Below are 82,081 nucleotides of genomic sequence, written 5' to 3'. Positions count from 1 at the left end.
AAACACTTAGAGCGTGACCCGTGCCGAAACCGGTTCCACTTTCGGCGTCACGCTCTAGCCCACCGCCTCGCGCAGCATTTCCAGCGCTGTGACGATCGCCGCAAGCTGCACAGCCTCTCGCGTGTCGCCCAGGAACCGTTCGTGGCGATGGATGACCGAGCGATTGGCGCGAGCCACGGCGAAATGGACTGTGCCAACAGGTTTCAGCGGCGTGCCGCCGCCAGGACCAGCGACGCGGTGATCGCGACGCCACATGCCGTTGCTCTCGCGAACGCGCGCCTTCGGCCATCATGCGGGCCACGGCTCTGAGACCGCGCCATGTCGGCGATCAGGTCGCCAGGAACCCCAGCATCTCGGACTTGGCGCGATTGGTATAGGTAACAAAGCCTCGATCGAAGACGTCGGAAGCTCCGGGATCGCGCAGACGGCTCCCGCGACGAACCACCGGTGCAGCTTTCCGCCGTGACGATGCGCAAGGACGGCCACGCGCCTCGTCTATCAGCAGGCGGGCCAGGGTCCAATTTCCAGCGGGAACATGCAAGTCTCCGTCTTCGCGCCGTTAGCCTAACCTGTTCAGGCCGGAGTCTCGACCGATACGACGGCGGAGGCGGCCAGGCCCTCGCCGCGCCCGGTGAAGCCCATCTTCTCGGTCGTGGTTGCCTTGACGCTGACCCGGTCGACCGGGAGGTCCAGGATTTCCGCCAGTCGTTCGCGCATGCTTGGCGATGGGGTTTGATCTTGGGACGCTCGCAGATCAGCGTCACGTCGACATTGACCAGCGCGCCGCCCTTGGCGGTCACGAGCTCGGCGGCGTGCTTCAGGAACTGGTCCGACGCCGCGCCTTTCCACTTGGGATCGGTCGGCGGAAGTGATCTCCGATGTCGCCTTCGCCGATCGCGCCAAGAATGGCGTCGGTCAGGCGTGCAGGCCCGCGTCGGCGTCCGAATGGCGATCAGGGTTTCATCGTGCTTGATCGCGACGCCGCAGAGCCAGACTTCCTCGCCCGGTCCCAGCGATGGGCGTCAAAGCCCTGGCCGACACGGGTGATGCGCGCGGCGCCGGCGAGACGTTCAGCCATGGCGAAATCCTCTGGTAGGTCAGTTTCATCAGTAGCGGGTCGCCCGGGGCGATCGCCACGCGTCCGCCAGCAGCCTCGATCAGCTGGACATCGTCGGTGGGCTCGCCGCCTAGCCAGGCGGCATAGGCGTCGACAAAGGTCTGGCGGCGGGCGGCCTGGGGCGTCTGAGCACGCCATAGGTTCGCACGAGAGGTCGTCACCGGGTTCTGGTCGGGTTCGGCGCGCTTCAGGGTGTCGGCGACGGGGAGGGCGGGCAGGGCGGCGTCGGCGTCCTTGAGCGCCTGGAGCACGTCGTGAATTGTTTTCTGGCTGAGCAGGGGGCGGGCCGCGTCATGGATCAGCGTCGGCTCCTCCCTCGGTCGGTGGGCGAGGGCGGCTAGTCCGGCCTGGACTGAGAGCGCCCGGGTCGCGCCGCCACGCGCCGATCGCCAATCCGTAAGTCCATGAAGAACGCTTGGTAGGGCCGCTTCGCCGTCTTCCGTCGTCACGATCACGACGTCGGACGCGCCAGCGGCGAGGAAAGCCTCGACCGACCACCTCAAAACGGGTTTTCCGGCCAACATACGCCATTGCTTTGCCTGGCCTGGTCCGGCCCGGGTTCCCGAGCCAGCAGCGACGATTACGGCGGAGAAGGTCATAGGGGCTGTTTAGTCGGACGACGGCCTATGTCCAGTCGATCCGGGCTTTACTGCGCCGCACAATGTGCCTAAAAAGAATGCTACGGGGATGATCAGAAAATGAGCAACAAGCTCGAGGTCGGCGGGATTAGCGTCCCTGGTCGGGTGTGGATTGCGCCTATGACCGGGGTCTCTGACCTGCCCTTCAGAGAAACGGCCACGGCGCTCGGCGCGCCCTATGTGGCGACGGAGATGGTGGCCAGCGCGGAGTTCGCGAGGGGGCGTCCCGACGTCGTCCGCCGCGCGGCTGTCGGCGAAGGCTTGCCGCTGACCGTGATCCAGCTGGTCGGCCGCGATATCGACTTCATGGCCCAAGGCGCGCGAATGGCCGCGGAGGCCGGCGCCGAGATCATTGACCTGAATTTCGGATGCCCTGCCAAAGAGGTCGCCGCCGGCGCGGCTTGTGGTTCGGCCCTGATGCGCGAGCCTGACCTGGCCGAGGCCCTGGTCGCGGCGGCCGTTGAGGCGGTAGACGTCCCGGTGACGGTCAAGATGCGGCTTGGCTGGGATGATGCTAGCCGAAACGCGCCGGAAATCGCCGCGCGCGCCGAAGCGGTTGGCGCGAAAGCTATCACTGTCCATGGCCGTACGCGTAACCAGTTCTACAAGGGCGTCGCTGACTGGTCCGCCGTCGCCGGGGTCAAGAAGGCCGTGTCAGTGCCGGTGCTAGTTAATGGCGACATCGTCGATGGCGAGAGCGCTCGGCTGGCCCTTGAGCAATCCGGCGCTGATGGGGTGATGATCGGGCGCGGCGTCTATGGGCGTCCCTGGATCGCTGGAGCGATCGAAGCCGCCTTGGACGGGCGCGGCTTCGTTGAGCCCGACGCCGAGGAACGTCTGGCGATCGTGATCACCCACTTCCGTCGCAGCCTGTCATTCTATGGCGAACGGCTGGGCCTGAAGATGTTTCGCAAGCACCTGGCTTCGTACATCGAGGCCGCGCCTTGGCCCGAGACGAGCGAAGCGCGCCGCGTCGCGCGCGCCACCCTGTGCCGCCTAGAGGATCCCGCCGCCGTGGAGGCCGCTCTGCGCGACCTCTGGCTGGCGGGCGGGAGATTAGCCGCATGACCGACCGAGCCCGCGTATTGGGCGGTGTCGCCGCCGACGCTTTGAAGTCCGCGGCCTTCGATCTCAGTCCCGAACCCGCGCTCGTGGTGGATCGCGAGGGCGGCCTCGTCGCTGTCAATGAGGCGGCAGAGGCGCTGTTTGGCCACGGCCTTTCTCTTCTGGCGCGGGGACGCTTCCGGGCTGCCTTGCCGCCGGGCTCGGTGCTCGTCTCGTTGCTCGACCGGGCCATCTCTGAAGGCGCGCTCGTCCGCGAGCACGGTGTCGAGGTCAACCTGTTCGGACAGCCGCCTTTCGAGGCGGACGGCGCGGCGGCGCCGCTGGGCGACGGCTCGGTCCTGCTTACGCTGCATGTCAAAGGCGTTTTGGGTATTGATCGGGGAGCGGACACTGCGGGCCTCCGGTCGGTCGTGGGCCTGGGCAAGATGCTTGCCCACGAGATCAAGAACCCGCTGGCGGGTATCCGCGGCGCCGCGCAACTGCTGAAGACCGGCGCCAGCGCCGTGGACCAGCCGCTGGCGCAGCTTATCGTCGACGAGACCGACCGCATCCGCCGTCTGGTCGATCGCATGGAAGCGTTTTCGGATGACGCTCCGACACCGCGCGAACCGGTCAATATCCACCAGGTTCTGGACCGCGTCCGAGCCCTGGTCGCGAATGGGGTCGCCGACGGCTTGCAGCTCAAGGAGAGCTACGATCCTTCGCTCCCTCCGGTATGGGGCGATGAGGACCACCTGATCCAGATTTTCCTGAACCTGACCAAGAACGCGGCCGAGGCGGCGCACATGCGGGGTGACGGGCGAGGAGCGATCTCGATCCACACCGCCTGGAGACCCGGCGTCCGAGTTCGCGGTGCTGACGGCAAGTCTACGAGTGGAGCGCCGATCGAGGTGCGGGTTGTCGACAACGGACCTGGCGTTCCGACCACCCTGCGCGATCACCTCTTTCAGCCGTTCGTGACCACCAAGGCCAATGGCACCGGTCTTGGCCTTGCGCTTGTGACCAAGCTGGTCACCGCCCACGGAGGTCTGATCGACTTCGAGTCTGAGCCTGGCCGCACCGTTTTCCGCGTGCTGCTGCCCATCGCGCCTCAAAATGGCGCTGCCGATACTGTTTCCGGAGACGCGTGAGTATGAACGCCGCGAGCAAGAAGATCCTGATCGCCGACGACGACAGCTCGGTCCGCCTGGTGCTCAGCCAAGCCTTCACGCGGCTGGGCTACCAAGTGCGCGCCACCGGCAACGCCACCACGCTACTCAAGTGGGTCACCGACGGCGAGGGCGACCTTGTCGTCACCGACGTGATGATGCCCGACGAGAACGTCTTCGACGTATTGCCGCGCATCCGCAAGGAACGTCCGAAGCTGCCGATCATCGTGATGAGCGCGCAGAATACCCTGCTTACCGCGGTCAACGCGGCGGACGCAGGAGCGTTCGAGTATGTCTCCAAGCCCTTCGATCTCGACGACGTAACGGCCGCCGCTCGGCGAGCCCTGTCGCGACCGGCGGATACGGAAGCGTCCAAGGCTCAGGCGCGCGCCATGCGTGATGAGCGCCTGCCGCTAATTGGTCGCTCGGCGCCGATGCAGGAGGTCTATCGCACGATCGCTCGCCTCGTTGGCGCAGACCTAACGGTCCTGATCCTGGGTGAGAGCGGCACCGGTAAAGAGCTGGTGGCCCGGGCGCTGCATGAGCTGGGACGCCGGCGCGACGGAAAGTTCGTTGTCCTGAATCTCGCCGCCGTGCCGCGCGAGCGGGTCGAAGTTGAGCTGTTCGGACGGGGCGAGGGCGACAATGGCCGCCTGGTCGAGGCTGATGGCGGGACCCTGTTCCTGGACGAGATCGGGGACATGCCGCTCGACGCTCAAACCCGTCTGCTGCGCGTGATCGACGGCACCGAACCGGTGATCAACCCCAAGACCGGTCGCCGACCAAACGTGCGGATCATCGCCGCGACAAACCGCGATCTGCGGGGTCTGATCCAGCAGGGCCTGTTCCGCGAGGACCTGTTCTTCCGCCTCAACGTGGCGCCGGTTCGCTTGCCGCCGCTACGCGACCGCGCCGAGGACATTCCGGATCTGGCGCGAACCTTCCTGTTGCGTGCGGCGCGGGAAGGTCTTCCCGCTAAGACAATCGACCAGAGCGCGTTGGACAGACTGAAGAGCTATCCGTGGCCCGGCAACGTGCGCGAGCTTGAGAATCTGATGCGCCGCATGTGCGCCCTCTACGCCGAGGAGCTGATTACCGCACGTATCGTCGATCGCGAGCTCCAGGACCACACGCCCGCAGTGCGGTCCGAGGAAGGGCCTGTCACGCTTTCGACCTTAGTCGAGCGGCACCTGGCTTCGCACTTCGCAGATCAGCCTGATGGGGTGCCGCCGCCTGGGCTATACGACCGAGTGCTGCAGGAAATCGAGCGGCCGCTGATCCAGCTGACCCTGTCGGCCACGCGGGGCAATCAGGTGCGCGCGGCCGAAATCCTGGGACTCAACCGCAATACCCTGCGCAAGAAAATTCAGGATCTTGGCGTGGAAATGACCCGAGGTCGTCGCTAGGCCTGAAGCATTCCTAGCACATAGCTGTTGAATTCAGGGCACACCCCCTTAAAATCAGGGTGATGGCTTCAGTGGCTTACGCGACGGGATCGGAAGCCCCGCCGACCCGGTTCAGCCGGGCCTGGTGGCGTGAGCTTTTGCGGTCGCGCTATCTGGTTTCGGGTGGCTATGTGCTGGCGGTCCTGCTGACCGTCGCCGGCGTCGCCCTTGCGTCTTCTCCGCCCAAGACCGACTCGATCAGCACAGCCAGCACGGTGATTCTCATCGTTCTGGGCTTCAATCTCGTCCTGATCCTTGGTGTGGCCACTATCGTTGGCCTGCGCCTCTATGATTTGATCGACGCCCGCGCCAGCGACGAGGGCGCCCGGCTGCATTTGCGTTTCGTCGGCCTTTTCTCACTCGCCGCCGTGGCGCCAGCGGTCATCGTGGCGCTGTTTTTTGGCGTGCTGGTCAATCGGGGCGTGGATGGCTGGTTCAGCCAGAAAGTCCAGACCGTGGTCGGCAATTCGGCCAAGGTCGCCAACTCGTACGTTGAGCAGCAGAAGAACTACATATCGGAGCACATCGCTCCGATGGCTGCGGATCTGAACCGGGCAGCGCCGGCGATGTCTCAGTCGCCGGTGGCGTTCGGTCACTTTCTGGCGGGCGTGATGGAGGACAATGGCTTCTCGGCCGCTTACGTGCTGGACCGCGACGGTCGTATCTTGGCGCGCGCCGAGACAGCCGCTGCGCCGCCGTTCTTGGCCCCACCTCCATCCAGCTATCAGGCCACCGACAGTGGCGAGGTCAGCGCCCAGCGCTTTGTCTCAAACGACCTTTTTCGAGCGCTCTACAAGCTGAGAGCGTTTCCCGACGGCTATCTGTACGTGGTGCGGCCGATCGAACAGGGCATTCTGAGTCACCTGATCGAGACCCAGGACGCTCTCTTGTCGTATCGCGACGCCGAGCGGAGCCGGGGGCGAATCCAGGCGATCTTCGCCCTCAGCTATCTGGAAACCGCGCTGCTCGTCCTGGTCGCGGCGATTTGGGTCGGCATCGCCGCCGCAAACTCGATCGCCGGCCCGGTCGCCGACCTGGTTGAGGCGGCGGGACGCGTCTCCAGCGGCGACCTGGACGCACGGGTGGGAGCAGGTTCCGGTCCTGAAGAAATCCGCGCGCTGTCAAACGCCTTCAACATGATGACCAGTGAGTTGCAGCTGCAGCAGGCGGCTCTGAAGGCGGCCAGTCTCGACGCCGAGAGCCGTCGGCAATTCATCGAGACAGTGCTCTCCGGCGTCAGCGCGGGCGTCGTCAGTCTGGACGAGCTGGGCAGGGTCTCGGCCGTCAATCGCCGCGCCACCGCCTTGTTAGGCCTGCCCGATGATGCGCTGGGCGTCGACCTGATAGAGCTTGCGCCGGAGTTCGCGGTCGTCATGGAGGCGCTGCAAGAGAGCCGGCCGGATACGGACGTTGAGGTCGACATCATGCGCGAGGGCGAAACACGTCGCCTTCGCGTTCGGGCTGCGGGCCATGTGGCCGCTGGATTGGTCCTCACCTTCGATGATATCACGCGCCTTGTCGCGGCCCAGCGAAACGCGGCTTGGAAGGACGTGGCGCGACGGATCGCCCACGAGATCAAGAACCCGCTGACGCCGATCCAGCTGTCCGCAGAGCGCCTGCGCCGAAAGTATCGCAAGGAGATCGCCAGCGATCTGGAGACCTTCGATCGCTGTACTGATACGATCATACGGCAGGTTGGCGATATCGGCCGCATGGTCGACGAGTTCTCGTCTTTCGCACGCATGCCCGCGCCTCGTTTCGCGCCAGCCAACCTGACCGAGATGCTGCGCCAGGCCGTCTTCGCGCAGCGCTTCCAGGACGCCGAGATCGAGGTGAAGTTGGAAGAGCTCGGTGGCGGCGATATCTGGGTGACGTGCGATGAACGCATGATCGGTCAGGCGTTGACCAATATCCTCAAGAACGCCGGCGAGGCGGTCGGCGCGAGACGTCTTGTCGAACACGATCCGTCAGGACGGATCACCGCGACCTTGGTCGCTGACGGAGAGGACCTGTGTGTGACGGTCGAGGATAACGGCGTCGGTCTTCCCGCAAAGGACCGCGATCGTCTGACCGAGCCGTATGTGACGACCCGCGAGAAGGGCACCGGCCTTGGCCTGGCCATCGTCAAGCGGATCATGGAGGACCACGGCGGCAGCCTGGTCCTCACCGATGCGCGCGAGCCGCCTGGCGCTCGTGTAATCCTGAAGTTTCCGACGACCGCGCGTCTGCCCGCTGCGGCCCAAAGTGGCGTTGAGGAGATGATATGAGCGCCGACGTTCTGGTGGTGGATGACGAAGCCGACATCCGCGAATTGGTGGCCGGGATCCTTGAGGATGAAGGCTACGCCGTCCGCACGGCCGCCGACTCTGATCAGGCGCTTGCCGCGATCCGCGCGCGCAAGCCTGCCCTGCTGATCTTGGACATCTGGATGCAAGGCGGCGGCATGGACGGGCTTGAGTTGCTCGACATGGTCAAGGCCCTGGACGCGGATCTGCCGGTGATCATGATCTCGGGTCACGGCAACATCGAGACCGCCGTCAGCGCCATCAAGCGTGGCGCCTACGAGTTCCTGGAGAAGCCGTTCAAGTCCGATCGGTTGCTGCTAGTGGTCGATCGCTGGAAGCAGCGGGCCTGCGCAGGGAGAACCGCCGGCTCCGTACCCAGACGCTGGCGCCGGATGGCTTGATCGGCAAATCCGCGCCGGCGCAGGCTCTGCGGCAGCTGATCCTGAAGGTGGCTCCGGCCAACAGCCGCGTACTGGTATCCGGCCCGCCAGGCGCCGGCAAGGAACTGGTCGCGCGCTTGATCCACGGCGCCAGCACCCGTGCTCGTCAGGAGTTCGTCGCGGTCAGCGCTGCGGGCATGGCGCCCGAGCGTCTCGACGTCGAGCTGTTTGGCGAGGAAGGGGAGGGCGGTCGGCCCCGAAAGATCGGGGTGTTCGAACGCGCGCATGGCGGCACGTTGTACCTCGATGAGGTCGCCGACATGCCGCGGGAGACGCAAGGCCGAATCCTGCGAGTGCTGGTCGAGCAGCGGTTCCGCCGCGTGGGCGGCGACAATGATGTGCAGGTCGATGTCCGAGTGATTTCTTCCACATCGCGGGATTTGCGCGACGAAATCGCCGGCGGTCGGTTCCGTGAGGATCTGTTCCACCGTCTGAACGTCGTACCTGTGCGGGTTCCAGGCTTGGCTGAGCGGCGCGAGGACATCCCCGAGCTGATCAACTTCTTTATCGAGCGGATCAGTGAAGCCACCGGTCTTCAGCGCCGCCGCCTGGGCGAAGACGCCCTGGCCACGCTCCAGGTGCAGACTTGGCCAGGCAACGTCCGGCAGCTTCGCAACAATGTCGAACGCATGCTGATCCTCGCGTCTGGCGAGCCGGGCGACGTAATTACCGCCGAGATGCTGTCGGGCGGGGACCAGCCCAGCGCTGGCAACGCGGGCGCTATCGGCGCCGAGCGGATCATTGCCTTGCCTCTGCGCGAAGCTCGCGAGCTGTTCGAGCGTGAGTACCTGAACGCCCAGATTCTGCGGTTTGGCGGCAACATCTCGCGTACGGCCAACTTCATCGGCATGGAGCGTTCGGCCCTGCACCGCAAGCTAAAGTCTCTGGGTGTCGCAGGCGCTCGGGCGGAAGAGGAAGAGTAGATGTCGCGTTTCGCCTATGTGAATGGCCAGTTCGTGCGTCACGGCCAGGCCGCCGTTCACATCGAGGACCGTGGCTACCAGCTGGCTGACGGTGTCTACGAGGTTTGGGCCGTGTTTGACGGCAAGCTGGTCGACGCCGAGGGGCACTTCGCGCGTCTATGGCGGAGCTTGGATGAGCTGCGGATCGCCCACCCCATGAGCGAGGCCGCGCTGACCCTCGTGCTGCGCGAGGCCGTGCGGCGTAACAAGGTGCGCGAAGGTCTGGTCTATCTGCAGGTGACGCGTGGTGTCGCCCGGCGTGATCACGCCTTCCCGAGCCCCGCTGTGGCGCCGTCGGTAGTGATCACCGCCAAGTCGATCGACCGCGCGGCCACGAACGCCAAGGCTGAAAAAGGCGCCTCGGTGATCTCGGTCCCGGAGAACCGCTGGGCTCGCTGCGACATCAAGTCGATCGGCCTTCTGCCCAATGCTCTGGCCAAGCAATCCGCCCGCGAACGCGGCTCCATCGAGGCCTGGTTCGTCGACGAGATGGGCTTGGTGACCGAAGGCGCGTCGTCCAACGCCTGGATCGTCGACGCGGAGGGCGTCCTGCGTACACGCGACATCAACGCCAATATCCTGCGCGGCGTCACGCGCTCGACCTTGCTAGAAGTGATCCGCGAGGTCGGTCTGCCGATCAGCGAGAAGCCCTTCACGATCGCCGAGGCGCAGGCCGCCAAGGAGGCCTTCATCACGGGCGCGGGCTCGCTGGTGACACCGATCGTGCAGGTCGACGGCGTCAAGCTTGGGGACGGAACGCCGGGGCCGGTGGCAATACGGCTACGCCGCGCCTATATAGCCCGGGCACTCGAGAAAGCCGTTTGAAGCCTGAGCAATTTTCGCCAGGAGCGTCGGTTGGCCGCGTGACCTTGCGGAAATTTTCGCTAGCGACTTGTCGCTTTCGCCGAAAAATCATCTAGCATGGACTTGTTTGTGTGGGGGGCGTGTGGCCCTCCGTGAACAATGAGAGGGGAACCCCCGATGTCTGCCGAAAAGAAGCAAAACCTCCAGGACACGTTCCTGAACAGCGTGCGCAAGTCGAAGACGCCGCTCACCATTTTCCTGGTCAACGGTGTGAAGCTGCAGGGCGTGGTTAGCTGGTTCGACAATTTCTGCGTCCTGCTGCGTCGCGATGGCCAGTCTCAGCTGGTCTACAAGCACGCCATTTCCACCATCATGCCGGCGCAGCCTGTTCAGCTCTATGAGCCCAGCGCCGACTCCGACGACTGAGACGCTTGTCAAAATCCACATCCCGGTCGATTGACCACGCCGCGCCGATCCTGAAGGCGCTCGTCATCCATCCGGCGCGGCAACTGCGCGGTCAGGCGGCCTCCGAAGCCCGGGATCCCAATTCCCGGCTGGAGGAGGCTGTCGGCCTCGCGGTGGCGCTCGATCTCGAGGTCGTCGAGGCGCTGATCGCGCCTCTGCGCGCCGTCACGCCCGCGACCTTGTTCGGCAAGGGCAAGATCGAGGAGTTCGCTGGGATCTGCGAGGTCGAGCATATCGACGTCGCGGTGTTTGACGACCAGCTCACCCCGATCCAGCAGCGCAATCTCGAAAAGGCGCTGGAGGTGAAGGTCGTGGATCGTACGGGCCTGATCCTCGAGATCTTCGCCCGCCGAGCCCGCACCCGAGAGGGCAAGTTGCAGGTCGAGTTGGCCAGGCTCGACTACGAGCGCTCGCGCCTCGTGCGCACATGGACCCACCTGGAACGCCAGCGCGGCGGCACCGGCTCGACCGGCGGTCCTGGCGAAACTCAGATCGAACTCGACCGGCGCCTGATCCGCGACAACATTATTAAGCTCAAGAAGGAGCTCGATGAGGTGCGTCGCACGCGGACCCTGCATCGCAGCGCCCGCAAGAAGGTCCCGTATCCGACCGTCGCGCTCGTCGGCTACACGAACGCCGGCAAGTCCACGCTGTTCAACCGCCTGACCGCGGCCGAGGTGCTGGCCAAGGACATGCTGTTCGCGACGCTGGATCCGACCCTGCGCACCGTGAAGCTGCCCGACGGCCGGCCGGCGATCATGTCCGATACCGTCGGCTTCATCTCCGACCTGCCGCATGAGCTGGTCGAGGCTTTCCGCGCCACCCTCGAAGAGGTGCAGGAGGCCGATGTCGTGCTGCACGTCCGCGATGTCGCCAATCCCGACAGCGAGGCCCAGGCCCGCGACGTCCAGACGGTGCTGTCCGAGCTGGGCGTCACCCTGGACGGCGGCAAGATCGTGGTCGAAGTCTGGAACAAGATCGACCTGCTGGGCGAAGACGATCGTGAGATCGTCGAGGGCCAGGCGCGCCGGGTCGGCGCTTCGCCCGTGTCGGCCGTCACCGGCGAGGGCTGCGAGGCGCTGCTGCGCCGTGTCGGCGGCCTGATCGACGACTCCCCGCCGGTCGAGGTGCGCCTCGGCCCGCAGGACGGCCAAGCTCTAGCCTGGATCTATCGCAACGGCCGCGTGCTGGGCCGTCACGACGGCGAGGGCGGTGAGGTCATGCTGATCGCTCGGCTGGACGGACAGGCCTTGGGCCGGTTCGAGCGCCAGTTCCCCGAGGCGCGGATAGAGCCTGCAGCGAGCTAACCTGTCGCCTTCTCCGCCGCCTTGGCGTCGTTCCAGAGGGCGTCCATTTCGGCCAGGTCCGACTGCTCTGGTGTCTTGCCGCGTTCAGCCAGCCCCGCCTCGATGAAGGCGAAGCGGCGGGCGAACTTGGCGTTGGTGGCGCGCAGGGCGTCTTCCGGATCGACATCCAGTTTGCGCGCCAAGTTCGCGCAGACAAACAGGATGTCGCCTAGTTCCTCGCGCGCCTTGGCCATGTCGCCGGCCTCGATCTCGACCGCGATCTCCTCGGTCTCCTCGCGCAGCTTGGCCAGCACTTCGGCGGCCGTGGGCCAATCGAAGCCGACACGGGCGGCGCGCTTGGTCAGCTTCACCGCGCGGGTCAGGGCGGGCAGGCCGGTCGGCACGTCGTCCAGCACGCCGGTCTTGGCCTTGGCCTGACGCTCCTGGGCCTTCAGAGCCTCCCAGCCTTCGACCTGAGCCGAGAGGTCCTCATAGGCATGGTCGCCGAACACGTGCGGGTGACGGCGGATCATCTTGTCGGAGATCGCGGTGGCCACGTCCTTAAGGTCGAACGCCCCTTGCTCCTGCGCCATCTGCGAATGGAAGACGACCTGTAGCAGCAGGTCTCCCAGCTCCTCCTTCAGGTCCGACAGGTCGCCGCGCTCGATCGCGTCGGCGACCTCGTAGGCCTCCTCGACCGTGTAGGGCGCGATCGTGGCGAAGGTCTGCTCCAGGTCCCAGGGACAGCCGCCGTTGGGATCGCGGAGCTTCGCCATGATCTCGATCAGACGAAACAGCGGATGGTCTTCACTCGGCGGGGGCGACGAGGGCGCTGGCGTTAGGAGCATGGGGATCCGGTTCGGCTGAGGTCTTTGATGAGGCCTCAGCCGCTTCCCGCGCCGCGAGCTGGCGCTGGATTTCGGCGAGGCGTTCCGCATCCAGCGGATAGCGCATCATCACCGCCGCGACCATCAATCCGAGCACCGCCGGGGCGAAAGCGTAGAGTCCGACTAGCGCCGCGTCACCGGCGGCGGTCGGCGTCTTCGGATCGAAGCCCAGCGCCCCCAGGATGATGAAGACGCCCACGGCCAGAGCGTAGCCCAGCTTCAGGGTGCCCGTGACGATCGCATAGAGCAGGCCGGTCTTGTCCACGCCGGTGAGCAGCCGCTCTTCATCGCCGATGTCGGCCATCATGGAGCGAACCAGCAGCTGCGCGGCGGAGTAGGGCAGGCCGGCCAGGATCAGAATGACCATGCCCAGCACCACCTGGCCTGGAGGCATGAAGGCGGTCGCCAGTTGCACGAACGCGTAGACGACCGAAGCGACGGCCAGCGCCCGGTGCTTGCCGATGCGCTTGGCCAGCATGGGCCATAGCGGCGCGCCGGCCAGGGCGGCGATGAAATAGATCAGCAGCAGGATGCCGGACTGGGTCTTGTCGAAGCCCTTCATCCGCTCGAAGAAGAACAGGAACAGCGTACCGGCGATGCCGGGCGCCAGGCCCATCAGTAGATCTGCGATCAGCAGGCGCCGCACCGAGGGGCGGGCCAGCAGACCCACATACTGCTTGAGGCCGGTCTTGCCGTGTCTGGCCGGCGCGGCTGGCTCTCCGACCGTGGTCACCGCGAGCAGAACCGCGAGCGGCGCCAGCAGGACGATGAACCAGCCCATGGCGGCGATGCTGTCCAGGTGGTCGCCCTTGAACACGCCGGTCACGATCGGTGGCAGGCACAGCACCAGAATCATGCCCACGACGTTGGCGCCCTGCCACCAGGCGAAGACGCGCGAGCGCTGCTGGTAGTCGCTGGACAGGACCGCGCCCCAGGCGGTCTGCGACAGCACCACCATCGAATAGCCGACATAGATGAAGGCGAGCCAGAACCAGAGATAGAGAGCGCCCACGCCAGGCTGGGCCATGAACAGAGCATAGGAGCCGATGGCGATTACCGGCGCGCCGGCGGCCAGCCAGGGACGGAAGCGGCCGAAGCGCGACCGCGTATGGTCCATGAGACCGCCGAGCACCGGATCCAGAAGCATGTCGACCAGCTTCACAATCAGGAAGGCGGCGCCGACCGTGGTCAGGGAGAGGCCAAGCGACGTGACGTAGTATTCGGGCAGATAGACGACCAGCGGCAGGCCCATCGCCGCGATCGGGACAGCCGGCGAGGCGAACCTGGCCAGCGCCCATGACGATCTACGCTCCGTCATCGCTCAATCCTCCCGCGCCGTTGATCGCGTTTCGTACCTGGCCCGAGACAGCCATTTCAACAACAGTGCGAGTATTGTTCGCGAAGCGCTAGCCTGTTCTGTCACAGACGCACACCTTCGCCGCTTCACGCGATCGCTCGCTGAAGGGATGGAAAGGGACGCGGAGCGCCGGACATCCGTCCGGAGGATTGAAGTGTGTGTACCGTTTCGACGAAGCCCAACGCTCCGCGCGATCGTTATCCGCCAGCGTCCCGTCAGGTGGCCCTGTTCAGGCCTTACCGGGACCTGGGCTCCCTCGTTTCCGAGAGGCCCAGCGGTCGAAGAGGACGAGCCACTCCAGGCTAAGACACATCCCTTTGCCTCCAACCACGCCGACGGCGGGCGGGTCTGGCCAGCAACCAGATCCCCGGACCGTCCGAGTATCCCCCTCGAACCTGTCCCCGCTCAATCGCCCCCCGCCGCCGCAAATGGTCGCTGGCCATGCGCCCTTTCCTCGCGACGAGGTGAAGAGAGAATACGGCAGGTTTTGGAGGGGAGGATAAGTCGGCGCCAACGCCCGTCGAACGCCCCTTCTCCCCTTGCGGGAGAAGGTGGCCGCCGAAGGCGGTCGGATGAGGGGTTTCGCGGCCTAACCCTCTGCTTCGACAAGCCTATCCGACAGGTTCTTCAACCCCTCATCCGGCGCTGCGCGCCACCTTCCCCCGCAAGGGGAGAAGGATGGGCGCCCGTTCCCTGACGAGCCTTCATCCCTGCGGCTTCATCCGCAGCGGCAGTCCTGCAGCGACGAAATAGACCTCGTCCACGGCCGCCGCGAGCCGCTGGTTCAGCCGCCCGGCCTCGTCGCGGAAGCGGCGGCCCAGGGGTGTCTCTGGCACGATGCCCAGGCCCACCTCGTTGCTGACCAGCCAAAGGCGGGCGGGGCAGGCGGCGACGGCCGCAACCACCTCGGCGCACGCCGCCTCGACGTCTTGGTCGGCCAGCATCTGGTTCGAGAGCCAAAGGGTCAGGCAGTCGACCACGGCCATCGCATCGGCGGGGAGGGCGGCGATGGCCGACGAGAGCTCAAGCGGCGCTTCGACCGTGATCCATGATTCGCCGCGATCGGCCCGGTGGCGCGCGATGCGCTCGGCCATCTCGTCATCGAAAGCCTGGCCCGTAGCGACCAAGACCAGCCGCCCAGCTCCCGCCGCCTTTTCAGCGGCCTTTTGAGCGAAGCCGCTTTTTCCCGAGCGCGCGCCGCCCAGCACCAGGGTCACGGTCATGAAAGCTCCACATTGACGGTGTGCGACGCAGCATATAGGCCTTGCGACGCGTCAGGCTCCTCGAAAGAGGATTAAAAGGGAACGAGGTTCAAGGCCTCGGCTGCCCCCGCAACTGTTAGCGGCGAGTTCTAGCGCCATACGCCACTGGGGCCTTCGGGTCCTGGGAAGGCGGCGCCAAGAGCATTGACCCGCGAGCCAGGAGACCTGCCCGGCGCAGTCGTTCATCGCTCGGCCGGGGTGCGCCGATCGAACGGGATTTCCCGAGAAGCGACAGTCAAAGGACCGCGCGACGGTCCGTGTCCGCGCGTGGTCCGCCTCGCGCGGGACGGCTTGGCGCGTGGGTCGTTCAGTAGGGGAAGTAAAACATGATCCGAGCGTTTCTGAGCTCCACCGCACTTGCCACCAGCCTGATCGCCGGCGCCGCTTTCGCCGATGACCAGAAGGCCCCCGAGGCCGACGTCGCCGGCGCGACCGGCGCCAACGGCGTCGCCGAACTCGTCGTCACCGCCACCCGCACCACCCAACCGATCGAGAAGGTCGGCGCGTCGGTGAGCGTCCTGACCCAGTCGGTCATCGAGGCCAGCCAGGCGATCTCAGTCGTCGAACTGCTGGCCCAGACGCCGGGCGTCAGCTTCACCCGCAACGGCGGTCCGGGCACGGCCACCGGCCTCAACATCCGCGGCGCCGAGACCCAGCACACCGTCGTGCTGATCGACGGGGTCAAGCTGAATGACCCGTCCTCGACGCAAGGCGGCTTCAACAGCGGCAACCTCCTGGTCGGCGACATCTCGCGCATTGAAATCCTGCGCGGCGCCCAGTCGACCCTATGGGGCAGTCAGGCCATCGGCGGCGTGGTCAACATCGTGACCGCCGAGCCCACCACGCCGTTCTCCAGCTCGATCGACGCCGAGGCCGGCTCGCGCAAGACCGGCTATCTGCGGGCCGGCGTCGGCGGCGCTAGCGACAAGATCGTCTGGCGCGTGTCCGGCGGCTACTACACGACCGACGGCTTCTCGGCCTACAAGCCGGGCAAGGAGAAGGACGGCTACCAGAACTCAGGCCTGTCGGGCCGCCTGCGCGTGGCTCTCGCTGAAAACGTCTCGGCCGAGGTCCGCTCGGTCTACTCCAAGGGCAAGAACGACTTTGACGGCTTTGGCGTCGATAGCCCCGAGTTCGGCCGCACCGAAGAGCTGGTGATCTATACCGGCCTGAACTTCGGCCTGCTGGACGGCCGCTGGAACAACCGGGTCGGCTACGCCTACACCGACACCGACCGCGAAAACATCAATCCGGCCCGCCCCGCCGTGCCGCTGACTTTCGACGCGGCCGGCAAGAACAAGCGCTGGGAGTACCAGGGTGTCTTCGCGATCACCGAGACCGTGTCGGCCACCTTCGGCGCCGAGACGGAAAAGGCGCGGATGCGCACCCGCTCGCCGTCGACCAGCAACCCGAACCCGGCCTTCGCCACGGGCAAGGTCGGCGTCGACAGTCTCTACGGCCAGCTGCAAGCCGAGGTGGTTCCGGGTCTCACCCTAACCGCGGGCCTCCGCTACGAGGACCACGACACCTATGGCTCGCACACCCTGGGTCAGGCCTCGGCCGCCTGGGCGCTGAACGAGGGCAATACGGTCCTGCGCGCCAGCTTCGGCCAGGGCTTCCGCGCCCCGGGCCTCTACGAGCTGTTCAGCGAGTACGGCAACCTGAACCTCTCGCCCGAGGAGTTCGACAGCTGGGACGCCGGGATCGAGCAGCGCTTCCTGGGCGGCAAGGCCCGCGCCGTGGCCACGTGGTTCCATCGCGAAGCCGACAACGAGATCCGCTACTTCTCGTGCACGGGCGGCGCTGATCCGCTGTGCGCGCCGGGCGGCGTTTCGCGCTGGGGCTACTACAGCAACGTCCTGAAGACCAAGGCGCAAGGCCTTGAACTAATTGGAGAATACAAGCCGGTTGATGGCTTGGTCCTGTCGGGCAACTACACCTACACCGACGCCGAAACCGACTCCGGCTCGGCCAAGGGCAAGCAACTGACGCGTCGCCCGAAGAACATGGGCAATCTGTCGGCGACCTATGTCTGGCCGGTGAAGCTCTCGACCACCGTGGCGGTCCGTTATGTGGGCAAGACCTACAACAACGACCTCAACACCCAGGTGATGAAGGACTACACGCTCGTCGACCTGCGCGCGTCCTATCCGCTGAGGGACGGCCTGGAGGTCTTCGGCCGCGTCGAGAACGCGTTCGACAAGGACTACCAGACCATCCTGAACTACGGCACGCCCGGTCGCGGCGCCTTCGTGGGCCTGCGGGCCCGCTTCTAGAGCTCGGTGATGGCGTCGATCCCCCACCTCGGCGCCCTCCGACATGGCGGCCGTCTCCGCGAGGCGACGGCCGCCTATCCGGACGTGCGCGGGCTCTGGCTCGACCTCTCGACCGGAATCAATCCGGAGCCTTGGTCGGGCGCGCGCGCGTCAGCAGAGGCGCTGCGGACATTGCCCGATCCTGAGTTGCTGGCCGAACTGGAAACGGTCGCCGCGCGCGCCTTTGGCGTGACCGATCCCGCGCGGGTCGTGGCCGTCGCCGGCGCGGACGCGGCCTTGCGGCTGCTCCCGCTCCTGCTGGGCGAGGGCGACGTCGCTATGGCCGCGCCGATCTATGGCGGCCATGTCGAGGCCTGGGCCGACCGAAATCCCTTGATGGTGACGTCGGTGGAAGACCGCCGCGCCGTCGAGGCGGGCATTCTGGTCCTGGTCAATCCGAACAATCCAGATGGCCGTCAGGTCGCGCGCTCCCAGCTCGCAGAGCTTGCCGAGGCGCGAGCGGCTCTAGGGCGCTGGACGATCGTCGACGAGGCATTCGTCGAGACCACGCCCTATCTCAGTGTCGCTGGTCTGGAGATCGATCGGCTGATCGTGCTGCGCTCGTTCGGCAAGTTCTATGGCCTGCCCGGAGCGCGGCTCGGATTCGTCATCTGCGACAAGCGATTGGGGGCGAAACTTCGCGCGGCGCTCGGCGACTGGCCGGTCTGCGCCGACGCCTTGGCTCTGGGCCTGGGCGCCTACGCTGACGAGGCTTGGCGTACGACCACTACGGCCTGCCTTGCGGCCCAGTCCCGCAACGTCGACGCCGTGCTGAGCGCGGCGGGCCTCGCCGTCGTGGGCGGCTGTGATCTCTTCCGCTGGGTCGAGGTTCCGGACGCGCACCGATTGTTCGTCGGCCTCTGCCGGCAAGGCGTGCTGACCCGGCCGTTCGCGGAGCATCCGACGCGACTGCGGTTCGGCATCCCCTCGCGCCATAACCTCGATCGTTTGCGTGAGGCGCTGCAGGCGGTGCGCCATGCAGCCTAGCCGTCGCGCCATAGTCGGTGGCGTCCTGGCCTTAGGCGCGGCCACGCCCGCCGTCGCGGCGCCTCGGCGGATAGCCTCATTGAACGCGTGCCTGGACGCCATGCTGGTGCATCTGGCGGACCGCTCGCAGATCGCCGCCCTTAGCCACTATGCGCGGGAGGAGCAGGGCTCGACCGTGGCGGCGCAGGCGCGCACCTTGCCGTTCACCTGGGAGAGCGCGGAGGAAATCATCGCGCTGCAGCCGGATCTGGTCCTGGCAAGCCAGCACTCGGCGCTGGCGACCCGCAATGCGCTCAAGCGTCTGCATGTGCCGGTCGAGCGCTTCACCGTCCCCAAGACGGTCGAGGAGGGCCTGGCCCAAGTCCAGCGCGTCGCCGGCCTGATCGGCCATCCGGAGCGCGGCGAGCGACTGGTGGCCCGCATCCGGGCCGCCTTGGCCGCAGCGACGGTTCACCCCGGCGCCCGACGGCTGAGCGCTTTGATCTATCAACCCAATGGCTTCGCGGCGGGACCTCACACCTTGGTCGACGAGATGATGACTCTGGCCGGATTCGACAACGCCGCCCGGCGCTATGGCCTCAAATCCTGGGGCAATGTCCCGCTCGAGCTACTGCTGGCCGATCCGCCGGAAGTGCTGTTGGTCGGCGAACCCGCGCCAGGCGGTCGCAGCTGGGCTGACCGGGTCATGACCCATCCGGCGCTGGGGGCGCTCAAAGGACGGATGAAGCAGGCCCGCTTCCCCGAGCGCCTGCTCTATTGCGGCGGGCCGGTGCTGATCCAGACCGCGCAGGCCATGGCCCGTGCGCGCGGCGAAATCCTGGGAGATATGGCGTGAACGCGCGATCGCCTTGGTTCGTCTGCGGCGTCCTGGCGGCGTCGCTGATCTTGTTGTTCGCGCTCAGCCTGTGCGCCGGACGGGTCTGGACGCCCTGGAGCGCCTGGGTTTCGGGCGGCGCCGATCCGCGCGGGGCGATCATCTTCGGATTGCGGCTGCCTCGCACCATTCTTGCCTTGCTGGTCGGCGGCGCGCTGGGGCTGAGCGGCGCGGCGTTGCAGGGCTACACCCGCAATCCGCTGGCCGATCCGGGCGCGCTGGGGGTCTCTTCCGCGGCGGCGCTGGGCGCGGTTCTGACTCTCTATCTCGGCGCGGCGAGCGAGACAGGCTGGATCCTGCCCGCGACCGCCATGGTGGGCGCGGGCCTTGGCATGGTCGCCCTGCTGGCGCTGGCGGGCGTGACCTCCAGCATCGTCACCTTCATCCTGGCGGGCTTCATCATCCAGACCGTCTGCACCGCCGGCATCTCCCTGGCGCTGAACCTGGCCCCGAACCCTTGGGCGGTGGACGAGATCGTCAGCTGGCTGATGGGATCGCTGGCCGACCGCAGCGTCGAGGAGGTGCGCATCGCCGCCCCGGGCGTGATCCTGGGCAGCCTGGTGCTGCTGACGCAAGGGCGCGCGCTGGACGCTCTGACCCTGGGCGAGCAGGGCGCGCGGTCGCTGGGCGTTGGCCTGACGCGGACGCGGCTCTCGCTGGCGATCGGCGTGTCTCTGGCGGTGGGCTCCAGCGTGGCGGTGACGGGGGTCATCGGCTTTGTGGGGTTGATCGTCCCGCATCTTCTGCGGCCCTGGGTTGGTTCGAGGCCCGGCGCATTGCTGTGGCCCTCGCTGCTGGGCGGCGCGGCGCTGACGCTGGGCGCAGACATCCTGGTCCGCCTGACGCCGGCCGCCGAGGAGGTCAAGCTGGGCGTCGCCATGGCCGCCCTGGGCGGGCCGTTCTTCCTCTGGATGCTGATGGCGATGCGCAGGAGGCTGGCGTGAGCGAGGGACTGCTTGCCGAAACGGTTGGGCTTAGCCTGGGCGGCCGTCTGGTTCTCGACCGCGTCACGACAGGTTTCCGCAAGGGTGAGCTGGTGGCGATCGTCGGTCCCAACGGTGCGGGCAAGTCCAGCCTGCTGTCGTGCCTGGCGGGCCTGAGGCGGCCGGATGCGGGTAAGGTCTTCCTGGACGGAGAGATCGTGGCGGCCATCCCAGCGCGGAGCCGCGCGCGCGCGATGGCCTTCCTGGCCCAGACACCGGAGATCGCCTGGGACGTCGATGTGCGGACCTTCGTCGGGCTGGGCCGCACACCGCATCTGGGCGCGTTCGGCCCCAGCACGGAGGACGCCGCCGCCGTCGACCTGGCGATCGCGACGACGGGCCTTGGCGACTTCGCCGCACGGCCGATCACGCGCCTGTCGGGCGGGGAGCGGGCGAGGGCCCTGATCGCGCGGGCCCTGGCCGGCCAGACCGACTGGCTGCTCGCCGACGAGCCTCTGACCGGCCTTGATCCCGGGCACGCTCTGGACACGGTTGGCCTGTTTCGCCAGCTGGCGCATGACCAGGGCAAGGGGGTCATTGTCACGCTGCATGACCTTACCTTGGCCGCGCGCTTCGCCGATCGGGTGTTGCTTCTGGATCGTGGTTGCCTGGTCGCCGACGGCCCTCCTGGCCAAGCCCTCACGCCCCAGGCCCTGGCGATGGCCTATGGCGTGCGGACCCGCACCCATAAGGGTGCGGCCGGTCCGCTGATCGAGATCCTGCGTCGTGTGGACTAGCCCCTGGATCGTGCTCGCCGCCGCTGCTTTGGAAGCCTTGGTTGGCTATCCGGACGCGCTGCACCGCCGCGTTCCGCATCCCGTGGTCTGGATTGGAAACCTGATCTCGCGACTGGAAGTCGCGCTCAATCGTCCCACCTGGAGGGAAGACGCGCGGCGGATGACCGGCGTGGGAGTCCTTGCGACTATCGTTGTGGTCAGCGGGTCGGTCGGCTGGTTGCTCGCCAAGCTTGGAGGTCCCTATGTCGTCGCGGTCGTCGGGACCTTGGGCCTCGCGCAGCGCAGTCTCTATCAGCATGTCGCTGCTGTCCTTGAGCCTTTGCGGGCGGGAGACTTGGCGGCGGCCCGCGAGGCGGTCGGCCTGATCGTTGGGCGTGACGTGCAGCGCCTGGACGCTGGTGAAGTGGCCGCCGCAGCGATCGAGAGCCTGGCCGAGAGCTTCAACGACGGCGTGGTCGCGCCGATCTTCTGGTTCGTGGTCGCCGGCTTGCCCGGGCTCTTTATCTACAAAGCGGTCAACACGGCCGACAGTCTGATCGGCCACCGCGAGCCGCGCTGGCGCGCGTTCGGCTGGGCCTCGGCGCGGTTCGACGATCTTCTGAATCTGGCGCCCGCGCGGCTGGCCGGAGCGCTGATCGCGCTGGTTGGACGCGGCGGCTGGTCGGTGATGTTCCAGGACGCCCCCAAGCACGCCTCGCCCAACGCCGGCTGGCCCGAGGCGGCGATGGCCGGCGCCCTGGGCGTGCGTCTCGGCGGGGCGGCCTGGTATGACGGCGAGCGGTCCGATCGTCCCGTGTTCGGCAGCGGACGAGAGGTCCGGACCGAGGATCTGTCCCGCGCACTGCGCATCTACCTCCTTGCCTGTACGATGCTCTGGCTGCTTCTGGCGTGTGGAGGACTGGCATGGCCGCGCTGATGATCCAGGGCTGCGGGTCCGACGTCGGCAAGTCCGTACTGGTCGCGGGCCTCTGCCGGCTATTCGCCAATCGCGGCCTGAGGGTTCGCCCGTTCAAGCCGCAGAACATGTCTAACAACGCCGCAGTCACCGCCGATGGCGGCGAAATCGGCCGCGCCCAGGCGCTGCAGGCGATCGCCTGCCGCACGCCCGCGACCGTCGATATGAACCCGGTGCTGCTAAAGCCTCAGAGCGATGTCGGCGCCCAGCTGGTCGTGCGCGGCCAGATGGCCGGAACCTGGAAGGCCAGCGGCTACCAGGCGCGTAAGGGTGAGCTGCTGGACACAGTCCTCGAGAGCTTCCGCCGGCTGGAGGCGCAGAGCGACCTCGTCATCGTCGAAGGAGCGGGAAGTCCGGCCGAGATCAACCTACGCGCAGGCGACATCGCCAATATGGGCTTCGCGCGCGCCGCTGACGTGCCGGTCGTGCTGATCGGCGACATCGACCGAGGTCATGTGATCGCCGCCCTGGTCGGCGCCCACGCGGTGCTGGACGAAGGTGACCGGGCCATGGTGCGCGGCTTCCTGATCAACAAGTTCCGAGGCGATCCGGCGCTGTTCCAAGACGGCCGCCGGATGATCGTCGAGGCCACGGGATGGCCCGACCTGGGCATGGTGCCGTGGCTCGCGGCGGCGCGGCGGTTGCCGGCCGAGGACGCCGTCGTACTCGATGGGACGTCGCCGCAGGACGGGCGCAAGATCCGCATCGTGGCGCCGATGTTGTCGCGCATCGCCAATTTCGACGAGTTCGACGCCCTTCGGACCGAGCCGGAGGTCGCCTTCGCCTTCGTTCCGCCCGGCCAGCCGCTGCCCGGCGACGCTGATCTCGTCATACTGCCGGGGACCAAGGCGACCCTGGCGGACCTGGCCTTTTTCCGCGCACAAGGCTGGGACATCGACCTCCTGGCGCATGTCCGGCGCGGGGGGCGCGTGCTGGGGGTCTGCGGGGGCTTCCAGATGCTGGGGCGCTGGCTGTCCGATCCCGAGGGGATTGAGGGCGCGCCCGCCTCGGTGGAGGGCCTTGGCCTGCTCGACGTCGAAACCGTGATGACGGATCGAAAGACCCTGCGCCACGTGACGGGACGACTACCCGGCGGCGCCGCTTTCGGCGGCTACGAGATGCACGTCGGCCGCACCGGGGGCGGCCATACACCGATGCTTCGTTTCGACGATGGCGATGAGGACGGAGTCATCTCGCCCGATGGGCGGGTGCGAGGCTGCTATGTCCATGGCTTGTTCGACAGCGGCGAGGCAAGGGCGGAACTGCTGGCCGAACTCGGCGCGTTTTCCGATCGCCTCGACCAGTCCGCCCGCGTCGATCAAGCGCTCGACGAAATCGCTTCGGCCCTGGACGTGGCGTTTGACATACCCGCGCTTGCCGCCATCGCCGGCCTTGAGAGTTTCCGATGAACTTGCCCGCCGTTTCACTGATCGACCCGGCAGGCGCCGAGGCTCTTCGCGCCCAGCTCGACGCCAAAGCCAAGCCGCTTGGCGCCCTGGGGCGCATCGAGGACCTAGCTGTCCGGCTGGGCCTGATCGCGAGCGGTCCGCCGCCGTCGTTTGACCGGGCGCTGTTGCTGGTCTTCGCCGGCGATCACGGCATGAACGCCGAGGGCGTCTCCGCCTATCCCTCCGCCGTCACCCAGGCGATGGTCGCGACCTTCCTGGCTGGCAAGGCCAGCGCCAACGCCTTCGCGCGGGCCGTGGGCGCGGAGTTGCGTGTTGTGGACGCCGGCGTCGACGCGGATCTTTCGCCTCATCCCTCGCTGATCGCGTCGAAGATTCGACGCGGCAGCCGCAACGCCGCTATCGAGCCCGCCTTGACGTCCGCCGAGGCCGTCGCCGCCCTCGAGAGCGGCGCGCACATAGCGCTGCGGGCGGCGGCGGAGGGCTTCGACATCCTCGCTCTTGGCGAGATGGGCATCGGCAATACCGCTTCGGCGGCCTTGATCATGCACCGCCTGGCGCCGGCGCCCCTGGCCGAATGCGTCGGCCGCGGCGCCGGGCATGACGAGGCGGGCCTCGCGCGCAAGACCGCCGTCCTGGAGCGAGCGGCCGCGCGCAGCGCCGCTACCGAGCCGCTTGAGGTGCTGGCCGAGTTCGGCGGGCTGGAGATCGCCATGATGGCCGGCGCCATCATCGGCGCGGCCTCGGCCAAGGTTCCGGTTCTGATCGACGGCTTCATCGTCTCCGCCGCCGCCCTGGTCGCGATCCGATTGGTTCCAGAGGTCAAGGACTACTGCGTCTTCTGTCACCGCTCGGCCGAGCAGGGGCATGGCACGCTGCTGGCCGCGCTGGAGGTCGATCCGCTTCTGGGTCTGGATCTGCGATTGGGCGAGGGGACAGGCGCGCTTCTGGCCCTGCCGTTGGCGCGCGCGGCCTCGCGCCTGTTGAGCGATGTCGCCACCCTCGACGACGTGTTGAGCGGGCGGCTCTGAGCATGGGCTGGCTTCGTTTACAGGCCCGACTGCTGCTCTGCGCCGTCCAGTTCCTGACGCGGATTCCGACGCCTCCGCTCAAAGACTTCCAGGCCGACTGGATCACGCGAGCCACGCGGTATTTTCCTCTGGTTGGTCAGGGTGTTGGCGCGATCTCCGCCGGCGCCTTCTTCCTGGGATACTCGCTCTGGGGCTCGGGCGTGGCGGCGATGCTGGCCGTCGGTGTTGGCCTGCTGACAACCGGCGCCTTCCACGAGGACGGGCTCGCCGATACAGCCGATGGCCTGGGTGGCGGCCAGACGGCGCAGCGTCGGCTGGAGATCATGAAGGACAGTCGCATTGGGACCTACGGCGTCTGCGCCCTTGCGGTCGCTTTGGGTCTGAAGGTCGCCGTGCTGGGGACCTTGTCTGTCGAGGTCGGCGCCTTGGCGCTTTTGGCGGCCCATGGCGTGGGCCGGGCGGCGGCTGTCGTGGTCATGCGGGTTACGCCCTATGCGCCCTCTGGCGAGGCCGGCAAATGGAAGCCGACACCGATGGGCGTTCGAACGGGCGAGGTGATCGCCGCCCTCATCATCGCGGCCTGGCCTCTGCTGCTTCTACCCGCGCCCGCCGTCGGGCTAGGTCTGGCGCTGGGCGTCGTCGCGGCGCTGGTGTTGGTCAGAACAGCGGTGCGGTTGATCGGCGGTCATACCGGCGATGTTCTCGGCTCGGTCGAACAGGTCTTCGAGGTCGGTTTCCTGCTTGGCCTGGCGGCGCTGGCATGAGGCTGATCGTCTGCCCAGGCTCCGCCGTCGATGCGCTATTGGCTGGCGCGCGCGTGGATCATGTCCTGACCCTGGTCTCGCCTGACGTGGAGGTCGGGCCGCGCTCGATCGCGACCACTGTTCTGCGCTTCAACGACATCGCCGCGCCAAGGCCAGGCCTGATCGCGCCGAGCCTTGGGACCGTCCAGGCGATCATCGACCTTGGGCGCGCCATGCCGGCCGAGGCGACATTGCTCGTTCACTGTTTCGCCGGCGTCAGCCGGTCTCCGGCGGCCGCCTATATCCTGGCCTGCGCGGCGGGGGCTGCTGGCGATGAGCACGCCATCGCGCAACGACTTCGCGCGACGTCGCCCAAGGCCACCCCGAACCCGCTGATGATTTCCCTGGCCGACGATATCCTGAAGCGGGGCGGCGTCATGAGCGCGGCCATCGGCGCCATTGGGCGAGGTACCAACGCCTACGAAGGCGACGTTATCGACTGGACGCTTGGCGACCTGACCGGCGGCTAGAGTCAAATTGACGGCCTTGCGCCGCCATAACTCATGGGAACGCCAACAGTCGTCGTGACCGCTGATCGGGAATTTGTAGGAGTAATTTCGGGCCGCGTAATAAGTGGCCGAACAAAAACCCTGGGAGCGAGAACGCTATGGGGCTCTTTGGCAAGAGAGGCGGCCGACCCGGCCGGTTCGACGCCTATGCGCGCTGGTTGGCCATGCGCGGCTATCTGAGCACGCCCTAGCGCTCACATCACCGAACGGGTGTCCTCGAGGGCAAGCTCGACCAGGGTCTGCATGGCCGCGCTGGCCGCCTCGGGATCGCCGGCGGCGATCGCGTCGCAGACCTTTGCGTGATCTGGCACCGGATCGCGGGGCAGGGCGCGGGAACGCTGCTTGAACTCCGTCGTCCAGCTGACCGCAGCGCTGATGCTGGCGCTGAGCGCGATCATCGCGTCGTTGTGGGTGGCGCGCAGCAGAGCGTCATGGAAGGCCTTGTCAGCCGCGCGGCCAGCTTCGGTCGCCAGGGTGTGGCGACGCATGCCGGCCAAGGCGTCCTTCATGGCCTTGATGTCGTCCTTGTCGCGGCGCTCCGCGGCGAAGCGCGCGGCGGCGGGCTCCACGACCGATCGGAGTTCGAAGAGGTCCCTCACGAAGCTGACATCAGGCTCGGCCGAGAAGGCCCACGCCAGGACGGTGGGGTCCAAGATGTTCCAGCGACTGCGTGGCAGCACCCGCGTGCCGGCCTTGGGCCGGCTCTCGACCAAGCCCTTGGCGGTCAGCACCTGAACGGCCTCGCGATAGGCGCTGCGCGAGACGTCCAGCGCCTCGGCGTTGGCGATCTCGCCCGTCAGCTTCTCGCCGGGCGCGATCTGGCCGGAGACGATGGCTGTGCCCAGATAGTGCGCGACCGCGCCGCGCAGACGCCGACCCGAGCCTCTCGTCGACTTGGGGATCGACTTGGTCTCAGGCTCTTCGGTCGGCATGCGTCAGACTCCTGGCGGCGTTCGAGGTTCTATAAGCGCAACCGCACGAGGCTTGGCAAGTTGTCAGACTGTTTGAGGCTTCCAGCGGGACCATCCCCAGGGAGTTGGCTTAGATCTCGGGTTTCAGGCCCGGTATGGCCGCCATCCCGACACCGCTTCCCGCCCACAAGTCGGCGTATGACGCCACGCCCGTGTACCCCGACATGGGTGGACCTTGGCGGTGTCTAGGAGGCAAGGGGGGCGGCCGTCGATTGGCGCGCGATGATCTCGTGATCGAGAACGTGCTCGCTGGCGCCTTGGCCATCCGGCACGGGCTTGGCGATCTCGGCCGTCAAAAGGCTCAGCGCTTCGGCGGCCAGCTTGCGGACCGGCTGATGTACGGTGGTTAGCGGCGGCCATAGCGTCACTGCAGCCGGCGTGTCGTCGAAGCCGACAACGGTCAATTCGCGCGGCACGTCCAGATGCCGACGGTGCGCGACCGAGACGGCCGCGGCGGCCATGTCGTCGTTGCTGGCGAAGATGGCCGTTGGCGGTGTGTGGCTGTCCAGCAGCTGTTCCGCCGCCGCCAGGCCCGAGGCGAAGCTGAAATCGCCTTGGGCGATGACGGTCGTCGCGCCGTCGATCTCCCGGACCGCGTCCTGAAAGCCCGCCAAGCGCCGGGCGCTGGCGGCCTGGTTCGGATTGCCGAGGATGAAGCCCAGATGCCGATGGCCGAGGCGGAGTAGCGCGCGGGTCATCTCATAGGCCGCGAGGTGATCGTCGATCCGAACCGAGATCGCGCCCTGGACATCATAGGCGCCCACCGCCGCCATGGGGAGGCCGGCGTTGCCGAGCGCCTCCAGGACCACCGACGACTCCCCCAGCGGCGGCGCGAGAATGACGCCGCGAATTCCGGATTCCGCCAAGGCCTCCAGCTCCGCCGCGCTGGGTGGGCGCCCGCCTTCGCCGCCCTTGAGCAGGATCAAGCGCGCGCCTCGGATTGAGGCCTCCTCGAAGACGCCGGTCAGGAAGTCGCTCATGAAGGCGGCGCTGGGATTGGAGTAGACGACTCCGATCCGCAGTTCGGTTGACGTCACCAGGCTGCGCGCCGCGACATTCGGCGTGTAGCCCAGCGTGCGAATGGCCTCATTGACCGCCAGGCGGGTCTTCTGACCGACGCCGGGGCGGTCGTTGATCACGCGCGACACCGTCATGGCCGACACGCCAGCCACGGCCGCGACATCAATGATGGTGGGACCGCGAATGGCTCCTGAATGTCTCGCCAATCTCGCTCGTCTCCCGAAAGTCGCCCGTGACGCCGGTCTGAATAAGACGGCTCAGAGAAACGCTGTTCTTGTGGCTGGCCAGCTTGGCGTCAAGCCCGCCTCACGCCGCCGCGCAGTTCTGGCCAATGAAGTCCATGTGGTCGGGCATGACCTCCGCCGAGCGGGCGATCACGGCCTTGATCTCGGCCATCCGCGCTTTGAATACCCCCTCGTCCATGGTGTCGGCCATCGGATCCCAGGCCTGCGGGAGGATGCCTTGGCCGATGAATACCGCGAACCACGAGGTGTCGTTGAACAGCTCCTCGTTCTCGCGAAACACGCGGCCCGAGCCCCTGAAGAGGTCGATCTTATCGGCCAGGTACTCGGGGACGGGCATCTCGCGCAGATAGTCCCAGTAGGGCGTGTCGTTCCGGCGTGTGGCCTTGAAGTGCAGGATCAGAAAGTCCCGGATCTTCTCGTACTCGAAGGTCATGACCCGGTTGTAGCGGTCGATGTCGGCCTGGCGGAACGCGCGGTCGGGGAAGTGGGCCATAAGGCGCGATATGCCCACCTGGATCAGGTGGATCGACTGGCTTTCCAGCGGCTCCATGAAGCCGGCGGAGAGGCCGATGGCCACGACGTTCTTGAGCCAGCTCTTCTTACGGCGACCGGCGGTGAAGCGTATCAGGTTCGGCTCGGCCAGCGGCTGACCGTCCAGATGTGAGAGCAGATAGGCCGTGGCTTCATCCTCGCTGACATGGTCGCTGGAAAAGGCGTAGCCGTTGCCCAGGCGGTGCTGCAGCGGGATGCGCCACTGCCAGCCGTGCGGCCGAGCCGTCGCTCGCGTCACCGGCGCCATCGAGCCCCCAGCGCGCAAGGAACGGCCACGGCGCGGTCGTTCAGCAACCACGGGCGCCAGTCCTCGTAACCGGCCTTCAGAGTCTGTTCGATCAAGAGGCCCCGGAAGCCCGAGCAGTCGATGAAGAGATCGCCCTCGATCACCTGGCCGCTCTCCAGCATGACCGAGGTGACAAAGCCGGTCTCGCCGTCTTGCTGGACCGTCTGGATCCGGCCCTCCTGGCGGGTCACGCCGCGCGCCTCGGCGTAGTCGCGCAGGAAGCGGGCGTAGAGGCCCGCGTCGAACTGGAAGGCGTAGGCGATCTGGCCCAGCGGCGAGTTGGCTTGGCCGTTGGGCCGCATGAACTTGCTCTGGCGCGCGCCCACGGTCTGCAGGCTGTAGGCGCCCAGGTCGTCCTCGAGACCCAGCGCCCGGGCTTTCAGCCAGTAGGCGTGGAACGACACGCCCTCCATGTCGACGCCATAGGGGCCGAATGGGTGGTGATAGGCCTGACCGATTTCCAGCCAGTCGACGAAGTCGATGCCCAGCTTGAAGGTGGCCTTGGTCTTGCGGACGAAGTCGTTCTCGTCGAGGCCCAGCATGCGGTTGAACATGTTGATCTGGGGGATCGTCGACTCGCCGACCCCAACCGTGCCGATGGCCTCTGACTCGACAAGGGTCACGCGGGTATGGCCGTCCTTCAGGAAGCGGCCGAGCGCAGCGGCGGTCATCCAGCCGGCGGTGCCGCCGCCGACGATCACGACACGGCGCAGGCGGTTGTTCTCGGTCATGCAGGATCTCTAGCGGCGCAGTAGCGGGCGATGAAGGCTTCGTGAGGCGGGAGGGCTTCGGCCGTCTGGCGGATCAGGCCCGCTAGGCGCGAGAGCTGCGCCTTGAGAGCGTCGGTCTCAAGGGCGTCGACCAGCGGGTCGTGGCGGCGCGGAACGACGCCCTGACCTAGCAGCACGGCGATCCAGCTGGCCTCGGCGAAAAGGTCATAGTCCGAGACGAACAGTCGTCCGGACGCGGCGAACAGCTCGATCTTATGTTGGAGGCTCTGGGGGATCGCCATCGCTCGGGCGTCGCGCCAATAGGGTTCGTCGCGGCCGTTGGCCTTGAAGTGCAGGATGATGAAGTCGCGGATCAGCTCGACCTGCAGGGCGGTCAGCCGATTGTACTCGGCGATCTCAACTGGATCGAAGCCCGTGTGCGGGAATAGGGCGAGTAGCTTGGTGATCCCGGCCTGGATCAGGTGAATCGAGGTGCTTTCCAGCGGCTCCAGGAAGCCCGAGGACAGGCCGATGGCCACTACGTTCTTGACCCAGGCCTGCTTGCGGCGACCGGCCTGGAACCTCAGGAAATTCGGCTCGCCCAGCGGCTCGCCATCCACGGTGGCGCGCAGACGGCTCAGCGCCTCGTCGTCGCTGATGTGCTTGCTGGAATAGACATAGCCGTTGCCGGTCCGGTGCTGCAGCGGGATCCGCCAGCGCCAGCCGGCGGCGTCGGCGGTTGCGCGAGTGTAGGGAGTCAGGCCATCGCCGCCAGTCACGCAGGGCAGGGCCACGGCCCGGTCATTGGGCAGCCAATGGCTCCAGTCGTCATAGCCGGCCTGCAGCGCCTGCTCGATCAGCAGACCCCGGAAGCCCGAGCAGTCGATGAAGAGCTCGGCTTCGAGCGCCTGACCGCTCTCAAGCGCCACGCCGGTGACGAAGCCGGTTTCGCCATGCTGGCGCACCTCGGCGACCTTGCCCTCGATCCGGATGACGCCTCGCTGCTCGGCATAGGCGCGCAGGTATCTGGCGTAGAGCCCAGCGTCGAAGTGGAAAGCGTATTTCAGGCTCGACAGCACCTGGCCCGGATCACGGGCGGGCGGGGCGTAGCGCTTCAGGTGCGAGGCCTGGGCGGACAGGTTGAACGCGTCGATCGGCGGCGCCCAGCCCTCGTGCAAGGCCCGCAGCCAGGCCTGATGGAACTTCAAGGCCTCAATATCCAGGCCGAAATTTCCGAACGGGTGCAGGTAGCGGTGGCCCTCGCCCATCCAGCCGACAAACTCGATGGCCAGCTTGAAGCTGGCCTTGGTGGCCCGCATGAAGTCGGCCTCGTCCAGGCCCAGCACCTGGTTGAAGGTGTTGATCGGCGGGATGGTGGCCTCGCCGACCCCGACCGTGCCGATCTGCTCGGACTCGACAAGGCGCACGCGCACGCCGGGCGGCAGAGCCTTGGCCAGGGCCGCAGCCGTCATCCAGCCGGCCGTTCCGCCGCCAATGATCAGAACTTCGCGGATGGAGGCGGTCATCGGGACGCTCCGGATGGTCTAGGCACGCGGCATCGCCTCCGCCGTCTGTTCCAGCACGCGCCGCATCCGCTCCAGCAGGTCTCGGACGCGCTCGGGCGGCTGGCGCAGGGCCAGAGGATCGGTGCGACGCGGCGTGATCCCGCGCGCTAGAAAGGCGTGGACGAAGGCGCTCTCTGGCCAGACTTCCTCGTCGTACATCACCACGCGTCCTCGGCTTTCGAACTGAGCGATCTTCCAGGCCAGCTCCTCTGGCGGCGCCGAAAGGTCGCCCCAGCGCAGGATGGCCATGTCGCGGGCGCGCTCGGCCGAAGCGGCCGACAAGCGCTCGAACTCCGCGGCTGCGGCGGGCGTGTCGGGGAAGAGGCTGATCAGCCGGGCGATTGCGCCTTGCAAAAGATGCAGGTCACCGCCGTCTCCGGCCCCGAAGGCGGCGTAGGCCGCGCCGATGGCGACGCGGTTCCCGCTCACCGCGTGCGTTCGGCGGCCGGCGCTCAGGGGCGCGGGCTCGAACGTCGAGACCAATCCTGTGTCGTCGGCGAGCCGCCGGCCCGTGCTTAGCCAGGCGCTCCAGTCGATCCAGTCATCTCCAGGGGACGTCGCGGCGGTGTCGATGATGACCTCGACGTGGGCGTTGGTCGGCGCGATTTCCGCTCCAGCCTTCAGCGCGACGGCTTTCAGCAGATCGGCATAGGCGGCTGCGTCCAGCGTTAGACCATGGTCCAGGGTCGACAGCGGCGAGCGGGGGTCGGCGCTCCCTGGTGTGAAACGGCCCCGAGAGGCAGCCTGGGCGGCGAGGCTCCAAGCCTCCAGCGCGGCCGGTTTTCCAGCAGCGCGCCAGTGGTGATGAAAAGCCACGCCGTCCAGAGCCGCGCCGGTCTGGCCGAACGGCTCGAGCATATCGTTGTAGCGCGCGCCCAAGCGCGGTCTGGCGCCGGCCTCACTGGCTAGGCTCTCATCGGAAATCCCCAGGCGCGCGTGCAGACCGCGCAGAGCGGGCAGGGCGGCAATACGCCCTTCGGGCCTCCGACCCTGATCCGCCACCTGGACCTCAAGGACGCCTCGGCCCGCCGTCGCGAGCGCCGCGCCCGTCATCCAGGCCTCTACGCCGCCGCCGCTGATCAGCACGCGCTTCATGCCGGAACTCTCGGGCCGACCAGCGACCGTAGGAAAGCCTCATGCGATGGCATGGCCTGAACCGCGCGGGCCACGGCGGCTTTCAACTCGGCCATGACGCGCGCGGAGTCGACGGTAGGGACCGCCTCGACCAGAGGATCAAGGCCGCTCGGAATGACGTTCTGGCCCAGATAGACCGACAGCCAGGAGGGTTCCTTGAAGAACCCGTCCTTGTAGGCGACCACGGCGCCGCGCTCGCGGAACAGCGCCAGCTTGTAGGCCAAGCTTTCGGGGATTGGCGCGGTCCGCCGGTCGTTCCAGAAGGCCGAGTCCGTCCGTTGGTTGGCGTGGTAGTGCAGGATGAGGAAGTCGCGGACGCGCTCGAACTCCAGCACCATGACGCGGTTGTATTCGTCCTGGTCGGCGGCCTCGCAACCGCTGTTCGGAAACAGCTCCAGCAAGGTCGAGATCCCGACCTGGATCAGATGGATCGAGGTGCTCTCCAGCGGCTCCAGAAAGCCGGACGAAAGCCCGATCGCCACGACGTTTTTCAGCCAGGCCTTGCGTCGTCGTCCTGTGACGAAGCGCAGTACGCGGGGCTCGGCCTGGGCTTGGCCGTCCAGCTTGGACAGCAGGACGTGGGCGGCCTCGTCGTCTTCGATATAGCCGGAGCAATAGACATAGCCGTTGCCCACGCGATGCTGCAGCGGGATGCGCCAGCGCCAACCACACTGGTCGGATGTGGCGCGAGTGTAAGGAACCGGCGGCTCGACCGAGGCGCAAGGGACGGCTACGGCGCGGTCGCAGGGCAGCCAGTGGGTCCAGTCGTCGTAGCCGGCTTTCAAGGTTTGCTCGATCAGCAAGCCCCGGAAGCCCGAGCAATCGACGAACAGCTCACCCTCGATCCGCCGACCGTCCTCCAGCGTCACGGCGGTGACAAAGCCGTCCTCCGGACGCTGGTCCACGGCGACGATCTTGCCCTCGGTGCGCGTGACGCCGCGCGCCTCTGAATAGTCGCGCAGATAGAGGGCGTATAGGGCCGCGTCGAACTGATAGGCGTAGTTGTAGGTCGAGCCCAGCGAGCGGGGGTCGCTCGCCGGCGGGGCGAACTTGCCCGCGCGGCTGGCCATGATCGGCAGGCTATAGCGCTCGATAGGATCGAACGATTGGCCGGCCGCCTCGGCGTGAGCGCGCGCTCGCAGCCAGTGCTGGTGGAAGGGGACACCGCCAATCGTGTGGCCGTAGGCGCCGAACGGATGGATGTAGCTCTCGCCTCTGCGGCCCCAGTCTCGAAACTCGATGCCCAGCTTGTAGGTGGCCTGGGTGCGCCGCATGAAGTCAGCCTCGTCCAGGCCCAGGCGAGCGTTGTAGTCGCGGATGTGAGGCACCGTGGCTTCGCCCACGCCCACCGTGCCGATCTCCGCGGACTCGACAAGCTCGATCGTGACCGGCAGGCCCTTCAAGACAGCCGCTAGGCCGGCCGCGCTCATCCAGCCCGCCGTGCCGCCGCCGATAATCACGATCTTACGCACAGAGGTCATGGGCGCCGCTTAAGGCGCGCGCGGCGCCGACGTGAAGCGGCGCCGCCAGACGGATCAGCAAGCACAAGGGCTGTCTGTGTTGCGCGAATGACCTTCGGCGTCATCGTTGTTTCCTCCCCGCCATGATTTCGCCGACACTTTAGCAGCAGCGCAACCTGGTTAATTGACAACGCTGTCTCGCGCTGTAATCGTTATTTCACCCGGACATCGAGAATCCGGTTCGCGTGGTCAGGCCACGGAAGGGGAGGCAACCAGGGGACGTCAGGTCGGCTAAGCGCCCGCAGACCCCCGATGATAGCGCTCCCATTCCTCTTGGCTAAACGAGCCGGACTTGCATGACAACGCTTGACGGCCGGTCGTCAGTCGTGTGACCTGACCAAAATGGTCACGGTAACATGACCAGTGGTGGCGCTCACGCGTTGCTGAGAAACGATTAGGGGAGGGAACTATGGGCGCAGCCAACAGGCTGTCCGCTGCCGGCGGACGTGAATCCATCAGCAATAATCTGAAATATGGGGCTTCCGCCCTTGTGCTCGGCGCCTTGGTGTTCGGCGTGCCGGCCATGGCGCAGACGGCGGCCAAGGCGGAAGGCGATCAGGTCGTCGATGCGGTGATCGTCACCAGCATCCGGCAGAGCCTGAAGAGCAGCCAGCAGTTGAAACAGTCGTCGGAAATCATCGGCGATTCGATCACCGCCGAAGACATCGGCGCGCTGCCGGACCGGTCCGTGACCGAAGCGCTGTCGCGTGTGCCCGGCGTTTCGATCAACCGTTTCGCCGCAGGCACTGATCCAGACCACTTCTCGGTCGAAGGTTCGGGCGTCGTGGTTCGCGGCCTGAACTTCGTCCGTTCGGAGCTGAACGGGCGCGACACCTTCACCGCCAACAACGGCCGCATCCTAAGTTTCGCCGACGTTCCGTCCGAGCTGATGGGCGGCGTGGACGTGTTCAAGAGCCCCTCTGCCGACATGATCGAGGGGGGCATCTCGGGCACGGTGAACCTGCGCACGCGCCTGCCGTTCGACAATAAGGGCGAGGTCAAGTCGCTCTCGATAGAGAACAGCTATGGCGACATGTCCAAGCAGTGGAAGCCGACGATTTCGGGCCTGTACAGCAATCGCTTCGACACCAAGTTCGGCGAGATCGGCATTCTGGGCAGCCTCGTCAGCTCGCGCCTGACGACCCGCAGTGACGCCATCCAGGTTTCGAACTTCGGCTGCCGCACCAACCTCGGCGTCGCCGTGGCCACCTGCGCCAACGGCAACGGCGTCTGGTTCCCGCGCGGCGCGGCGTTCCGCTCGACCACCACCGACCGCAAGCGCGACGGCCAGGCCGCCGCCATCCAGTGGAAGAGCAACGACGGCACGATGCAGGCCGCGTTCCAATACCTACGCTCGAAGTCGACCGCCAAGTGGACCGAACACGCCATCGAGATCGCCACCGACAACGTCGCTGGCAACGGCGACTCGCGTCCGGCGGACGGCACCACCTTCACCTTCGATGACAGCGGCATTTTTACCAACGGCATCATCACCGGCGGCACTGGTTGGCGCTCCGACCAGACAGGTTCGGATCCGCGCACGCCGATCAATGGCCTGCAGTCGAATAATGTCCGCCGGGACGAAAACAACACCAACGAAACGAGTGACTACGGCTTCAACTTCAAGTGGACGCCGAACGAGCATTGGGGCTTCCAGTTCGACGCCCAGCACGTCGACTCCAAGGTCGACGCGATCAGCATGGGCCTGTGGGGCTCGTCGTTCCAGAACGCCGCGATCACTTTGAACGGCAAGGATTTGCCGGAGGTGTCGTTCACCGCGCCGTCCAGCGGCACGGCTCTGCCGACCTGCACCACCTTCAACGGCAGCTGCACCACCTATCTGCGCGGTGCGAACAACTCGTTCAGCAACCCGTACAACAACTTCTGGCGCTCGGCGATGGACCACATTGAGCAGTCCGAAGGCACGGAAGACGCGGTCAAGTTCGACGTCGAGTACAAGTTCAACGACGATAGCTGGTTCGACTCGATGAAGGCCGGCGTGCGCTGGGCCGAGCGTGATCAGACCACCCGCTTCTCGTCCTACAACTGGGGCGTTCTGTCCGAAATCTGGGGCAGCGGCGGTCCGGTCTGGATGAGCGATCAGCTCAACGGCAACCCCACCACGGCCGGCGGCGAGACCAGCGAGCGCTACGTCGAGACGGTCGCGTTCGATAACTTCCTGCGAGGCAAGGTGGCGGTCCCGACCGGCTCGCAGCCGCGCCTCTTCTTCTCGCAGAACCTGGTCGACAACTACGGCGCCGTGTCGCAGTTCGCCATGCTGGTCGGCGATGAGTGGCGCGACCGCCTGTCGGGCGGCTGCCCGCAGAACTGGGTCCCGCTGGCGCAGCGTTGCGGCGTCACCGCGGGGACGCCCTTCCGTCCTCAGGAAATCAACCCGGTCAACGAGAAGACTCAGTCAGCCTACCTGATGACGCGCTTCAAGGGCGATGTCGGGGACTACCGCGTCAGCGGCAATATCGGCTTGCGCTATACCAAGACCGATCGCAAGGCTCAGGGCTATCTGGCCTTCCCGATCTCGACCAGTCTGGCCACCGACGCCGACTGCGCCAAGGCCCTCACGGACTGGCTGGCGCTGCCGGAACCGAAGACTCCGTTCTCGCCGTCTTCCTTCTGCACGCTCACGCCTCAGGTTCGGGCCGCCGCGCGCGCCTGGCAGAACGGGGCCACAGTGCAGACCACGGCCAAGGCCTCGTTCGAGTACTGGCTGCCCAGCTTCAACCTGAAGGTCATGGCGCCGCACGGCCTGCAATATCGCCTGGGCCTGTCCAAGACGATCACGCCGCCCGACATCGGCCTGACCCGCAACTACTACAACCTGTCTCTGAACACGAACAACGACGGCATCACCAACGGTCAGCCGACGGGCAACGTCACGGTCGGCAACCCGTTCCTGAAGCCGACCCAGTCCAAGAACATCGACGCCTCTATCGAGTGGTACTTCGCGCCGGTCGGCTCGCTGACCGTCGCGCTGTTCTACAAGGAGATGACCGACGTCGCGACCAACACGACCGCGCGTCTGCCGTTCACCAACAACGGCGCCACGTTCAACGTGTTGGTGACGACCCCCGGCAACTCGGACCAGACCGCCAAGCTCAAGGGCTTCGAGGTCGGTTACCAGCAGTTCTATGACTTCCTGCCCAAGCCCTTCGACGGCCTGGGGATCAACGCCAACTACAGCTACATCGAAAGTTCGGGCGTGCCGCAAAGCACGCTGTCGGCGACCGACCCCGACGTGGCCGCCGGCCGCGTGGCCACGGTCGACACCAGCAAGCTGCCGCTGCAGGGCCTGTCCAAGCACAACGCCAACTTCGCGCTCATCTATGAGAAGAAGAAGATCTCGGCGCGCCTGGCCTACAACTGGCGTTCGGACTTCTTGCTGACGGTTCGCGACGTGATCATTCCCTACGCCCCGATCATGAACGAGGCGACCGGCCAGCTGGACGGCTCGTTCTTCTACACCGTCAACGACAAGGTGAAGGTCGGCGTCCAGGGCGTGAACCTGCTGAACGAGACCATCCGGACGACGCAGATCCTGAACAACGATCTGCTGAAGACCGGTCGCTCGTGGTTCATGGCTGACCGCCGCTACACCTTCGTGGTGCGCGCCAGCTTCTAATAGCGGCGTTCCTGGAAATGACCTCGCCGACCTTTCGGCGGCGAGGTCTGCCAGTCTCCCGAGATCTCGCACGCATCGCCGTTGATTGGGCGGTCCGCGCCTTCCTGGAGACTTGGCCACGGCAGCAATTGGCGTATCTGTAGCGCGACGTCACGATTGACCGAACGGAGACGGTTCGCGTTCTGGCCGCCTGTTTACGCACATTCTGGCTAGAGCCAACGGGGTTCGGCTTGGGGTGTCAGGTCTCCTTCGCCGATTGCCTTGGTTGGGATTGTTCGAGAGTGGTGGCAGCGCGCATGCCATGCATCGCCCTCGCCGAGACCTGGGCGACAAGAATCAGAGCTGGAGCGATCAGGACATAGGCGACGACATCCCATGCTCCGTCGCCAAGCAGCGCCAGGATAAGTCCGGCGAGCATGGCGACCGCCAGCAAGGCGGCCAGCAAGAGAGACTTTTTCATGCGGGGACCTCCGGGCTGATGTTGCGCGGGCGCCTGCCGCCCTTGGAAAAGGTCAACTTCAGACCACTGATCAGCACGGCGATGGTCACCAGATCCAGCAGCGTCCACATAACCTTCAGTGGCGCGCCGCCGTAGTCGCCAAAGTGCAGCGGCTGGGAGAGGGCCAGGGCGGAAATATACCAGGGCGGCCGAGGCGCGCCGATCACGCGGGCGGTGACGCTGTCGACCAGGACCGGCTGGAAGATGTGCTCTTTCAGTCCATCGGGCCCCCGCAGATACACGGCGTGGAACCGGTCGCCAGCCATCAGCGAGCCCGGATAGGCGACGAAGTAGGGCTGGTAGTCGGGAAAGCGGGCGCGCCCCGCGGCGACGATCGCGTCTATCGACGCCGTCTTGCCTGTCGGCGGTGATCCGCGCTGGGCGTAGGTCGAAAGCTCGCTCATCTGCCAGAACTGGATGATCGAGGCGCCCCAGGTATTGATGAGGCCGGTGGCGCCGACTACCAGCATCCAGGCCATGATGACCGCGCCCAGCATGTTGTGCAGGTCCAGCCATGCCGTGCGCTTCGTCCTGCCGACGCGGACTTGAGCGAAGCCGGCCTTGCGCGCGAAGGGACCGTAGATGACGATCCCCGAGACCAGGGCCACGATGAACAGGACGGCTGGAACGCCCAGCACCAATGGCCCCATCGGTCCGAGCAGTAGTGTCCCGTGCAGATCGATCAGCCACTGGGTGGGGCTGGCGCGATCTCCCCCCGATGGCGGGCTGGCCGTGGCGGCGTCGATCAGCACGTTCTCATTGTCAAAGAAGGATTTAGCGCCCGGCGGCGCGATCGACAGAGTGATCACGCCGGGCTTGTCGGGCTCCCATACCAGGAAGTGGATTTTGCCAAGGGGGCGAGAGATTCGAGCGGCCGCCTCGATCGCCGCCAGCGGCGCCGGCCTAGCCTCGGCTTGACCACCCGCGCCATATCCCAAGGCGTGGTCGATCTCGCCCCGGAAGATCAAGGGCAGGCCGGTTACGCAGAGCACCAGCAGGAAGGCGGTGCAGATGAGGCTCGACCACTTGTGCGCCCAGATCCAGAAACGCATGATCAGCCTCAATAGGACGCGCGGACGCGAAGGCCGACCTGGCGGCCTGGGCCCGCCTGATAGACATTGACCCCCGGGGCGAAGGCCACGCCGTAGGGCGCGTAGAGCTTGTCGCCCAGATTCTCGCCGTAGAGGTCGAGGCTCCAGCGGTCCGTCGGCCGCCAAGAGAGGCGCGCGTCGTAGAGCGCGAAGGCGGCCTGGCCAAGAGTGTTGGTTTCCTCGAACCAGTAACGGCCCGAATAGCTCACGCCGACCTGCGCCTCTAGCCCGCCGAGCGCGCCGGGCAGGGCCACGCGCCGCGTGACGGCCGCCCGTCCTGTCCAGCTTGGCGCATAGGGCAGGATATTGCCCGTCAGGTTGGCGGTCGGATTGGTCGGGTTATGATAGTCGGTGAACTTGGCCTTGTTGTAGGCGACCCGCGTCTCGATCCGCCAGGCGGCGTCGACGTCCCAGTCCAGCCGCGCCTCGGCGCCCCTGGACTCCACCTTGCCCACGTTGCTCAGGTACTGACTGGGGGCGAAGCCGACATAGTACTGATAGTCGTCGCTACGCGTGAAATAGGCTGCGGCGGTAAAGCGCAGTCGGTCTTCCAGCCGACGGGCGCGCAGGCCCGCTTCCAGATTCCATAGCTTTTCGGGCTTGTAGGAAAAGCCTACCGTCGCGGGCGTGACGAACCGGCTGAAGCCGCCGGCCTTGTAGCCGCTGCTGGCCTGGGCGTAGAGCCGCGTGTCCTCGCGAACCTGATAGCCAACCGCCAGTTTAGGCGAGACGCTGTGGAAGTCCTTGTCACTTTCCAGGATCAGCGAGCCCTGACCGGCGGTGGCCTCCACGCTGTGCTGGTCCAGGCGCAGGCCGCCCGTAACGTCCAGGCGGTCGGACAGCTTGTAGGTCGCCTCGCCGAACGCGGCGTAGGTCTTCAGCGTCTGGGCCGCGCTCTGAGCGTATTGGGGGCGGGCGAAGGTGAAGTCGGTGTGCTCGAAGGCCAGGCCCGCCACATAGGACAGCGCGCCACCGATCGCCGCCTCATCGCTGAGGCGCAGTTCCTGGGTGAAAGTCTTCTGGGTTTCGGGACTCAAGGTGCTGAGCACAGTGCGTTGATAGTCGCGATCCTGGTAAGCGGTGACCGAGGTCAGCTTGGCCCGCCCCAGGTCCGCATCTAGGCGAAGGCTGGCCAGGTCATGGGTCAGCCGATGACGGCTGTCGGCCGGATAAACGGTGCGGGTCGGCAGATCGGAGGCCAGGACGTACTGCTCCTCGGTCGAGCGGACATCCATGCGCGAAAGGGTCAGCAGTGCGCTGACGGGGCCGCCCTCGGGGGCGAAGCGTAGGCGGGCGCGGCCATTGACGCTTCGGCTGTCGCCCAGGCGCGAGCCGTCCGTCGGGCTACGATATTCGCCATCCTCTTGGCGATAGCCGGCCGAGAGCTCCAGGAACGTCGACCCGCCCAGGGCGACGCTGGCCAGGGCCGATCCGGCGCGAAGACGCGAGGCGACCTCGCCCTGAGCAATGACGGTATGACCGTCCGGCGGGCTGGAGACCAGGCTGATGACCCCGCCCATCGCGCCACGGCCATAGAGCGTGCTCTGCGGGCCGTACAGGACCTCGACCTGCTGCAGATTTAGCGGCAGGGCTTGGCCGAACGTCGCCTGATCCTGAGGGACGCCATCCAGATAAATCTGGACCGTCGGATTGTAGAAGTCGACCGACGACTGGCCGCGCAAGGTCAGGCTCAGATAGGTCTTGCTGGCCCGCTGGCGAACGGTCAGGTCGCCAATCACCCCGCCCAGCTGATCGACCGACGTCGCCCGAGACAAGCCGATGTCGTCACCGCGTATCACCACGGCCTGGCCGTTCAGCGACTCAAGGCTCTGGGCTCGCTTGCTGGCGGTGACGATCAACGCCTCGGACTGGAAGCCGGCGGTGGCTTCCGCATGGGCCTGCGCGCCAAGGCCCGTCAAAAGGCTGGCGCTCAGCAGCCAGAGCTTGATCGACGTCATATCGAATTCCTGGTGACCGGCGTCGCTCCGACAGCGCGCCTTTCTCGTGAGGCCGCGCTTAAGCCTGACGTCGAGAGGGGGCTAACAGGATCGGGGCGCCGATAGCCGCGATCGGGGAATAATTGACTTTGAGAACTATTCGCAATTAAGATCGCTCATGCTCACTGATGCCGCCAAACCGGCTTTGCCCCGCCGTTTTCAGCTTCGCGAGCGGCGCCTTGCTCAATACGCGGCTCGGAATCTTGCCGCATGCGTGGGCATGCCCGCAGCGCAGTACTTCGCGGAGCGGATTCCGGTCGCCGGCTTTAGCCGACGCTTCGCCGCCCGTGAGGGGTTGGACGTGCTGGCGCATGATGTCGAGGTGCTGGAGGCCAGCGCCCAGGAAATAAAGTCCGAACCTTGCCTGGCCTTGACCTTGATGTTCGAAGGGCGGGGGGAGGGCGTCATCCTCGGAGACGCCGACGGCCCGGACCTCAGTGTCGGCTATGGCCCCATGACCTGGTACGCCAGTTTCTCGACGCGGACGTTGAAGGGCCGCTCGACTGCGCCCGGCGGGGCCCGCTATCGACTCGTTGAGCTGCGGATCTCACACGCCTTCCTGGCCCGTCTCGGGCGGCTTGAGGACCTGATGGCGCTAGACGCCCGGCATCCGCGCCACTGCATGTCCAGGCCCGGGATATGGGTCGCCGCCGCTCCGGTGACGCCGGCCCTGGCCCAAGTTGGCGAGCAGTTGCATGCTATTGCTCGCGGCGATCATGTCGATGATTTGCTGCTGGATGCCCGCGCTCTGGAGTTCCTGACGCTCTCGATGGAAATGATCGCGTCGCGGGAGGCGGTCCGCCAGGAAGGGTTGGATGCGCGCCGTCGACGTCAGGTCGAGCAGGCCGCCGCGCTGCTGCGGGCCGATCTCGTCCATCCCTGGACCATCGCCGTCCTGGCGCGCCGCATTGGTCTTGGCGAGAAGACGCTGAAACAGGGGTTCCGCCAACTTTTTGGCGTTGGCGTGATCGGCTACCTGCAAGACCAGCGGCTGCAGGCCGCCCGAACGCTCCTGATCGAGCAAGGCGTCAGCGTCACCGAGGCGGCGCTGCAGGTCGGCTATGTCAATCTCAGTCACTTCGCGCGACTTTACCGCCGCGCCTTCGGTGTTTCTCCAAGGCAAGCCGCGCGCGCTGATGCGCTGCATACACATTTTTCCGATAATATATCTTAGACGATTAATGTTAGCCGCTCCTGTTGTCGGTTTTTGTCCCTGACTCAACAAGCGGTGCACTTTGGATTCTGGGGTCACTAGGCGCGTAACGCACTCGTTAGCGTGACGCACTCGTTATGAGCCGAGCCATAGAGGGCCGGCATGACGCGCTGAGCCTTCGAGGCTCTCGTGGGACAGACTCGCGACGTCATTGCCTCTCAAAACTCTGAGGCCTCGCCAACTCAGAAGGACGCAAAGCCCGATCATGACGGCTGCAGCCTTGGCGATATGCGGGTCGTGATCAGTCGCCAAGCGATAAAGCGAAATCGGCAGGAATGTCAGCGCCAGACCGAGCCAGAACCAGGCGAGGCCAAACTCACGCGTCCCAGCCGTCCCCCAGCGCCGATCTGGCGATCCTGGCAGGTGATGGCTCGCGTGTCGAAGATTTGGTCATGCGAAAGCCCGCCGTTCGGTGTGATGGCGTGATTGAGCGGTCGCTAACGCGGCGACCTCGCCCACGACGATCAGCAGCGGCCCGCCGCCCGTCCGGAGCGGAGCTGCGCCGAGATCGGCCAGGGTCATCTCCGTCAGCCGCGCATACGCCGCGCCAGCGTTCTCGACGGCCGCCACGGGCGTGCTGCCGGCCCGTCCTTCGGCTATCAGCGCCCGGGCAAGAGTCGGCGCGGCTTCGGCGCCCATATAGACCGCCACCGTCGCTTCCGGATCACCGCCCATCCGCCAGTCGCCAGCCATGGCGCCATCCTCGACGCGCGCCGTGGTGAAGACGACGCGCCGCGCTTCGCCGCGATGAGTCAGCGGGAAGCCAAACTGGGCGGCTGCCGCGCACGCGGCGGTGACTCCGGGCACGACCTCGGTCTCGACGCCAAAGCGTTCGAGGAACGCCTTCTCCTCTCCGACGCGGCCGAAGATCGACGGGTCCCCGCCTTTCAGGCGCACGACCTGCAGACCTCGGCGCGCTAGGCGCAGCATCAGGCGATTGATCTCATCCTGCTTCATGCTGGGCTTGCCGGCGCGCTTGCCAGTCTGGATCCGGACGCAGCCCGGCGGCGCCAGCGCGACGGCCTCTTCGGAGCACAGGGCGTCATAGAGCAAGGCCCCCGCGCTCTCTACCGCGCGCACGGCGCGGACCGTCATGAGATCCACCGGACCAGGGCCCGCACCGACCAGCAGCACCTTGCCAAGTTTGCTTTCAACCAGCATGGACAGGCTCCTTTGGTGTTACGGGTAAGGCATTGATCATGCGCGTGATTTCGGGACGGCAGGATCCGCAATTGGTCCCCGCCCCTGTCGCTGCGCCGACGGCGTCGGCCGTGTCCGCGCCCGCGGCGATCGCGGCCGTGACGGCCTTGGCGCCGACCTTCAGACAGGCGCAGACCATAGGTCCTTTGTCGACCGGCGCGCCGGGCGGACGCCCGAACAGCAGGGCCGAGCGCGCTTCGGCCGTCAGATCCACATGGAACAGATCGACCAACCAGTCTCGAGGCGGGAGGCGGCCGGTCGTCGTCATGTAAAGAACGGCGACCAGTTGATCGCCCTCGACCCAGGCCTCTCGGCGCGCGCCGGTCGCTGCGTCCTCATAGGTGACGAGTTCGCCGGCCAGCCTCTTGGTCAGGGCCTTGCGGAGGGCGTCGCGCTCGACAGCGTCGCCCCGGCCGGCGAACTCGTGCTGCTGGCAGGCGTCTTGGGGAATACGCCGCCAGACAAGATCCGCCCCCAGCGGGGACATCAGGGCGGATCGACTCAAGAAGAAGCCCTTCCAGGTCTCGCGATACGGTCGTACGCGAGCGGGGGTGTGTTTGAACTCCGGCTGGCCCGAGGTCGGATCGACGTTCGGCGCCACGAGGCTGTTGGCGCGCCCCGACGGGGCGAAGGCGTCCGTCCAGTGCATAGGCATGAACAGCGAGCCGCGGCGCTGGCGATCGCTGACCTTGGCGACGGCCACCGCCTCGGCCCGCGCGGTCGCGACCCTGGCCAAGTCGCCGTCCTTCAGCCCCACGGCCTCGGCGTCCTCCGGATGGATTTCGACATAGGGCTCGGGCGCGTGACGACACAGGTCCGGCGCCAGCCCCGTGCGGGTCATAGTGTGCCACTGGTCGCGGACGCGGCCGGTGTTGAGCGACATCGGGAAGGCCGCGCTGGTCGCTTCGGCGGGCCCATTCGGTTTGACCGGGACAATACGGGCGCGGCCATCCGGCGTCTGGAAACGGCCATCGGCGAACAGCCGAGGTGTCCCCTCGCCACTCGACAGCACGGGCCATTGGATTGGCGAGAGGTCGTCGTAAGCCTCCGGCGTCAGCGCCGACAGGCCCGCGAGATTGAGGAAGCGATCGCCATTTTCATAGGCGGTGAGGCGCGCCCATTCGCGGAAGACCGCCGCGCTGCTCGCCCAGCCAAAGCCGTCGAAGCCCATGGCGCCGGCGACGTCGGCCATGATCTTCCAATCGGCGCGGGCTTGGCCTGGAGGCGTAAAAAGGGCGTGCTGGCGCGAGATGCGGCGCTCGGAATTGGTGACCGTGCCGTCCTTCTCGCCCCAGGCCAGGGCCGGCAGCTTGACGTGCGCGAAGGCCGTGGTGTCGGTCTCGACGCAGTCCGATACCACGACGAAGGGGCATGCGGCCAAGGCGTCGCGGACCGCGCCGCTGGCGGGCAGGCTGACCGCCGGATTGGTGGCCATCACCCAGATCGCCTTGATCCGCCCGTTCCTGACGGCCTCGAACATCTCGACGGCCTTCAACCCCGGCGCGCGGGCGGTGTCCGGGGCGCCCCAGAAGCGGGCGACGCGGTCGCGATCCTCGGGCGAAAAGTCCATGTGGCCGGCCAGGGTGTTGGCCATGCCGCCCGTCTCGCGCCCGCCCATGGCGTTGGGCTGGCCGGTGATCGAGAAGGGGCACGCGCCGGGCTTGCCGATCCGACCGGTGGCGAGGTGGGCGTTGATAATGGCCAGGCCCTTGGCCACACCCTGGGCGGACTGGTTGGCGCCCATGGAGAAAAGGCTGACAGTCCGCGCGTTTGCGGCGAACAGGTCATAGAAGGTCCGCAGATCCTCGACCGCGACGCCGCAGTCGGCGGCGACAGCGCTGGCCGATTGGTCGATTTCCGCAAGCGCGGCGGTGACTTGCTCGAAGCCGTTCACGTGATTGGCGATGTAGTCGCGGTCGATCGCGCCGCGCTGGATGAGGTCGGCAAGCAAGCCATTCCAGAGCCGCACGTCGCTCTGCGGGGCGATGGCGAGATGCAGGTCCGCCCCCTCGGCCGTGTCAGTGCGGCGCGGATCGATCACCACATGCTTCTGGCCGCTCGCCCTCGCATGCTCCATACGGCGGAAGAGAACGGGATGGGTCCAGGCGGCGTTATGGCCGCTGAAGACGACCAGATCCGCCAGGTCCAAGTCCTCGTAGCAACCGGGCACGAGGTCCGCGCCGAAGGCCTGCTTGTGGGCGGCGACGGCCGAGGCCATGCAGAGGCGGCTGTTGGTGTCGATATTGCCCGAGCCAATGAAGCCCTTCATCAGCTTGTTGGCGGCGTAGTAGTCCTCGGTCAGCAACTGGCCCGAGACGTAGAAAGCCACGCTGTCGGGGCCGTGTCGGGAGATAATCTCCTTGAAGCGCCGCGCCACCAGCGCCGTGGCCTCATTCCAGCTGACGCTCTTGCCGTGGATCGTCGGTTCCAGCAGCCGGCCTTCCAGGCCAACCGTGGCGCCGAGGGCTGAACCCTTGGAGCATAGCCGCCCCAAGTTCGCCGGGTGGGCCGCGTCGCCGGTGATCAAGACCGAACGCCCCTCCCCCACCGCGCCCGCGACGCCGCATCCGACGCCACAATAGGCGCAGGTCGTCTTGACGGTTCGCAGGGCGCTGGAGCCGTCGGCCATCGGTCAGCTCGCCGCCACCGGCTGAGCCAGCAGCACGCGGCCGTCATTGACGCGCACCGGCACGACGGGCGTACAACCCTTGCCGGCGTCGGCGCCGATTGGTTGACCGGTGGCCAGGTCGATGACCCAGCTGTGCAGCGGGCAAGTCACGCCGTGGCCATGGACGATGCCCTGGCTCAGGGGGCCATGCTTGTGCGGACAGCGGTCGACCAGCGCGAAAACCTGGCCGTCGCCGGTCCGGAACACCGCGACGTCGCCCTGGGCCGTGGCCACCCGTCGCGCGCCGCGTTCGGGGATGTCGGTCACAGCGCCGACGTCGCGCCAGTCCGGGTCGATATGGGCTTGCAGGGTCATTCGGCCGCCATCTCCATTGGAAGGGTCGCCATCGGTGCGAACTCGCCGGCCGCCACGCCGCCGGTGGCGCGCTCGGCCCAGGGATCGATCTGGGCGGTCTCTTGCGATTTCACGAAGCGGGCGAAGAGCGCGGAGCGGCTGTCGAGGTCGTCTACCGTCGCCGCGCGGATCGCGTCGAGACCGATCCGCGCCATCCACTTGTAGATCCGCTCCAGGTACCAGCCGCCTTCGCGGTACATCTGCATGACGGCAGCGATGACCTGGATCGCCTCCTCCTCGGTGGCGACCTTGGTCAGCACCTCGGTTCCCTGGATGTGCAGGCCCGCGGCGCCGCCGACATGGATTTCGTAGCCGCTGTCGACGCAGATGACGCCGATGTCCTTGCAGGTCGACTCCGCGCAGTTACGCGGACAGCCCGAGACCGCCAGCTTGACCTTGGCCGGCGCCCACGAGCCCCACATGAACTTCTCGAGCTTGATCCCGAGACCCGTGGAGTCCTGGGTGCCGAACCGGCACCAGTCGCTGCCGACGCACGTCTTCACCGTGCGCAGACCCTTCGCATAGGCGTGACCGCTGACCATGCCGGCGGCGTTGAGATCGGCCCATACGGCTGGGAGGTCGTCCTTCCTGACGCCCAGCAGGTCGATGCGCTGGCCGCCCGTCACCTTGACCGCCGGGATGGCGTACTTATCGGCGACATCGGCGATGGCGCGGAGCTCGGCGGGGCTGGTCATGCCGCCCCACATGCGCGGCACGACCGAATAGGTGCCGTCCTTCTGGATGTTGGCGTGGACGCGCTCGTTGATATAGCGCGACTGGCTGTCATCCACGTACTCGCCCGGCCAGGCGCACAGCAGGTAGTAATTCAGGGCCGGTCGGCACGAGGCGCAGCCGTCGGGCGTGGTCCATTCCTGTGCCTGCATGACTGCGGGCATGGACTTCAACTCGAGCTCGACGATCGCCTTGCGCACGTCGCCATGCGGGTGATGCGTGCACTTGCACATCGGCTTGGGGCCGGTCTGGGCCCTGAAGCCGTCTCCGAGGGTCAGGCGGATGACCTGCTCGACCAACGGCGTGCAGGACCCGCACGAGGCCGAGGCCTTGGTCACCGCGCGGACGTCGTCCAGCGTTGTCAGGCCCTGGGCCGTGATGGCCCCCATGATCGTACCCTTGCAGACGCCGTTGCAGCCGCAGATCTCCTGCGTGTCGGGCATGGCCGCAACGGCCGCGCTAGGGTCCAGGCCCGAGAGGCCCTCCGTAATCGCTTGCCCGAAGATCAGGGTCTCGCGGATCTCGGCGACATCCGTCCCCGCCCGCATCAGGTCGAAGTACCAGCCGCCGTCGGCCGCGTCGCCGAACAGCACCGCCCCGGCGACCTTGCCGTCCTCGATGACCACCCGCTTGTAGACGCCGCGGGCGGCGTCGCGGAACACGATGTCCTCACAGCCGTCGCCGCCGGCGAACTTACCCGCCGAGAAGACGTCGACGCCCGAGACCTTCAAGCGGGTCGAGAGGACCGAGCCCTGATACGCCCCCTGCCCCTCCGTGAGCGCCTCGGCCAGGGCCCGGCACATGTCCCAGATGGGCGCGACCAAGCCGTAGCAGTTCCCGCGATGCTCGACGCACTCGCCCACGGCGAACACGGCCGGATCGGACGCGCGCATGGAGTCGTCGACGATGACCCCGCGATTGACCTGCAGACCGGCCGCTTTGGCCAGCGAGGCGTTCGGACGGATGCCAACGGCCATGACCAGCAGGTCGCACGGCAGGACGCGGCCGTCCTTGAGCTTCAGCCCGGCGGCCTTGCCATCCTCGCCGACGATCTCCTCGGAGTGGGCGCCCAGCACGGTCTCGACGCCGCGTTCGGCCAGCGCCTCGCGCAGCAGGTAGCCGGCGCTCTCGTCTAGCTGGCGCTCCATCAGGACGTCCATCAGGTGGACGACCGTGGCGCCCATGCCGCGTCGGGCCAGGCCATAGGCGGCTTCGAGACCCAGCAGGCCGCCGCCGATGACCACGGCGCGGGCGCCCGGCTTGCCGGAGGCCTCGACCATCGCCTCGACGTCGTCGAGGTCGCGGAAGGTGACCACGCCCTTCAGATCCGAGCCCGGCAGCGGCAGTCGGAACGGGTCCGAGCCGGTCGCAAGGATCAGCTTGTCATAGCCGACCTCCAGGCCGCCCTCGGCGACCACCTTGCGGCCTTCGAGGTCGACCGCCGTGACGGCGCGGCCAGCGTGCAGGGTGATAGCGTTGTCGCGGTACCAAGCCTCGTCGTTGATGACGATGTCATCGAAGGTCTTCTCACCCGCCAGCACCGGCGAGAGCATGATCCGGTTGTAGTTCACCCGCGGCTCGGCGCCGAAGATGGTGATGTCATAGCGGGCGGGATCGCGCTTGAGCACTTCCTCGACCGCCCGGCAGCCGGCCATGCCGTTGCCGATGACGACCAGACGTTCTTTCGTCATGGGTCTATCTCGCTTGTCGGAGGGAAAGGATCAGACGCGGACCGAGACGGCTTCGCCGTGCAGCGTCGGCCAGACGGCGCGCCAGCGAGCCTTGAGGCTGTGCAGCGCGACCAGGGCGAACAGGGCCAACAGGGCGAAGCCGATGAAGCCGGACTGGTAGGAGCCGGTCATCTTCTTGGCGAGGCCCAGCGTCGAGGCGAGGTAGAAGCCGCCGATGCCTCCGGTCATGCCGATCAGACCGGTCATGACGCCGATCTCCTTGCGGAAACGCTGAGGCGCCAGCTGGAAGACCGCGCCATTGCCGGCTCCCAGGGCCAGCATGGCGAACATCAGCACCGCCAGGGCGATAGAGGCCGTGGGCAGCTGAAAGCTCGCCACTGTCAGGCCCAGAGCCGCCAGGGCGTAGACGAAGCTCAAGGTCCGCACCCCGCCGAAGCGGTCGGCCAGGGCGCCGCCGACCGGCCGGATGAACGAGCCGGCGAACACGCAGGCGGCCGTGAAGAAGCCGGCGATGACCGGGTCCAGGCCGTATTCGGAGTTGAAGTACATGGTGAGCGACGAGGCCAGGCCGACGAAGCCACCGAACGTCACCGCGTACAGCAGCATCAGCCACCATGCGTCCGGGACCTTAAGGACGTTCAGATATTCGCTCAGCTTCTTAGGGGCAGGCTGCTCAGGCGCGTCCTTGGCCAGCAGCATGTAGACGACGAAGGCGATCGCTAGCGGGATGGCGGCGAGGCCGATCACGTTCTGCCAGCCGAAAGTCTTGGCCAGAACCGGCGCGAAAAGCGCCGCCAAGGCCGTGCCGGAGTTGCCAGCGCCGGCGATGCCGAGCGCCAAACCTTGGTGCTCTTGGGGATACCAACGCGATGCCAGCGGCAGAGCAACGGCGAACGACGCGCCCGCCACGCCCAGGACGATCCCCAGAGCCAGGACCTGATGATAGTCGTGGATGCCGACCGCCCAGGCCAAGACCAAGCCCGCCAGCACGATCAGCTGGCCGATCATGCCCGTCTTTTTGGGACCAATGCGGTCAACCAGCACGCCGTTGACCAAACGCAGCAACGCGCCGGCGAGAACGGGAACCGCGACCATCAGGCCCTTCTGGGCGGGGTCGAGGTGGAAGTCCTTGGCGATGGCGACGCCCAGCGGTCCCAGGATCACCCAGACCATGAAGCTGAGGTCGAAATACAGGAAGGCGGCGAACAGTGTCGGCGCATGGCCGGCCTTCAAAAAGTCGCGGGAGATCATGGCGGCCTCGAACGTCTACGTGTCTGCGAGAGCGGAGCGTCATCGCCCCGTGCGGGTGACCGCATCCGAGCGGTCCTCTGGCAGCCGTGAACGCCGTTGTTCGTTGGCCTGGACGTAAGGGAAAACGAAGTCGGACTGTCTGTCACGAAGGGTTGGCCGCTAACCCCGTCGTCAGCGCCCAGCGCACGTTTGCGCGCCAGCCACGTCACGCAGGCGCCCGCAAAACAGGCGGATCAGTTCTGGGAGCGACCGATGGCGAAGCGTTCGGCGTAGGCCCGCGCCGCGGCGGGATCGAACATGACCCCGTCGAACAGACGGGCCTCGACCGGCTCGACGGCGTCAGGGAAGACCAGCGTCGGCTCCAGCACAGGGCCCAGCGACAGGGCCGCGTCTCGATAGAGATCTGGCCGATAGACTTGATCGACGATCGCCTCCAAGTCCCGGTCTGCGTCGATCTGCCCCCAACGGATCATCTGGGACAGGAACCACAGCCCATGCTCGCGCCGCGGCAGGCCAGCGGCGTCGCGGTGGAACACCAGCTCATGCTCCAGGGCCCTGGCGATCGCCATCGGCGTCGCCTCGATACGGCCGGGCCCCGCGAGATGCGCGATGAGCGCTTCGCGATTTTCGGGGGCGTCAGCCCAAGCCGCGCCGCGAATGATCGCGCGCAGGAGCGCTCGCAACTCGTCGGGCTTCTGGCCGGCCAGCGAACCGCTGATCCCAAGGACCTTGTCCGGGCCGCCGGGCCAAAGCTGCGACGAAGCCGCCAGAATGCGTCCTACCCCTTCCAGCTCGGCGACGGCGTTCCAGGGCGCGCCCACGCAGAAGCCGTCGACTTCCCCTGCCCGCATCCGCTCCACCATGCGCGGCGGCGGGATCACGACAAGGCGCACGTCGCGGTCCGGGTCGATCCCCCCCTGCGCCAACCAGTAGCGCAGCAGATAGTTGTGCATCGAGTGAGGAAAGACGACGGCGAAGGTCAGCGGCCCATCGCCCCGAGCGCGCCGCTCGGCGATCAGCGCCTGGAGGCGCGCGGCCGAGGGCGGCGGCCCCGCGAGGTTGGCCGTGACGCCATCCAGCGCCTCGAAGAGCGCCGTCGAAACCGTGATCGCGCTGCCGTTCCGGTTCAAGGCCAAGGGCGCGAGCACGGCGCTTCTTGAATCCTCTGCGGCCGTGGCCAGGGCCATCGGCGCCAGCATATGTGCGCCGTCCAGAGCGCCAACGGCGACCTTGTCGCGGACCGTCGCCCATGAAGCCTCGCGGACCAACTCGACGGCCAAGCCCTCCTCCTCGAAGAAGCCTTGAGCCTGGGCCGCGATCAGCGGCGCGCAATCGGTCAGGGGAATGAAGCCGAGGCGCAGATCCGACAAGCCGCTCACGAAGCATCCCCTTTCAGCACGCCCGCGAACGCCAGGAGGTCGGCGGCGATCACACCGATCGGCTTGCCGCGATCCATGGCCAGCTTTCGCAGCAGGCGATAGGCCCCGTCTTCGTCCAGGCCCCGCTCCTTCATCAGGAGGCCCTTGGCTCGGTCCACGACCTTGCGCGACTCCAAGTCCGCCTTCGCCCGGGCCAGGTCGCTTCGGAGCTGGCGCGTGAGGGCGAACCGGCTCATCGCCACATCGAGGATGGAGCGAATGCGGTTGGGCGCCAGGCCATCGACCACATAGGCGGCGACACCGGCGCGCACCGCTTGTTCGGCGAGGCCTGGTTCGGATCGGTCGACGAACATCACCACCGGATGGCCGTGGCTCGACTCCTTGAGGCTGTCGAGCGTGTCGCGGTCGGGGCTCTCGGCGGCGATGACCACCACGTCCGGCGCGAACGCCAGGACCTCGGCTTCGTCATAGAGGGCCGAATGGCGGACCTCGAGTGGCTCGATGCCCTCAAGCCCTTCGGCCACCAGTTCGGCCCGGACCTGATCGGGGTCTATGACGAGGACGCGCATGAGACTGACCTAGGCGTTGTCGGACAGGTTTGTGGAGCGCTGCCGCGCGGTTGATCTCTGCAAAGTCCAAACTGCCTAAATCAAGGGCGCCGTCCAGTTTGTCGGGAGGAGCCGGTTCACGCCGCCCGTCGCGTATACAGGAACTCGATCACCGCAGCGCGCGCGTGGACATAGGTCGGGTGCTCCGCCACAGCGAGGCGGTTTCGAGGACGCGCGAGCGTCACGTCCATCACCTGACCGACGCAGGCGCGCGGGCCGTTGGTCATCATCACGATGCGGTCCGACAGCAGGGTCGCTTCGTCGACGTCGTGGGTGATCATCAGGACCGTGTTCCTCAGCGCCGCGTGAATCTCCATGACGCTGTCTTGCAGGTGAGCGCGGGTCAGGGCGTCCAGCGCGCCGAACGGTTCGTCCAGCAGCAGCACCTTGGGCTCCATCGACAACGCTCGGGCGATACCGACCCGCTGCTTCATGCCGCCCGAGATTTCCGACGGCCGCTTGTCCAGGGCGTGGGTCATCTTGACCAGCTCCAGATTATGCAGCGTCCAGTCGCGCCGCTCCGCCGCCGATTTCGTTCTCCCGAACACCTTGTCGACCGCCAGGGCCACGTTCTCGCGTACAGAAAGCCACGGCAGCAGTGAGTGGTTCTGGAAGACGACGGCGCGATCGGGGCCTGGGGCGTTGACCTCCTGTCGGTCCAGGATCACCGCTCCGGTCGTAACTGGGGTCAGGCCCGCGACGACGTTCAGCAAGGTGGACTTTCCGCAACCCGAGTGACCGATGATCGAGACGAACTCGCCCTTCTCGATCTTGAGGTCGATCCCGGTCAGGACCTCGCTGCGGACGGCGCCCTTGGCGAAGGTGACGCCGACGTTCTCGATGGAAAGATAGGCCTTGGCCATGGTCCGCGCTCCTAGCTGACGGCGTTGCCGCGTGAGACGAAGTGGCCGACCAAGGCCACCAGACGATCCAGGAAGAAGCCCGTCATGCCGACCCAGGCCAGGGCCACGATGATGTCGGCGATGCGCGAGGCGTTGTACTGATCCCAGATGAAGAAGCCGATGCCCACGCCGCCCAGCAGCATCTCCGAGGCGACGATGGCCAGCCAGCTCATGCCGATGCCGATGCGCAAGCCCGTGAAGATGTAGGGCGTCGTGGCGGGCAACAGGATCTTGAAGAAGTACTCGATGGGCGACAGTCGCAGCACCCGCGCGACGTTGACGTAGTCGCTGGGGATATTCCGCACGCCGACAGCGGTGTTGATAATGATCGGCCAGATGGCGGTGATGAAGATCACGAACAGCGCCGAGGGCTGGGCCTGGTGGAAGGCGGCCAGGGAGATCGGCAGCCAGGCCAGCGGTGGCACCGTCCTCAGGACCTGGAAGATCGGATCCAGCCCCCGATGCGCCCAGCGGTTAGAGCCGATGAAGACGCCCAGCAGAACCCCGCAAACGGCGGAGATCGAGAAGCCGATCCCCACGCGCTTGAGGCTGGTGAAGACGTGCCAGAACAGTCCCTTGTCGACCCCGCCGTTGTCATAGAACGGATGCAGGATCAGGTCCTTGGACTCCAGCCAGACCTGCTTGGGCGATGGTAGGCCCGTGTAGGAGTCGCCGACCAAAGCCTGCCAGAGCCCCAGGACGAACAGCAGTGTCAGAACCGGGGGAAATCCGACGTCGGCGACCGCCCTGACGCGCCGCGCCAGCTCGGGCAGCAAGGAGGGCTTGGCCGGCGTCGGCGCCATCGCAGCGACCGGTGTCGCAGCGGTGAACGATGGCTTGGGATAGGTCATGGCGCGCCCTCCCCTCAAACCAGCTTCTTGATCGGCTGGCTGGCCAGGTAGGCCCCCGGATTGGCCGGATCGAACACCTTGCCGTCGAAGAACCGCTCAACGCCCCGGCTATCGCTAGCCGGCCCGGCCTGGCCGATCGTCTTGGCCGCAGCGCGCCAGATATCCGAGCGATTGACCTTGTCGACGAGAGCCTTGGTGTTGGTCTTCTGAGGCAGCACGCCCCAGCGGATGTCCTCGGTGAGGAACCAAAGATCGTGGGACTTAAACGGAAAGCTGGTGTTGTCGGCCCAGAACTTCATGCGATGCGGAGAGTTCTTGAGGCTCCGGCCGTCGCCATAGTCCACCGTTCCTTGTAGGCGGGGCAGAATGTCGCCCATTGGCACGTTGATGTACTGGCGGCCCGAGACGATCGAGCACATCGCCGGCAGGTTCGCGGCCTTGTCGCACCACATCTGGGCTTCCTGAACGGCGGCCGTGATGGCCTGGGCCGCACGCGGATATTTGTCGACCCATGCAGCCCGCATGCCGAGGGCCTTTTCCGGGTGGTTCATCCAGAGTTCGGACGTCAGGCAGGCGGTGTAGCCGACCTTCTGGTTGACCAGCTGGCCGTTCCAGGGCTCGCCCACGCAGAAGGCGTCCTGAGTGCCGGCCTTCATGTTGGCCACCATCTGCGGGGGCGGGATCACGATGGTGGCGACGTCGACATCGGGATTGATGCCGCCCGCCGCCAGCCAGTAGCGGATCCACAGATCGTGGGTGCCGCCCCGGAAGGTCATGGCGACCTTGGCGATGTTGCCCGCCGCCTTCAGTTGCTGAAACTTGCCTTTGGCGCCGGCGCTGTTGAGGCCGACCTGGACGCTCTTGAGGTCGTTGCCGACCGAGATCGCCTGCCCGTTCGTGTTGAGGCGCGCCAGGATGTACATCGGCGTCGGCGCGCCGCCGGTGATGGCCCCCGTGGTCATCAGATAGGGCATCGGCGTCAGGATGTGCGCACCGTCGATGCCGCCGCGCTCTGAGCCCAGCACCAGGTTGTCGCGCGTGGCGGCCCACGAGGCCTGCTTGACGACTTCGATGTCCGGCAGGCCATGCTTGGCGAACAGGCCGCGCTCCTTGGCGATGATGACCGGCGAGCTGTCGGTCAGGGCGATGAAGCCGAGGCGCGCCTTGGCGATCTCGGGTCCGGCGCCGGCGGCGTGGGCCCCGGCCGGAAAAGCGGCCTTGGCGGCGGCGACCGTGGCGGCTGCGCCCATCAGGGCATGGCGACGGGTCAGGCCGGACTTGGTGTTGTCGGTCTTGCTCATGGTCAGGCGTCCTGGGGGCTAGAACTTGTATTCGAGGGTGAGCCAGGTCTTGGTCCGCGAGGCCGGCGGTGCGGCCGTGCCGACCGGCACGGTCTTCACCCGCTTGAAATCCGCGTATTTCAGCTGGACCGAGAGCTTGGTCGTGATGGCGGCGGTGAACTGCAGATCCCACTCGTGACCCAGGTTCGCGCCGGTGCGCTGGTCATCGAAGTCGTGGTAGCGCGCCACCAGATCGGTGTTGAAGAAGTAGATCGCCCGGAACCGCGGCTTGACGTTCAGCGAGACGTTTAGGTCTTCGAGGCCGTCGACGAAGCTCTTGTTGCCGCCCGGCGAGACGAAGGCGTCCGACCAACCGTTGAAGGCGTGGACCGTGGCCAGCGGCGTGGTGAAGCCGCGCGTCCCATCGCCCTCCAGCGACTCGTAAGAGACCTTGGCGGTGTAGATGTCGAAGGTCGCGGCGAGATCCGCGCCGAAATAGTCGAGACTGAAGTCTGGCGTGTTGTGATGATAGTCGGACTGCCGGGCCCAGGTGGCGTTGTAGGCCAGTTGATAGAGGCCCAGCCACGTCTTGCCGGACGCCTTCACGCCCTTGGTGATGGACGAGTTGATGGGGGCGTTGCCAAAGTCGAGGGCGTAGACGAAGCCCTGTAGACGCAGCGCCTCGGCAGGCGACCACGTGGCGTTCAACAGATGGCTGTCGCTGTCCCAGTCGCGCAGTTCGCCCAAGATGCGGTTGATGTGGGAGACGTAGGCGTAGGTCGCCTTGAAGCGCCCCAGCGCCACGTCGGCGCGGACGGCGTCGAAGGTTTGCTCGTCCTGGCGCCAACCCACATTGCCGACGAAGCGCTGATCGTCCAACAGGATGCGCTGCCGTCCCGCCGTGATCTGCAAGGCCGCGCTCGGCGTCCAGGTCAGTTGGGCGCGGTTCAACTCGGTCACGTCTGGATCGTTGACGATCGGATAGCGAGCCTTGTCGGCGCCATTCAGCGGCGGCGTGGCGGCCCCCGGCACGTTGACCGCGTAGTGTTCGGGCCCAGCCTGACGGACGTCTTCAAACTCGACGAGGCCCTTCAGGCCTTTCCATTCGGCCGTCTCCCAACCAAGGTGGGTGCGGACCGTGAACGCGTTGGCCTTGTCCCGAAGCGTGGCCGTGTGGGTCTGGTCGACCGTCTCGTAACGCGCCCGGACTTCCAGGATCAGCTTCCCCGCTCCGATCTGATCGCTGATCGTCGGTGGCGGCGCGGGCGGCGGCGGCGGTTCGACCGCCGGTTCAGCCGCCACCTCCGCAGCCGGCTCTTCGGCTGGCTTCGAGGTTTGGTCTGGAGCTGTCTGCGCCCAAGCCGTGGTGCTACAGGCGAGCGCCAGCGCCGCCGCACCGCAGTGCAGCCCAAGTCGCATGGATTTCATGCCTTCATCCCCTAAGGCTAAAACAAAAAAACGCCCGGCGAGACCGCGCGCAGCGATCTCCCCGGACGTCGTTGTCCAAGCTTACCGAGTGGCTACATCGCCACTGGCGACCCTCTCAGGCCAACGAGAAACTTCGTTGTTTCCCGTGTCGCGATCAGGAAGCGATGGAGTGGAGATAGGAACAACCGCAAAACGCCGTTCTGCATTCTGAATAGTGAGAAGAGGGCGTTTTGCACAGCAACGCAGCACCCCCGATCAGAGACCTGCCCGCTATTGTTGCGCTTCGAGCATCAGAAACCCCCACAACGAGGCGACAGGCCTTGTCGCAGTCTGGCCAGGGCCTGCGCGGTGCCGTTTCAGGAAAGCGCGGTTCGAACTCCGCGTCTAAAACGTCCGCCTCAAGGCGACTTCGACCAGTCGCGTATTTTGGAGTCAGAACACGCCATTTTGGAGTCAGTCGCGACATATCGAGTCAGCCCAAGTTCCGCGATCGTTGAACTCTGCAGTCGCGACTTAAAGGGTCAGTGACAGCGGACTGGTCGCCAACCTGGCCGCCGCCGACTGGCTGTTCGTCGCCTTCGACCTGGCCATGCTGGCTGTCGCCGCGCTCTGCGGCTTCGGCGCGCTGAAAGCTGCCCGCAAGCCAGGGCTCCGCCCCTTCGCGCCCGCTCGGCAGGTCCAAGCCTCGAGGCCCAAGCCCGCGCCCGTTGGGGAGAACGCAGATTCCGTATGAGAGCGGCCTGATCAGCTACGCGGCCTTCGCCAGCCTGGCCCTGGCGGTGAAAAAGCACGGGAGCAGCCTGGGCTGGAGCGCCCTGCCCCCGCAGCGCGTTCTCCGGGTGCTGGGTTGGGTGCTGCTGGCGCTGTCGGCCATGGCCCCCGTGGCGCGCCTGGGCTTGGCCTTGGGCGTCACCGCCTGGATCGCCCAGATGTGCGTAGCCGCAGCGCTGCTGGTGCTGATGCTGTCGGCGGCCGAGACTGTCGGCGATCCTGGCCTGCGTTGGCCTAGTCTGCGCCTCCTTCATCGTGATCCTCTAATCGTCGACCTCATCGACAGCGTTGCGGCAAACCTCGCCGCATCCTGTCACGATTGAACCCTCAAAGAGGCATTGGCCGCAGAGCCTCTCTTTACGCCGCCTTTATGCGGGCTCGTGATTTCCGCATGGAGCCTTTAGGCGGCTTCGTGGTCCCTGGCCTCCGACACAAAGGAGGCCACTATGGCTGATCTTCTCTACGGGGCGCTGGCCGTGGGCCTGTTCGTCCTGTTTGGCGCGTTCGTCGCCGCGCTGAGGCGCGTCTGACGATGCTCGTGAACATCCTCTGGGGCGCCGGCGCGATCGTGATCGCCGGCTATATGGTCGCGGCGATGCTGCGGCCCGACAAGTTCTGACGGACCCATTCCCATGACATGGCAAGGATGGGCGGAAATCGCCCTGACCCTGAGCCTAGCGGTCGCCATCGGCTGGCCGCTGGGCGTTTTTCTTTCGCGCGTCTGGAACGGCGAGAAGACCTTCCTCGCCCCCGTGATACGCCCCGTCGAGGGCTTGTTCTACAAGGCCTGCGGCGTTGATCCGGGCAAAAGTCAGAGCTGGCACGCCTATGCCCTGGCCCTGCTGGCCTTAAACCTAGTCGGCTTCGTCTTCGTCTACGCGGTGCTGCGCCTGCAGGGCGTCCTGCCGCTGAACCCGCAGGGCTTCCCCGGGCTTTCGGGTCACCTGGCGTTCAACACGGCGATCAGCTTCATCACCAACACCAACTGGCAGAGCTACGCGGGCGAAAGCACGATGTCGACGCTCAGCCAGATGCTGGTGCTGACGGTGCAGAACTTCGTCTCAGCCGCCACTGGAGCGACCGTCGCCGCCGCCCTGGCGCGCGCCTTCGTCGCCAACCGCGGCGAGGGCGTCGGCAACTTCTGGGCCGACCTGATCCGCACGACCCTCTACCTGCTGCTGCCGTTGTCCTTCGTGGTCGCGGTGGTTCTCGTGGCGCTGGGCCTGCCCCAGACCCTGGCCGCCAGCGTCACCGCCCATACGCTGGAGGGCGCCGACCAGAAGATCTCGCTGTACGCCGTGGCCTCGCAAGAGGCGATCAAGATGCTGGGCATCAATGGCGGCGGGATCTTCAACGCCAACTCGGCTCACCCATTCGAGAACCCGACGCCGCTGACCAACCTGATCACGGCGGTGTCGATCAACACCCTGGGCTGGGCGGCCTTCTTCGCCTTCGGTCGCACGGTGTTGGCTAAGAAAGACGTCAGGGCACTGGTCATCGCGGCCTTCGTGCTGCTGTTTGCGGGCGCCGCCGGCGTCTACGCGACTGAAACGCAGAGCCCGCCGGCTCAAGTAGCCGCCAAGGTCGATGCGTCGGTGAACATGGAGGGCAAGGAGGTCCGCTTCGGCGCTCCGGCCACGGCCGCCTGGGTCGCGATGACCACCGGCGCGTCGAACGGCTCGGTCAACGGCATGCACTCCAGCCTGATGCCCCTGGGCGGGGGGATCGCCATGTTCCTGATGCAGCTGGGCGAGATCCTGCCCGGCGGCATCGGCTCGGGCGTCGCCATCATGGTCGTCATGGCCCTGCTGTCGGTGTTCGTCGCCGGCCTGATGGTCGGCCGCACGCCGGAGTATCTGGGCAAGAAGGTCGAGGCGCGCGAGATCCAGTTCTCGATCCTGGCGGTGGTGATCATCCCGCTGTCGATGCTGGGTTTCTCGGGCCTGGCAGCTGTCCTGCCCGAGGCGCTGAAGGGCCTCATGCATAGCGGGCCGCACGGCCTGTCGGAGATCCTCTACGCCTACGTCTCGGGCACGGCCAATAACGGCTCGGCCTTCGCAGGGCTCACCGCCAACGCGCCCTGGTGGAACGTGACGCTGGGGATCGCCATGGCGCTGGGCCGCTTCCTGCCGATCGTGGCGGTGCTGGCCATCGCCGGCAGTCTGGTGACCAAGCCCAAGCTCGCCCCCACCGCCGGCACCCTGCCGACCGACGGCGGTCTCTTCATCGGCCTCCTGATCGGGGTGATCCTGATCCTGGGCGGCCTGCAATTCTTCCCCGCGATGGCGCTGGGACCGATCGCCGAGCACTTCCAAGCGCTCGGCGCGGTCGCGGCCCTCCGCTGAATGGTGATCCCATGAGCTCTCTCGACCTCCACGCTAGCGACGGGCCCCCAAAAAGGGCTTCAGCCCTGGCCGGCGGCCTCTCCAGCGCCGTGCTCGCTCGCGCGGCCAAGGAAGCCTTCCTCAAGCTCGATCCGCGCAAGCTGACCGGCAATCCGGTGATCTTCGCCACCTGGCTGGTGGCCCTGCTGTCTACCGTCTCGACGGTCGCGGCGGTGGCGACCCAACAGGCGGCGGGCTTCGCCATCCAGATCGCCGTCTGGCTGTGGGCCACGGTGCTGTTCGCCAACCTGGCCGAAAGCGTCGCCGAAGGCAGGGGCAAGGCGGCGGCCGACAGTCTGCGCGCCACCCGCGTGACCACTAAGGCCAAGCTGCTCGTCGACCCCAAGACCGGGACCTGGATCCCCACCCCCGCGCACAAGCTGGGCGTCGGCGAGGTGATCCTGGTCGAGGCGGGCGACGTAATCCCGACCGATGGCGAGATCATCGAGGGCATGGCCAGCGTCAACGAGGCGGCCATCACCGGCGAAAGCGCCCCGGTGATCCGCGAAAGCGGCGGCGACCGCTCGGCCGTTACCGGCGGCACCACAGTCGTTTCCGACTGGCTCAAGGTGCGGGTCACAGCCGAGGCGGGCAACACCTTCCTCGACCGCATGATCGCCATGGTCGAGGGCGCCGACCGTCGCAAGACGCCGAACGAGATCGCCCTGGCCGTGCTGCTGGCGGGGCTCACCTTGATCTTCCTGATCGCGGTGGTGACCCTGCTGGGCCTTGGCAAGTTCTCGGGCGTGGCGCTCGATCCGCTGGTGCTGGGCGCGCTGTTCATTACGCTCATTCCCACGACCATTGGCGGCTTGCTCAGCGCCGTCGGCATCGCCGGCATGGACCGCCTCTTGAAGGTCAATGTCCTGGCCACCTCCGGCCGCGCGGTCGAGGCGGCGGGCGACGTCGACACCCTGCTGCTCGACAAGACCGGCACCATCACCTTCGGCAACCGCATGGCCACCGAGGTGATCCCCGCCCCCGGCGTGCGTCCCGACGCGGCGATGAAGGCGGCGCTGATGGCCTCGCTAGCCGACGAGACGCCCGAGGGTCGCTCGATCATCGAGCTGGCCCGCAACGCCGGCCTGACCGTCGAGCCGCCGGAGGGCGCGACCTCGATCCCGTTCACCGCCCAGACCCGCCAGTCGGGCCTGGATCATGACGGTCGCAGCTGGCGCAAGGGCGCGGTCGACGCCGTCTACCGCTCGCTGGCGCTGGAGTCTCAGAGCGTCCCAGCCGAGCTGACCGCCGCCGTCGACCGCATCGCCCGCTCGGGCGGCACGCCCCTGGCGGTCAGCGAGGACGGCGTCCTGGTGGGCGTCATCCACCTGCAGGACGTGGTGAAGCCTGGGGTGAAAGAGCGCTTCGCGGACCTGCGCCGCATGGGCCTGCGCACGGTCATGATCACCGGAGATAACCCGGTGACCGCCGCCGCCATCGCCTCGGAAGCTGGCGTCGATGATTTCCTGGCCGAGGCCACGCCAGAGGACAAGCTGCGGCTGATCCGGGAAGAACAGGGCAAGGCTCGCCTGGTGGCCATGTGCGGCGACGGCGCCAACGACGCCCCCGCCCTCGCCCAGGCCGATGTCGGCGTGGCCATGCAGACGGGCGCCCAGGCCGCGCGCGAGGCGGGTAACATGGTTGATCTCGACAGTGACCCGACCAAGGTCATCGAGATCGTCGAGGTCGGCAAGCAGATGCTGATCACCCGCGGCGCGCTGACGACCTTCTCGATCGCCAACGACGTGGCCAAGTACTTCGCCATCATCCCGGCGATGTTCGTGGTCTCGCTGCCAGCCCTCGGCGCGATGAACGTGATGAAGCTGCACAGCCCGCAAAGCGCCATTCTGTCGGCGGTGATCTTCAACGCCTTGGTGATCGTCGCCCTGATCCCGCTGGCCCTGAAAGGCGTGAAGTACCGCGCCGTCGGCGCCGGCAAGCTGCTGTCGCGCAACCTGACCCTCTACGGATTGGGCGGCCTGATCGCCCCGTTCGTCGGCATCAAGCTGATCGACCTCGTGGTCTCGGCCCTGGGTCTGGCGTAAACACGAGTCCTCGGAGAGACATCCGTTATGCTTTCGCATCTTCGTCCGGCCCTGGTTTCAATGGGCCTGTTCACCGCCCTGCTGGGCCTGGCCTATCCGCTGGCCGTCACCGGCGTTGCCCAGGCGGCTTTCCCGGCCCAGGCCAACGGCAGTCTCGTCCGCGACACGGACGGCAAGGTCGTGGGTTCGGCCCTGATCGGTCAAGCCTTCGCCAAGCCAGAATACTTCCACGGCCGCCCCTCGGCGGCGGGCAACGGCTACGACGCCATGGCGTCCAGCGGTTCCAACATGGGCCCGCTGAACGACAAGTTGATCAAGCGGGAGAAAACCGACGCGGTCGCTCTGCGCGCCGAGAACCCGGGCTCGGTCATCCCGGCCGACGCGGTGACGACCTCGGCATCGGGCCTGGATCCGGACATCTCGCCGGCTAACGCCCGCTTCCAGGCGCCGCGTGTGTCGCGAGAGCGGGGCGTACCGCTCGGCCAGGTGACGGCGCTGATCGACGCCCAGGTCCAGCAACCGCTGCTAGGCTTCATCGGCCAGCCGCGCGTCAACGTCCTGGCGCTCAACCGGGCGCTCGACGCCCGCTTTCCGCCAATCGCCAGTCAGAAAGGCGGCTAGTGCCGGCTGACGAACCGAAAAGACCCGACCCCGAAGCGCTCTTGGCCGCCGCCAATAAGGCGAGCCGGGGGCGCCTCAAGGTGTTTCTCGGCATGGCGCCGGGCGTGGGCAAGACCTACGAGATGCTGCGCGCCGCCCGCCGTCGCAAGGCCGAGGGCGCCGACGTCCTGATCGGCGTCGTCGAAACCCACGGCCGGCGCGAGACCGAAAGCCTGCTGCGCGGCATGGAGGCCCTGCCGCGCAAGCCGATCGAGCATCGCGGCCGCGTCCAGATGGAGTTTGACATCGACGCGGCCTTGGCGCGCCGGCCCAAGATCCTGCTGGTCGACGAGTACGCCCACTCCAACGCCATCGGCTCGCGCCATCCCAAGCGGTGGCAGGATGTCGAGGAACTGCTGGCGGCGGGCGTCGACGTCTGGACGACCCTGAATGTCCAACACCTGGAGAGCCTGGTCGATGTCGTCCAGCGCATCACCGGCGTGCGCCAGCGCGAGACGGTGCCCGACAGCGCCCTCTCCCGCGCAGACGACATCGAGCTCGTTGATATCACGCCGGGGGAACTGCGCGAGCGGATGGCGGCGGGCAAGGTCTATGTGCCCGAGACGGCGCGGCTGGCGGCCGACAATTTTTTCAAGGTCGAGAACCTCACCGCGCTGCGCGAATTGGCCCTTCGCCGAGCCGCCCAGACGGTCGATGACCAACTGGTCGCCACTATGCGCGAGAAGGGTGTCGAAGGGCCCTGGGCGGCGGGCGAGCGGATCCTGGTCCTGGTCAGCGGCGACGCCATGGCCGCGACCCTGGTGCGGGCCGGTCGGCGCCTGTCGGACATGATGATGGACGCCCCGTGGACCATCGCCCACGTCGAGCGCACCGATCGTCCGCTGGCCGGAGACGGCGACACCGCGCGCCTTCGCGAGGCCTATCGACTGGCCGAGCAGTTGGGCGGCGCGACCTTGGCCTTGAGCGGCGGCGACATCGTCGCGACGGTGATGGCCTATGCGCGCCGTCACAACGTCACTCAGATCGTGATCGGCAAGTCAGTTGAAAGCCGCTGGCGTGAGCTGCTCGGGCGCTCCCTCGCGACGGCCTTGCTACGCGAAGCGAGGGGCGTGGCGGTCCATGTGGTCACCGAAGCGGCACACGAACGCACGTCCCCGCCGCCAAGGTCGCTCGACCTCGGGCGCTGGCAAGGCTATGCGGTCGGGGCGCTGTTCGTCCTGGCCGCGACCCTGGCCGCGTGGGGGCTGGACGTCACTTTCGACCGCGTCGATCTGGGCATGATCTTCCTGGCGGCGGTGCTGGCGGCCGGGGTGCTGCACGGCCTGCGCCCCGCGCTGGCCGCGGCGACCGTAGCCTTCCTGATCTACAACTATATGTTTCTGGAGCCGCGCTACAGCTTGGTCGTCGGCTCGCCCACCGACTTCATCACCCTTGTGGTGTTCTGGGCCGTGGCCCTGGCCTCGGGCGGCCTCGCGGGGCGGGTGCGCGATCAAGCCTTGGGTTCGCAGCGACGCGCCGCCGCCGTCACAACCCTGCTCGCGGCAAGCCGGACCCTGTCGGCGGCGACCGGACGCGAGGCCGTCGCCCGCGCCCTGGCCGAGCAAGTCTCAGCCGCCGCGGGCGGACGGTCGCTCGTCCTATTGCCACAGGGCGAGGAGATCGCGCCGGCCTTCGGCTCGCCCAGTCTCGAACCGCTGGACGCCGCGCAGATGGCGGCCGCGCGCTGGGCCTGGGAGAAGGGCGAGCCGGCGGGCTTTGGCACCGGCACCCTGCCCCAGGCGCGCTGGACGTTCTGGCCGATGGAAGGCGTTCGCGCCCGGACCGGCGTGGCCGGCGTCGAGGCCGGCGCCGCGCCGCCGGGCTCGGACCACGAGCGGCTGGTGCTCGCCCTTCTGGAGCAAGGCGCCGTCGCGCTGGAGCGCTCGCAGCTCGCGTCCGAGGCGGTCGAGGCCGAGACCCTGCGCCGGGCCGACCGCTTCCGCTCGGCCCTGATGAACTCGGTCAGCCATGACTTGCGCACGCCGCTGTCCACGGTGCTGGGCGCCTCGACCACGCTGATCGACTACGGCGACAAGCTGACCAAGCCGGTGCGCGACGACCTTGTGGTCAGCATTCGGGAAGAAGCCGAGCGTCTGAACCGCTACGTCGCCAACCTGCTGGACATGACCCGCATCGAAGGCGGCGCGCTGCGGCTGCGGACCGACTGGATCGACGCGCGCGACGTGCTCAACGCCGCCGCTGACCGCGTCTCCCGTCGCCTGGGCGGACGCGAGCTCGTGCGCGACTTTCCCCGAGAGTTGTCGCTGATCCAGGCCGACGCCAGTCTGCTGGAGCAGGTGGTGGTCAATGTGCTGGAGAACGCCATCGCCTATAGTCCGCCCGAGGCCCGCATCGAGATGGCCGCTTATGAGGACCGCTCGAACGTGGTGATCAGCATCGAGGACGAGGGGCGCGGCATCCCGCCGTCGGAGCTGGAGCGGGTGTTCGACAAGTTCCGCCGCATGGAGGAGTCCAGCGACCGGACACAGGGCGCGGGGCTAGGCCTGTCGATCGCCAAGGGCTTCATCGACGCGCTGGGCGGGCGCATCGCCGCCGCCAGCCCGATCCACGATGGCAAGGGAACACGCATCCTGATCAGCCTGCCCAAGGGCGTCGAGACGCCGCATCATCTGCTATGACATCGGCATGAGCGCGCTTCGCCACCGTATCCTCGTCATAGACGACGAGCCGCAGATTCACCGGTTCCTGGGCCCTGCTCTGGATGCGGCCGGCTACGAGGCTCTGCGCGCCGACAGTGGCCAGGAGGGGCTGCGCGGCATCGCCCTGTGGTCGCCGGACGCCGTGGTGCTGGATCTCGGTTTGCCCGACATGGACGGCAAAGACGTGCTGGAGAAGGCCCGAGCCTTCTACGAAGGCCCGATCCTGATCCTGTCGGCCCGCGACCGCGAGGTCGAGAAGATCGCGGCCCTGGATCGCGGCGCTAACGACTATGTCGAAAAGCCGTTCGGCGTCGGCGAACTGCTGGCGCGGCTGCGCGTGGCGCTCCGACAGTCCGCGGCTCCAAGGCGTCCAGCCGGGCCGCTGTCGTTCGGCGAGATCGTGATCGACCTCGATCGGCGTCTAGTAACCAAGGCCGGCGAGGCCGTGAAGCTGTCGCCCAAGGAGTTCGAACTCCTCGCCCGCCTGGCGCTGTCGCCGGGCAAGGTGCTGACCCACAAGGAGCTGTTGATCAGCGTCTGGGGCGCCGCGCACGCCGAGGACACGCAGTATCTACGCGTGTTCGTGGGCCAGCTCAGGCAGAAACTCGAGGACGATCCGACTCGTCCCGGGCTGATCCTGACTGAGCCCGGGATGGGCTATCGGCTCCAGGCCGTAGCCAGCTAGCGCCATCGGACTACGCCGCTCGCGCCCCATGACGCACCTGCTAACACCGCGCCGTGAAGCGGGCGTCAAATGAGTCTATGGCCTGGAACGGGTAGGATTTTACTCTCGGGTCGCCATTGCAGCGCGCCTACGCTCGCGGGCTCGTGAGACGCTGCATCTCTGTAGGAGAGCGGCCGTAGGCTTGTTTGAAGGCGGCGCTAAAGTGGCTGTGGCTGGAAAAGCCGAGATCCAAAGCCAGGGGTGTGAGATGTTCGTACTGGTCCAGGAGATCCAGCGCCCGAGCCAGCCGCAGGCGCAGCTGGTACCGGTAGAGCGGCACGCCTTCTACCTGCTGAAAGACCTGGGTCAGATAGACCGGGGACACCCCCGTTTCCGTGGCGATCTCACCTAACGTCCACCGACGGGAGAGATCGGCGGCGATGATCATCTTGGCTCGGTCGGCCAGCTTGCGGCGGCCCCAGCTGGCCGCTGCGGCGTGCGAGGTACGCTCGCCCAAGACGCGCCTGACCAGGGTGAGGCCAAGGGTTTCGGCTTCGAGCGTTTCGATCGCGCCGCGCCTCAGGCCATGCCGAAGCAGAGCGACAAGCGCCTGGGCGCGCGGATCAATCCGGCGCTGCTGACGGTCGAAACGAAGGCCGGCGCCGGCGCGAAGCTGATCCTTGGGCGTCAACTCGGCCAGCATCTCCTGGCTCAATGACAGCGAAAGGCAGGCGTCGCCGCCGGCGACGGGGTGGCTGACCTTGAAACCCTCGCCATCATTGAGGAACATCACCTGGTTCGGCTCCGCCATCGCGTCGCGGTCCTGGCCCAGGTGGTGCATAAAGAGCCCACGATACGGAAAGACGAGGTGCGTCCCCGTCGCGCATTCCTCCGGGCTCTTATGTCGACAAGCGCCGTCGCAGACCACGTCGTGCAGCGAGAGGGTCGGCGTATCCAGAAGCTGATCGACGACATATCCGCTCATCGCGGCGAACCGTTCTCCCCGGCGACACGCCACAAAGCCCGCGCCTCCTGAGCGATGATATCCGGATACTCCTCGGGAAAAAACAACTTCGCCTCGGCGATCCGGCGCACGCCTTCGACGCGAGGCAAGATGCGCGCCAGATAGTCTGGACTTTCCTTGGCGAAAATATCGTCGCTCATGCCCCAGACGATCCGGGTTGGAATCTGAAGCTGGCGCAGGGCCGGTTCGATCCCCGCCAAGGGGTTGGGACGAAGCCCGAGGGCGTAGCGGTTGGCTAGGTCCTTGCGCTCGAGCGACGACAGGATCGGGCCCAGATACTGTTGGAGCGCGGCGTCCGTGGGATGGGCTGGGTTGGCGTAGCACATGCCGCCCAGCCCATCAGCCGCGCGGGCCTTGGCTCCGTCCTTCAGCCATGGCTCAAGCCAGGCGTCGGGCCAGATTCCCATTTCGGCCAGCTCGAAGACGGGATTCAAGGCCGCGGGCGGACTGTCGGGCTCGACATCGCAGTTGGTCAGCAGCAGCGAGCGAACACGTGTGGGATGCCGCACGGCCAGCAACTGGGCGATAGCGCCGCCGCTATCGTTGGCGACCACGTCGACCGCCTCGATCGACAAGGCGTCGAGGAACGCGACCAGCATCGCCAGTTGATCGTTCGACGTCACCGCTTGGCCGCGCGCGACCTCGGTGGCGCCCAAGCCCATCCAATCGGGGGCGATGCATCGACGAACGCTGGAAAGGCGATCCATCGCGCCGCGCCATTGGAAGCCGCTGAGGGGAAAACCATGTAGAAACAGAGCCACTGGCCCAACCCCACGGTCGACATAGGCGGTTCGGCCAAAACGGGTGGCCTGGAAGCGACGCTCCCGATCCCAGCGGCGAGAGGCTTCGGCGTCGAGCTCGGCGTCCGTCACCGCGTGAGCGGGCGTGCCCAGCAGAGCCGCGCTCGCGAGGCTCGATGCAGCCATCAGCCATGCGCGACGGGAGGAAAGAAGGGCCATGGTTCAGGCCTCCGGACCGGCGATAGCGGCCTGCGCCTCGCCGAGCAGGTTGGCGCATTCGGCGCAGCAGACTTCGACGGTGCGTCCGCCGAGCGTGACGATGATGGGATCAGCCTCCAGCTCGCAGTCGCAGGCGGCGCAGGTTCTCGGGTCCATGGTTGTTCTCCAAGTCGACGTGGACCCACGGAGAAACACGCTGTGTCGGTCGGTCGCTGTCATGATCTTTAGCGATCCGACTCGTTGCTGAAGCTCAGGCTCGAGAACGTGGTCTCGAAGTCGACCTCGGCGGTCGGCGGAAGCGGCCGAGTCCACACCACGTTGAGCCTCCAGCGGGTCTGACGGGGCAGGACGAACAGCGCACGACCGGCGGCGTTGGTGCGGATCGCCGCGATCGGCTCAAAGTCATGCGCGAGGTCGGTGAGCTTGACTAAGGCGTCCGCCAGCGGGCGGCCTTGCCAGTAAACCCGTACCGGAAGCCGCGTCGGATCCGACCAGGGATCGGCTTCCGGTACGATCTCTAGCGGCGCCCCCAAGGGCGTGAGCGGCGGTCGCCCGCCGCCCTCGCCGACACGCACGAGGGTCTTTGCCACCCGGCCATAGCGTTCCGAGCCGTCGCGGTCGGACAGACCTTCGCGGCGGCGCGCCTCCAAAGCGGGCGTCAACCCTTCGGCGTCGAGATAGTCATTGAAGCGAGCAGCGGGCAGCCGGCTTTCCGCTCGACTGTCCGTCCATAGCATCAGAACATAAAGACCGGCCGTTTGCAGGCGCAGCTGGCCATCCTCGTCCCGGTCTCCCGGATGAAGGCTTTCCATGAGATCCAGCCGGCCATTCTGGCTGGCTGCGATGAAGCCGAGAATCCTGTCCTTCCGGATCGGAGAGCGCCGCTGATCAGGGCCATGACCGACCTGCAAGGTCAGCGGCGTAGCGACGCCTGCGGTCAAGCGGTGGCTTTGCGGCTGCAGCCAGAAATCGTGCGCCCGCGCGAGGCTGGGCAGCAGGCACAGGGTGATAGCCAGATGACGAAGGCGCATCAGGGTTGGCCATGCGGCGAAGGCGGCGAAAGGAACGGAAAATCCGCGTCCGACGAGGTTTTCTCATCCCGGCTCAAGCCGTCGCTGATCGCCGTATAGTCACCCGCGACAAGGAGCGAGCGGTACACGTTCACCGCATTGTAGCTGGGCGCGCGGCCGCCACAGTCGCCGGCCGTGGACCATCCGGCGAGCGCCGCCGTCTCGACAGACATCAGGGTCGTGCAAATGTGGGCGGCGCTGTTCAGCCAGAGGCGATCGTCGGCCAGCATCCGCGCCAGGGCGCGATAGCGATGCGGCTCGGCGCGCGGACCGGCCAGAAGCTGGTTGCCGCAGAGGCCGTCAAAGCCGTCATAGAGGCCCAGGCCCTTCTCGATCTCGGCGACGAAGCGTTCGCCGTCGGCGGGCGCTGCGGCGTTGTACGCCTCTTTCAGCCGGCTGCTCTCGTCGCCGCCGGCGATCGTGCCCAGCAACGCGTTACCCGTCAGCACCCTGCCCGCCCGATCGATCTGGCGTTCTCTGGAGGTGGTCGTGGCCCAAAGCGCCAGGATCGGTCCTCCGCGCGTGACAGCGTGCAGGTCGATTTGCGCGACGATGCTGGCCGGCTTCCATCCGGCGAGCAGGTTCTGCGGAGGCCCCCCGGCGGTATGGGACCACTGATCGCGTATGGCCTCCACGGTCGCCGGGGCAAAGGCGGGACACCCCGCCGCGTCGGTGGTTGCGCCGGCCTGCAGCGCCTTGGCCGCGATATCGTAAGCCGCGCGCGTGCCGCGGACATTGTTGAAGAACGGATCATCGCGCAGGCCCGCGAAGACGCGGAAACGTCCTGATCGACTGACGAGGCCACGAGGGATGTCACCATCACCGCGCGCCAGATCGCGACCGAGGCGGCATTCCGTCTCGCCCTTCGGAAAACGGCAGGATAGCGCAACAGCGGCGGTCGTCGCGCCGTAGCGCGGCCCACTTTCAATGTGGATGGCATAGGTCAGCCGATCGGAGAAGTCGTGACCCACGATCGGCAGCGCCACGTTCAGTCTTCGCCCATCTGGCGAAATCCAGGCGTAGAGATCGCCGATATCGGCGCGCGGATCGGCGATGACGCGAGGCGTATCGAGATGATCCGAGGCCAAGGCGCCTTGCGCTGCGCCAACGAGAGCCAAGACGAAGGCGAGAGAGAGAACCGAGCGCATGGACTTCCAGAGGCTGTTAGGACCCTCCCTAGAAGTTTCCACCCATGCGACCGCCGCTGTCGAAATCTTTAGTCATCCACCGGCGGGTAGGCTGCTGCTCACTTCGCCTTGGCCTTCACGAAGCCGCTCAAGGGAAGCGAAGAGTCAGACCCAAGCCTGAACACGATTTTCCAACCGGCGATCCTGCTATGGCGGTATTGCTTCAACAGCCAAGACCGATAGGTCCGGAGGTTCCGCAAGAACCATGAGCGCGAATAGCCGACATTGTGCGCCGCCGAACTCTGGGCGCTGCATCGTTGGCGCCTTCGACCGCTCCCGTCCCTAGTCGTACGGCGGATAGGCCTCCTTCTCGACGCGCGGCGTCTCCGCCTAGGATGCTTCGTCACCATCCACGGCCAAGATCGGCCTGCGCTTCTGATACAGCCAAAGGCCCAGAACAATCACGCCGCCAAATAACACGGACTGAATCCCTAGAATGATTGGCAGAAAGAGAAGCTGCAACAGACCGCCCACGAACACGCGCGGATACTGAAGGCCCATCACCACCGTCGCTAGCAAGAACAATGGGCCGAAGATTACTCCCGCGCCAATGATGTAGCCGGTCACAATCAATCGGAACATGGCCCCAGCTCTTATTTGGCCGCCTATTGTTCGGAGTTGCATAGGCCCTCACTTCGACGCTGTGCGCTTAAATTGCGCAGCAAGGCGTTTCAGCTTAAGTGCGAGTCGAGCGTACTTGAAGTGCCCAATGCCCGCTCTCCGCTGCCGGCAGGTGACGAGCGTCATGCCCGTGCAACGACGAGAGCCGCCTTAGGCGGCTCTGCTGCCGAAGGGAACTACTCGGCTGCGACCGGAAGCGGCTCGGCGTCGGAAGGCGCGACGTGGCCGGCCAGGGCCGCGTCGAGAGCGTCCTTATCGAGAGCCTTTTCCCAGCGGCTGACGACGATGGTGGCCACGGCGTTGCCGATGAAGTTGGTGAGAGCCCGGCATTCACTCATGAAGCGGTCGACGCCAAGGATCAGAGCCATTCCGGCGACCGGTACGCTGGGCACCACCGATAGCGTGGCCGCCAGAGTGATGAAGCCCGCGCCCGTGACGCCGGCCGCACCCTTGGACGACAGCATGGCCACGCTCAGCAACAGCAGTTGGTCACCTAGCGAAAGGTGGACGCCGGTAGCCTGGGCGATGAACAGGGCCGCCAGGGTCATGTAGATGTTGGTGCCGTCGAGATTGAACGAATAGCCGGTCGGCACGACCAGACCCACGACGGGCTTAGCGCAACCGGCGCGTTCCATCTTGTCTATCAGGCTGGGTAAGGCCGATTCCGAAGAGCTGGTGCCCAGCACCAGCAACAGCTCGCTCTTCAGGTAGCGGATCAGCTTGAGGATTGAGAAGCCGTTGAACCAGGCCACCGCGCCCAGCACCACCAGCACGAAGATGAGCGAAGTGGCGTAGAAAGTTCCGACTAGCGCGGCCAGGTTGATCACAGAGGAGATGCCATATTTGCCTATGGTGAAGGCGAAGGCCCCAAAGGCGCCGATCGGCGCGGCCTTCATCAGAATGCCGACCAGGCGGAAGAAGGCGTGGGCGATCGATTCCAGCAGGTCGACCACCGGACGGCCCTTGTCACCGACCAGGACAAGCGACACGCCGAACAGGATCGAGAAGAACAGCACCTGAAGAATGTCGCCGTCGGCGAAGGCCCCGGTCACCGTGGTCGGAATGATGTTGCTGAGAAAGCCGACGATAGTCGTTTCGTGGGCCTTGGCGGCATAGTCAGCGACTTTCTCGCTGTGCAAGGTCGCCGGGTCTATGTTCATGCCGGCGCCGGGTTGGACCAGATTGCCGACCACCATGCCTAGCACCAGGGCCAGGGTGGAGAAGGTCAGGAAATAGGCGAAGGCCTTCAGCACCACCCGCCCGAACTTACCCAGGTCGCGCATGCCGGCGATGCCCGTGACGATGGTCAGGAAGATCACGGGGGCGATGACCATCTTAACCAGTTTGATGAAGGCGTCGCCCAGCGGCTTCAGGTCAGCGCCGAACTTCGGCAAGAAGTGTCCGATGAGAGCCCCAGCGACGATGGCGACCAGCACCTGGACGTAGAGGTGGGCATACCAGGGGCCGGAACGCGGCGGCGCGGCGGACGTGGCTTGCGGGATCATTCGGCGGGCTCCTGGGCTAGCTTCCCCATGCGTCCTTTCAAGTCGGGCGCTTAAGCCAACAGTGAGCGCGGGTCTGCATGAGCGGGAGAGACCTCGTGAGAAATCGCATAAGCCCATGAACAATAGAAATATTGTGCCTTCATGAGCTCGTCTAGGTCGCCAAAATCGTGTCATACTTCGCTCAGATCAAGAGCTCTTTGTGTGGAATATGAAACACACTCCTTCACAGATGCCGGCGACTGGGCCGACCATTTCGAACGCGCGGCTGGCCATGTTCGTGGTGGCGGCGGCGTTGCTGGGCGCCATGCTGACCTGGACGGTGGGAGCATTGGTCGAGCAGCGGGCGATGGATGCTTTGCGGACGCGGGCGACGGCTTCGGCCGCGTTGCACGCGGCAGTGCTGCGTAGCGAGCTCGACAAGCAGCGCGCCCTGCCGCTGGTCCTGGCCGACGACGCCGACCTGAAGGCAGCCCTGACGACTCGCTCCCCGGCCCGGTTGAACGCGCTCTCGCGCAAGCTGGAGGCGCTTGGCGCCCAGGCGCGCGCCGCTGCGGTCTATGTGATCACGGCCGATGGCGTCACCGCTGCCGCCAGCAACTGGCGGCTGCCGACCACCTTCGTTGGATCCGACTATCGCTTCCGCCCATATTTCACCGACGCCCTGCGCCAGGGCTATGCGGAGCAGTTCGCCCTGGGCACGGTCAGCCGCAAGCCCGGCCTGTACCTCGCGCGCCGGGTGAATGGCGCGGCGGGCCCCTTGGGCGTGATCGTGGTCAAGTTAGAGTTCGACGACGTCGAGGCTGCCTGGCGCGCGATCGGCGAACCTGCCTTTGTCGTGGACCGCCAAGGCTTGGTGCTGATCACCAGCCAGCCGGAATGGCGCTTCTTGGTGCGCGGCTCTCTACGGCCGTCCGAGCGCGACGCCCTACGCGCCCAGGGGCAATACGGGGCGGCGACCTTTGGTCCCCTGCCCTTGCGCCAGACGTCCGCCGCCGTGATCCGGACCGACACGCCCCGCGCCGAGCGCCTGATCGAGACCCGCCTGCCCGAGGTTGCGCCCGGCTGGACACTTCATCTCCTCAGCACCGCCCTTCCCGCCGAACAGGCAGCCGTGGCGGCGCGATGGATCACGGCCCTGGTTTGGACCTTGATGAGCGCTGCGGCGCTCTGGCTGTGGGTGCGGCGAGGACGCGCCCGCTTGGCCGCGCTGCGCGATCAAGAGGCCCGCCAAGAGTTGGAACGGCGGGTCGAGGCGCGCACCGTCGAGCTGACCGAGACAAATCGCGCCTTGTTGTACGAGGTCGAGGAACGGCAACGCGCGGAGACGAAGCTTCGCTCGCTGCAGGCCGACTTGGTGCAGGCCAACAAGCTGGCCTCGCTCGGACAGATCGCAGCTGGCGTGGCCCACGAGATCAACCAGCCCGTGGGGGCGATCCGGGCCAACGCCGACAACGGCCTACTGCTGGTCGCCCGCGGCCGCTCCGACACGCTCGGCGATATCCTCTCGGCCATCGTCGCCATGACCGAGCGTATAGGCCGGATCACCGACGGACTGCGGGCCTTCGCGCGCAAGGCCGACGGCCGGGTCGAGCCGACCTTGGTCACCGAGGTGATCGACGGTTCGGTGTTGCTGACCGCCAGTCGGTCAAGGCGGCAGGACGCACGATTTGTTCGGCAAGGCGGGACGGCGGGACTACGCGTGCTGGGAGAGCGCGTCCGGCTTGAGCAAGTGCTGGTCAATCTGCTGCAGAACGCCTTCGAAGCGGTAGAGAGCCGAGCAGACGGGGTTGTCACGCTATCGGTGCAAGATCACGGGGACACGGTCGCGATCATCGTCGGCGACAACGGCCCTGGCCTATCGGCCGAAGTGGAGCGCGCGCTGTTCACGCCGTTCCTGACCACGAAGCCGCGGGGCTTGGGCCTTGGCCTCGTCATCGCCCACGACATCGCCGCAGACTTCGGCGGCGAGCTGACCGCGACCTCGACGCCCGGGCAAGGCGCGACGTTTACCCTGACCCTTCGCAAGGCCGCGCCATGAGCAAGCCGGGCGTCAAGGTTCTGCTCGTCGATGATGATGAAGCTTTGCGGAACGCCGTCACTCAGGGCCTGGCGCTGCGCGGCTTTGACGTCGCCGCGTTCGACAATGCCCCGGCGGCGCTCAAGGCGCTCACACGCGACTTCGAGGGCGTGGTGGTGTCGGACGTACGCATGCCGGGCATGGATGGTCTGGCGCTGTTTCAGCGCGTCCAGACGATCGACCCGGACATTCCCGTGCTGCTGATCACGGGCCATGGCGACGTAGCCATGGCCGTCGCCGCTCTGCAGGATGGCGTTTACGACTTCGTCTCCAAACCCTTTCCGATGGAGCGGCTGAGCGTGGCGTTGTCGCGCGCCCTGGAGAAGCGCGCGCTGGTGCTGGACAACCGCCGACTCGAAGCGGCGGCCCAGACCACGGGCGGATCGCTCCTGCTCGGCGACACGCCGGTCATTCGACGCTTGCGCGCCACCATTGCGCAGTTGGCCGACGCCGAGGTCGATGTCCTGATCCAGGGTGAGACCGGCGTCGGCAAGAATCTGGTGGCCCAGTCTCTGCATCGCGGTGGAACGCGCCGCGCGCGGCCGATGATCACGGTCAACTGCGCGGCTCTGCCCGAGACGGTGTTCGAGACGGAGCTCTTCGGCGCGGTCGCGGCCGCCGGCGGGGTCCGTCCGCAAATCGGCCGCATCGAACGCGCCGACCGCGGCGTGCTGTTCCTCGACGAAATCGAGGGGCTGTCGCCGACAATGCAGGCCAAGTTATTGCGCGTGGTCGAGGAACGCGAGATCTGGCCCGTCGGCGCGGCCGAGCCGCGCCATCTGGACCTTCGCATTATCGCGGCCAGCAAGGTCGACCTGGCCGAGGCGGTACGCGACGGCGGCTTTAGGGCCGATCTCTATTATCGCCTGAACGTCGTCACTCTGGTTGTGCCGCCGCTGCGCGAGCGCCGCGAGGACGCGCCCTTGCTGTTTGGCGCATTCCTGGCCGACGCTGCGGCGAGATTGAGACGTCCTGCGCCACGTCTGACGGCGACCGTGCGCAGCCATCTTCTGGGCCACGACTGGCCGGGCAACGTGCGAGAACTGGCGCACTATGCCGAGCGTGTGGCTCTGGGGCTGGCCTCGCCCCCGCACGCCGAGGACGGCGCCGCGCCAGACGGCGGCGAGAGTCTGACCGAACGCGTTGGCCGTTACGAGGCGACGGTCATTCGCGAGACCTTGGCCGCCTGCGGGGGTGATGCGCGAAAGGTCATGGCCGCGCTCCAAACGCCGCGCAAGACCTTCTATGACAAGCTACGCCGCCATGGCATCCATATCGCCAGCTATCGGCCGCCCAAGCACAGTTCGCAGACTTAGCGCCGATGAGCAGCGCAAAGTGTCGGAGCCCCGCCCCTAGACCATCGCCGTCAGCTAAGAGACCGGTCTCGTCGTCATTCGGGATGCCGACGAGACCAAGACGCATCTCCGAGCCGAACCTGCAATCGGCCTCACGGGCGATGGCCGCAGATAGGCCTGCAAGGGCAAGATTTAGCCGAGGCCGAATGTTTTGCGGATTCCCTTCTCCACCGGGGCGGCCGGCATGAAGCGGCGCAACTTGGCCAGCAAGGAGGCCTCCCCCTTGGGCGTATGGCGCATCTTCCACCCTCCCAGGGCGGCGTCGACAATCGTCGCGGCGACTCCATCGGGACTTGGCGCGTTCTGAACGTTCTTCTGGATCGCCGCCCATACGAGGCCGCGCTCTTGGTTGTAGCCGGAGATGTTGGACCCGGTCTGTGGCGCGTTCAAATCCAGGTTGGTCTTGGTGAAGGACGGTTCGACCAGCGAAACCCGAACACCGAACTGGCGCACCTCATGATCCAGCGTCTCGGACAGGCCTTCGACGGCATGTTTGGAGGCCGCGTAGAGCGCCATGTAGGGCGCGGGCAGGAACCCCAGAACCGAGCTGACATTGACGATGCGACCCGAGCGCTGGGCGCGCATGTACGGCAACACGGCCTTGATCGTACGCAGAAGGCCAAAAAGGTTGGTGTCGAATAGCGTTTGAGCCTCGGCGATCGAAGTCTCTTCCGTCGCGCCAAGCAGGGTCACGCCTGCGCTGTTGACCAAAACGTCGATGCGCTTGTCCTGGGCGATGATCGTCCGAACGCCACGCTCGATTGACGCCTCGTCACGAATATCCATCTCGATGAGCGTAACACCGGGGACGCCATCGGCCTTCGCCGTGTTGCGGACGGTCCCGTAGACACGACACCCGGACTTGGCGAACCGGATGGCGGCGGCGCGCCCTATGCCGGACGACACTCCCGTGACGAGGACAACTTTCGGATCAGACATATCTCTTCCTTCATTGGCGATCTTGATGGGCGATCAGACCCGCGACGGCCTGGGCGTTCCTCAGGTTGGCGGGGAAAGACGCCGAACGCCGGAGTCCGCGAAGTCGAAAAGGGTAGTCGGCGCGCTTGCTCCATCGGCAGGCGCGCCGTGAGGGCGATCGCCCGGCCAGCATCGGATCAGCACCGGGCGCCAAAGCGCTTCAGGACGCCGTCCATCCGCCGCCGAGCGCCTGGAAGGATCGGATCGCCGCGCGCGCGGATTCCGTCCTAGCTTGAGCCCTGGCGTCACGCACGGCCAAGAGCCGCGCGTCTGCGTCGAGCACCTCGACCAGACTGACCGCCCCGGCCTCGTAAGCGAGCTGAGAGGACATCCTGGCCTTGGCGAGGGAAGTTTCACCCGCCGCGAGCGCGCGCTCCTGGCCCTCGCGCTTGACGAGACTGACAAAGGCGTTCTCCACGTCCTCGCTCGCCCGCAGCACGGCTTGCTGATAGGCCGCCAGAGCTTCGGCCTTACGCCCTTTCGCCGCCTTGACCTCTGCGTTGACACGACCGAAATCGAACAGCCGCCAGCGCAGCCCCAGCACGCCCTGCGCCTGGGTCGCCGGCCCCTCGAACAGCGTGCCGCGACTGGTCGTCGCGGTCCCGACCAGTCCGCTCAGCGAGAGCTTGGGAAAGTATTGCGAGAGCGCCCATCCAACCTCGGCGTTGCTGGCGCGCAGGCGCTGCTCGGCGACGATCAGGTCAGGGCGGCGACGCAGAAGCTCGGCGGGTCCGCCGGCGTCCGCGAGACCGGGCGCGGCGGGGATCGCGGCGGGTGGAGTCAGTTCCGCGCGATAGGTCCCGGGCTGAGCGCCCTGGATGACATCCATGGCGTTGAGCGCCGCCTCCAGGCCTTCCTCAAGCACGGGAATGCTGGCGAGGGTCTGGGCCAGGGCGCCTTGCGCCTGTTGCAGCTGCAGGTCCGCTGCGGCGCCGCGCTCGTACTGTAGACGCACTGTGTCGACGAGCTTGGACTGGGTCTCGACCTGGCGGCGCGCGATGGCCAGCCGCTCCTGGAGGCCTCTCACAAGCAGATAGGTGTCGGCCGTCTGAGCGGCCACGGCGAGCCGGGCTACCGCCACGCCGGCCTTGGCCGCTTCGTAACGGGCCAGAGCCGCCTCGCGATCACGACGGGTTCCGCCAAAGACGTCGAGTTCCCATCCCGCGACCAGATTGCCCTCGTAGGTGGACCCATCCCGGTCAAAGCCGGGCGTGGCGGCCAGCAGACGACCAGTCGGCGTCTGGGTGGAGGCGTGAACCGCGCCGGCCTGCCCCTGGATCGACGCCGACGGCAAGAGCGCCGCCGTGGCTGCGCCAAGACCAGCCCGGGCCTGCGTCACGCGAGCCGTCGCCTGAGCCAAGTCGAGGTTCTGGGCCAGAGCTCGATCAACCAAGCGGTCGAGAACCGGATCATTGAAGCCCCGCCACCAGGCCTCGGCCGGCGCTGGGGCGGCGATCCGCGCGGCGACCGCCGGTCGCCCCATGAAGGCGCCCGCCTTGGGCGCGGGGGGCGCGACATAGTCCGGACCGACGGCGCAGCCCGAGAGGAGCGTGACACCGGCGGCGGCCAGCAAGGCGGGAAAACGGACAGAGCGCATGGGACTCCCGCTGAGCTCAAACAAGGTTGTGACCATATGCCAATATCGTCACTAGTTTGTCAATCTCGATAACGGGTGCTAGCGTCCCTGGTATGAGCACGATCGACTCTTCTTCTCCGATGGCAGGCCGGCGCGGCCCTACCGAACACGGCGTGCGCGATCAGATCGTCGAAGCGGCGCGAGCGCATTTCAGTCGCTTTGGCTACGGCAAGACCACGGTCGCGGACCTGGCCAAGGCCATCGGCTTCTCCAAGGCCTACATCTACAAGTTCTTCGATTCCAAGCAGGCGATCGGCCAGGCGATCTGCGCCCAAACCCTCGAGCAGGTTTTCGCCAGCGGTAAGGCCAGCATCGCGGAAGGCAAGTCGGAGTCGGACAAGTTACGCAGATTTTTCAATGGAGTAATCGCAGCGAGCGCCGAGCTCTTCTTCGAAGACAAGATGCTCTACGACATCGCCGCCCATGCCGCTGAAGAGCGGTGGCCCTCGGTGATCGCCTACATGGAACGCGCCGAGGAAACGCTGAAGGCGATCATCCTGGCGGGACGGGAATCTGGCGAGTTCGAGCGCAAGACGCCGATCGACGAGACCTGCGAGGCGATCCTGCTGGCCATGCAGAGCTTCATGAACCCTCTGATGCTGAAGCATAACCTGAAGGACCTACCCGAGGATCCCGCCAAGGTGATCAACCTGGTGCTGCGCAGCCTCGCGCCGTAGCTTCATCGCTGTGACATAACGACCCCGATATTGTGACCAGTTGACATATTGGTCACAAAGCATCAGCTTAAGCGCCTTCCGTTCAGGCAGGACTCTTAAGCCATGTCGTCTCGAACCCTAGCCCTCGCCCTGCTCATGGGCGGTCTGGCGCCCCTGGCCGCCTGTGGCGGTAAAGCTGGCGCGGACGACCCGCGCACCACACCCCCCATTGTCCGTGTGACCACGGCGGGCGCGGCGGCCCAAGGCGAGCGGCGGTTCAGCGGCGTGGTCACAGCGCGCGTCCAGAGCGACCTGGGCTTCCGGGTCGGCGGCAAGGTGGTGGAACGCCTGGTCGACGCCGGACAGACGGTTCGGCGCGGCCAACCGTTGATGCGGATCGACGCCACCGACTACGCCCTGGCCGTCTCGGCCCAGAACCAGCAGGTCGAAGCCGCGCGGGCGCGGGCCCTGCAGACGGCGTCCGACGAGCGTCGCCTGCGCGGCCTCGTCGCGGCGGGAGCGGTTTCCGCCATCACCTACGACCAGGCAAAGGCCGCGGCCGACGCCGCCAAGGCCCAGCTCGACGCCGCCGAGGCCCAGGCGCGCGTGACCCGCAACACCGCCGGCTACGCCGTGCTGACCGCCGACGCCGACGGCGTGGTGGTCGAAACCCTCGCCGAGCCCGGCCAGGTCGTGGCCGCCGGCCAGCCCGTGGTTCGCCTGGCGCATGCCGGTCCCCGCGAGGCCACCATCACCCTGCCCGAGACGGTCCGCCCGGCGGTGGGTTCACAGGCGCGGGCCTTCAGCTTTGATGGCGGCGCTGTCGGTCAGGCCCGGCTGCGTCAGCTCTCCGACGCGGCCGATCCGCGTACGCGTACGTTCGAGGCCAAGTATGTCCTCAGCGGCCCGGCCGCGCAGGCGCCGCTGGGCTCGACGATGATCGTGGCCCTGCCCACCCAACCCAGCGGCTCGGTCAAGGGTGTCGAAGCGCCGATCGGCGCGCTCTACGACGCAGGCAAGGGGCCGGGCGTCTGGGTGATCAAGCCCAGCGCCTCGACCGTTGAATGGCGCCCCGTACGCTTGGCCGGCGTCAGCGCCGAGACGGTGACGATCACCGAGGGCCTTCGTGGCGACGAACAGTTCGTCGCCCTGGGCGCCCATCTGCTGCACCAGGGTCAAAAGGTCCGCGTCCAGACCGGAGCGGCGCGATGAACTTCAATCTTTCCGCCCTGGCGGTCCGCGAGCGGTCGATCACCCTCTTCCTGATCATCGCCATCACCTTCGCCGGCGCCTTCGCCTTCATGAAGCTGGGCCGCGCCGAGGACCCCAGCTTCTCGATCAAGGTGATGACCATCGTCAGCGCCTGGCCCGGCGCGACGGCCCAGGAGATGCAGGACCAGGTCGCCGAGCCGCTGGAAAAGCGGATGCAGGAGCTGAAGTGGTACGACCGCTCCGAGACCTTCACGCGCCCGGGGCTGGCCTTCACCACCCTAACCTTGAAGGATCAGATCCCTGCCAAGGAGCTGCAGGAGCAGTTCTACCAGACCCGCAAGAAGATGGCCGACGAGGCGCCCAACCTGCCGCGTGGCGTGCTGGGGCCGTTCGTCAATGACGAGTACGGCGACGTGACCTTCGCGCTCTATGCGCTGAAGGCCAAGGGCGAGCCCCAACGCCTGCTGGTCCGCCAGGCCGAGACCCTGCGCCAGCGCCTTCTGCATGTGCCCGGCGTCAAGAAGGTGCAGATCATCGGCGAGCAGCCGCAGAAGATCTTCGTCGAGTTCAGCCAGGCGCGCCTGGCGACCCTGGGCGTTAGTCCCCGCGATCTCTTCGCCGCCCTGAATGACCGCAACCTGGTCACCCCCGCAGGCGCGATCGAGACACAAGGCCCGCAGGTGCAAATCCGCCTCGACGGCGCCATCGACAGCCTGGAGACCATCAAGGAAACGCCGATCGTGGTCGGCGGCCGTACGCTCAAGCTCGGCGACATCGCCGACGTCAAGCGCGGCTACGAGGACCCAGCCACCTTCCTGATCCGCAATGGCGGCGAGCCGGCCATCGTGCTGGGCGTGGTGATGAAGGATCGGTTCAACGGTCTGGAGCTGGGCAAAACCTCGAGAATGAAGCCAAGGCGATCCAGGGCGAGATGCCGCTGGGCATGAGCTTTTCGAAGATCACCGACCAGGCGGTGAACATCCACGAGGCCTACAGCGAGTTCATGCTGAAGTTCTTCGTGGCCCTGGCCGTGGTCATCGTGGTCAGCCTGATCAGCCTGGGTTTCCGCGTGGGCGTGGTCGTGGCCATGGCCGTGCCGCTGACCCTCGCCGGCGTCTTCGTGATCATGCTGGTCACTGGCCGAGACTTCGACCGCATCACCCTGGGCGCGCTGATCCTGTCCCTGGGTCTCCTAGTCGACGACGCCATCATCATCATCGAGACGATCGTCGTGAAGATGGAGGAAGGCAAGGACCGGATCTCGGCGGCGACCTACGCCTGGGGCCACACGGCCGCGCCGATGCTGGCCGGCACCCTGGTCACCATCATCGGCCTGATGCCGGTGGGCTTCGCGCAGTCCTCCGCCGGCGAATACGCGGGCAACATCTTCTGGGTCGTCGCCTTCGCCCTGATCACCTCGTGGTTCGTGGCGGTGATTTTCACGCCCTATCTTGGCGTGCTGATGATCCCCAAAATCAAGCCGATCGAGGGCGGCCACGCGGCGATCTACGACACGCCGCGCTATCGCAAGCTGCGCGCCCTGGTCACCTGGACAGTGGTCAACCGCTTCAAGGTCGCGGCAGGCGTCGGCGGGGCCATGGTCTTGGCCGTGCTGATGATGGGCGGGGTCAAGCAGCAGTTCTTCCCCGGCTCGGATCGCCCGGAGGTTCTGATCGAGGTTCAGATGCCGGAGGGCCAGAGCATCGGCTCGACCAGCCAAGCCGTGGCCAAGGTCGAGGCTTGGCTGGCCAAGCAGCCAGAGGCCAAGATCTATACGAGCTACATCGGCCAGGGCGCGCCGCGCTTCTTCCTGGCCATCTCGCCCGAGTTGCCCGACCCGTCCTTCGCCAAGATCGTCGTGCTGACGCCCAACGAGAAGGCGCGCGACGCGCTGAAGAAGCGTTTCCGCCAGTTCGCGGCGAACGGCGCGGTTCCGGGCGCGAAGCTGCGCGCCACTCAGATCGTCTTCGGTCCGCCCTCGCCCTTCCCGGTCGCCTTCCGGGTCATGGGGCCGGACGCCGCTCGCGTGCGACATCGCCGAGCAGGTCAAGGCGTGATGCTGGCCGACAAGG

Annotated in this window: 60 protein-coding genes, 7 pseudogenes and 1 riboswitch; of the genes and pseudogenes, 31 read left to right on the top strand and 36 right to left on the bottom strand. The window is 66.7% G+C overall.

Features of this window, described 5'->3' with window-relative positions; translation table 11 throughout:
• Positions 1-54: 54 nt before the first annotated feature.
• A pseudogene (locus tag CSW59_RS01200) lies at positions 55-537 on the bottom strand (CinA family protein).
• Positions 538-573: 36 nt separating this feature from the next.
• Positions 574-1,716: pseudogene (locus CSW59_RS01195) on the bottom strand (bifunctional 2-C-methyl-D-erythritol 4-phosphate cytidylyltransferase/2-C-methyl-D-erythritol 2,4-cyclodiphosphate synthase).
• Positions 1,717-1,815: 99 nt separating this feature from the next.
• On the opposite strand from CSW59_RS01195, the gene dusB reads away from it, so the two are divergent.
• From dusB to hflX, 8 genes and pseudogenes are all read left to right on the top strand, one after another.
• The gene (gene dusB / locus CSW59_RS01190) at positions 1,816-2,823 is read left to right on the top strand and encodes a tRNA dihydrouridine synthase DusB (protein ID WP_099442324.1); all 1,008 of its coding nucleotides are present in this window, start codon (positions 1,816-1,818) and stop codon (positions 2,821-2,823) included.
• On the top strand, positions 2,820-3,950 hold the full coding sequence (locus CSW59_RS01185; protein WP_099442323.1) for a nitrogen regulation protein NR(II): 1,131 nt from the start codon (positions 2,820-2,822) through the stop codon (positions 3,948-3,950). Before dusB ends, CSW59_RS01185 begins: the two co-directional genes overlap by 4 nt.
• A gap of 2 nt (positions 3,951-3,952) precedes the next feature.
• Positions 3,953-5,374, top strand: a complete 1,422-nt coding sequence (locus tag CSW59_RS01180; protein ID WP_013079109.1) for a sigma 54-interacting transcriptional regulator — start codon at positions 3,953-3,955, stop codon at positions 5,372-5,374.
• 62 nt (positions 5,375-5,436) lie between these two features.
• The gene (locus CSW59_RS01175; protein WP_099442322.1) at positions 5,437-7,680 is read left to right on the top strand and encodes a PAS domain-containing sensor histidine kinase; all 2,244 of its coding nucleotides are present in this window, start codon (positions 5,437-5,439) and stop codon (positions 7,678-7,680) included.
• Positions 7,677-9,061: pseudogene (gene ntrX, locus CSW59_RS01170) on the top strand (nitrogen assimilation response regulator NtrX). Before CSW59_RS01175 ends, ntrX begins: the two are co-directional and overlap by 4 nt.
• A complete protein-coding gene (locus CSW59_RS01165; RefSeq protein WP_099442321.1) occupies positions 9,062-9,925 on the top strand; it encodes a D-amino-acid transaminase in 864 nt (287 codons plus the stop codon).
• 156 nt (positions 9,926-10,081) lie between these two features.
• The gene (hfq, locus tag CSW59_RS01160; protein WP_013079113.1) at positions 10,082-10,330 is read left to right on the top strand and encodes an RNA chaperone Hfq; all 249 of its coding nucleotides are present in this window, start codon (positions 10,082-10,084) and stop codon (positions 10,328-10,330) included.
• 5 nt (positions 10,331-10,335) lie between these two features.
• The gene (gene hflX, locus CSW59_RS01155) at positions 10,336-11,676 is read left to right on the top strand and encodes a GTPase HflX (RefSeq protein WP_099442320.1); all 1,341 of its coding nucleotides are present in this window, start codon (positions 10,336-10,338) and stop codon (positions 11,674-11,676) included.
• On the opposite strand, the gene mazG is transcribed toward hflX, so the two are convergent.
• From mazG to cobU, 5 genes and pseudogenes are all read right to left on the bottom strand, one after another.
• Positions 11,673-12,503 carry a nucleoside triphosphate pyrophosphohydrolase gene (mazG, locus tag CSW59_RS01150; RefSeq protein ID WP_099442319.1) on the bottom strand — a complete coding sequence of 277 codons (831 nt, stop codon included), beginning with the start codon at positions 12,501-12,503 and terminating at the stop codon, positions 11,673-11,675. The two genes, hflX and mazG, sit on opposite strands and share 4 nt — an antisense overlap.
• The gene (locus CSW59_RS01145) at positions 12,463-13,860 is read right to left on the bottom strand and encodes an MFS transporter (protein ID WP_099442318.1); all 1,398 of its coding nucleotides are present in this window, start codon (positions 13,858-13,860) and stop codon (positions 12,463-12,465) included. Before CSW59_RS01145 ends, mazG begins: the two co-directional genes overlap by 41 nt.
• A gap of 246 nt (positions 13,861-14,106) precedes the next feature.
• Positions 14,107-14,226 (bottom strand): annotated as a pseudogene (locus CSW59_RS21700) (hypothetical protein); the annotation flags it as partial.
• A pseudogene (locus CSW59_RS21695) lies at positions 14,227-14,376 on the bottom strand (hypothetical protein); the annotation flags it as partial.
• Between the two features lie 227 nt (positions 14,377-14,603).
• Positions 14,604-15,122, bottom strand: coding sequence for a bifunctional adenosylcobinamide kinase/adenosylcobinamide-phosphate guanylyltransferase (gene cobU / locus CSW59_RS01130; protein WP_099442316.1), 519 nt, complete (start codon positions 15,120-15,122; stop codon positions 14,604-14,606).
• A 36-nt stretch (positions 15,123-15,158) separates the two neighbouring features.
• A riboswitch (cobalamin riboswitch) is annotated at positions 15,159-15,349 on the top strand.
• A gap of 138 nt (positions 15,350-15,487) precedes the next feature.
• Between cobU and CSW59_RS01125 the strand changes: the two genes are divergently transcribed.
• The 10 genes from CSW59_RS01125 to CSW59_RS01080 are packed head-to-tail and all read left to right on the top strand — an operon-like array spanning position 15,488 to position 25,722.
• On the top strand, positions 15,488-17,437 hold the full coding sequence (locus tag CSW59_RS01125; RefSeq protein ID WP_099442315.1) for a TonB-dependent siderophore receptor: 1,950 nt from the start codon (positions 15,488-15,490) through the stop codon (positions 17,435-17,437).
• 9 nt (positions 17,438-17,446) lie between these two features.
• Entirely contained in the window at positions 17,447-18,463 is a 1,017-nt protein-coding gene (locus tag CSW59_RS01120) for an aminotransferase class I/II-fold pyridoxal phosphate-dependent enzyme (protein WP_099442314.1), read from the top strand.
• Entirely contained in the window at positions 18,453-19,298 is an 846-nt protein-coding gene (locus CSW59_RS01115; RefSeq protein WP_099442313.1) for an ABC transporter substrate-binding protein, read from the top strand. Before CSW59_RS01120 ends, CSW59_RS01115 begins: the two co-directional genes overlap by 11 nt.
• Positions 19,295-20,281, top strand: a complete 987-nt coding sequence (locus CSW59_RS01110) for an iron ABC transporter permease (protein ID WP_099442312.1) — start codon at positions 19,295-19,297, stop codon at positions 20,279-20,281. The genes CSW59_RS01115 and CSW59_RS01110 overlap by 4 nt, the downstream gene beginning before the upstream one ends.
• Positions 20,278-21,057, top strand: a complete 780-nt coding sequence (locus tag CSW59_RS01105) for an ABC transporter ATP-binding protein (RefSeq protein ID WP_099442311.1) — start codon at positions 20,278-20,280, stop codon at positions 21,055-21,057. Before CSW59_RS01110 ends, CSW59_RS01105 begins: the two co-directional genes overlap by 4 nt.
• Positions 21,047-21,973: an adenosylcobinamide-phosphate synthase CbiB gene (gene cbiB, locus CSW59_RS01100; RefSeq protein WP_099442310.1), complete on the top strand. Its 927-nt coding sequence runs from the start codon at positions 21,047-21,049 to the stop codon at positions 21,971-21,973. The genes CSW59_RS01105 and cbiB overlap by 11 nt, the downstream gene beginning before the upstream one ends.
• Positions 21,961-23,421 (top strand): cobyric acid synthase, encoded by a 1,461-nt coding sequence (locus tag CSW59_RS01095; protein WP_099442309.1) that lies wholly within the window; start codon positions 21,961-21,963, stop codon positions 23,419-23,421. Before cbiB ends, CSW59_RS01095 begins: the two co-directional genes overlap by 13 nt.
• Positions 23,418-24,449, top strand: a complete 1,032-nt coding sequence (cobT, locus tag CSW59_RS01090) for a nicotinate-nucleotide--dimethylbenzimidazole phosphoribosyltransferase (protein ID WP_099442308.1) — start codon at positions 23,418-23,420, stop codon at positions 24,447-24,449. The genes CSW59_RS01095 and cobT overlap by 4 nt, the downstream gene beginning before the upstream one ends.
• 2 nt (positions 24,450-24,451) lie before the next feature.
• A complete protein-coding gene (gene cobS / locus CSW59_RS01085; RefSeq protein WP_099442307.1) occupies positions 24,452-25,213 on the top strand; it encodes an adenosylcobinamide-GDP ribazoletransferase in 762 nt (253 codons plus the stop codon).
• Complete coding sequence (locus tag CSW59_RS01080; RefSeq protein WP_201722692.1) at positions 25,210-25,722, top strand: tyrosine phosphatase family protein; 513 nt, start codon at positions 25,210-25,212, stop codon at positions 25,720-25,722. Before cobS ends, CSW59_RS01080 begins: the two co-directional genes overlap by 4 nt.
• Before the next feature lie 233 nt (positions 25,723-25,955).
• On the opposite strand, the gene CSW59_RS01075 is transcribed toward CSW59_RS01080, so the two are convergent.
• The 6 genes and pseudogenes from CSW59_RS01075 to CSW59_RS01050 form a co-directional block, all read right to left on the bottom strand.
• A complete protein-coding gene (locus CSW59_RS01075) occupies positions 25,956-26,693 on the bottom strand; it encodes a FadR/GntR family transcriptional regulator (protein WP_099442306.1) in 738 nt (245 codons plus the stop codon).
• Between the two features lie 224 nt (positions 26,694-26,917).
• Positions 26,918-27,958, bottom strand: coding sequence for a LacI family DNA-binding transcriptional regulator (locus CSW59_RS01070; protein ID WP_099442305.1), 1,041 nt, complete (start codon positions 27,956-27,958; stop codon positions 26,918-26,920).
• 100 nt (positions 27,959-28,058) lie between these two features.
• A pseudogene (locus CSW59_RS01065) lies at positions 28,059-29,566 on the bottom strand (tryptophan halogenase family protein).
• Entirely contained in the window at positions 29,563-31,071 is a 1,509-nt protein-coding gene (locus CSW59_RS01060) for a tryptophan halogenase family protein (RefSeq protein WP_099442304.1), read from the bottom strand. Before CSW59_RS01060 ends, CSW59_RS01065 begins: the two are co-directional and overlap by 4 nt.
• Positions 31,072-31,089: 18 nt before the next feature.
• Positions 31,090-32,205 carry a tryptophan 7-halogenase gene (locus tag CSW59_RS01055; RefSeq protein ID WP_099442303.1) on the bottom strand — a complete coding sequence of 372 codons (1,116 nt, stop codon included), beginning with the start codon at positions 32,203-32,205 and terminating at the stop codon, positions 31,090-31,092.
• Positions 32,202-33,725, bottom strand: coding sequence for a tryptophan halogenase family protein (locus CSW59_RS01050; protein WP_099442302.1), 1,524 nt, complete (start codon positions 33,723-33,725; stop codon positions 32,202-32,204). Before CSW59_RS01050 ends, CSW59_RS01055 begins: the two co-directional genes overlap by 4 nt.
• A gap of 448 nt (positions 33,726-34,173) precedes the next feature.
• On the opposite strand from CSW59_RS01050, the gene CSW59_RS01045 reads away from it, so the two are divergent.
• Positions 34,174-37,401, top strand: coding sequence for a TonB-dependent receptor (locus CSW59_RS01045; protein WP_099442301.1), 3,228 nt, complete (start codon positions 34,174-34,176; stop codon positions 37,399-37,401).
• Positions 37,402-37,639: 238 nt separating this feature from the next.
• Here the strand turns inward: CSW59_RS01045 and CSW59_RS01040 are convergent, their stop codons facing one another.
• The 3 genes from CSW59_RS01040 to CSW59_RS01030 are packed head-to-tail and all read right to left on the bottom strand — an operon-like array spanning position 37,640 to position 40,949.
• Entirely contained in the window at positions 37,640-37,861 is a 222-nt protein-coding gene (locus CSW59_RS01040; RefSeq protein ID WP_099442300.1) for a hypothetical protein, read from the bottom strand.
• Positions 37,858-38,952: a PepSY domain-containing protein gene (locus CSW59_RS01035; protein ID WP_099442299.1), complete on the bottom strand. Its 1,095-nt coding sequence runs from the start codon at positions 38,950-38,952 to the stop codon at positions 37,858-37,860. The genes CSW59_RS01040 and CSW59_RS01035 overlap by 4 nt, the downstream gene beginning before the upstream one ends.
• An 8-nt stretch (positions 38,953-38,960) precedes the next feature.
• Positions 38,961-40,949: a TonB-dependent receptor gene (locus CSW59_RS01030; protein WP_099442298.1), complete on the bottom strand. Its 1,989-nt coding sequence runs from the start codon at positions 40,947-40,949 to the stop codon at positions 38,961-38,963.
• A gap of 259 nt (positions 40,950-41,208) precedes the next feature.
• Between CSW59_RS01030 and CSW59_RS01025 the strand changes: the two genes are divergently transcribed.
• Positions 41,209-42,162, top strand: coding sequence for an AraC family transcriptional regulator (locus CSW59_RS01025; RefSeq protein WP_161495006.1), 954 nt, complete (start codon positions 41,209-41,211; stop codon positions 42,160-42,162).
• A 429-nt stretch (positions 42,163-42,591) separates the two neighbouring features.
• Here CSW59_RS01025 and cobA read toward each other — a convergent pair whose 3' ends face one another.
• The 11 genes from cobA to CSW59_RS00970 form a co-directional block, all read right to left on the bottom strand.
• A complete protein-coding gene (gene cobA / locus CSW59_RS01020) occupies positions 42,592-43,362 on the bottom strand; it encodes a uroporphyrinogen-III C-methyltransferase (protein WP_099442296.1) in 771 nt (256 codons plus the stop codon).
• Entirely contained in the window at positions 43,352-46,030 is a 2,679-nt protein-coding gene (locus CSW59_RS01015; RefSeq protein ID WP_099442295.1) for a nitrate reductase, read from the bottom strand. The genes cobA and CSW59_RS01015 overlap by 11 nt, the downstream gene beginning before the upstream one ends.
• A 3-nt stretch (positions 46,031-46,033) precedes the next feature.
• Positions 46,034-46,384: a nitrite reductase small subunit NirD gene (nirD, locus tag CSW59_RS01010; RefSeq protein WP_099442294.1), complete on the bottom strand. Its 351-nt coding sequence runs from the start codon at positions 46,382-46,384 to the stop codon at positions 46,034-46,036.
• Positions 46,381-48,846 carry a nitrite reductase large subunit NirB gene (gene nirB / locus CSW59_RS01005; RefSeq protein WP_099442293.1) on the bottom strand — a complete coding sequence of 822 codons (2,466 nt, stop codon included), beginning with the start codon at positions 48,844-48,846 and terminating at the stop codon, positions 46,381-46,383. Before nirB ends, nirD begins: the two co-directional genes overlap by 4 nt.
• A gap of 30 nt (positions 48,847-48,876) precedes the next feature.
• On the bottom strand, positions 48,877-50,097 hold the full coding sequence (locus tag CSW59_RS01000) for a NarK/NasA family nitrate transporter (RefSeq protein WP_099442292.1): 1,221 nt from the start codon (positions 50,095-50,097) through the stop codon (positions 48,877-48,879).
• A 233-nt stretch (positions 50,098-50,330) separates the two neighbouring features.
• Positions 50,331-51,476: a CmpA/NrtA family ABC transporter substrate-binding protein gene (locus CSW59_RS00995; protein WP_099442291.1), complete on the bottom strand. Its 1,146-nt coding sequence runs from the start codon at positions 51,474-51,476 to the stop codon at positions 50,331-50,333.
• Entirely contained in the window at positions 51,473-52,045 is a 573-nt protein-coding gene (locus CSW59_RS00990; protein ID WP_099442290.1) for an ANTAR domain-containing response regulator, read from the bottom strand. Before CSW59_RS00990 ends, CSW59_RS00995 begins: the two co-directional genes overlap by 4 nt.
• Before the next feature lie 116 nt (positions 52,046-52,161).
• On the bottom strand, positions 52,162-52,947 hold the full coding sequence (locus CSW59_RS00985) for an ABC transporter ATP-binding protein (protein WP_099442289.1): 786 nt from the start codon (positions 52,945-52,947) through the stop codon (positions 52,162-52,164).
• Positions 52,948-52,958: 11 nt separating this feature from the next.
• A complete protein-coding gene (gene ntrB, locus CSW59_RS00980) occupies positions 52,959-53,837 on the bottom strand; it encodes a nitrate ABC transporter permease (protein ID WP_099442288.1) in 879 nt (292 codons plus the stop codon).
• 14 nt (positions 53,838-53,851) lie between these two features.
• Positions 53,852-55,144 carry a CmpA/NrtA family ABC transporter substrate-binding protein gene (locus CSW59_RS00975; protein ID WP_099442287.1) on the bottom strand — a complete coding sequence of 431 codons (1,293 nt, stop codon included), beginning with the start codon at positions 55,142-55,144 and terminating at the stop codon, positions 53,852-53,854.
• 12 nt (positions 55,145-55,156) lie between these two features.
• A complete protein-coding gene (locus CSW59_RS00970; protein WP_099442286.1) occupies positions 55,157-56,545 on the bottom strand; it encodes an alginate export family protein in 1,389 nt (462 codons plus the stop codon).
• 707 nt (positions 56,546-57,252) lie between these two features.
• Between CSW59_RS00970 and CSW59_RS00965 the strand changes: the two genes are divergently transcribed.
• From CSW59_RS00965 to CSW59_RS00935, 6 genes are all read left to right on the top strand, one after another.
• A complete protein-coding gene (locus CSW59_RS00965; RefSeq protein WP_161495005.1) occupies positions 57,253-57,639 on the top strand; it encodes a DUF3325 domain-containing protein in 387 nt (128 codons plus the stop codon).
• 309 nt (positions 57,640-57,948) lie between these two features.
• Positions 57,949-59,661: a potassium-transporting ATPase subunit KdpA gene (gene kdpA, locus CSW59_RS00955; protein ID WP_099442284.1), complete on the top strand. Its 1,713-nt coding sequence runs from the start codon at positions 57,949-57,951 to the stop codon at positions 59,659-59,661.
• 11 nt (positions 59,662-59,672) lie between these two features.
• On the top strand, positions 59,673-61,745 hold the full coding sequence (kdpB, locus tag CSW59_RS00950; RefSeq protein WP_099442283.1) for a potassium-transporting ATPase subunit KdpB: 2,073 nt from the start codon (positions 59,673-59,675) through the stop codon (positions 61,743-61,745).
• A gap of 27 nt (positions 61,746-61,772) precedes the next feature.
• Positions 61,773-62,366 carry a potassium-transporting ATPase subunit KdpC gene (gene kdpC / locus CSW59_RS00945; RefSeq protein ID WP_099442282.1) on the top strand — a complete coding sequence of 198 codons (594 nt, stop codon included), beginning with the start codon at positions 61,773-61,775 and terminating at the stop codon, positions 62,364-62,366.
• Positions 62,366-65,044 (top strand): sensor histidine kinase KdpD, encoded by a 2,679-nt coding sequence (locus tag CSW59_RS00940; RefSeq protein ID WP_099442281.1) that lies wholly within the window; start codon positions 62,366-62,368, stop codon positions 65,042-65,044. The genes kdpC and CSW59_RS00940 overlap by 1 nt, the downstream gene beginning before the upstream one ends.
• A 7-nt stretch (positions 65,045-65,051) precedes the next feature.
• Positions 65,052-65,750 (top strand): winged helix-turn-helix domain-containing protein, encoded by a 699-nt coding sequence (locus CSW59_RS00935; RefSeq protein ID WP_099442280.1) that lies wholly within the window; start codon positions 65,052-65,054, stop codon positions 65,748-65,750.
• A gap of 127 nt (positions 65,751-65,877) precedes the next feature.
• On the opposite strand, the gene CSW59_RS00930 is transcribed toward CSW59_RS00935, so the two are convergent.
• The 7 genes from CSW59_RS00930 to CSW59_RS00905 form a co-directional block, all read right to left on the bottom strand.
• The gene (locus CSW59_RS00930) at positions 65,878-66,714 is read right to left on the bottom strand and encodes an AraC family transcriptional regulator (protein WP_099442279.1); all 837 of its coding nucleotides are present in this window, start codon (positions 66,712-66,714) and stop codon (positions 65,878-65,880) included.
• A complete protein-coding gene (locus CSW59_RS00925) occupies positions 66,711-67,712 on the bottom strand; it encodes an alpha/beta fold hydrolase (RefSeq protein WP_236632129.1) in 1,002 nt (333 codons plus the stop codon). Before CSW59_RS00925 ends, CSW59_RS00930 begins: the two co-directional genes overlap by 4 nt.
• A gap of 3 nt (positions 67,713-67,715) precedes the next feature.
• On the bottom strand, positions 67,716-67,868 hold the full coding sequence (locus tag CSW59_RS20860) for a hypothetical protein (protein ID WP_201722691.1): 153 nt from the start codon (positions 67,866-67,868) through the stop codon (positions 67,716-67,718).
• Positions 67,869-67,936: 68 nt separating this feature from the next.
• Positions 67,937-68,743: a DUF4198 domain-containing protein gene (locus CSW59_RS00920; protein ID WP_099442278.1), complete on the bottom strand. Its 807-nt coding sequence runs from the start codon at positions 68,741-68,743 to the stop codon at positions 67,937-67,939.
• A complete protein-coding gene (locus tag CSW59_RS00915) occupies positions 68,743-69,930 on the bottom strand; it encodes a DUF4331 family protein (RefSeq protein ID WP_099442277.1) in 1,188 nt (395 codons plus the stop codon). Before CSW59_RS00915 ends, CSW59_RS00920 begins: the two co-directional genes overlap by 1 nt.
• A 369-nt stretch (positions 69,931-70,299) precedes the next feature.
• Positions 70,300-70,551 carry a hypothetical protein gene (locus CSW59_RS00910; RefSeq protein ID WP_099442276.1) on the bottom strand — a complete coding sequence of 84 codons (252 nt, stop codon included), beginning with the start codon at positions 70,549-70,551 and terminating at the stop codon, positions 70,300-70,302.
• 215 nt (positions 70,552-70,766) lie between these two features.
• The gene (locus tag CSW59_RS00905) at positions 70,767-72,095 is read right to left on the bottom strand and encodes a dicarboxylate/amino acid:cation symporter (protein WP_099442275.1); all 1,329 of its coding nucleotides are present in this window, start codon (positions 72,093-72,095) and stop codon (positions 70,767-70,769) included.
• Between the two features lie 208 nt (positions 72,096-72,303).
• Between CSW59_RS00905 and CSW59_RS00900 the strand changes: the two genes are divergently transcribed.
• Both CSW59_RS00900 and CSW59_RS00895 read left to right on the top strand, forming a co-directional pair.
• Positions 72,304-74,133, top strand: a complete 1,830-nt coding sequence (locus CSW59_RS00900; protein ID WP_099442274.1) for an ATP-binding protein — start codon at positions 72,304-72,306, stop codon at positions 74,131-74,133.
• On the top strand, positions 74,130-75,488 hold the full coding sequence (locus CSW59_RS00895; protein ID WP_099442273.1) for a sigma-54 dependent transcriptional regulator: 1,359 nt from the start codon (positions 74,130-74,132) through the stop codon (positions 75,486-75,488). The genes CSW59_RS00900 and CSW59_RS00895 overlap by 4 nt, the downstream gene beginning before the upstream one ends.
• A 171-nt stretch (positions 75,489-75,659) precedes the next feature.
• On the opposite strand, the gene CSW59_RS00890 is transcribed toward CSW59_RS00895, so the two are convergent.
• Both CSW59_RS00890 and CSW59_RS00885 read right to left on the bottom strand, forming a co-directional pair.
• Positions 75,660-76,466, bottom strand: a complete 807-nt coding sequence (locus tag CSW59_RS00890; protein WP_099442272.1) for an oxidoreductase — start codon at positions 76,464-76,466, stop codon at positions 75,660-75,662.
• A 199-nt stretch (positions 76,467-76,665) separates the two neighbouring features.
• Complete coding sequence (locus tag CSW59_RS00885) at positions 76,666-78,102, bottom strand: efflux transporter outer membrane subunit (RefSeq protein ID WP_099442271.1); 1,437 nt, start codon at positions 78,100-78,102, stop codon at positions 76,666-76,668.
• A gap of 92 nt (positions 78,103-78,194) precedes the next feature.
• On the opposite strand from CSW59_RS00885, the gene CSW59_RS00880 reads away from it, so the two are divergent.
• The 3 genes and pseudogenes from CSW59_RS00880 to CSW59_RS00870 all read left to right on the top strand — a co-directional run.
• Positions 78,195-78,818, top strand: a complete 624-nt coding sequence (locus CSW59_RS00880; protein ID WP_099442270.1) for a TetR/AcrR family transcriptional regulator — start codon at positions 78,195-78,197, stop codon at positions 78,816-78,818.
• Positions 78,819-78,920: 102 nt separating this feature from the next.
• Positions 78,921-80,009 (top strand): efflux RND transporter periplasmic adaptor subunit, encoded by a 1,089-nt coding sequence (locus CSW59_RS00875; RefSeq protein ID WP_099442269.1) that lies wholly within the window; start codon positions 78,921-78,923, stop codon positions 80,007-80,009.
• Positions 80,006-82,081 (top strand): annotated as a pseudogene (locus tag CSW59_RS00870) (efflux RND transporter permease subunit); the annotation flags it as partial. The gene CSW59_RS00875 and the pseudogene CSW59_RS00870, both read left to right, overlap by 4 nt.

Source organism: Caulobacter sp. BP25 (assembly GCF_002737755.1).
Lineage (GTDB): Bacteria > Pseudomonadota > Alphaproteobacteria > Caulobacterales > Caulobacteraceae > Caulobacter.
The sequence above is the reverse complement of the archived record's forward strand: the minus strand, read 5'-3'. Positions and strand labels throughout refer to the sequence as shown.

Excerpts from the sequence above, each read along its gene's own strand:
- nirB (WP_099442293.1), bottom strand. The coding sequence starts at position 48,846 with ATGACGAAAGAACGTCTGGTCGTCATCGGCAACGGCATGGCCGGCTGC.
- ntrB (WP_099442288.1), bottom strand. The coding sequence starts at position 53,837 with ATGACCTATCCCAAGCCATCGTTCACCGCTGCGACACCGGTCGCTGCG.
- CSW59_RS01025 (WP_161495006.1), top strand. The coding sequence starts at position 41,209 with ATGCCCGCAGCGCAGTACTTCGCGGAGCGGATTCCGGTCGCCGGCTTT.
- CSW59_RS01145 (WP_099442318.1), bottom strand. The coding sequence starts at position 13,860 with ATGACGGAGCGTAGATCGTCATGGGCGCTGGCCAGGTTCGCCTCGCCG.
- kdpB (WP_099442283.1), top strand. The coding sequence starts at position 59,673 with ATGAGCTCTCTCGACCTCCACGCTAGCGACGGGCCCCCAAAAAGGGCT.
- CSW59_RS00915 (WP_099442277.1), bottom strand. The coding sequence starts at position 69,930 with ATGCGCTCGGTTCTCTCTCTCGCCTTCGTCTTGGCTCTCGTTGGCGCA.
- CSW59_RS01115 (WP_099442313.1), top strand. The coding sequence starts at position 18,453 with ATGCAGCCTAGCCGTCGCGCCATAGTCGGTGGCGTCCTGGCCTTAGGC.
- CSW59_RS01080 (WP_201722692.1), top strand. The coding sequence starts at position 25,210 with ATGAGGCTGATCGTCTGCCCAGGCTCCGCCGTCGATGCGCTATTGGCT.
- kdpA (WP_099442284.1), top strand. The coding sequence starts at position 57,949 with ATGACATGGCAAGGATGGGCGGAAATCGCCCTGACCCTGAGCCTAGCG.
- CSW59_RS01095 (WP_099442309.1), top strand. The coding sequence starts at position 21,961 with ATGGCCGCGCTGATGATCCAGGGCTGCGGGTCCGACGTCGGCAAGTCC.
- CSW59_RS01060 (WP_099442304.1), bottom strand. The coding sequence starts at position 31,071 with ATGACCGCCTCCATCCGCGAAGTTCTGATCATTGGCGGCGGAACGGCC.
- CSW59_RS00990 (WP_099442290.1), bottom strand. The coding sequence starts at position 52,045 with ATGCGCGTCCTCGTCATAGACCCCGATCAGGTCCGGGCCGAACTGGTG.
- cobA (WP_099442296.1), bottom strand. The coding sequence starts at position 43,362 with ATGCTGGTTGAAAGCAAACTTGGCAAGGTGCTGCTGGTCGGTGCGGGC.
- CSW59_RS01035 (WP_099442299.1), bottom strand. The coding sequence starts at position 38,952 with ATGCGTTTCTGGATCTGGGCGCACAAGTGGTCGAGCCTCATCTGCACC.
- CSW59_RS00875 (WP_099442269.1), top strand. The coding sequence starts at position 78,921 with ATGTCGTCTCGAACCCTAGCCCTCGCCCTGCTCATGGGCGGTCTGGCG.
- CSW59_RS01055 (WP_099442303.1), bottom strand. The coding sequence starts at position 32,205 with ATGAAGCGCGTGCTGATCAGCGGCGGCGGCGTAGAGGCCTGGATGACG.
- CSW59_RS00885 (WP_099442271.1), bottom strand. The coding sequence starts at position 78,102 with ATGCGCTCTGTCCGTTTTCCCGCCTTGCTGGCCGCCGCCGGTGTCACG.
- CSW59_RS00880 (WP_099442270.1), top strand. The coding sequence starts at position 78,195 with ATGAGCACGATCGACTCTTCTTCTCCGATGGCAGGCCGGCGCGGCCCT.
- CSW59_RS00895 (WP_099442273.1), top strand. The coding sequence starts at position 74,130 with ATGAGCAAGCCGGGCGTCAAGGTTCTGCTCGTCGATGATGATGAAGCT.
- CSW59_RS00920 (WP_099442278.1), bottom strand. The coding sequence starts at position 68,743 with ATGCGCCTTCGTCATCTGGCTATCACCCTGTGCCTGCTGCCCAGCCTC.
- CSW59_RS01175 (WP_099442322.1), top strand. The coding sequence starts at position 5,437 with ATGGCTTCAGTGGCTTACGCGACGGGATCGGAAGCCCCGCCGACCCGG.
- CSW59_RS01030 (WP_099442298.1), bottom strand. The coding sequence starts at position 40,949 with ATGACGTCGATCAAGCTCTGGCTGCTGAGCGCCAGCCTTTTGACGGGC.
- CSW59_RS01045 (WP_099442301.1), top strand. The coding sequence starts at position 34,174 with ATGGGCGCAGCCAACAGGCTGTCCGCTGCCGGCGGACGTGAATCCATC.
- cobT (WP_099442308.1), top strand. The coding sequence starts at position 23,418 with ATGAACTTGCCCGCCGTTTCACTGATCGACCCGGCAGGCGCCGAGGCT.
- CSW59_RS00910 (WP_099442276.1), bottom strand. The coding sequence starts at position 70,551 with ATGTTCCGATTGATTGTGACCGGCTACATCATTGGCGCGGGAGTAATC.
- CSW59_RS01185 (WP_099442323.1), top strand. The coding sequence starts at position 2,820 with ATGACCGACCGAGCCCGCGTATTGGGCGGTGTCGCCGCCGACGCTTTG.
- cobS (WP_099442307.1), top strand. The coding sequence starts at position 24,452 with ATGGGCTGGCTTCGTTTACAGGCCCGACTGCTGCTCTGCGCCGTCCAG.
- dusB (WP_099442324.1), top strand. The coding sequence starts at position 1,816 with ATGAGCAACAAGCTCGAGGTCGGCGGGATTAGCGTCCCTGGTCGGGTG.
- nirD (WP_099442294.1), bottom strand. The coding sequence starts at position 46,384 with ATGACCCTGCAAGCCCATATCGACCCGGACTGGCGCGACGTCGGCGCT.
- CSW59_RS00930 (WP_099442279.1), bottom strand. The coding sequence starts at position 66,714 with ATGAGCGGATATGTCGTCGATCAGCTTCTGGATACGCCGACCCTCTCG.
- CSW59_RS01180 (WP_013079109.1), top strand. The coding sequence starts at position 3,953 with ATGAACGCCGCGAGCAAGAAGATCCTGATCGCCGACGACGACAGCTCG.
- CSW59_RS01075 (WP_099442306.1), bottom strand. The coding sequence starts at position 26,693 with ATGCCGACCGAAGAGCCTGAGACCAAGTCGATCCCCAAGTCGACGAGA.
- CSW59_RS00925 (WP_236632129.1), bottom strand. The coding sequence starts at position 67,712 with ATGGCCCTTCTTTCCTCCCGTCGCGCATGGCTGATGGCTGCATCGAGC.
- CSW59_RS01165 (WP_099442321.1), top strand. The coding sequence starts at position 9,062 with ATGTCGCGTTTCGCCTATGTGAATGGCCAGTTCGTGCGTCACGGCCAG.
- CSW59_RS00970 (WP_099442286.1), bottom strand. The coding sequence starts at position 56,545 with ATGAAATCCATGCGACTTGGGCTGCACTGCGGTGCGGCGGCGCTGGCG.
- CSW59_RS01125 (WP_099442315.1), top strand. The coding sequence starts at position 15,488 with ATGATCCGAGCGTTTCTGAGCTCCACCGCACTTGCCACCAGCCTGATC.
- CSW59_RS20860 (WP_201722691.1), bottom strand. The coding sequence starts at position 67,868 with ATGGACCCGAGAACCTGCGCCGCCTGCGACTGCGAGCTGGAGGCTGAT.
- cobU (WP_099442316.1), bottom strand. The coding sequence starts at position 15,122 with ATGACCGTGACCCTGGTGCTGGGCGGCGCGCGCTCGGGAAAAAGCGGC.
- CSW59_RS01050 (WP_099442302.1), bottom strand. The coding sequence starts at position 33,725 with ATGACCTCTGTGCGTAAGATCGTGATTATCGGCGGCGGCACGGCGGGC.
- CSW59_RS01040 (WP_099442300.1), bottom strand. The coding sequence starts at position 37,861 with ATGAAAAAGTCTCTCTTGCTGGCCGCCTTGCTGGCGGTCGCCATGCTC.
- CSW59_RS00935 (WP_099442280.1), top strand. The coding sequence starts at position 65,052 with ATGAGCGCGCTTCGCCACCGTATCCTCGTCATAGACGACGAGCCGCAG.
- CSW59_RS01000 (WP_099442292.1), bottom strand. The coding sequence starts at position 50,097 with ATGATCTCCCGCGACTTTTTGAAGGCCGGCCATGCGCCGACACTGTTC.
- mazG (WP_099442319.1), bottom strand. The coding sequence starts at position 12,503 with ATGCTCCTAACGCCAGCGCCCTCGTCGCCCCCGCCGAGTGAAGACCAT.
- CSW59_RS00900 (WP_099442274.1), top strand. The coding sequence starts at position 72,304 with ATGAAACACACTCCTTCACAGATGCCGGCGACTGGGCCGACCATTTCG.
- CSW59_RS00905 (WP_099442275.1), bottom strand. The coding sequence starts at position 72,095 with ATGATCCCGCAAGCCACGTCCGCCGCGCCGCCGCGTTCCGGCCCCTGG.
- CSW59_RS00985 (WP_099442289.1), bottom strand. The coding sequence starts at position 52,947 with ATGGCCAAGGCCTATCTTTCCATCGAGAACGTCGGCGTCACCTTCGCC.
- CSW59_RS00890 (WP_099442272.1), bottom strand. The coding sequence starts at position 76,466 with ATGTCTGATCCGAAAGTTGTCCTCGTCACGGGAGTGTCGTCCGGCATA.
- hfq (WP_013079113.1), top strand. The coding sequence starts at position 10,082 with ATGTCTGCCGAAAAGAAGCAAAACCTCCAGGACACGTTCCTGAACAGC.
- CSW59_RS01120 (WP_099442314.1), top strand. The coding sequence starts at position 17,447 with ATGGCGTCGATCCCCCACCTCGGCGCCCTCCGACATGGCGGCCGTCTC.
- CSW59_RS01015 (WP_099442295.1), bottom strand. The coding sequence starts at position 46,030 with ATGGCCGACGGCTCCAGCGCCCTGCGAACCGTCAAGACGACCTGCGCC.
- kdpC (WP_099442282.1), top strand. The coding sequence starts at position 61,773 with ATGCTTTCGCATCTTCGTCCGGCCCTGGTTTCAATGGGCCTGTTCACC.